The following is a 115,343-nucleotide window of genomic DNA, read 5'->3' on the forward strand; positions in this document are numbered from 1 at the left end:
TACGCCCAGAAACCGAGGTCGTCGCGGTACACGATCCGGTCGCCGGTGATCCGGAACGCGCCCCGGTAGGCGTGCCGCCGCCCGCCCCTGGTCTCGTCGTAACGGCCGTCGGCGGTCAGCTCCTGATGTATGTGGCCGGTCGCGTCGATCCACACGCCCAGCCGCGGCGGGGGCGACGACGGCGCCGCCGGCACGAACGACGCGCGCGCCACGCCGTCGACCAGGATCGTGCGGGCCTGCTCCGGCCACCAGATCACCCGCTCGAACGCGCGGCCGTCGGCCGGCACCACCGCGAACGTGGCCGGGTTCCCGGGCACCAGCGGGCTGACCGACGCGTCGAAGACCGGCACGATCGCCGACCCGGTGCAGTCCATGACGGCCGCGTGGTCGCGCGGAAGGGCCGGCCCGACGGCGGCGATCGTGGCGCCGGCGGTCAGCACGTCCGTGCCGTTCAGGGTGCCGAGCGCCGGATCCAGCGTGTGCACGGTGGCGTTGACGAAGAGCATGGGCACCAGCTTCGGCGGCCCGGGCCGGCGCAACCAGGCCGTGTCGCACCCTGGTTCGCCGGGTGTGCGGCGTGTGCAAGTCGCGGGCAAGTGCGTCCCGCGACACTGGCGGCGCACGATCCCACCGGTCCGCCTGGAGGCCCCGCAGTGCCCGTGAGCAGCCTGCTCTTCGATCCGCTCGGGCCGTTGGAGGTGTGGCGCGACGGGCGTTGCGTCGACCTCGGCCCGCCGCAGCGGCGGCTGCTCCTGCTGCGCCTGTTGCTGGCGGAGCGGCGGCCGGTGCCGTTCGACCGGCTGCACGAGGACCTGTGGGCCGGCCGGCCGCCGCCGGGTGCCGCCGCGTCGGTGCACGCGCACGTCAGCCGGCTGCGGGCCGCGCTGGAGCCGGCCGGATCCGCGTCCCGCGTCCTGGTGCGCGACCGTTGCGGATACGCGCTGCTCGCGGACGCCTCGGCGGTGACCTCCGCCCGGTTCGAGACCTCGGTCGAACGGACGCGTCGCCTGCTCGCCGCGGGCCGGGCCGGCGCGGCGCGGCGCGAGATCGAGCGGGCGATGCGCTGGTGGCGCGGGCCGGCGCTGGCCGACGCGGCGGATGCGCCGTTCGCGCGGGCGGCGGCGGTGCGGCTGGACGAGGCGCGGCTGGCCGGGCACGAGCTGCGCGTGGCCGTGCTGCTGGCCGACGGTGACGCCGCCGGCGCCGTGACCGCCGCGCGTGCCCTGATCGTGGCGCAGCCGTTGCGGGAATCGGCCTGGCTGCTGCTGATCCGCGCGCTGTACCTGAGCGGCCGGCCCGCCGAGGCGTTGCGCGAGTACGAGCGGATCCGGGCCGCGCTCGCCGAGGAGCTCGGCACCGAACCCGGCCCCGCGCTGCGCGAGCTGCATCTGGCGGTGCTGCGACACGACACGCCCGCCATCGGTGGCGTCACGGCGCCGCACCCGCGGGACGTCGCCGGGCCGGTGCTGGTCGGTCGGGACGACGCGCGCGCCGCGCTCGACCGGGTGCTGGTTTCCGCGGCCGGTGGGCGGTCGTCGTGGGCGATCGTCTCCGGGTCCGCCGGCGCCGGTAAGACAGCTCTGGTCGAACGTGTCGCAGCCGACGCGTCCCGCGACGGCTGGCGGGTCGCGTTCACCCGCCCGGTCGGCGCGGCAGGGGAAGGGTGGCGCGCCGGGCCGCTGCTCGACGGGCCCGGTTCCGGCGACGCGTGCGGACTCCTCGCGGAGCGGCTCGGCGGTCGGCCGACGCTCTGGATCGTCGAGGATCTCCAGTGGGCGGACGCCGCGGCGCGGGCACTTCTGGCGCACGTCGCCACCGGCCTGCGGGACGTGCCGCTGGCGGTGTTCTGCACCGTTCGGGACGCGGACCGGCCGCCCCTGGCGGAGCTGACGGTGCTGCTCGCGCGGCTCGGTGCCGCGCGGGTGACCCTCGGACCGCTCTCCGCCCGCCACGTCGAACGCCTCCTGCGCACCCGCGCCGACCGGCCGCCCCGGCACGGCACCCCGCCCGGCGTGTCCCTCGCGGCGACCGAACTGCACCGGCGCAGCGGCGGCAACCCGTTCTACCTCAACGAGTTGCTGACGCTGCCGGAGGCGCGGCGGTGGGGCCCGGGTGCGGCGGTGCCACCCGGCGCACTGAGCGTGCTGCGGGCCGAACTGCGCGCGCTGCCGGCCCCGGCGCGGGAGATCCTCTCCGTCGCCGCGGCGCAGAGCGGCCACAGCGGACGGTTCGACCCGGGGGCCGTCGCAAGCGCGGCGGGACTGCCGCTCGACGTGGTTCACGCGCGGCTCGGACCCGCGCTCGACGCCGGCCTGGTCCACGCCCCGAACGGCTACCGCTTCGCCGCCGGCCTGATCGCCGAGGTCCTGCTCGGCGACTGAACCCCGTGCTCGCGGCCCGCGGAGTGCGAGTCAGAGACGACGATCCCGGCCTTGGCGACCCAGTAAGCTGGCACTCCACGAACAGCGGCAATGGCTGCGCACGAGCGCGAATTCATGGAGGACTCGTCGGTGTACTTGCATCGCCTGCGCATCCGGGGAGTGCGAGGATTCCACGGGTCCCGTGTCGTCGATCTGCGTTTCGAGCGGAACGACCACGATGACGCCTTCGAACGCTATCCCGGGTTTTACGTAATAGCCGGGCGCAACGGGGCGGGAAAGACAACCCTCCTTCGCGCCGCGGCTACCGCACTCGCGGGTCCCGAGGTCGCCAACAGCCTGTCCGAAGGTGAACGCGACTGGATCAGTCATGGGCAGCCGGTCGCGACGGTCAACGCGGAAGTTGTGCGCGACTTTTCCGAAATCAACCTCGGTGCGGGTCGCCCCTCCGAGGTCTTTTCCGCCGCGCTCAGGTGGGAGCAGACCGAGGGGGCGAGGGCACGACCGCAGGCCGATACGCACCGCGACCTCGGCGGGAAAATGGCCGAACGATCGCTGTGGTCCCCGAAACCGACCGGCTGGTTCGCCGCGGGTTACGGCCCGTTCCGGCGCCTGGCCGGTACGAGTGGCGAGGTCGCGCGGTTGATGGCCGGAGACTGGACCGCGGCGCGTTTCGCGACGCTGTTCCGTGAAGAGGCTTCGCTCGCGGAGACTGTGCAGTGGCTTCAGCAGGTGAACTATCGCGCCCGGTCCGGCCGCGCGAGCTTTGCCGAGCTGGAGAACCTTGTCATCCGACTTCTCAACGACGGCCTGTTTCCGGACGGCTTTTCGGTCGATCGCGTGGATCCGGACGGGCTCTGGATCACCAGAGACTCGAGTCCACCCGTCCGGATCGATGAGATGAGCGACGGATACCGCACCGTCACGGCGTTGGTGACCGACATCGTCCGCCAGGTCAACGAATGCTTCGACGGGAAAATCGAGTGGTCCGATGACGGTCGGCCCATCATTCACACGTCCGGGACCGTGCTGATCGACGAGATCGATGTGCACCTGCACGTGTCCTGGCAGAAGCGCATCGCCCCCTGGTTGTTGGAACACTTTCCCTATATCCAGTTCATCGTCACGAGTCACAGCCCTTACATCTGCCAGAGCGCGACTCCGGGCGGTCTGATCCAGCTTCCCGGGCCTGAGGACGACTTCCCGCCACGTGTCGCCGACGAAGACCTTTTCCGGCGGGTCGTGAACGGGAGCGGCGACGACGCGGTTCTGACGGAACTTTTCGGGCTGGACTCGCCGTACTCCGAACGCGTCGACGAACTCCGGGCGGCTCTCACCCGACTGGAGCGGCTCGCCATCCGCGGTAACGCACGTCCGGAGGACCTCGCACAACTGGCGGAGCTGTCTGAGACTCTCTCGCCGTCGCCCGGCAGCCGGGTTCGCGACGTGTTGGGGGACGAGGTTTGATTCCGATCACGCGTGGGCCCCTTCCCGCGCAGATCTCCGCCAGATTGGTGGACAGGACCGCGAGGATCGCGGCCAGTACGACTCCTCGGAAGACGGCCCGGGCAAGCTGGAGCGGCGCCACCGGCACACGTCGACGCCTCAAGACACAACTCCTGGCAATGTGCGCTCGCCCAGCCTTCTGCATGTACTGCTATGAGAGTCGGGGCACGGACGTCGACCACTTCGTGCCGATAGCCCGCGATCCGATGACGACCTTCGAGTGGAATAACCACATCCTCGCGTGCGGCTACTGCAATCAACAGGCGAAGAAGGAGAAGTTCCCGCTCGATCCGGTGGGGAACCCGCTCCTGTTGGACCCGAGTGTGGACGACTCGGCCGATCACATGACGCTCGCCAGTACGGGGCACTTCATCGACCTCACGCCGCAGGGCCGCGAAACCATCGACCTGCTCCGGCTCAATGCCCGCAGCGCACTGGTCGAGGCGCGGTATCGGTCATGGCGCGGCGTGATCCGCGTTTTCGCGAACGCGGAGCGGGAGGGCCGTCCGATCGACGCCGAGGACCTGGAAGACCTGCGGTTTCTGCCGGTTGTCGATGCCTTCCACCATTTCGCGCACGACGTCTCCGCCGACCGCCTCGTGCACAAGGCCGTCGCACCGGCGCTGGCTCGTCATGCGCGACAGCACCTGTCCGTACTGAGGTCGGTTTTTCCGGACTGTGGTCTGTAATGCCGGTAGGGCACGAAGACGATGCGTTCGTACCCCGCGCGGTAGTTGGGACTACCAACCATGCCGTCTAGAGTGTCGGCATGACCTCGGACGCCGTCGTGGAGGCGCTGGTGCGCAGCTCGTGGCGGGTGATGGGCGTGCTGACCCGCATCGGTGCGGAGAACGACCTGTCGCTCACGCAGCTGCGCGTGTTCGGCATCCTCGTCGACCGGCGGCTGCGGATGACCGAGCTCGCCGACTACCTGGGACTGGACAAGTCGTCCATGTCCGGCCTCGTCGACCGCGCCGAACGCCGTGGCCTGCTGGCCCGCGGCAAGAACCCCGACGACCGGCGGGCCGTCGACGTGTACCTGACCCCGGCCGGCCTCGCGCTCATGGAACGCCTGCTGGAGGAGGGTCGCCGGGCGCTGGCCCCGGCGACCGACCGTCTCGACGCGAAGCAGTCCGCTCAGTTAGTGGATCTGCTGGAAATACTGCTCGGGGAGTGACGGGCGGAGACCGTCCACTGTGGACGGGCTCCGGTCAGGTGGCCACCTTCCGCCAGCGGCCGGGGCCACCCATCCAGGCGCCGGCGAGGATCTCCGCTGACTGGCGGCCGGGGCAGCGGTGCACCCTCGACCGGCCGTTGTTACCGCCGGCGACCGCCTCAACCTCCCACATCTGGCCGTCGCTGCGGATGAAGACGTCGCGTCGGCCGCGGGGCGTGCGGTCGCCGTTCCACCAGTGGGTCTCGAGTCTCACCCACCGAACGTATAGCACCGGTCCGGCGGCCGCGGATGGGGTTACCGGGCGAACTTGTGGAGAAGAGAGGAGAATGGCCCCGTACGCTACGGTAGGCGTTCCTCAGGGTCACTCGACGTGACTCTTGATCTCTTCCGCGTGTGGCCCGGTATCCAGGGCGGCGCGTCCGCCGCAACTCCGAACGAACGGAGCACGCCCTTGCCCGGGGTACCCGCAGCCGCCCTGACCCCCTACGTGGCACTCGGCACCGGTGAGGTGGACGCGTTACGGCTCGAACGCGTCGACTTCGTGCCGGAGGTCGGTTTGTACCTCGCCGAGGACTCCGTGGTGCTGCGCGCCCGATTGGAGTCGCGGTTCGGGTCGATGGCCGCGTCGTTCTGGTCCACGGCGTGGGCCGGCGGCCAGGTGCTGGCCCGGTACGTGCTCGACCACCCGGACGTGGTCGCCGGGCGGCGCGTGCTCGACGTGGCCTCGGGCTCGGGACTGGTGGCGATCGCGGCCGCACTGGCCGGTGCCGCACGGGTCACCGCCAACGACATCGACCCGCTGGCGCTGGCGGCCGTCGAGCTGAACGCCGCGGCCAACGGGGTGGTCGTCGGGGGATCCACCGACGACCTGCTCGGCGGTGACGGCGGCGACGCCGAGGTGGTGCTCGCCGGGGACGCGTTCTACAGCACCGGGCTCGCCGTGCGCATGTCGGAGTTTCTCCACCGGTGCGCCGCACGCGGGGCGCGCGTCCTGGTGGGCGAGCCGGGGCGCGGCCACGTTCCACCCGGTTCCATGGAGATCGTGAAGACCTACACCGCCCACGGCCTGGGCGCCCCCGAGGACGCCGGGATCACCGAGGTGACGGTCCTGCGACCGGCCGGGCGGCCGAGCTGACGGAGTCCGTCGGCCGCCCGGATCGGGATGTACTAGATCGTGCGGATGTTCGCGGCCTGGGGGCCCTTGGCGCCCGGCGTGATGTCGAACTCCACGCGCTGGTTGTCCTCAAGGGTGCGGTACCCGTTGGACTGGATGGCCGAGAAGTGCGCGAACACGTCCTCCCCACCACCGTCGGGCGTGATGAAGCCGAAGCCCTTTTCCGCGTTGAACCACTTCACCGTGCCAACAGCCATGTCTTCTCCTCAAAAGCGCGGAAAACAAAGAAGCGCCCGGCGGGTCAGATGCCCACCAGACGCTACTCAAGTCCGCGGAAACCAAACTGCAACAGGCGAAACGGTAGCACAGCACGTCGGATTTCACCGAGCCGCACCGACGTTCACCTTCGCGGATGGTGACCGCGTGATTTCGAGTCGCTACGGTGCGGCGGGACGGCACGCCGCGGCGTGTGATCGTTGTCGCTCGCCGCTGTCCGCAGCAGCGTGGAAGACTCAGTGGCAATACCCACCAAGCGCTGGCGGGATCGGTGAAATTCCGAACCGGCGGTGACCGGCCGAGCGATCGGCCGCAGCCCGCGACCCGGCCGAAGCCATCGGCCGGTGGACCTGGTGAGAATCCAGGGCCGACGGTGAGAGTCCGGATGGGAGCGACGGCGCGCGGGCATTGTTCGGGCTGCGGCGCTGCCGTGTCCCGTCCCGCGCCTTACGTAGGAGTGGGACATGCTGGACTCGATCGAACGGGCCATCCAGGACATCGCCGCCGGTAAGGCCGTTGTCGTCGTCGACGATGCCGACCGGGAGAACGAGGGCGATCTCGTCTTCGCCGCCGACCTCGTGCGACCCGACCTGGTGGCGTTCATGATGACGTGGTGCCGGGGACTCATCTGCGTGCCGATGGAGGGCCCGGCCCTCGACCGGTTGCACGTCGGGGACATGGTCGCCACCAACACCGAACGGCACACCACCGCGTTCACCGTCTCGGTCGACGCGCGCGAGGGCATCACCACCGGCATCTCGGCCGCTGACCGGGCGCACACCATCCGCCTGCTCGCCGACGCGCGCACGGCGCCGGCCGACCTGGTGCGCCCGGGGCACGTGTTCCCGTTGCGGGCGAAGCCCGGCGGAGTGCTCAGCCGGCCGGGACACACCGAGGCGGCCGTCGACCTGGCCCGCCTGGCGGGGCTCACCCCCGCCGGGGTCATCTGCGAGATCGCCGGCGACGACGGGGAGATGCTGCGGCTGCCGCAGCTGACGGAGTTCGCGCACCGGCACGATCTGGCGATCGTGTCCATCGAGGATCTCATCGCGTACCGGCTGCTGGCGTCGCAGGCCCGCGACCGTCCACTGTCGACGGTCGCGGCCTGAGTCGCGGTGCGTTGGACACCCGACGGGACGCTTCGGCGGGCCCTCTGGATCGGCGGCGGGCAGTGGGCGGGCAAGACCACGGTCGGCGCGATTCTCACCGGCCGGTACGGCCTCACCCACTACCACTGCGACTACCACGACTCCCGCTCGCGCGAGGACCGGCGGTTCGCCGCACGCGTGCGACGCGGCGAACCGCCGACGGACTGGTCGGAGTACTGGACCGGGCTGTCGGCCCGGGAGATGGCCGACCGCGCGCTCGACGACTGCGCCGAGGCGTTCCCGTGGGTGCTGGACGACCTGCGGGCGCTGGTGTCGCCGCACCCGATCCTGGCCGACGGCTGGAACCTGCGGCCCGACCTCGTCGCGACCGTCGCCGACGACCTGCGCCGCATGGTGGTGCTGGTGCCCACCGAGGAGTGGCGCCGGCATCAGGCGGCGACGCTTCCGCGCGCCGCCGCGTTCGGCGCCGACCTGCCCGATCCCGCCGCGGCGCGGCGCAAGCGCCTGGAGCGGGACCGCATCCTCGCCGCGGACGCCGCCGAGCGGGCCCGCGCCCTGGGCGTTCGGGTGATCGAGGTGGACGGGAGCCGGGACGCCGGAGCCGTCGCGGACGAGGTCGCCGACCGGTTCGGCGCCGTCATGTCCGCCTGATCCGCCGCAGTCCGTAGCCGGCCAGCAGCGCGCCGAGCCCGAGAAAGATCGACAGTTCTGTCCACTGGAACGTCCAATAGCGCGCGGCCGGCTGGTACGTGTAGCTGAAATGCAGGTCCTGTTCGGCGATGCACGCCATGCCGGCCTCCGGGCCGCCCCGGTCGCACGCGCGCGACTGCTGCTGGGTGTACGGCGTGCCGTCGGCGTTGAACACCCGGGCGGTCGTCGTCAGCGACCAGGCGCCCGGCATGGTGTAGCCGTCGATGCGCGCGCCGTCGGGCCCGAAGCCCATGAAGTCGGCCCGGGAGATCGCCTCGGCGTCGAGCCGCACGGTGCCGGTGACCGGCGTCATCAGGTGCGACCGCAGCACGGTCGGCATGAGCACCTGCACCACCACGAACGCCGCGAGCGTCACCGCCATCGCCGGCAGCGTGCGGCGCACCAGCAGCCCGACCACCACGCCGAGAACGAACGCGAAGACGGCGTACCCGACCGGCGCCACATTGCGCGAGGCGAACGTCAGCGCCTGGAAGCGTTCGCCGATGAGCTGGTCGTAGCGGCTGGCGCTCCAGGTCAGCAGCAGGCTGAAGAGCCCGCTGACGGCCACGCCGGCCAGCGCGAGGAACGTCAGTTTGACCGCCAGCCAGCGGGTGCGCGTGACGCTCTGGTTCCACACCATGCGGTCGGTCTTCTCCTCCAGTTCGCGGGTGATCAGCGGCGCGCCCCAGAACGCCCCGATCAGCGCCGGAACGCCCAGCAGCAGCGCGCCGACCAGCGCGACCTGCGTGCCGTACGCCTCGTCGAAGTCCCGGCGGGCACCGGTGCAGTCGGCGGGCAGGCAGTCGACGATGTCGGCGTCGTAGGTGGCGCGCATCCGCAGGCCGAGGACGACCAGGTAGATCGCGAGCACGGCCAGCCCGGCGACGGCGACCACCGCCTGCGTCCGGAACTGCCGCCAGGTCAACCAGATCATCGCTCTGCCTCCGGGAGATGCCGGCCCTCCGGGGAACGCCGGGCCTCGGGGGAAATCAGGGCTCGGGTCATGTAGGCGAGGCCGAGATCCTCCAGGTCGGCGTGCTCCGCGCCGGGCAGCGGTGCGGCGCTGCGCACGATCGCGACGGGTTCGCGGCCGCTGTCGTCGGCGTGGATGACGTCCGCGCCCGGGGGCAGGTCCCGCGGCGCGGCGAACCGGTAGTGCGTCGCCAGCAGGTCGGAGACGTCGCCGGCCAACTGCACCCGCGACGCGGCCAGCACGACCAGGTGGTCGCAGACCCGTTCCAGGTCGCCGAGCAGGTGCGAGGAGAGCACCACGCTGACGCCCAGTTCGGCGACGAACTCCCGCAGGTCGCGCAGGAAAGCGGTGCGCGCCAGGGGATCCAGCGACGCCACCGGTTCGTCGAGGACCAGCAGTTCGGCGCGTTTGGCGGCGGCCACGGTCAGGGCCAGCTGCGCCCGCTGACCGCCGGAGAGCCGGCCGGCCTTCTGCGCCGGGTCGAGGCCGAGCCGTTCGACGCGTCCCTGTGCCAGTCGCATGTCCCAGCGGGGGTTCAGCCGGGCGCCGAGGCGCAGGTGGTCGGCGACCGACAGGCCGGAGTAGACGGGCGCGTCCTGCGCCACGAAACCGACCCGGGCCAGTTGTGCGGCTCCCGCGCCCGGGCGGTTGCCCAGCACGGCGATGCTTCCGGCGCTCGGCGCGATCAGGCCGCAGGTCAGCCCGAGCAGCGTGGACTTGCCCGCGCCGTTCGGGCCCACCAGGCCGACGACCCGCCCGGCCGGTATGCGCAGGGTGCAGTCGGTCAGGGCCGTGGTGCGGCCGTAGCGTTTGCCGAGCCGTTCCGTCTCGATGATCGGAGTGGTCATGCGGAACAGTTGTAGGGAACGGGCGGTCACAACAGGGTCCGCGCCGTTGTGACCCGGGTGTGACGGGGTGGCCGCTAACCTCGTTCGATGAGAGTGCTGGTGGTCGAGGACCAGGCGGAACTGGCCGACTCGGTGGCGCGGGTCCTGCGCCGGGAGGGCATGGCCGTCGACGTCTCCTACGACGGCGCGGCGGCGCTGGAACGCACCGAGCTCGTCGACTACGACGTCATCGTCCTGGACCGCGACCTGCCCGGCGTGCACGGCGACGACGTGTGCCGCGCCCTGGTCGCCCGCGAGGCACCGAGCCGCGTGCTGATGCTGACGGCGTCCGGCACCGTGGCCGAACGGGTCGACGGGCTCGCTCTCGGCGCCGACGACTACCTGCCGAAACCGTTCGCGTATGCCGAACTGGTCGCCCGGATCCGCGCGGTCGGCCGGCGCACCACGACGGCGGCGCCGCCCGTCCTGGTGCACGGCGAACTGCGGCTCGACCCGGCGCGACGCATCGCCACCCGGGCCGGTGCCCGCCTGGCGCTCAGCCCGAAGGAGTTCGCCGTGCTGGAGCACCTGCTGACCGGCCGGGGTCGGGTGATCTCCGCCGAGGAGCTGCTCGAACGCGTCTGGGACGAGGCGGCCGACCCGTTCACCACGACGGTGAAGGCGACCATCAACCGGCTGCGGGCCAAACTCGGCGACCCGCCGCTGATCGAGACCGTGGCCCGCGCCGGCTACCGGATCTGACATGGCCCCGGCGTCCCATCGGCTGCGGCTTCGCCTCACCCTGCTCTACGGCGCGATGGCGGTCCTCTCCGGCGCGATCCTGCTCGCTGTCGTCGTCGTGCTGGCCCGCGATCTCCCGCCGTCCGACGTTCCCGCACCGCCGGACGCCGGCCCGCCGACCGGTGCGGCGGTCCGACCGCTGGCCCGGTATCTCGACTTCAGGACCGACGTGCTGCGGGTGTGCGGCACCGCGCTGGCGATCATGGCCCCGGTGTCGTTGGCTCTGGGGTGGATGTTCGCCGGGCGGATGCTACGGCCGGTGCGGGAGATGACCGTCGGCCTGCGCCGGATCTCCGGTTCCAACGTCCACGAACGCCTCGCCGTGACCGGTCCCCGCGACGAGTTCAAGGAGCTCGCCGACACGATCGACGGGTTGCTCGCCCGCCTGGAGTCCGCGCTCGACGGGCAGAAGCGCTTCGTCGCCAACGCCGCCCACGAACTGCGCACGCCGCTGACCGTCGAACACGCGCTGATCGAGGAACCGCTGATCGACCCGGACGCCACCGTCGAGGAGTACCGGGCCAACTTCGCGCGCCTGCTCGCGGCCAACCAGCAGCGCGGCCGCCTGCTGGAATCCCTGCTCACGTTGGCCGGCAGCGAACACCTCGCGCTCGGTGCCGACCGCTTCGCGCGGGGCGCCGACGGCGATCGCGTGGACCTCGCCGAACTCGCGCACCAGGCGATCCGCGACCGGAACGCGCACCTCGACGCCCGGGGGCTGCGGGTGCGGGACGCGGTCCGGCCCGCGTGGATCCGCGGCGATGCCACGCTCATCGCGCGCCTCGTCGCCAACCTCTGCGACAACGCGATCCACTACAACGTCCCGGACGGCACGATCGACGTCGCGACCCGCGCCGATCGCGGACGGGTGGTGCTGGCCGTCGCCAACACCGGGCCCGTCGTCCCGCCGGAGCAGGTAAAGCGTCTGTTCGAACCTTTCCAGCGGCTGCACCGGGTCGCCGACGACGACCGGCACGGGTTGGGCCTGTCGATCGTGCGCGCCATCGCGGAGGCGCACGCCGCCGAGGTGCACGCGCATGCACCCGCGGAGGGCGGCCTGGTCATCGAGATCGCCTTCCCGGCCGACGGGCCGTCCGGCTGAACTGCGCCGCGCCCGGCCGTCCGCCGGACCGGGATTACACACTTGAAGCAGATTGATTCATGTCGGTCGGGTCGGCTGTCGGCGGCAGTGTTCGATTGCTCGACGACATCGGGCGCGGTTCAGGGCATGGCCCGGCAAAGTCAGCAGGGTGATGACGAGTGAAACCAGCGGCGATGTTGGCGGCTCTGGCCAGTCGTAGGGCTCCGATGGCGGCGTTTACGCGCGTGGGATGACTACCCGCGACATCCGCGATCACCTGGCTGAGACCTACGGCACCGAGATCAGCCACGAGACGGTCGCCAACGTCACCGACGTCGTCGCCGAAATTAGAAACCGCTACGCCCTCACACACAGAAAACTTGACAGGCCCACGGCTGCGGCAGATCGTGGTCAACCTGCTGTCCAACGCCGTGAAGTTCACCGCGCGCGGCGAGGTCGTCGTCACCGCCGCGGCCGAGAAGCTCATCGCTGACACCATCCGGCTCAGCATCACCGTGCGCGACACCGGAATCGGTATCCCCGCTGACCGCTCGACCGGCTGTTCCGTTCCTTCTCCCAGGTCGACGCCTCCACCACCCGCGTCTACGGAGGCACCGGCCTCGGCCCGGCGATCAGCCGGCGCCTGGCCGAGCCATGGGCGGAGACATCACCGTTGCCGGCGTCGAGGGTGCCGGGTCCACGTTCACCCTGACCGCCGTCCTGCACACCTGCCCGCAACCCGACCCCACGCTCGCCCGAGCCGACCTGGCCGGCCGCGCCGCCCTGGGCGTGGACGACAACGCCACCAACCGCACCGTCCTGCGCCGGCGGCTCACCGGCTGGGGAATGCGCTGCGTCGACGTGGCCAGCGCCGCCGAAGCCCTCGACCCGCTCGCCCTCGGTGCCCGGTTCGACGTCGCCGTGCTCGACGTGCACATGCCCGACGTCGACGGCGCCGGACCTGCCGCCGCCCTGCGCGGGCTGCCGATGGCCGCGAACCTACCGATGGTGCTGCTCAGCAGCGTCGTGTGGCGACCCGAACCCGACCAGCAGAAGTTGTTCGACGCGATGCTGTCCAAGCCCGCACGCGCCACCACGCTGCAGCGCACACTCACCCGGCTGCTGGTCGACGCACCCACCGCCACACCGGACGTCGAGGAACCCGCCGCACCCGCACAGGCGCCGGCGTGGCACCCCTCCCTACGGGTCACGGAGAAGCGACACCGGTCGCGTCGCGCGCAAGTTGGTGCGTGCTGCGCGCTACCGGTCACGGCGGTGCCAGGCTCGAACCGGTAGCCCGTTCTGGATTCGTGTTGCGGGACGGCCGCCACGGATTTGCCCTAGTATGATCATAATTCGCGTTTTGCCCTAAAGCCGGGCGTGCCTGCCGGGCGGGACCGAGGTTTCTATGGTGCTGATCCTGGTCACGTCGCTGTTCATGGCGATCCTGCTGTGGGTCACCTGGCGGTATCTGCTCCGGCGGGATCCGCTGCTGCGTGACGTGATGTGGATGTTCGCCTCGGTGGCGATGCTGTTCGTCGTCGGTCTGGTCCGGTTGCTCATGGGCGTGCCGCCGCGCCTGCTGATGGCGGTGGCGATCGGATTGTTGCTGGCCAAGCCGTTGTTCACGTTGCAGCTGGTGAGCCGGCTGCGTCCGTTGCGCTCGTGGTGGTGGCCGGTGGCGTTGAGCGCGTGGGCGTTGAGCGCGTTTCCGGTGTTGGCCACGGCGGCGCGGCCGGTGCCGCAGCTGGTCGTTTGGCCGGCGGTGGTCGTGTTCTTCGGCTTGGAAGGCGTCGCGGCGTGGCTGCTGGGCGCTGAGGCGCGCCGGCACGGCGGCGCTGCCCGGCTGCGGTTGTGGTGTGCCGCAGCGGGGACCGGTGTGTTCGGCGCCGCCTTGCTGATCGCGGCCACCAACCAGACGTTGCAAGCGCGGCTGCTCGCCGTGGGCTCGGGGGTGTTGTATCTGCTGGCGTTCGTGCCGCCGCGTTGGCTGCGGCGCAGCTGGGCGCAGAAGGCGACGTCCGCGGTGCTGGGCCGGCTGGTCGACACCCCGGTGGACGAGCCCGCGCCCCGCACGTGGCAGCACTTCTGCGACAGCGCCGCTGCGGTGCTCGGCGCGGACGCTGTGGTGGTCGTGATGCGAGATCATGCCGGCACGCTCCGGGTGACGGCCCAGGCCGGCCTGCCGGCTGGCGAATTCGGGTGCGCCGGCTCGGACTGCGATGAATTGCTGGCCGCTGAGGGCACGATCGATGCCTTGGCCGGGTGGACCCATCCGCCGGCGGCGGTGGTGATGTTCGCTCAGGCCAGCTCCACCCGGTACGTGACCGTGGCGCCGGTGACCGTCCCCGAGGGTTCGGGAGCGCTGCTCATGCTCAACCGCTACCGCAGCCTGTTCGCCGAGGACGATCTCGCGGCGTTCACCGCGCTCGCCCGCCGCGCTGCGGCGCTGGCAGACCGGGCGCGCACTTTGGCCGAACGGCAGAGCCTGGCGGTGATCGTGGAGTCGTCCCACGACGCGATCATCGGCAAGACCCTCGACGGTGTGATCACCAGCTGGAACAGCGGCGCCGAGGCCCTCTACGGCTACCGGCGCGAGGAGGTGCTCGGCCGGCACGCGTCCTTACTGTTCCCCTCCGGGCTGGAACAGACCGAGCAGGAGTTGATGGCGCGCCTGGCCGCCGGCGAGCGGATCGACCAGAACCGGGTCAAGCGGCGCCGCAAGGACGGTGCCACGATTACGGTGTCGCTGACGGTGTCCCCGATCACCGACGCCGACGGCCGGATCACCGGCGTAGCGTCGATCTCCCGCGACATGACCGAACGCCAGCGGGCCGAGGCGATGTTCGAAGGTCTGTTGGAAGCCGCACCGGACGCGATCATCGGCGTCACCACGGACGGCACCATCACTTTGATCAACGCCCAGGCCGAACGGCTGTTCGGCTATCCGCGCGAGGAACTGGTCGGGCAGTCGGTCGACGTCCTCGTCCCCGAACGGCTGCGTTCCGGCCACGTGCACCACCGCGACGGCTACTTCGCCCACCCGCGGACCCGGCCCATGGGCGCCGGCGCGGCGCTGGCCGCGGTGCGTAAGGACGGCACCGAGTTCCCCGCCGAAATCAGTCTCTCCTCGGTCAACACCGACCGAGGAATGATCGTGACCACCGCGATCCGCGACGTCACCGACCGTCTCATCGCCCAGGCCGAACGCGAACGCCTCATCGCCCAGGCCGAACGCGACGCCGGTGAACGCCGTCTGCAACACACCCGCCGGCTGGAAAGCCTCGGTCAACTCGCCGGCGGCGTCGCGCACGACTTCAACAACATCCTCGCCGTGATCAGCAACTACGCCGAGATGATCGCCGAAACGCTCGAGTCGCCCAACCCGGATCCCCGCGATCTGGCCGATGCCCGCACGGATCTCGGCCAGATCAGCCGGGCCGCGGAACGCGCCGCCCGGCTGACCAAACAGCTGCTCGCCTTCGGCCGCCGCGACATCACCCAAGCCGAGGTCCTCAACCTCAACCACGTCATCGGCGACATCGAACCGATGCTGCGCCGCAGCATCGGCGAACACATCCACCTGATCACCAACCTGGACCGACAGCTGTGGCCGGTGCACGCCGACGCTGGGCAGATCGAGCAGATCCTGGTCAACCTCGCCGTCAACGCCCGCGACGCGATGCCCGGCGGCGGCACCCTGTCCATCGACACCACCAACGTCGAGGTCGGCGACGACGACATCACCGACTCACGTCTGCAAGCAGGCCGCCACGTACGGGTACGGGTCAGCGACACCGGCACCGGCATGCCCCCCGAGGTCATCGAACGCGCCTTCGAACCGTTCTACACCACCAAACCCAAAGGCTCCGGCACCGGCCTCGGACTGGCCACCGTCTACGGCATCGCCACCGCCGCCGGCGGCGACGTCCACCTGTACTCCGAAAACGGCATCGGCACCACCGTGACCGTCATCCTGCCCGCCATCGACGCACCCCAGCACGACACCACCACCGACATCGTCGTGAACGCCGAACCCGTCACCGGCGCGAGACCGCACGAAACCATTCTGATGGTCGAAGACGAAGACGACCTGCGCGTGATCACCGACCGGATCCTGACCCGCGCCGGCTACCACGTCCTCACCGCCAGCGGCGGAGAACAGGCCATCCGCCTCGCCCAGACCCACCCGGGTCCGATCCACCTGCTCCTCACCGACGTGATCATGCCGAAGATGACCGGCAACGAAGTCGCCGCCCGCATCCAAGCGATCCGCCCCGAGATCCCCGTGCTGTACATGTCCGGCTACGCCGAACCCGTCCTCACCGAGAACGGCACCCTGCCCGACGGCGTCACCATCGTCGAGAAGCCCTTCACCAGCCGAGAACTACTCACCCGCGTCCGCGCCTTCGTACAGCAACCAGCAGCGGCCATGCACACCACCGCCCCGTCGATGCCGAAACAGAACCACCTCACCGGGTGACTCCTCAGCACGTCCTCGTGGACACCGCCGACGAACCGAGCCGACCCCGGACGGGCTGCTGTCGTCGCTCCCAGGCTGCGACACACACGTGGAACCTGCGCCGCTCGCGACCGATCTTCTCCAGCCGAGCGGTGACGATGGACCGCTCTCGCCCTTCGCCCACCGGCCATCGCGAAGGACCAAGTTGCGAAGCATGGGCTTCGCCAATGATGTGGGGCCGCCGTCCTGCCAGGGCACGATGTGGTGTGCCCTGGCCACCTGGCGGGCCGGGTGCAGCCGGGGAAGGCGCATCCGCCGTCGCGCAGATCACGGCATGACCGAGGATGCCGGTGACGAGCCGCTCGGCGCGATCCGGTGCGGAGCCGGCACGCCGGCGCGCGGCCGGCGTTCGACTAGGGACCGGCCCAGTGCGGACGCTTCGCCGGCTCCGGGGTGGCCGTGATCTCCTAGATTGTCCGCATGGATCACGGATGGTTCGAGGACCCGGCTGTCGCACCGCACCGCGTCCTGCGCGGCCCGTACGAGGGCATGTGGGACGCCACGCTCGTGACCGTCGAGGGGCGGCCGGTGTTGGCGTTCCCGCGGGCGGGGGCCCATGCGCGCGCCCCGGTCGCGGCCGTCGACCTGGAGACCGGTGCGCCGCTGGCCGAGCGCTCGGGGCTGGATCACCGTTCGCTGGCGGCGATGGCGCTCGGTGGTGGTCGGCTGCTCGCCACGAGCACACCCTCGCACGTGCTCACCGTGCGCGACGCGCTGACCGGCGTGGTCGTCGGGCCACAGGTGCGGCTCCAGGGGTACACGCCGATCCTCGCACTGACCACTGTGGACGGTCGGGCGGCCGTCGCGTCGACCGGGGACGGGTTGGTGCTGCGCGACGTTCTCACCGGTGGGGAGATCGTCCGGCACCGGCACGTCAACGGCGGCCGGCACTTCGCCATGTTGCGGGGGCGGCTGGTCGTCCTGGCGAGCGCGCCGGAGCGGGGGCTGCGCTTCGTCGACGTGCTGAGCGGCGAGCCGATCGGTGCGGCGTTCCACGCGCATCCGCACGATCCGCGGCCGGTCCGGTCGGTCGAGTACGAGGGGCGGCTGCTCGTCGCCAGCCGGGACCACGCCTTCGGGGAGGAACCCGTCCACCTGTGGGACGCCGAGACGGGCGCCGCGGTGTTCACCGCACCGCCGCCGCAGAAGCTGGAGGACTTCGCGCTCGCACTGGTCGACGGGCGGCCGCTGGTGCTGATCGGCCACCGTTCCGGGGCGACGCTGTGGGATCCGGTCGCCGGGCGGGAGGTGTCGACGGGGCTCTTCGACGGGTTCGACGAGGATGCCGAGAAGGTGGCGCTCGGCGCGCTCGACGACGGGTTCTTCGCCGTGCTGGCCGCGGCGCGCGGGAGCGGGCGGCCGGTCAACCTGTTCGTGTCCACATCGGACGGTCAGCGGCGGATCCCGTTGACGGAACACCGGGTGAACGACGTCGTGACGGGACTGGTCGACGGGCGGCCGACCGTCGCGGTCAGCGGCGAGAAGTGCGTGCTGCGGCTGTTCGACGCCGCGACGGGTCGGGAGGTCGTCGCGCCCGTCTACGGGGGGCCGTTGCGGGACCAGCACATCGTGGGCGTCGGCGGCGAGGTCGTCCTTCCCGGGGAGCCGCCGCGGGTGTGGGACGTGGCTCTGGGCGTTCCCACGAGAAGGCTGGAGGGGGTCGGGGAGTGGGCCCGGATCGCGGCGGGTGCGGTCGACGGACGTCCGACCCTGGTCGTCGTCGTGCCCGGCAAGCTGTCCGTCGGCGATCTCGAGATCCCGGTCGAACGTCATGACCACGAGGCCGGCGCCACCTTCACCGAGGTGGCCGGCCGGCCCGCGGTCGTGGCCGTCAGCGACGCGGCGATCCGCGCGTGGGACGCCACCACCGGCGCGCCCGTCGGCGTGCGGTACCCGCTCCACACGTCGGCGCGGGTGCTGCGGGCCGGGCGGATCGGCGCCCGGCTGGTGGTGCTCGCGGGCGGCGGCGACGGCAGCGTCCACGTCGTCGACCCCGCGACCGGCACCGCTGTCGTGCCCCCGATGCGTGGCCACCACGAGCACGTGGAGGCCCTGGCGTTCGATGAGGTCGACGGCCGGCCGCTCGTCGTGTCGGGCGGCCGCGACCACACCGTGCGGGTGTGGGACGCCGCCACCGGGGAGCCAGTCGGCCGCCCCTGGAACGGCCACGGCCACCGCATCAGCTCCGTCCACATCGCCCGGTGGCAGGATCGCCCCGTCGTGGTCTCGACGGCCTGGGAGGGCGCACCCCGCCTGTGGCACCTGGACGCCACGACGCTCCACAGTGGACACACCGCCTCGGTGAACGCCGTCGCCGCCGGCCGTGGGGCCTTCGCCTCCGGCTCCGACGACCGCACCGTGCGCCTCTGGGACGCGCGCACCGGCGCACCGCTCGGCGACCCGCTCACCGGCCACGAGGAACCCGTCACGGCCGTGACGTTCGCCGGCGACATCCTCGTCAGCGGCGACGCCGGCGGCCTGGTGCTGCGCTGGGACGGCACGCGGCCAGAGCCCCTCGGCCGCCTCGGCGGCCGCATCGTCGGCCTCGCCGCGCAGGGAACGGCGATCGCCGCCGCGAGCGTCGACGGCACACTGCGCCTGTGGGACGCGGCGACCGGCGAACGCGTCGCCGACCTGCCGGTCCAGGGCGAGCTTCAGCGGTGCGACCTGGGCACCCTCGACGGGCGGCTGGTGGCGATGTCCGTCGAGGCCGACCGCGACGCCTGGCCGACCACGACCGTCACGCTGTGGGACGTCGCCGCCGGCAAGCCGCTGCACGCGCCGGTGCGGGTGCCGGAGGAGTCCGACGGGTTCGGGGCGCTGGGGGTGGTCGACGGCAAGCTGCTGCTGGCGCAGGGGATCGACGCCGAGGCCGACGAGGACGAGGGCTTCTTCCCCGAGGAGGCGGCCCGCGTGCAGGTGATCGACGTGGCCTCGCGATCCTTCCTCGGGCTGATGGACCACGGCGGCGCGTTCAACCACGCGGCGGCGTTCGCCGGGGAGGTGGTGCTGGTCGGGGCGGACCGGAGCGTCTTCGTCATGGACCCGCACACGGGTGACGAGGTCGGGGCGGCGTACGGAGCGCACGCGGCCGACGTGACCTGCGTCGCCGCGACCGACGTGGACGGCCGGACGGTCGTCGCGTCCGGGGATCTCGGCAACGGCGTCCACATCTGGGATCTCGCGACCCGCACGAGGGTGTGAGCGAGTGCAGGGCACGGCGCCTGGACCGCAGCGCAGCGGAGGGAAGCCGTCGTGGGGCGGAGCCGTGCACTGAGCGGGGGGCAGGGAGCGAGTGCATGGCACGGCGCCTGGACCGGAGCGCAGCGGAGGGAAGCCGTCGTGGGGCGGAGCCGTGCACTGAGCGGGAAGCACTGAGCGGGAAGCGCTGAGGTTGCCGTTCGTCACTCGATCGTGGCCGCTCGCGGGTGTCCACAACGTTTCAGCACGGTTACTCTGCCCCGTGAACGAAGGGGACGGAGATGGCGAACATCCAGATCACCCCCGACGGCTCGGACGCCGCGACGGTGACCGTGCGGCTCCACGGGGAGGTGGACGCCGCGGGCGGCAACGAGCTGCGGCTCGCTCTCATCGACGTGATCATGCGGCGGCGCCCGCCCCGGGTACTGATCGACGTGTGCGCGGTCACCGCGATCGACCCCTACGTGATCGGGATCCTGCGCGCCGCCCGGGACATCGCGCGCGACCTGAGCCTGCCGCTGGCGTTCGCGGGGGAGGGGTCGCCGGTCGCCGCGCAGTTGCACCGTGACCTGATGGTCGGCGCGGTTACCCGGCCTTCCTGAGACCGGCGGCTCAGCGCAGGTTCGCGCAGGTGATGCCGGGAGACAGGGTCGCGACCCGCTCGTTCAGGTCGTCGAGCGTCAGGCCCCGCGCGACCTCGGCCGTCACATGGACGGTCCAGACCAGGACGGCGTTGGCGCACCGCGCGATCACCACGATCGGCCGCTCGGACACGCGCACCAGCAGCGCCGTCCGGTCGGCCCCGAGCATCGGCGGCTCGCGCCGGATGGCGGGTCCGGGCTCACCGGCAAGGGCCTCGAAGTGGGCGTCGGCGCGCTCGTCCGGGCCGTTGCCGGTGGCGTCGGCACGCAGGAAGATCACGGCTTCGGCGGACTCGATCAGCACCTGCTGCGGCGACCGGTCCACGTGGGCGCACCACTCGCACCGGTTGACGGCCCGGTCCTCGTCGACGTCGCTCGACCGCCGAATCCTCGTCTCCTCGATCAGAGCCCAGCACGGTTCGTAGGCGGTCCAGCGCGGGGTCGGTGACGGGGACGGCAGCGGGCGGGTCACTCCGCGTGGCGCCGCGCAGGCGGCGAGCGCCACGGCCACGAGCGCGAGTATGGCAAGCCCGGACCGCACCTTCATGCGGTGAAAGGTAGTCCTCCGTCGGTAAAAGGTAGGCCTCGGTCGTGTTATCGCGCCGTGATCCATTTGATTGGGATCCGGGCGGTTGTGCGAGGTACCGTCCGCCCGGAACCAACACGGGGGATTCGGGTGATGGGGTCGACGATGATGCCGGCCGCGGGTGCCGGTTCGGTGCTGCGCGCCTTGCGGGCGGCCAAGGGGCTGACGATCGGCGAGCTGGCGACGCGTTCGGGCGTCAGTCCGCGCACCATCGGCGGCATCGAACGCGGTCACGTCCGGCGCCCGCACGGCGGCACGCTCACCGCCCTCGCCGACGGGCTGGGGCTCGACGGCGTCGCGCGGACCCGGCTCGCCGCTGCCGTGCGCACCGAACACGCACCGGTGGGCGTCCCCGACCTGCCGCCGCTCACCCCGCACTTCACCGGCCGCCAGGACGATCTCGCGCGGCTCGTCGCCGCCTCGCACACCCCGGGCGGGGTCGTGCTCGTGACGGGCCTGCCCGGCGTCGGCAAGACCACCCTCGCGGTGCGGGCCGCGACCGGACTGGACGCGCGCTTCCCGGACGGGGTGCGCTTCATCGGCCTCGCCGGCGACCCGACGCTGCGGCCCGCCGCGGTCGCGCAGCGGCTGTTGCGCTCGTTCGGGGTGGAGGCGTTCGGGGACGGGGCGGTGCGCGAGTACCGGGCGTTGATGCGGCAGCGGCGGGTGCTCGTGGTCGTCGACGACGCCGGTGCGGCCGCGCAGGTCGCCCCGCTGCTGCCGGCGGACGCGGCCGGGTTCACCGTGGTGACCGCCGGCCGGCCGCTGGACCTGCCGGCCGCGCGCGACCGGCTGATCCTGCAGCCACTGTCCGCTGTGGACGGTGAGCGGGCGCTGTGCCGGATGCTCGGCGAGGACGTCGACGCGGGCGCCGTCGCCGGTTACTGCGGCGGCCTTCCGCTGGCGTTGCGCGCCGCCGCGACCCGGCTGATCACCCGCCCCCATGCCTCGGTCGAACGCCTTGCCGCGCGGCTGGCCCGCCCCGAACGCGTCCTCGACGCGCTGAGCGTGCGGGACGCGTTCGCGCGCGGGTACCGGCTGCTGCCGGAGTGTGCGCGGCAGGCACTGCGCACCACGCCGCTGAGCCCGGGCGAGGGAGCGAACGCCCTGGTGGCGCACGGCTGGGCCACGCCCCAGGGGGAGGTGCACCCCCTCGCCCGGGCGTTCGCTCAGAGCTGCCGGTAGTAGGTCACCAGCGGCATCGGCGTGCAGCCGAGGCTCTCGTAGAGCGCACGCGCCGGCGCGTGGAACGCATCCCCGCCGGTGCCGATCTGCACGACCTCGGCCCCGAGCGCGCGCATCGCGTCGAACGCGTGCCCGCACAGCGCGGTGCCCAGGTGGAGCCGGCGGTGCGCGGCCGACACGGCGACGTGCGTGACGCAGCCGTTGCGCCGCTGCGGATCGACGTTCCACGCGATGTAACCGGCGATGACGGTGCCGAGCTCGGCGACGGCGACGAACCGGTGCTGCTCGGGATCGTGCAGCGCGGGGACCTCGCGGTGATAGTCGGCGCGCCAGTCGCCGGCCTGGTTGGCGTAGATCCTGTCGCCGACCAGCGGCCGGAACGACTCCTCGAAGAACGGCCCGAAGGTGTCGACGGTCAGGTCGAGCACCCGGGCGAGGTCGGGCGCGACGAAGGGACGGATGAGCATGGGAATGTGCCTTCCGGACTGAGGGACGGGACGGGTCGGTCCTCGGCTCAGCGGGTGCGCCCGGCGGCGAAACAGCACATGCCCCGCATGCTACGGCCCGGCCGGCCGGCCCGGCGAGGCGTTAACCGCGGCCCGCGGCGTCAGTCGCAGCCCATGCCGTCGCCGTCGCGGTCCAGGTCGTAGATGTCGGAGCCGATCACCTTCACCGGGCCGCGCACGTAGGCGGGGCCGTTCCCGCCGCCGCCGGCGCAGTCGACGTCCGACGCGATCGGGACGCAGGCGCCGCTGTAGTTCGGGTCGCAGGTGGGCTTGGGCGCGGCCTTCGTGGTGGCCGCCGGCGGCTGCGCGGCCGGTGGCGGGGGCGGCGGGGGTGCGGCGGCGGTCGTCGGGGAGGCGGCCGCCGGGGAGGGCGACGGCGTGGGGGAGGCCGGTGCCGACGAGGGCGGCTCGGGCGACCCGGCGATCTCCTGCCGGGCGGGCTCGGCCGCCGGTTCCGTGGGTGGTGCGCCGCAACCCGCGAGGGTTCCGACCAGGAGCGCCGCTGTAGCTGCGAGCCGACGGAGGGTCACGGGTCGACTCTGCCGTTGCGCCCGTCACGCGGCGACCCCCGGCCGGGGCGAAGCGGCCACCCGTACCGGTGCGTCCCACCGTCCGACCGGCGCGGCGTGCGGGGCGTTCAGGCGGACGCGGTGATACCCGTGGTGCGCAGCCGGTCGAGCTTGGCGGCGTTCGGGTCGCCGGTGGCGGCCGTGTAGGTGACGATGCGCAGGTCGGCACCGGGAACGGCGAGCACGTCGCAGTCGACCGTGATCTCGCCGAGCGTCGGGTGCGTGATCGTCTTCTCCTCGCCGGTCAGCGTGGCCGTCTCCACCGTTCCCCAGAGTCGGTCGAACGACGCGGACGTCCGGCGCAGCGCGGAGATCAGCGCGGCGAGCGCCGCGTCCCCGGGGTATCGGGCCACGGCCTCCTTGAGATCGCCCACGATCGCCACCTCGAACGCCTCCGGCCCCGCCGCCGAGCGCATCGGCCGCAGGTAGGGGTGGCCGCCGAAGAGCATCCGGGCGAGGTTGCGCTCCCGCTCGGGCACGGTCGACGGGTCGCCGTGCAGGGCGTTCCACATGTCGTTCCACCAGAGCAGGGTCCAGTCGGCGGCGAACACGCCGATCGGCACGTCGCCGAGGCGCGCGCAGAGCCGCTGGATGCCGGCCGGCACGTGGTTGTCGACGACGCCGTCCTGCGGCGGCAGCAGCCCGGCCGCCCGGTACAACCGGTCGCGTTCGGTGCGGCTGAGCTGCAGCGCGCGGGTGATCGCGGCGACGACCTGCGCCGACGGGTTCGTGGCGCGGCCCTGTTCGAGGCGCAGCACGTACTCGACGGAGAGGCCGGCGAGTTGGGCCAGTTCCTCCCGGCGCAGGCCCCGGGCGCGGCGCTTGGGCGAGCGGGGCAATCCGGCGTCGGCCGGGTCCAGCCGGTCCCGCCAGCCGCGCAGCAGGGCGCCGAAACTCACCGCGTTCATCCCTCCATGATCGCCGGTGCCTCGACCACGGCGACCATGCGGTCCAGCGCGCGTCGCATGTAGCGGCGCCACAGGAGCGCGAACGGCCCGGCGATGACCGCCCGCCGCCCGCGCAGCGGCTTGAACTCGTAGGTCCACCGGATGTTCGTGCCCGTCCCGTCCGGGAGGAAGGAGAACTCGCCCCGCACGCCGGCCGCGAGCCGGGCGAGGACGTTCGTGAAGCCGGTCAGCTCGTAGGCGAACCCGTGGCCCGCGACGTACTCGGTGAGCGCCTCGGTGACCCGCGAACCGTCGGTGAAGACCGGGCTGCGGGAGACGCCCGCCCGGTCCCACGCGGCGTTCTGCCCCTCCACCCGCGCCACTCCGGGCAGCGGCCCGAACGGCAGGAAGACCCGGGTCAGGTCGATCGGCGCGATGATCCGGAACGCCGTCGCCGGGGCCGCGGAGGTGCGCGCGAAGACGGTGATCGGAACGGTGCGGTCGGTCCTGGTGATGAGCGCTGTCGTCATATGGATCAGCATCTGCGGACGTATCTACGCAGGGCAGACACCCGCTCGTCCGTGGTACCGGCAGTACCCACCCTGAGATCTTTTGTTTTTTTGAAGAAAAGTTGACATCGAAGATTCGAAAGTTCTAGGTTCCTCGATAATTTCGTGCACCGTCCGAGGAGGAACGATGTCCCCTCGTCCCCGTCTGCGACAGAGGGCCGCCACCCTCGTCGTTGCCCTAGCCTCGCCGCTCGCGATCCTCGGTTTCCCTTTGTCGAACGCCCACGCCGCCGCCCTGCCACCCCAGGAGGCCGGCGTCACGTTGCGCACGTACGACACGCGGGTGCCGCTGGAAGCGATCTGCACACTCAAACCCGGCCAGACGCCGAACGTCGACAAGCTGATGCCCACCATCGACTGGTCGACCGCGGGCGACTTCGGCTTCGAGGACAACTTCGTCACCCACGCCCTGGCCAATATCAACATTCCCGCCGACGGCGCTTACACGTTCCGCCTGACCAGCGATGACGGCTCGCGCCTGTACATCGACGACGCGGTCGTGGTCGACCACGACGGGCTGCACGGCGCCACCTCCAAGGACGGCACCGTCACGCTGACCGCCGGGTACCACGCGCTGCGCGTCGAGTACTTCGAGGCGGGCGGCGGCCAGGAGCTCCGGCTGGCGTGGCAGCCGCCCGGCGCGACCGGCTTCGTCATCGTGCCGAACAGCGTGCTGAGCGTCGACGCCGGCGTGGTCCGGGTGACCGCCCCGGGCTACAAGGCCTGCCAGGGCGTCAACGACGCGCCCGGCGACGGCATGCCGCTGGACTCGCTCAACCCGGACTACACGCTCACCGACCTGCGCCCGCCGGGCTTCGAGCCGAAGGTTTCCGGGATGGACTGGACCGCCGACGGGCGGCTCGTCATCACCACCTGGGGCAAGAGCCAGGAACTGCTGGGCGAGGTGTACATCGTGTCGAACGTGACCGGTGCGACCGACCCGAGCCGCGTCACGTACAAGAAGGTCGCGGAGGGGCTGCGTGAACCGATGGGTGTGGCCGTCGTCGACGGCACCATCTACGTGTCGGAGAAGCACCAGCTGACCGAGCTGCGCGACACCAACGGCGACGAGGTCGCCGACGAGAAGCGCACCGTGGCCACCTGGCCGTACGGCGGCAACTTCCACGAGTTCGCGTTCGGCCTGCTCTACAAGGGCGGCTACTTCTACGCCAACCTCTCCGTCTCGATCGACCTCGGCGGCGCCACCACGATCCCGCAGCCGGCGCCGAACCGCGGCACCAGCATCAAAATCAACAAGCGCACCGGCGAGGTGAGCTACGTCGCCGGCGGCCTGCGCACGCCGAACGGCATCGGCTTCGGCCCGGACAACGACCTGTTCGTCCTCGACAACCAGGGCGGTTACCTGCCCTCGTCGAAGCTGCTGCACATCCAGCAGGACCGGTTCTTCAACCACTACATGACGCCGGCCGGCCCGTTCGACGACAACCCGGTGACCAAGCCGGTGCTGTGGCTGCCGCAGAACGAGATCGCCAACTCGCCGAGCACGCCGGTGCTGCTGAAGAAGGGCCAGTACAAGGGCCAGCTCCTCTTCGGCGACGTCACCTACGGCGGCCTGCAGCGCGCCTACCTGGAGAAGGTCCAGGGTGAGTACCAGGGCGCGGTGTTCCGGCACACGCAGGGCCTGGAGTCCGGCGTCAACCGGACCACCATCGGCCCCGACGGTTCGATCTACATCGGCGGGCTCGGTGCGCCGGGCAACTGGGGCCAGACCGGGAAGCTCTGGTACGGCCTGCAGAAGCTGACGCCCAACGGCAACAACACGTTCGACATGAAGTCGATGAGCGCCACCCAGAACGGCTTCAAGATCGAGTACACCCGGCCGCTGTCGACCGCCACCATCCAGAACATCAACAACGGCTACAAGGTCGAGCAGTGGCGCTACGTGGCCACCCCGCAGTACGGCGGCCCGAAGGTCGACGAGGAGACGCTGAAGGTCAGCGCCGTCAAGGTCTCCAACGACCGCAAGACCGTCACGATCACCGTGGACGGGCTCAAGCCCAACCGGGTGGTGCACCTGCGCTCGCCACGGCCGTTCAGCGCCGCGAACGGCCAGCAGCTGTGGAGCACCGAGGCGTGGTACACGCTCAACGCCAAGCCGGGCCCGCAGACCGACGAGGTGTTCTACGACGCCGAGGGCGGCCACCGGGAGAACGGCGCCACGGTCGCCACCGAGCACGCCGGCTACACGGGAGCCGGCTTCGTCGCCGGGTTCGGCAACGTCAACGCCTCCACGACGATGCACGTGGACGTGCGGGAGCCCGGCGACTACGACGTCGGGCTGCGCTACAGCAACGGCCCGAACCCGTTCTCCGGCACCAAGTCCGTGAGCATCTACGTCAACGGGCAGAAGGTGAAACAGACGCTCCTGCCCTCGACGGTCACGTGGAAGGAGTGGGCCACCAAGACCGAACGGCTGACGCTCAAGCGCGGGATCAACGCCGTGCAGTACCGCGTCGACGGCACCGACACCGGACACGTCAACCTGGACGAGATCTCCGTTCGCAAGCCGGCGCCGCGGATCGATCTGTGGAGCGGCACCGACATGTCGGAGTGGCAGCACACCGACGGCCGGACCGCCTCATGGAAGAAACTCGACGACGGCGTGATGGAGGTCGCCAACGGGGATCTGCGCACCCGGCAGGCGTTCGGCGACTACAAGCTGCACGTGGAGTTCAAGATTCCGCAGCTGCCGTCGGACGTGACCGGCCAGAACCGCGGCAACAGCGGCGTCTACATGCAGGAGCGCTACGAGATCCAGGTGCTCGACTCGTTCGGCGACCCGACGCTGGACAACAACGAGTGCGCCGCCATCTACCTGCAGAAGGCACCGGACGTCAACGTGGCCAAGGCGCCGCTGCAGTGGCAGACGTACGACATCGAGTACCGCGCGGCGCGCTACGACAGCGCCGGCGTCAAGACGGAGAACGCCCGCGTCACCGTCGTCTGGAACGGCGTCAAGGTGCACGACAACGTCGCCATCACCGGCCCGACCGGGGGCAGCATCCCCGAGGGACCGGCGACCGGGTCGATCCGCCTGCAGGACCACGGCAACACCGTGCAGTACCGCAACATCTGGATCGAGCCACTGAGCTGATCACCCGCCGTCGGGTCCGTCCTTCCTCCCGGGGAGGGGCGGACCCGACTGCTTTTCCTGTCGCGCGTCCGCCACTGCGCTGCCGGGTCCGCGTTCGGCGGGAACATCACCTGTCAGCGGTCGTCCGAGCCGCCGATCACCCGCGGAAAGCCCGCCCGCGGGGTGCCGTTGCGGCTGCAATGGAGCGGATGGAGAAGCGGGACAGGACGATCGCGGCCACCGTCATCACGGGGCTGTTCGGGATCGCGGCGGCGATCATCGGCGCCCATCTGGGAGCCGCCGACCGGCAGGCGGAGCAGGCCGCCGCGCCGGCCCCGCCGTCGGTGGTGCCCACCGCGCGCGACGCCGGCTTCCCGCCCGGCATGGTCGGCACCTGGTCCGGCGAACTCCTGCAGAGCGACGGCAAGCGCTGGCCGGTCGAGATCCGCATCGGCTCCGACACGGCGGCCACGGTCTCCTACGCGCGCCCCGGCTGCTCCGGTTCGCTGACCCCGGTCGGCACCGTCGGCCCGGTCGTCGACGTCCGCGAACGCATCACCAGCGGCACCGACCGCTGCACCGACACCGGCACCGGCACCCTGCGCCAGCCCGGCCCCAACGAACTGGAGTATGTGTACCGCCCCGACGGCGCCGCCTACACGGGCACCGCGGTGCTCTCCCGCACGGTGTCGTGAGGGGCGCTCAAGTACTGGCCCCAGAACCAGGCTATGAGCCCCGAATAACCTGTTTTTCGGGCCACCACTTGGACCGCGTCTCCGGCGCCCGCGCGGGTCAGGCGCGCAGCGCCGTCAGGACCGCCGTGATCTCCGGCCGGGGCACCGGCGGCCGGCGCACCGCCGCCGTGATCCGACGGCTCACCGGCGGGTCGAGCGGCCGCGTGACGACCCCGTACCGCGGATCGACGGCGAGCGCGGGCAGCAGCGCGATCGAGCGCCCCTTCGCCACGTGCCCCAACGAGATCATGTAGTTGTTGAACCGGCAGATCACCGCCGGTTCGAAGCCGGCCTCCCGGCACAGCCGCGTGGCCAGGTCGGACATGTAGGACCCCGCCACGTCGAACGTCCACCGCTGGTCCGCGCACGCCGACAGCGGGATCGCCTCGTGCGCCGTCAACGGGTGGCCGACCGGGAGGACGAGCACGATCGCGTCCGAGCCCAACGGCATCAGGTCGATCGAGGCGTCGAGCGTGGCGCCGACGAAGTCGTTCGTGGTGATGATGACGTCCACGTCGCCGCGGCGCAGGGCGGGCATGCTGTCGTGCGGCTCCAGTTCCAGGAGCACCACCGTCACGTCCGGGTGGCGCTCGGCCAGGCGGGCGACGGCCGGTTCGGCCATGGCGTGCACGGCGCTCTGGAAGCAGGCCAGCGTCACCGTGCCGGCCGGCTCGTCGGCCAGCCCGCGCAGTTCGGCCTCGGCGGCGTCCATGGCGGCCAGGATCTCCCGGGCGCGGCCGGCCAGCAGGACGCCGGCGGCGGTCAGCCGGACCCGCCGGCCGGTGCGTTCGAGCAGCGCGGTACGGGTCTCCCGTTCCAGCGTGGCCAGCTGTTGGGAGACGGCGGACGGGCTGAGGTTGCCGCGCTGGGCGACCGCGCGGACGGTGCCGTAGGTCGCCAGGTCGGCGAGGAGCCGCAGCCGCCACGGGTTGAGCGTCACGCCCCGACTGTACGGCTCCGCTTAACAGCAAAGACAAAAACGTGAGCTGGACGTGACGCTCGGTGGGTTTCTACCGTCGAGGTCATGACCGACTCCTTCTGGTCCGATGTCGAACGTCATCTCGTGCGCTACTCCGGCCCGGGCAGCTTCGTTCCGGAGATCGTCGAGCGGGCCGAGGGCAGCTTCGTGTACACCGCCGAGGGGCGCAGACTGCTCGACTTCACCTCGGGACAGATGAGCGCCATCCTCGGGCACTCGCATCCGGCCGTCGTCGCGACGGTGCAGCGGCAGGCGGCGACCCTGGACCACCTGTTCAGCGGGATGCTCAGCCGCCCCGTGGTGGACCTCGCGCGGCGGCTGGCGGAGTCGCTGCCGGAGCCGTTGAGCAAGGTGCTGCTGCTGACCACCGGCGCGGAGTCCAACGAGGCGGCCATCCGGATGGCGAAACTGGTCACCGGCGGGCACGAGATCGTGTCGTTCGCCCGGTCGTGGCACGGCATGACGCAGGCCGCCGCGAGCGCCACCTACAGTTCGGGGCGCAAGGGGTACGGGCCGGCGGCCCCGGGCAACTTCGCGATCCCCACGCCGAACGCCTACCGCCCCGACTTCGTCACCCCGGACGGGGAACTCGACTGGCGCCGGCAGCTCGACTTCTCGTTCGACCTCTTCGACGCCCAGTCGGTCGGCAGCCTGGCGGCGTGCATCGTGGAGCCGATCCTCAGTTCCGGCGGGGTCATCGACCTGCCGCCCGGCTACCTGGCCGCGCTGCGCGACAAGGTCCACGCGCGCGGCGGCCTGCTCATCCTCGACGAGGCCCAGACCGGCCTGTGCCGCACCGGCGACTGGTACGCGTTCCAGCGGGACGGCGTGGTGCCGGACATCCTCACCCTCTCCAAGACGCTGGGCGCCGGGCTGCCGCTCGCGGCGGTGGTGACCAGCCCGGAGATCGAGGAGAAGGCGCACGAGCGCGGCTACCTCTTCTTCACCACGCACGTCTCCGACCCGCTCGTGTGCGCCGTCGGGAACACCGTGCTCGACGTCCTGCACGAGGAGAAGCTCGACCGCCGGGCCGACGAGCTCGGTACGCATTTGCGCGACGGCCTGCGTTCCCTGGGCGAGCGGCACGCCGTCATCGGCGACGTGCGCGGTCGCGGCCTGCTGGTCGGCCTCGAACTGGTCCGCGACCGCGCCAGCAGGGAACCCGCCAACGAACTGGGCACCGCCGTCACGAAGCGCTGCCTTGAGCTGGGCCTGCACATGAACGTCGTGCAGCTGCCGGCGATGGGCGGCGTGTTCCGGATCGCGCCGGCGCTCACCTCCACCCGGGAGGAAATCGACCTGGGCCTTTCGATCCTGGATCAGGCCATCGCGGAGACCGCGCCGCTGTTCGGCTGAGCCCCGGAGCGGTGCCGGGTCAGGTGCAGTCGCCGGTACCGGCCCGCTCGGTGCGGGTGCGGCCCAGTTCGGCCACCGTCGCGGCCGCCACGGCGGTCACCGCGAACCCGGTCTGCGGATCGTCGGCGGCCGCCGCGAAGATCACTCCGAGCACGGTCCCGTCGGTGGCCAGCAGCGGGCCGCCGGAGTTGCCGTTGCGCACCAGGGCCTTGATCGTGTAGACCTCGCGGGTCACCTTGCCGGAGTCGTAGATGTCCGGTCCGGTGATCTTGCGAACCTCGCGGACCCGCGCGGACTGCGCGTCGTAGGGGCCGTTGAGCGGGTAGCCGAGCACGATCGCGTCCGCCCCCGACGGCGCCTCCTTCGACGCGAACTCCAGCGGCGGCACGTTCAGCCCCTTGACGTAGATGACGGCCAGGTCGCGCTGCGGGTCGAAGACCACGACCTGCCCGCTCTTGCTGCCGCCGGCCGTCTCCACGCGCACCCCGCTGGTCCCCGCGACCACGTGCGCGTTCGTCATCACGTGCTCCGGCGCGTAGACGAACCCCGTTCCCTCGATGGAACGTCGGCAGGTCTTGCCGGCGTCACCGAGGACCTTGAGCACGGCGGCGCGGCTCTTCTGGACCAACGGCGAACCGGCCAGCGCCGGGTCGGGGTCGGCGACCTCGCGCTCCCGGGTGGGCACCAGCCCGTCGAAGACCCGCGGGAACCCGTTGGTGTCCACGGTGTCGCGCAGCGCCTGGGAGAGCGCCCGCGCGCCGTCGGGCATGACCCTGTCGACCGCGCCGATGACGGCCGAGTTGCTCACCGAACGGGCCAGCCACGGCAGCGACGACTGGCTCAGCGGCGCCGCGACGAGCCAGACGACCAGCAGCACCGCCGCCATCGACACGAAGGCCCCGCCGACGTCGTCGGCCCGCTGGGCATGGCGGTTGCTGATCACGTTGCGCACCCGCGACCCGAGGAACCCGGACAGCGCCTGCCCCACGACGGCGAGCCCGAAGATGATCACCACCGACACCAGCACGCGCGTCGACGGATCCTCGAACTGCTCCCCGGCGAACGGCCCTAACTGCAGCCCGACCAGGGCCCCGCTGAAGAATCCGAGGAACGACAGCAGGCCCACGACAAAACCCTGCCGATAGCCGTTGAAGGCGAAAATCAGCAGGAGTGCGAGGAGAACGAGATCGAGCATGCTGCCGGTCACCGCACCAGGGTAGAGACCCCGCGCCCGCCCCAGGCTGTCAAGGTGACCGATCGATGAACCGCTCACTCACTTGCCGCACGGGTGAGCGGCGCGCGACGATGCTGGCATCGTGGTCATCGGGGTGCTGCTGCTGGTCGTCGGAGCGGCGACGACCTGGTGGAGCGTGGTCTGGATGCGGCTGTGGGCCGTGCTGCGCCGGGAGCCGTTGCGCAGCCCGGCGGATCTCGTCGGGGCGGCCGCCGCCGGGGCCCTCCCGCCCGGCCCGTACGTCGTCGGCGGGACGGCCGCGCCGGGCGCGGCGGTGCTCAGTTCGCCGATCAACGGGGACTCCTGCGTGTGGCACCGGCACGTCGGCACCCGCACGCAGGTGCGCACCCGGGTCGACGACAAGGGCAAGGTGCACCGCCGGACCAGCCGGCACCGGATCGCCGACCTGGCCAGCCTCGACAGGTTCGCCGTCGAGGGCGGCGGCGGGGCGGTGCGGGTCCATCCGGATCGGATGCGGGTGGACCGGCCGAGCCGGGGCGAGGTGCGCAAGGACCTGCCGACGCCGATCAGCGTGCTGCCGGCGCAGAAGCAGCCGGCCAAGCGGCCGCCGAAGCTGCGGCCCGACGTCGTCGAGCGCTACGCGTACCGGGAGTGGTTCATCCGGCCGGGCACGCCGCTGGTCGTGGTGGGCGAGGCCGTCGCCGACGCGGACGGCACGGTCGTCGTGCGCCGGCCGCCCGGAGCCGCGCCGCATCTGGTGTCCACGCGGTCGTTCGTTCGGGTGGGGCGCAGGGTCGCGGTGCTGGCGGTGGCGTGCACGGCGGGTGCCGTCGCGGCGGGTGTCGCCGGCCTCGGGCTCGTCGTCGCCGGCCTGGTGTGACAGGGATCCGTCCCGTTCGCTGCTCGGTTCTCCGCTCGGTTCTCCGCTCGGTTCTCCGCTCACCGTGCGACGTTCGTCGATCCGTGTGACGATTGCCGCGCGGCAATGGAAACGCGTCGATCGGGGGCACTGTGCGCATCGGAAGTGGTTGGCGACAAAGGGTTCTGGCGGCGGGTGTGCTCGTCGCGTCGTTGCTCGTGGCGGCGCCCGCGCGGGGCGCGCAGTGGACGCCGGTGCAGGACGTGTCGGCGCCGGGGTGGACCGGTTCGGACTCGCCGAGGGCGGCCGTCGACCGGGACGGTGACACGCTGCTGGTGTGGCCGGCGACCTGCCCGGAGTGCTTCTCCTCGCAGATCCAGGCGCGGATCTCCCCGGCCGACGGTGGCCCGCTCGGCCCGATCCTCACCCTGACGGAGCACGGCGCGTCGGCGAGCTGGCCCGAGGTCGGCGTGGACGACGACGGCGACGCGGCCGTGGTGTGGGAACACGAGGACGCCGTCGTCGGCCGCCGCATCTCCGCGACCGGCGAGGTCGGCCCGATGGTGACCCTCTCCGGGGCGCAGGCCGGCAGCCCGCAGGTCGCCGTCGACCCGAACGGCACCGCACTCGTCGCCTGGACGCAGTACGCCGACGGCGCCTACACCGCCTACGCCCGGCACTTCGGGATCGGCGGCACGGTCGGTCCACTGTGGACGCTCGGCGCGAGCAGCGTCGACAGCCCGGTCGTCGCCGTGGATCGCACCGGCACCGCCGTCGTCGTCTGGTCCACACCCGACTGGGGCCGCCTGCTCGCCCGCCGGATCACCGCGGCCGCGATGTCCGAGCCGGTCCTCGTCGACTCGCCGGTGGGGGAGATGTCCGGGGTCGCCGGGCCGTCGGTGGCCGTCGACGCCGACGGGGACGCCGTCATCGCCTACCGTCCGGTGTTCAACCGGTCGACGGCCGGGCTGCGGGCTCGGTGGTTCGCGGCGGACGGCACGCTCGGTCCGGTGCTGGCGGTGGCGCCGGCGGACCACAGCGTCACGTTCTACTCCACGGTCGACGTCGACCTCGAGGGCGACGCCGTCGTCGCGTGGAGCCGGCACACCCGTGGCGTGCTGACCGACGCGTACGCCCGCACGATCCCGCGCACCGGTGCGCCGGGTCCGGTGACGGCGTTCGGGCAGGGGGACCGGCCGCGGGTGGCGCTGGACGACGACGGCGACGGCATCGTCACGTTCACCGCACCCGGGCCGTCGTGGGCGTACAACGGGGTGTCGGCGAGCACGGTCGGCCGGGACGGCACGTTCGCCCCGGTGGAACAGCTGTCGGCCGAGGGGAAGACGGCGCGGGTGGACGTCGGCCCGACCGGCCGCTTCTCGGTGATCTGGCAGTGCGGCCCGTACCCGTACACGATCCAGGCCAGGTTCGGCGCTTGACCGTCCGTCGGTACCATCCGGGCGATGGCGACCGAGGTGGTTCTGGTGCGGCACGCGCGCTCCGTCGTTCCCACGGCCGGCGGCCCCGACGAGTTCCGGCGGCCGCTGGCTCCCGACGGGCTGCGCCGGGCCGCGGCGCTGGCCGACGCGCTGACGCCGGCGGACGCGGTGTGGTCCAGCCCGTACCTGCGGGCGATCCAGACGGTGGGCCCCGCCGCGCGGCGGCTCGGGCTGCCCGTGCTGACCGGACGGGACCTGCGCGAGTGGGACCACGGATTCGCGTTCACACTTGACTGGATGCCGCACTACGAACGCAGTTGGGCAGAGCCGGCGTTCGCCCGGCCCACCGGAGAGAGCCTCGACGCGCTGACCGCCCGGGCGGTGGCTGCCGTTCGGGGCCTCGCCGCGCGGCACGACGGCGGGCGGGTGCTCCTCGGCAGCCACGGCACGTTCGTGTCGCGGGCGTTGTGCGGGTTCGGGGCGTCGCGGGTCGACTGGGCGTTCTCGCGGGACATGCCGATGCCGGCGGTGTACCGGCTGCGGTTCGACGCGCCCGGCGACACGCCGGCGATCTCCGGACCGGGCGTCGCGCCGGGGTAACGTTCGTCGATGCATCGCAGTCGGGTGTCCACCTTTCTCATCGACGTGCCGCGCGAGGACGTGCCGGCCGCGGCGTCGTTCTGGTCGGCGGCGCTGGGCGTGCCGGCCCGGCCGGTGCCGGGGGAGGAGCAGTTCACCTCCCTGCCGGACGTCGTGCCCGGGCTCGTCACGGCCATCCAGTCCGTGGACGACGCGCCGCGCTACCACTTCGACATCGAGACCGACGACGTCGACGCCGAGACGGCCCGGCTGATCGGTCTCGGCGCGGTCGAGGTGGGCGGTTGGCTCGAGTGCCGCACCCTGCGCGCGCCCGGCGGTCACCTGCTCTGCGTGATCCCCGTGCACTCCGACCCGGAGACGTTCGCCCGCCGTTCGCGCATCTGGGATTGACTTTTTGGTCGAACTTCCGACTTCCGGTGAACCGGCGGTGTACGCGCTCCGTTGTCGTGGCCGTGCGGGAGGTCGACGCGGTGCGTCTGGATGCGTGCCACTGGCTGCTGCTGAGGTTGGCGGGCATCGCCCCGGACGAGCTCATCACCCAGTGTCGGACCTGGCTCGGCGAGGGGCGGATGCTCGACCTGGGTCAGGCGGTGGCGCACGCCGTCTGCGGCCACCGGTTGCGCGTCACCGAATCCGACGTCTCGCTCCTGGTCGAACTGCTGGCCGCCGACGGCACCGACGCGTCGGCGCTGACGATCGTCGGCGTGACCGACCTCGACCCGCTGCCCAACCACGCGTTCGCCCCGAACCGGGAACGGACCGCCGACCGCCTCCCGGCCGCCGCGGACGTCCGCTCGCCGGACCGCCCGGCGGTGACCGACGCGCGCGAACGCCTCGACCGCGTGGACCGCGCCGCGATCGACGCGGCCGCCGTCAACCCGTTCGTGCGAGCGGTGTGGCGCACGTGGCGCTGCGCCTCGGGCACCGCCACCTGGCCGCCGCCGCGCCGCGTGGTGATCTGCGAGGTCGACTCCGGCGGCAACCTGGCGCAGACGGCCGCGACGATCGGCGACGAGATGGCCGCCGCCGGCGAGCCCACGCCGCAGGTCGAGGTCTACCCGAGCGGCCTGTACGGCTCCGGCCTGCCGAGCTACCAGCGGCTCGCCCGCGCCCACGCGGCACTGCTGTGGCGGCGCGAACCGCCGCGCCGGCTGCGGCTCGCGCGCAGCCCGGACCCGGCCGATCCGCCGGCCGGGATGGACTCGGTGCGCTTCGAGGACCTGATGGTCGGCGAGATCACGCAGCTGATCGGCTACCTCAAGCGCGCCGCGCCGGTCCTGCAGACACCGGCCCGGGGCCCGGACCTGTACGACCCCGCCGCCCCCGAACAGGTCCCGCTCAATTACCGCACCGACGGCTTCTGGGTCTGGACCGACGCCATCGCGTACTACCTGGAGTACCACCGCCGCCTGCCCGAACGGGACCTGATCCAGCACGTTCGCCGGCAGGGGTTCGTGACGCCGGTGGTGGACGCGGTGACGATGGCGGACGCGGTGGCGACGGTGCCCGTTTCCGCCCTGACCGGGCCGGTCTGGCTGGCGGACTGAGCCCGCACCCCGGTCGATGACCTAACCTGCACGGGTGCTCGACGACGACCTGCGCCCGCCCGCGGTCCGGGTGCTGGGCGGATAGCGTGTACTTCCGGGACTTCACCCCGTACGGCTACCTCGGCACGGGCTACGGCGATCGCCGCGCGCTGAACATCGGCTGGCTCGCGATGGGCGAGCCGTTCGAGACCGGCTATGTGGCGCCGCCCGTGCTGGAGCACCTGAAGCGGCTGGCGAAGACGCCGTCCAACCTGACCCGGGGCTACCACTTCTGCGAGTGGTGCGTCCAGGCGCTGCATTCCGCCGACGGGAGTCCGGTCGACCCGCGCACCCTCGCGGAGGATCTCCGGGCGATCGGCGCGCTCGGCAACGGCGAGATCGCGGTGCGCGCACCGGACGGCGGGCTCTACGTGGCGCCGGTCATGATCTGCCACTACATCGAGATGCACGGCTACCGCCCGCCGGAGGAGTTCGTCGGGGCGATCGCCGGTGCGCTCGACCACGCGGTGAACCTCCTGCTCGGTCCGGCGACGCGCGGACTGGTCGAGGCGTGCCCGCCGTCCGGCCCCGGCGAGTGGAACATCGACTGGCCGGCCTTCGAGTCGCGCCTCGGCACGCGTGTGCCCGACGACTACCGCGAACTGGTCTCGGCCTACGGCCTCACCTGTTCTGGCGGACCGGCGCGCCGGAGCCGAACGCCTGGCGCATCGTGGTCTGCGATCCGAGGTTCGCCGACTGGTTCGAGTTCGACGGCGGCCTCGCCGAGTTCCTGTGCGCCGTCGTGACCGGCGGCCGCACGGTGCCGTTCTTTCCGGAGGGGCTGCTGCCGTCGGCCGGGCCGTGCTTCGCGCCGCGGCGGGGATAGGTTGTCCGGCGTGCTGAAGTTCGATCGTCGGGGACTGCTCGCCGAGCTGGACGCGTCGACGCCGTGGCGGCGGGTCGTCTTCGTCGCCTCCTGCGTGGAGGTGCTGATCCCCGGCTACGCGCGGTTCTCCGAACTCGAAGGCGTCGGCGACACCGCGTTGCTTCGCGACACCCTCGACGCGGTGTGGGCGGAGGCCGGCCGGCCCGGCTCCGAAAGCGTTGCCGCGTCGGTCCTGCCGCCGGACGACGCGATCGAGGCGCTGCTGCCGGCCGAGGAGGACTGGAACGACTGGGCGCCGCAGGCGGAGGACGCCGTGGCGGCACTGATGTACCTGACGAGACTGATCCGCGGCGGCGACATCGCGGCCGCCGCGTACGCCGCCGCACGCTCCTACAGCGCGTTCGACGAGTTCGTGGCGCGGCGGCTCGAACTGCGTGCGGTCGACCACGCCGCCCGGGTGATACTGCTGTCGGCGCCGGAGATCCAGGCGGAGTTGCGGCGGCAGCGCGACGTTCTGCGGCGTCTGGCGGAGTCGGCCGACGGCGACCCGGAGACGCTCGCCGCGGTGCGTGACGACGCGCGCGCGGACCGGTGGGGGTGAGAGCGCGTTGGAGTACTGGGACCGCGTGGTGGGGCCGCGCGGCGTCGGGTGGTTGCCCGGACCGTCCTCGGCGGTGACGATGGCAATCGTCGGCGAGCGGCATCAGGCCGGGGACATGTCGTTCACGCTCCTCCTCGGCAGGGGAGAGCCGATCCTGTTCCGGCCGCTGACCGGCCGTCGCGACGCGACGGAGGCTCAGTGATCAGGTACGTGGCGCGCTCCGCCGGCAGGGCGGAGCATCTCGGCGAGGGGTTCGACCACATCACGGCGGGGCTGTCCGAACACGGGGACGGCTCCGGACGCGGCCTGACGGTCCGGTGCGCCGTCGAGGCGCCGGACGAGGGTGATATCGCCACCGGTATGGACAGCTACCGCGTCTCGAACGAACGGGGGTTCACCGTCTACGGCGGTGTGCGGCACGTTCGGCTGCGCGGCCGCACGCTGCGCGTCAACTTCGAGCCCGACGCGGCCCGGGGACTCGGCCTCGACGACGCGCTGGTCGAAGTCACGCTGACGGTCGACGACGAGTCGATCGAACGACTGAAGTCCGGTCTGCAGCGGGTGCTCTGGTACGGAAGGCAACGCAGCCGACCGGTCGTCGATGTCGACCCGACCCGCGATGAGTTGACGGCGACCGTTCGACCGCCGGAGGGCGCGGCGGCTGCGTTCGCGCGGTGGGACGAGTTGCGCGCCCGGCTGGGTGTGGCCGTCCCGGAGGACTACCGCTGGCTCGTCGAGACCTACGGCGCGGGCGTGTACGACGACTTCCTGCACGTCCTGCAGCCGAGATCGCGGTTCCCGGCGATCCGCCTCGTCTCGTCCGCGGCCGCGTACCGGGAGCGGCTTCGCGCCCAGGTCGAAAGCGGGCGGGTCCTGCCGCACGATCCCGGGGACCTGCTGCCCGTCGCGACGACGGACGACGGCGACGTCATCTCCTGGCTGATGCTGCCGAGGGACACACCTTCGCGGTGGACGTTGGTGGCCGGCAATCCGGGGCGCGACGAGTGGTCGTCGTTCGACGGCGGCGTGGTCGAGTTTCTCGTCGCGGTGTTCACGCGGCGGGTGCGGATGCCGTTCTTTCCGGAGGACTTCCCGTCGCCGGCCCCTCGCCTGCGCCCGTATCCCGGCGTGGCGGAGGCCCGGGCCCTTCTGCGCGAACTGGGCGTCGCGGACTGACTACCAGTGCCGGGCGGCCTCGGCGGCGTGCGTGACGGCCTCGTCGGTCGGGAGCCATTCGCTCTCCGGTCCGTCGTAGAGGTGCACCCGGTACGTGCCGTCGCCGGACAGCGGATGGAACGCCAGCCCGCGCCGCGGTCCGCCGGTCCGGTAGGTCGGGTGCAACAGGTGCAGGGTGCCGTGGCTGACCCGCGGGCGCAGCGCGCGCAGCGTCTGCCGGGCGCCGGCGCTCGCCGCGAGCGGGTGCAGGTACGCGTCGCCGTGATCGAGCAGCGCCCGCCACTGCGCCTCGACGGACTCGCCCGGGTCGGCGCAGGCGCGCAGCCGGCCGCCGCCCGTTGCGTCGCCCTGCTGCCAGCTCCACATCGCCCGGACGAGCGCGTCGCCCTCGTCGACCCGGCCGCACGCGGCGACGTCCTCGCCCCGCCAGACCAACACGTCGAACGCGCCGTCGTCCCGCAGGAGCGCGTCGATCCGCCTCTCGCCGATCCACAGCCTCGCGTCGACGTCGCAGAAGCGGGTGCGCCCCGCCGTGATGGGTTCGAGCGGGAGGCCGGCCGCGGCGGCCAGAGCGTTCAGATCGTCGACCAGCGGCACCGGCCCACCGTAGCGGAGCCGGGGGACCGGTGACGCGTCCCCAGGTTCTCCGCCCGACCGAGACGGGTCGAGGCGGCACTTTGCGTCACGCGCACCAGTGCCCTTACCGTGCGCCCGTGAACAATCGGCGGTGGTGGGCCGTGTCGGCGGCGGTCGTGCTCGTGGTGGCGGCGCTCGTCGCCTGGATCCGGTGGCCGCACGATGAACCGGCACCGCCTCCGCGCGCCCGCGAGTACCTCGACTTCACCGCGTGCCTGCTGACCGACGCGGCCGGCGTTCTCGGTGCGGACGCCGCTCCGGTGTGGGCCGGGATGCAGGCCGCGTCGGCGCAGACCCGGGCGAGGGTGCAGTACCTGGCGGCTACCGGCGCGACGACGGCCGATGACGCGGTGCCGTTCCTGAACAGCCTCGCGCAGGGCGGCTGTGGAGTTGTCATCGGAACGGGAACCCTTGCGGTGCAAGCCATCGAGAAAGGGGCGGCGCGTTTTCCATCGGTTCGGTTCGTGGTGGTTGGTATGCCCCTCGTCGCGCCTAATGTCACTGTCGTCACTGCGAGTCCGGATTCGCCGGTGGACGAAGCGGTCAGAAAGGTCGTCGTGGCAGCGGTTCCGCCCGCTCGGTAGCGGATCGACACGCGTCTGTCCATGCGTTCGGCCGGTGACTCTTGTCGCCGTTGCGTAGGCGGGGCGTTACGCACAGAATTCCCGTGCCTCGATGGCCGAAACGGGGGTTCCTAAAGTCATGCGCGTGCACCGGCACCGGCTGGCACGGATCAATCCCTCCCTACCGGAACGGCGTCCCCGACGGTTCACGCGGTACGTCGCCGTGTTGGCGATCGTGGTCGTCACGGCCTCCGCCTCGGTGCCCGCGGGCTCCGTCCCGGGCGACGGCGGCTTCCCGATGTCGTGGCTGTGGGACTGGATGCGTCCCGAGAAGGGCTACTCGGACCAGGCGTTCAAGGGGCTGCCGGGGCAGCAGGGCGGGAAGCCGCCGACCGCACGCGGACAACTGTCCACTTCGGACACCCGGGCCGCCGGTGGTGCGGGCAGTCCGGCGGGCCACGGGATCGGCGCGCTGCCGGCCGAGGAGACGTCCCGTCCGGCGGTCCGGCCGCAGACGACCCCGAAACAGGCGACCGAGCAGAGCTTCGACCCGGCGACGAGTGTGCCGGTGCCGGAACGTTCGACCGAGAAGTCGACGATGTACCGCAACAGCGACGGCACGCTCACCGGCCACATCTACTCGACCCCGGTCAACTACAAGGCGCCCGACGGCCGGTGGCGGCCCATCGACTCGACCCTCGTGCCCGGCCCCGACAAGCGACTCAAGCCCGCGGCGGGCGACCTCGGGATGACGTTCGCACCGTCGGCCGGCGACCCGGAACTGGTGCGCTACCCGTTGAGCGGCGGCCGTTCGTTCTCCTACGGGCTCGACGGCGGCGTCGACGTGCCCGCGGTCGTCGACGCCAACCACGCCACCTACCCGAACGTGCTGCCGAACACCGACCTGGTGCTCACGGCCGGCGCCACCGGTGTCAAGGAGGCCGTCGTCCTGCGTTCGGCCGACGTCGCGACGTCGTGGACGTTCCGCCTGCGCATGCAGGGCCTGACGGCGACGGTCGAGTCCGACGGCGGGGTGTCGTTGCGCGACGCCACGGGTGCGATCGCACTGGAGATCCCCCCGGGCTTCATGACGGACTCGCTGGTCGATCCGCAGTCCGGCCTCCGCACCACGTCGTACGGCGTCCGCTACGAGCTCGTGAACGTCGACGGCGGGCAGGCCCTGCGGGTCACCGTGGACGAGGCGTGGGTGCGCGACCCGGCGCGGAAGTTCCCCATCACGGTCGACCCGACGACGACGAGCCTGAACGCCAACGCGGACACCTACTACCGCGACGAGGATCCGCCCTACAAGCCGCACCACGCGGAGAACGAGATCCTGGTCGGCCGCAGTCCCAGCCCGTACTTCCGGGCGCGCGGCTTCCTGCGCTTCGACGACTTCCAGGGCGCCTACGGCGGGTTGTGGATCGGCGGCGCGCGGCTGAAGCTCTTCCAGTCCTTCGCACAGTCGTGCACGCCCACGGGCATGAGCGTGCACCGGGTCAAGACGTGGTGGGACTTCCGGTCGGGATACGGCTGGTCCGGGCCGGGTCTCGTGGACGATCCCAGTGCGTACCTGCTCGCGCCGCCCGGAGTCGCGTGCGAGAACAGCTCGCATGACCCGGAGACGGGCGTCTGGCAATCCGTCTCCTACACCAAGATCACCGACCTGCGCGGCTGGGCGGACGGCTCGATCGAGAACTACGGCATCGCGTTGCTCACCGACGAGTCGACGTCGAACGCCTGGAAGGTCTTCACCTCGGAGAACCACTGGGCCAACCTGGGGCCGTACCTCGAGGTCGACTACAACGAGCCGATCGCGCCGCAGGTGGACGCGCAGTACCCGCAGTACGGCTACTCCTCGCCGACGCTCACGCCGGAGCTGATGGCCGAGGCGCACGACCCGGACGGGTTCCCGAGGCCGATCACGTACAAGTTCATGGTGTTCGACAAGGACTCCAACAAGATCGCGGAGTCCGAGGCGACCGGCACCCGCACCTGGACGGTGCCGGCGGGCGTCCTGAAGTGGGGCGAGAGTTACAAGTGGACGGTCATCGTCCACGACGGCTACCAGAGCGGCACCTCGCAGACGATCAACCCGTTCACGACCGGTGTGCCGCAGCCGCTGGTGATGTCGGGTCTGTCCCAGAACGGCGGCCACGGCTTCGACCCGGGCATCCGCAACTACACCACCGCCGCGGCCGACATCAGCGTCGCCACCGTCGGGCCGGCCCTTGCGGTGCAACGCTTCTACAACAGCCTCAGTCTGCGCAGCGACGGCGCGTTCGGCTCCGGCTGGGCGTCCACAGTGGACTCGCGGGCCACCGAGCTGCTGGACGCGGCGGGCGGCGTGCAGACCGTCGTGGTGACGTACCCGGACGGCAAGGAGGTCGCGTTCGGCAAGAACGCCGACGAGACGTTCAGCCCGCCGATGGGGCGCTTCGCGACGTTCGCTCCCGTCACCGGTGGCGGCTACAGGCTGACCGACAAGGACGGCACCACCTACACGTTCACCGTCGCGTCCGGCACGGGTCAGTACCGGGTCACGTCGATCGCCGATCCCAACGGGCGCAGCGTCGCCTTCGCCTACGACGCCGGTCGCCTGCGCACGATGACGTCGACGTCGGGGCGCACGCTGACGTTCACCTGGGAGCAGACCGTCTCCGGCAAGTGGCACGTGAGCGCCGTGGAGTCCGACCGTGCGGCCGCCGGCGACGCCGCGTCCACGGCCCGCGCCACCTACACCTACGGTGTCGACGACCAGTTGACGAAGGCGTGTGCGGTCGACACCACCGAATGCACCACCTACACGTACACCGCGGCCACGCAGTACCCGACGACCGTGCAGAACGCCGGCCCGCACTCGTACTGGCGGTTCAACGAGGCCTCGGGCACCGTCGCGGCCAGCCAGGCCCTGGAGAACCAGGGCGTGGACAACGGAACCTATGCGGACGTCACGCTGGGCACGCCGGGTCCGCTCGCCGGTTCCACCGCCACCGCGGCCCGTTTCGACGGAACGTCTTCACGGGTGCAATTGCCCTCGAAACTGGTGACGGCGTCCAGCTACCAGTCGGTCAGCATGTGGTTCAAGGCCGACGCCGGCAAGACGGGTGTGCTCTTCAGCTACTCGCAGGACCCGGTCAGCAACGGCACCACGACGGTCAACTACACGCCCGCCCTGTACATCGGCAGCAGCGGCAAGCTGCACGGCGAGTTCTGGGACGACACGGTCGCGACGATGACCAGCCCCGGCGCCGTCACCGACGGGAACTGGCACCACGTCGCGCTCGTGGCAGGCGGCGACCGCCAGTGGTTGTATCTCGACGGCGCGCAGGTCGGTGCGAAGACCGGCCGGATCACCCTCTTCGCGCCGGGCGGCACCAACAACGAGTCGATCGGCGCGGGCTTCCTGGGCCACGGCTGGCCGGACAACCCGAACACGAACAACGGCACCGCGAAGGCGTACCACTTCTCGGGTTCCATCGCCGAGGCCGCCACGTTCGACCGGCCGCTGACGGCCGCGGAGGTCGCCGCGCTGCGCCAGTCCGGGGTGGACCCGTCGCGCGCGCTGACCTCGATCACGCGGCCGTCGGGGAACCCGACCGCGACCGTCGCGTACGACCCGACCGCAGGCACCGTCACGCAGGTGACCGACGTGAACGGCGGCGTGTGGAAACTCAACGCCCCCACCGTCTCCGGTTCGAGCCAGATCTACCAGAGCAGCGTGCTCGCCTCGGGGCCGGCCGACTACTGGCGCTTCGCCGAGACGGGCACGTTCGAGGCCGTGAACCAGGTCCGCGGCGGCCAGGCGACGTACAGCAACGTCACGCTCGGCACGGCCGACGGGCCGCTCGGCGACACCGTCGCGTCGTTCAACGGCAGCGGCTCGCACGTGGTGCTCCCGTCCGACGCGCACCCGTCCGGCCCCGGCCCGGTGTCGGTGGGCCTGTGGTTCAAGATGAACGCCGGCTCGAACGCGGGCGGCGTGCTGTACAGCTTCGGCGACAAGCCGGCCGGCACGAAGTCGGCGCAGTACGTTCCCGCGTTGTACGTCGGCACCGACGGGAAGCTGCGCGGCAAGTGGTGCTGGTGCGACAACCAGCAGTCGCCGATCACCAGTTCCGCCGGGGTGAACGACGGCCAGTGGCACCACGCCCTGCTGACCGCCGGCACCAACAAGCAGACGCTGTATCTGGACGGCGTACAGGTCGGCACACTCGACCGGGCCATCGAGAGCAGCACCACGCCGTACGTGTACATCGGCGCGGGTACCACCGACGGCTGGCCCTCCGCCGCGCGGGACACCGTCAGCGGTTGGTTCCCCGGCCAGATCGCCGACGTCGCCTACTACCGCTCCGAACTGTCGAACATCAACGCCTCGGTCCAGTTCGCGGCGCGCGCCAAGTCGGCCGGCGCACCGGCGAAAACCATCGTGGTGACCGATCCCGGCGACAGGCCGCTGACGTACACGTACGACATGGCCGGCCGCAAGGTCGCCGAGAAGGACACCCTCGGCAACGTCACGAAGTACGGATACGACACCGGTGGCTTCCTGCGCACCACCACCGACCCGAACGGCAGCGTCACCGTCAACGAGCACGACGTGCGCGGCAACACCGTCTCCACGACCACGTGCCAGAACCAGGCCCAGAACAAGTGCTCGACGGCGTACTACACGTACTTCCCGGATGCCACGAGCAAGGTTCTGACGCCGGATCCCCGCAACGACGTGCTGCTGACGGTGCGCGGCCCCGGTTCGACGTCGGCGACCGACGACACGTACCTGACGACGATGTCGTACGACAGCAGGGGAAACCGCACCGAGGTCAGGGATCCGCTGGGTCGCGTCACGAGGACGACGTACACGGATGCCACGAGCGGCGTTCCGGCCGGCCTGCCCGCGACCGTCACGACGCCGGGCGGCGCGGTGCAGACGATCGCGTACCTGCCCAGCGGCGATCTGAAGTCGGTCACCGACCCCCTGGGCAAAATCACCACGCTGACGTATGACGGCCTCGGCCGCCCGGTGACCTCCACCGAGGTGACCGACACCTACCCGGCCGGCCTCACCACCACGCTCACCTACGACCGGCGCGGCCGCAGCACCACCCAGACCGAACCACCGGTCCTCAACCGGGTGACCGGCGCGAGACACACCGCCGTCACCACCTACACCTACAACGAGGACGGGCTCGTCACCGGCCAGCGCGTCGCCGACACGACCGGTGGCGACGCGGCGCGCGGCATCTCGTTCACCTACAACGCCAACGGCAAGCAGGAGACCGCCACCGACGCGGCCGGCAAGGTGACCCGCTTCACGTACGACAGGTACGGCAACGCGGTCACCGAGACCGACACCGACGGGACCACCACGCGCAGCGACTACGACCCTGAGGGCAGGCTGCTCACCACCACGCTGCTCGGCTGGACGGGCAATCCGAACAACCCGACCGCGCCGCGCGACCTGGTGCTCAACTCGAAGGCCTACGACCCCGCGGGCCGCCTCGGTGTCGAGACCGACGCGATGGGCTGGGAGACCCGCTACACCTACACGGACAACGGTTTCACGGCCACCGTGACCCGCGCCGACCCGTCGACCGGCGCACAGTTCGTGCGGGAGAACAACACCTACGACGCGGCCGGTTACCTGGTCCGGCAGACCACGAACGACGGCGCCACCACGGTCGAGTACACGGTGGACGCCGCCGGTCGGACCAGGGTGTCCACTGTGGACCCCGCAGGGCTGAAGCGGCGCAGCGAGTACACCTACACGCCGGACGACCACACCGAGTCCGTCACCACCACCGGACCCGACGGTGTCGTGGTGGCGAGGACCGAGACCGGCTACGACGCGATGGGCAACACGAAGTCGCGCACGAACCAGATCGGCACCGGCCTTCCGTCGGTCACCACGACCTACACGCTCGACCGGGACGGCAACCCGACCACCGTCACGGATCCGGCGGGCAAGGTGACGAACGTCGAGTACGACGAGGCGGGCCGCGTGGCCGTCACCGTCGCGCCGCGTGTCATGTCCGAGGTTTCCGGGGGAACGCCGGTAGAGGTGCGCCCGGTCACGATGACGGGCTACGACACGTTCGGGTCGGTGACGGAGTCCAAGGATCCCAACGGGAACGTCACGGTCACCGAGTACGACGCCGCGGGCCGGGCCGTGAAGACGATCCTGCCGGAGTACACCCCACCCGGCTCGTCGACCCCGATCCGGCCGACCGCGTCGAAGACGTACGACGCGCTCGGGCAGGTGACGTCGAGCACGGACCCGTTCGAGAAGGTGACGAGGTACACCTACGACCAGCTCGGGCGCGTGGTGAAGACGACCGCGCCGAACGGGGCCGAGTCGACGTTCACCTACGACATGCTGGGGGACCAGCTCTCCGCGACGGACCCGACCGGGGCGACCACGACGGCGACCTACGACTATCTCGGTCGAACGGTGACGACGAGCGCGGTGGTCCGCCAGGACGACAAGCACTACACCACCACGATGACCTACGGGTACGGCGGATGGCTCGCGTCGCAACGGTCCCCGGACGGCGTGACCGCCTCGACGACCTACAACGCCGCCGGCGAACCGGTCGCGTCGACCGACCCCGCCGGCAAGGTGACGCGCTACGAGTACGACGCGGTCGGCCGCAAGACGAAGGTGACGGTGCCGGACGGCTCGTTCTCGACGGTGCAGTACGACCTCGCGGGCCGTGTCGTCCGCGACGAGACGTACTCGCCGGCGGGTGCGTTCCTGACCCGCAAGTCGGCCGCGTACGACGCCAACGGCAACATGGTCACCAGCATCGACGCCCGGGGCACCAGCACCACACTCGAATACGACGCGATGGGCCGGCTCACCAAACAGACCGAGCCGCTGTCGGCGACCGACTCGATGGTCTCCACGTTCGGATACGACACCGCCGGCAACGTCACCCGCTTCACCGACGGCCGCGGCAAATCTTTCCTCACGACATACAACGTGTGGGGCCTGCCGGAGTCGCGCATCGAGCCGGCGACCGCCCGTTACCCGAACGCCGCCGACCGCACGTACACGATCGCCTACGACAAGGGCGGCCGGGTCGCCTCGCAGAAGGCGCCGGGCGGCGTGACGGTGACGATGGAGTACGACTCCGTCGGCAACCTGAAGAAGCAGAGCGGCACCGGCGCCGAGGCCGCCACGGTCGACCGCACGTTCGACTACGACCTCGCCGGCCGGATGACGTCGGCGTCGGCACCCGGCGGCAGCAACGCCTTCACCTACGACGACCGCAACGCGCTCCGAACGGTCACCGGCCCGACCGGCAACTCGTCCTTCACGTACACCGCCGACGGCCAGATGAAGAGCCGCACGGACGCGGCCGGCACGACGGCCTTCGGCTACGACACCGCCGGCCGATTGTCCACACTGGACAACAGCGGTCTCAAACTGACGCTCGGCTACAACGACCTGTCCCAGCTGGCGCAGGTGACCTACGGCGACAACGGCAACCGCAGGGTGTTCGGCTACGACTCCGGCCATCGCCTGGAGACCGACGACCTGCGCAACCCGTCCGGCACGACGATCGCGAAGATCACGTACGGCTACGACGCCAACGGCAACGAGACGTCGAAGAAGACCGTCGGCTTCGGCGGCTCGACGAACAACACCTACACGTACGACCTCGCCGACCAGTTGAAGACCTGGAACAACGGCGTCACGACGACCGAGTACGCCTACGACAAGTCGGGTAACCGCACGAAGGCCGGCGCGCGCACGTTCACCTACGACGAACGCAACCAGCTGATGTCGTCCAGCGACGGCACCCAGTACAGCTACACCCCGCGCGGCACCCTCGCGAGCACCGTCGCAAATGGACAGACGCGACTCACCCGCTCGGACGCCTTCGGCCAGACCGTCAGCGAACAGGCACCCGGCGGCACCGAGCAGACCTACCAGTACGACGCCTTCGGCCGAGTGTGGCGCGCGGGCTTCGCCTACTCGGGCGTCGGCAACCAGCTGGCTTCGGACGGCACGGCGTTGTACGTCCGCGACCCCGGCGGCGACCTGATCGGCGTTCTTTCCGGTACCGCGAAGACCTTTGCCTGGACCGACCTGCACACGGACGTCGTCGGCCAGTTCGGGGCGACGTCGACCGCGCTGCTGGGTTCGACGACGTACGACCCGTTCGGCAAGGTGCTCAACACCGGCGGCATGCTCGGCAGCCTCGGCTACCAGTCGGAGTGGACGGACACGTCCACCGGCAAGGTGAACATGCTGTCCCGCTGGTACAACCCGGACACGGGCCAGTTCGACAGCCGCGACAAGGCGAACGTCTCACCCGTCGGCAACTCCGTCGGCGGCAACCGGTACGCCTACGCCAACAACAACCCGCTCACGAACGTCGACCCGACCGGCCACTGGCCCAGCGTCGGCAAGATGCTCAAGGGCGCGGCGAGCGCGGTCGTGTCGGTGGCGAAGACGGTCGCGAGCGTGGCCGTGGCGGCGTACGACTACGCGGCGTCGGCGGTGACGACGGCGTACAACTGGGCCGTCTCGGCCGTGAAGGCCGTCGCCAGCACGGTGGTGTCGGCGGTGAAGGCGGTCGCGAACACCGTGAAGTCGGCGGTGAAGGCGACGGCGAAGGCCGCTGCGGCGGCCGCTGCGGCCGGACGGAAGTACGCGGCGGAGAAGGCCGCGGCGGCGCGTAAGGCCACTCAGAAGGCCTACAACAAGGCCGCTGCGGCTGCGAAGGCGATCCCGGCGAAGGTGGCGCGGACGGCGCAGAGTGCCGCGGCCCGGGTGGCTGACGCTTACAACGCGGCGGAGAAGTGGGTCAAGGAGAACAAGGATCTCCTGATCGACGTCGCCGCGATCGGCGGAGCGGTGCTGGCCGGCCTGGCCTGTACCGCGGTGACGGCCGGAGCCGCGGCGATCGCGTGTATGGCCGGTACGGCTGCTTTGATCAATGTGGCGAAGGACGCCGGCCAGGGGAAGATCAACAATTGGGGTGATGCCTTCGGCTCCCTGGGCTCCGGTGCGCTGACCGGTCTCGGGGGCGGCGTCGGCGGCATCGTCGGTGGGAAGATCGCCGGTGCCCTGGCGACGAAGCTGGGGACGTCGTTGGCTGCCCGGATGGCCGGCGGGGCTTTCGCCGGTGGGGTCGAGGACGCCGTCGGGCAGGCGATCGGCAACAAGGGGAACGTCAACTGGGGCGACGTTGCGGTGTCGGCCGCGATCGGTGGCATCACCGGTGGCTTCGCCAAGGGGGCGGGTCGGCCAGGTGGTGGACGCAGCCACGGCGGCGACGGCGCGAGTAGTGGCGGCCACACGCCCGCGGCCCGCGACGGGAACTCCTCCCCACCGGCTGCCGCGAGCAGCGGAAACGGGGGCGGAACGCGAGGCACGACCGACGGCACCGATGCGAGTGGCATCTCCCTCGATAGCCCCGGCAGTTCGCCAGGGTGCTCAGGCAAGCGAGTCCACAGCTTTGATCCCGACACGCCTGTCGTCATGGCAGACGGTTCGAGCAAGCGCATCGCTGACGTCGAGGTGAACGATCTGGTCGCTTCCACGGATCCGGAAAGCGGCCTGAGTGGTGCGCGCGCGGTCACAGCACTGCACCGCAACGAGGACACTGAACTCACTGACCTCACGGTGCTGGTAACCGACGAGGACGGCGGTGCTAAGTCCGTCACTGTTCTAAAGACGACGCAGCACCATCCTTTCTGGGACGCAACGGACGGTCGTTGGGTCGACGCAGGAGACTTCGAGCCAGGCCACACGCTCTATACGAGCGAGGGTGGCAGGGCCGTTGTCCTGGAGAGGCGAAGTTTCGTTGGCCAAGAAGAAATGCGCGACCTCACGGTCGACGACATCCACACGTACTATGTAATCGCCGGCAACGACCCCGTCCTCGTCCACAACTGCGGCGGCTCTCGCCCCCGGCATGATGCGACGTGCACTTGCGCAGAGAACGGAACCATTACCGGCTACCACCCGCAGGCGGGAGATACGGTTGTTCTCGGTAGAGCAGAAGTCGGTGTGCCGCTCGCCAAGAAGCTGAACGGGATTCACTTCAACGGCAAGGAATATGCCACCATCGGAGAAAATGGCAACCCGCAATGGGTGAATGAGGTCCAGAAAGCCTTGGGTAACGATGGAATAAATATCGCCGTCGACCTCGGCGGGCTCGCTGCCAAGGCGGGCTGGGGCCCGAGGGAGATTTTCGAGGCAGCGGCGAGGCGTGGGAGTGGCCCGGGGGGCTGGAGGGGGAATGCGGGAACAGACTGGGAGATGAGGCAGATCGTGCTCAAGTCTTTCCGAAATCCGAATCTTGCAGGCCGGATAACCTGGTATTTGAACGGCACGAATGTTACTTCGGCAATGCGTGGCGTACTGGAATAGGAGCGGAGGATGTCCATGTCTGAAGAAGACCTCGTCCGTGCGCTCGACAACGAGCTGGGCCACTCCCTGCCGCACCGTTTCTCGGTGGGGAGTGTTTCGGTGGCCACCGGTGTAGCCGTATTGTCTCATGGCGACCGGTTCGTAAACGTCTTTGAGAACGATGGCTCATTCCTGCTGTCGTTCCATTGGAGAGGGAGGCAGCAGGCGCACGGAATGACATCCGAAATTTCCGCCGCCGCCGACTCTGCACGGCGATGGGTCGAAGGGGCGAGCCTGGAAAACCTCGCCGTTGCGTACCCATTCGTTAAGTTCTCAGGGCTTCAGCTCGCCTACGAGCGAGGAACCGCCGTCGAGTTTCAGTGGGCTGCATTACTCGACCTGGTGAAAGAAGAGGAGCAAACCTTCCGGGACCTCGTGGTTTTGGCTTCAAATAACGACTTCCTAAAGCAGTTCTTTCCTCATCTTGGCCACCGCTTCGCGCTGTCTTTCGATGAATACAGCGACGGCATACTTGTTGCAGTGTTCGTCCGCCGTCCCGGATGGTTCGTCATCTTCGGTGACGGCGACGACGACGGCGTCAGGTTCGAGGGTGATGCGCCGCGGATAGTCGACTATTTGGTCGCGCGGCTCCGTGATCAGATATCCCGTTGAGGCATTCGCTTTCCTGGCAAAGAGAGGAACATTCTAGTGTCCTGCGCCTGAGATTCTTTTGATAAGTGTCTATGCTGTTTGGATGACGCGTCCGGGTCCTCGTGCCGCTGAGATCGACTTGTCCGATGACGAGCGTGTGGAGCTACGCCGGTGGGCGGCTGGTGACGGTGTCTCGCCTGCGGTGGCCGTGCGGGCCCGGATCGTGCTGGCCTGCTCGGAAGGCATGACGAACGCTGCGGCCGCGACGTGGTGTTCGGCCACCAAGGCGATGGTGGGGACGTGGCGGCCCGGTTCGCGCAGCGGCGGTTGGCGGGGCTGCTCGACCAGCCGAGGCCGGGGCGGCCGACAACAGGGGTGGTCCTGGACGACACCGAACGTGCGACCCTGACCAGATGGGCGCGACGGGCGAGTTCGTCGCAGGTGATGGCCCGATTGCCCGGCTCGCGTACGCGATCCTCGACGCCACCCTTGTCGTATCGACCAGCTCGGCGGGACCGCCAACCGCCCGCTACTACGCGGGAAACCCCGCCACCACGCCGTCAACGTCCAGGCCATCGCCGACTGCGCCGGCCGACTGAAGGGGGTGTCACCGGCGCTACCCGGCTCGACCCACGATCTGACCGCCGCCCCCAATCGCGTTGTTGAACTTCCCGGATGCGGCTGCGGGTGCTTCCGAAGTATTGAGCAAGTATGAATCAAGTGGGGAGGTGCTTCCTGCTGCAGTCGAACGGTTGCTGGCAATAGCAGTGACCGATAACGGTGACACGGTCTACTGGGTGCGAGAGCCGGACGAATTTCCGGATCGCTGGCGCGTTGCGGTCAATGGAGCCAGAGACTTCGATGAGTGGCACCTGTTCGACGGCGGCCTGGTACACTTCCTGGTCTCCGTGTTCAGCCGCGAATGGGTGGCTCCTGTGTTTCCCGAGGACTTCCCTTATCCGGACAAGCCGCCAGTGTTCAAGCCATATGAGCGCAGAATCGTTTCTTGACGCATGTCATCCTTTTCGAACGGCCGGCGTAGGTCCCTTTCCGGCTTCGACTATTGGCGCGATAGATGACGGCCGTATACTCACCGCTGATCTATTTGATCGGGTTCGCGACGGTCTTGGCAATTCCGGCGGACGATCTCTCTGCCGTGACCGGCATCTAGCTTTCCGAGGATGTCGGGGCAGTCGATCCTGCGGTGGCCGAAGTAGGAGAGCTGATCTGGGATGTCAGGCGCTTGTCCGCCGCCAGGTGTGCACTGCCGTCATCGCCTCGGTCGTTACCCAGGTGTGGACGAGGTGGGCCATGCTACGTGACCTTGGTGTCGGGCGTGGTGCGGCTGCGGGTCAGGGCCGCGCATCGTAGGGTGCGCAGGTGAACCTAGAGAAAGTGGTCTTCGGCTTCTTCGTGCTGCTGGCCGCCACCCTCAACTTCGGCTTCTTCATCGGCGACCTGTCGGACCCCACCGTCCACAACGTCTACGAGCTCTTCGCCGCCGTCGTCGTCAACCTCATCGCGACGGTGCTCAAGTTCGGCGACCGCACCCAGATCGGCGCCGTTCACCTGGCCACCAGCCTCGTCGCCGACCTGCAGCTCATCGCCGCCACCGTCATGTGGGCGTACGCGGCGCACGTCTCCGAGGAGGGGATGACCGAGGCGGCCACGGCCGGCATCGTCTCGCTGTCGGGCGGGGCGCTGTTCGCCAACGTCGTCTCGGTGATCCTGCTGCTGGTCGAGACCGTGTCGTTCCAGAGAAAGTAAGAATGATGCAGAGGCTGTTCTTCTCTGCGAAGAAGGGACGACGGCGGGCCCGGTGGCGGACGCCGGTGGCGGCGGGCGTTCAGGCGTCGGCGACCATTTTCCTGATTTTGCGGCGGATGCGCGCGCCGCTCATCACACTCATCGCCATTTTCGCCGTCAGTGTGCTCGGGTTGACGCTCGTCCCGGGGCGCGACGCCGACGGGGCGCCGGAGCGGATGAGCATCTTCGACGCCTTCTATTTCATGTCGTACACGGCGACGACGATCGGGTTCGGGGAGTTGCCGCAGCCGTTCACCGCCGCGCAGCGGCTGTGGGTCATGGTGACGATCTACCTGACCGTGATCGGCTGGGCGTACGCGCTCGGGTCGTTGCTGACCCTGCTGCAGGACCGCAAGTTCCGCCAGGCGCTCGCCGTCCAGCATTTCACCCGCAAGGTGCGACGGCTCAACGAGCCGTTCCTGCTCTTCGCCGGTTACGGACGGACCGGCCAGGCGCTGGGGCGCTCGATGGACGCGCTGGGCCGCCGGCTGGTCGTCGTCGATATTTCGGAGGAACGGATCGACGCGCTCGACGTCGACCAGTACGCGGCCGACGTTCCGGGTCTCGTCGGCAACGCCGGCAACCCGCACGTGCTGGAGATGGCCGGCCTGGGGCATCCGGACTGCGAGGCCGTGCTGGCGATGACGGACGACGACGAGACGAACCTCTCCGTCGTGATGGCCGCGACGCTGCTGCGCCCGGAGGTGCCGATCGTCGCCCGCACGACCTCGGCGACGATCGGCAACCGGATGCGGGCGTTCGGCACGCCCACGGTCATCAACCCGTTCGACCGCTTCGGTGACCGGCTGCGGCTGGCGTTGCGCGCGCCGGCGTCGTACCAGCTGCTGACCTGGCTGGAGACGGGCCCGGGCACGCACCTGCCCGGCCGCGCCGAACCGCCGGCGAACGGCCGCTGGGTCGTGTGCGGCTTCGGCAGGTTCGGCCGGGAACTCGCCGCCGACCTGCGCGCCAACGGCGCCGAGGTGACGGTCCTCGATCCGGAGGCCGACCCGGGGCGGGGCGGCCCGCAGCTCTCGGTGATCTGCGGGGACGCCACCGATCCGGAGGTGATGGACCAGGTCGGGCTGACCGACGCGGTCGGCTTCGTCGCCGGCACCGACAACGACACCACCAACCTGTGCCTGGTGGCCGCCGCCCAGCGGGTCAATCCGGAGCTGTTCGTGGTGGCCCGGCAGAACGACCCGGACAGCACGCCGATGTTCGCCCAGATGCGCATCGACTCGCTGCTGGTGGCCACCGAGGTGGTGACGCACGAGGCGTACGCGCGGCTGAGCAGCCCGCTGCTGTGGCAGTTCCTGTCCCGCCTGCCGGAACAGGGGGACGACTGGGCGGATCGGGTCGTCGGGCGGCTGGCCGACCATTGCGGGTTCCACCTGGAGAACGTCTGGGAGACGACCCTGACCGGGCGGGAGACGCCGGCGCTCGGCGAATGGCTGGCCGGGGGTGCGGCGCGCCTCGGCGACCTGCTGCGCGAACCGGCGGACCCGGACCGGCCGCTGCCGGTGGTGACCCTGCTCGTGCGGCGCGGCAACGGCGACGTGGTGATGACGCCCGACGACGACGAACTCCTGCACAAGGGTGACACGCTGCTGCTGGTCGGCCCGTCGGCGGCCCGCAGCGCCCTGAACGCCGTCATCGCCGTCGAGACGCTCTTCTCCTACGTGGTGCACCGCGAGTACGTGCCGGCGGGCACGCTGTGGCGCTGGCTGGTTCAGACGGTGCGCCGCAGGTAGGCCCCGGCGGCGTCGCGGACCTGCTGCTGCAGCCCGCGGTCGTGGGAGACCGGTGGCGTGCGCGCCTCGTCGAACCGGTTGAAGTACCGCCCGCTCACGCCCTCGAGCGCCGGGGCGGTGGCGACGTGCAGGATGGCCCGCGCGCCCTCCTTCGGCGGCAGCAGCCCGCGCGTCATCATCCCGCGGAACGCCTTCGCGTACGACGGGATCATGTCGTCGACGATGCCGGTGGCGGCGACGCCGGGGTGCACGGAGTTGACGGTCACCCCGGTGTCGGCGAGCCGGTCGGCGAGCGCGTAGCCGTTCATGACGGTGAGCAGCTTGGCGCGCGCGTACGCGGTGAACGGCTGGAAGCCCTGGTCGGGATTGACCTTCGTGAGATCGTCGAACGGCTCCAGCGACACCGGGCGGGGTGCGCGGCCCAGCTTCACCTGCCGGGTGTCGTTGATCGCGTCGGACACCACGTTGACGACGCGGGACGGCGCGCCGGCCTTCAGCGCACCCAGCAGTCGCTCCGTCAGGAGAAACCCGGCCAGGAAGTTGACCGCGACGTGCAGTTCGACGCCGAGGTCGTTGACGTCGCGGGTGCGAAAGTGCGCGCCGGCGTTGTTGACCAGCAGGTGCAGCTCGGGATGGCGGGCGGAGATGCGGCCGGCCAGGTGGTGCACGTCGTCGGGTGAGGTGAGGTCGGCGGCGAACACCTCGACGCGGTCGAAGCCGAGTTGCGCGGCGATCCGTCGACCGCGTTCGGCGTTGCGCACCACGAGGAGGACGGTGTCGCCGCGGGCGACCAGTTCGGCCGCGACGACGCGTCCCATGTCCCCGGTGGCGCCGGTGACGACACTGACGTTGTTCATGGGTGAGCCTCCATCGATCTTGCAGTTGTGGCGCGGACACAGGTGCTGGAAGAGGGACAGGCCGGGCGCCATGACTGCAAGATCGGCGCGGCCATCTGTGAGACAGGTTGTCTCAGAAATTCCGGTGCGTCAAGATGAGGGGCATGAGTGATCCGCGGGCCGCCCGGAGTCGGGAGGCCATCCTGGGCGCCGCCCGCGAGCTGCTGTTCCGGCACGGGTCCGGGGCCGTCACGCACCAGCGCGTCGCCGAACACGCCGGCGTCGGGCGGGCCACCGTCTACCGGCACTGGCCCCGCGCCGACCAGTTGCTGCTCGACGCGATGACCGGCAGCGACATGCCGTTCTTCAAGGACCCGGCGCCACCCGTGCGCGACTGGCTCACCCGCGAACTGCGGATCCTCGCCGACGACCTCGCCCAGCCGCCGGTGGTCGCCGTCTCGCTGACGCTCATGCACGACGCGCACTGGGACGAGGGCGTCGCCCGGCAGCGGGACGCGTCGCTGGGCACCGTGGCCGAACGGCTCGGCGCGGCGTTCGCGCTCGCGTACGAGACCGGGGAAATCCTTAGCGAACTCGCCGGGTACGACGCGGTCGCGCTGCTGACCGGGCCGATCTTCTATCGCGCGGCCTTGCAGGGCGGCGGCGTGCCGGACGGGTTCATCGCGCGGCTGGTGGACGGGCTGCCGTGGGCGTCCCGGGATGCCGAGCGTCGATGACCCGTTTAACCTGGCCCTCGATGAGACGCATGATTCCGGCAGCAGCGGTCGTACTCGCGATCGGCGCACTGGTGGCGGCGATCGCCCGGGCGGCGCTCGCCGACGACGACACCAGCCCGCCGAGCGCACCCACCGAGGCGCGCGCGTCCGACCTCACCTGCCGGACGGTGCGCCTGTCGTGGGCGGCGTCGAGCGACGACGTCGGGGTGGCGTTCTACGACATCTACCACGACGGCCAGCACATGACCGCCGTGGCGGGCGGCACGCTGTCGACCGTGCTCGACGTCGTGCCGGGCGCCCGGTGGGGGCTCTACGTCAACGCCCGCGACGACGCCGGAAACGTCTCCCAGGCCAGCGCCACGGTCCCGATAGAGGTGCCGCCGTGCCAGACCGACACCGAGCCGCCGACCTCACCCACCGCGGTCTCCGCCACCGCCGCGGGCACCTCCGTCACGATCCGGTGGAACGCCGCCAGCGACAACCTCGGCCTCGCCGGATACGAGATCACGCGTAACGGCGCGCCGGCCGGTTCGGTGGCCGGTGCCGACACGACGTCCTTCGTGGACAGTGGGCTCGCGCCCAACACGCGCTACGAGTACCGCGTTCTCGCGAAGGACAACCAGGACAACCGGTCCACGCCGAGCGAGCCCGCGGTCGTGACCACCGGCGCGGGCTGTGCCACGCCGCTCTGCGCGGTGACCCAGGTGGCCACCGACAACGACGTCCCGTGGGGACTCGTGCAACTGCCGGACGGCAGCGTCCTCTACAGCCGCCGCGACGCCGGTGACATCGTGCGCCTCGACCCGGTCACCGGCGCGAAGACGACCGTGGGCGAGATCCGCGACGCGGAGAGCACCGACGGCGAGGGCGGTCTCATGGGGCTGGCCGTCGCGCCGGACTTCGCCGCCGACCCGTGGCTGTACGTCATGCACACCGCCACGTCCGACAATCGCGTCGTGCGCGTGCGCTACACCGGCGGCGCGCTCAGCGGCGACCCGCAGGTGCTCCTGTCCGGCATGCCGCGCAACAAGTTCCACAACGGTGGGCGGTTGCGCTTCGGCCCCGACGGCAAGCTCTACATCGCCAGCGGCGACGGCCAGAACGGCTCCTGGGCCCAGGATCTGAAGAACCTCGCCGGCAAGGTGCTGCGCATCAACCCGGACGGCACGATCCCGTCGGACAACCCGTTCGGCAACGCGGTCTGGAGCTACGGCCACCGCAACCCGCAGGGGCTGGCGTTCGACTCGCGGGGACGCCTGTGGGAGCAGGAGTTCGGCAACTCCGTGACGGACGAGACGAACCTGATCACGCGCGGCGGCAACTACGGCTGGCCCGCGTGCGAGGGCACCACGGGCAACTGCGCGAACTCGGTCGCGCCGAAGTACACCTACCGCACCACCGACGCCTCGTGCAGCGGCATCGCGATCGTGCGCGACGCGCTCTACGTCGCCTGCCTGCGCGGCACCCGCCTGTACCGGGCGACCATCACGGCGCAGGGCACGCTGACCGGGATGGAGTCGTTCCTCAGCGGCACCTACGGGCGGCTGCGCACCGTCGAGCCGACGAACGACGGCCACCTGTGGCTGTCCACGAGCACGGTGGGGGACAAGGACAGCATTCCCGGCAACAGCAACGAGAAGCTGTTCAAGGTGACCCTGGGTCGTTGATTCTTTCAGCGGTCCTCCTGCCGGCGACCGCTGCGCGCACACGGCGCTGGACGGGTTCACGGCCCGCTCGTGAAGGGACACGCGCGGACGAGTCGAACGCCCGCGACCCCGGGCGCATGGTGCGACGGCGTCCTGGGCAAAGCACGTTCATGGATGACACACGCGTCGCCACGTCGTACACGTTCGGCACGCTGCCGGTGCGGGCGGCGGCGGTCCTCGCGGCGTTCGTCGCTCCCGTGGCGTTCGGGGTCGCCGGGGCGGCCGGGCTCTTCGGCACCGAATCGCTCTGGGCCCGGCTCGCCTTCGTCCCGTTGGGCATCGCCGTCGGCGCGGTCTACGGGTACCTGGCGCTGTTCCGGATCGCCTACCGGCTGCGCCTGTCCGACGCGCGGTTGCACTGGCGGGCCGTGCTGCGTGCCGGCAGCGCGCCGCTGGCCGACGTGCGCCGCGTGGTGCCCCACGCGAGGAACCACACGACGGTGGAACTGGCGGACGGGCGGCGGATCCGGGTCGCGGGCGTGCACGACGTGTGGCCGTTCCTCGAGGGGTTGCGGCGGGCGGCGCCGCACGTCGAGATCGAGCCGGAGTTCGCCACGTGGACCCCGGGGTGGTTCCGCGCCGGGGGGTGAGCCCGCGGGCGTTCACAGCGGCGGCAGCTCCTGCGGTTTCAGCGCGGCCCGCCACCGCCGCAGCAGCGTCCGCGCGGCGAGCGTGTCCGGATGCCCCGCGGTGAACAGCCGTTCCCGGTCGGCCAGCACCCGTTCGAGAACGCGGATCGCGTCGTACTCGCGGCCGGCCCAGCGGTACACCCGGGCGAGCCCGAGCCGCGCCGCGAGCGTGTCCGGGTGGTCCGGCCCCAGCATCGTGGTGATGTCGGCGATGTGCCGCTGCTCGGCCCGGATCACGGCGGTCGCGTCCGCCGGCGACGGCGCGCCGGCCGACGCCCGCCCGATGGGGATCGGCGACGACTGCGTCGTGGCGGCCGTGCCGCCGATCTCCGCGCTCCGCTCGCCACCCCCGGATCCGCCCTCGGCGGCCCCGCCCGCCACGACGGCGAGGTACTCCAGCTGCGCGCGCGGCAGCCCGACGAGCCTGGTCGCCAGCCGCGCGGCGGCCGCGTCCCGCCCCTCTCCGTCGATCGCGGCCTTGACGTCGACGAGCGCGTCCGCGCCGAGTTGTTGCGTGAGAACGTCTTCCAGCAGCCGCCGCTCCCCGTCCCCGACGGGTGCCGGGGCCGTGGCGGACAACGCGATACAGATCAGGTGCGCAACCGCGGCAGGGTCGACCACACGTCTACCTTCCCGCGAACGCCGCCCGTTTGTCGACAACGGATCGACCGCAATCGCGCTGCAACGGCCTTGCGCAGTCTGGTCCCGTCCGAACCACGAAGGGAGCGGGACATGAGCGTAGGGATGTGGCCGTGGCGGCGGCACGTCGCGAAGATCGCGGTTCTGGTGGCGGTGTTCGCCGTGACCACGGCCGCGGCGAACACGGTGCGGGAGGCGGCGGCCGAAGCCGCACCGACCCCCGGCCAGTTGTACTACCTGCAGAACGTGACCACCGGGCTGCGGGTACAGGTCGCCTCCGGGTCCACGGCGGCGGGCGCGGCGATCGTGCAGGGCACCGCCTCCGCCACCACCACGCAGGCGCACTGGCGGTTCGCCCCGGTCGAGGGCACGAGCTTCTACCAGATCGTCAACCGCCGCAGCGGCCTCTGCATGGACGCCGGAGCGGCCTCGGTGCGGGTGGTGATCCGCCAGAGCAGCTGCGTCAACCTGCCGACCTTCACGCACTGGACGGTGGGCACGGCCGGCACCAACCACACGATGACCGGCCGGCGGAGCGGCCAGGGCCTGTGCGTCATCGGGGACCTCAACCTCAGCAACGTGCCCCTGGTCTCCGACGTCACGCCGAGCTGCGACTACCGGTTCACCCTGATCCCGGTCTGACGAACGGCGGACCGGGACGGCCGCGGTCGTCCCGGTCCACCGGGTACACCCTCCATAGTGGACATACGCTGCGCCGGCGCCCCCGTCGTCCTAGGGTGTAGTCAACGGGAGAGGGGACCTGACATGCCGGTCAGCGACAGCGGGACGTACACGCTCGGCGGTAGGCCGGTGCACCGCCTCGGATTCGGGGCGATGCGCATCACCGGGCCGGGCATCTGGGGCCCGCCGCGGGACCACGACGAGGCGATCCGGGTGCTGCGCCGGGCGGTCGAGCTGGGCGTGACGTTCATCGACACCGCCGACTCCTACGGGCCGCAGGTCTCCGAGGACCTGATCCGCGAGGCGCTGCACGACGGCAGCGGCTACGGCGACGTGGTGATCGGCACCAAGGGCGGGTTCACGCGGCACGGGCCGGACCGGTGGGTGGTCCTGGGCGACCCGGCCTACCTGCGCCAGTGCGTGCTGCTGTCGCTGCGCCGCCTCGGCGTCGAACGCCTCGACCTGTGGCAGCTGCACCGCATCGACCCGCGCCGGCCGGCGGCCGAGCAGTTCGGGGCAATCAGGAAGTTCGTCGACGAGGGGCTGATCCGCGACGTCGGGCTGTCGGAGGTGAGCGTGGCCGACATCGAGGCGGCGCGCGCCGCGGGCCTGACCGTCGCCTCGGTGCAGAACAGGTACAACGTCGGCTACCGCGACCACGAGGACGTGCTGGAGCACTGCGAGCGCAACGGGATCGCGTTCATCCCGTGGGCGCCGGTCGACGCCGGCACACTTACCCGCCCGGACGGGCCGCTGGCGAAGATCGCGAAGGAGCACGGCGACGCGACCGTGACGCAGGTGGCGATCGCGTGGCTGCTGCGGCGTTCACCGGTGATGGTGCCCATCCCGGGAACGTCCCGGGTCGCGCACCTGGAGGAGAACCTGCGGGCCGCCGACGTGGTGTTGTCCGACGAGCAGTTCGCGGCGCTGGGATGACGCGTTACTGGGAAGACTTCACCGTGGGGGAGAGCTTCGACCTCGGTTCGCTGACCGTGGACGGCGACGAGATGCTGGCCTTCGCGCGGCGGTTCGACCCGCAGCCGTTCCACGTCGACGAGGAACTGGCGAAGGAGACGCCGTTCGGCGGGCTGATCGCGAGCGGGTGGTTCACGGCGTCGCTGTTCATGCGGCTGTACGTGGACGCCGTGCTGGCCGACTCGACGAGCCAGGGTTCGCCCGGGCTGTCGGAGCTGCGGTGGCTGTCGCCGGTGCGGGCCGGGGACGTGCTCGACGGGCGGCTGACCGTGCTGGAGTCGACGCCGTCGCGCACGAAGCCGACCCGCGGCACGGTGGTGCTGCGCGGCGAACTGACCCGGGCCGGCCAGCCGGTCCTGTCGACCACGTTCCGTGGCCTCTTCGGGAGGCGCCCCCGGTAGGCGCCTTGCCGTTTTGGCAAGATGCTTGGCCTCACGCGCAAACCTGCCGCACCATCGGAGCATGAACGAGAACTACGACGTGGTGGTCGTCGGCGGCGGCGCGGCCGGCCTGAACGGCGCTCTCATGCTGGTGCGTTCGCGGCGCAGCGTGCTGGTGCTCGACTCGGGGACGCCGCGCAACGCGCCGGCCGCGGGCGTGCACGGGCTGCTCGGCCACGACGGGATCCCGCCCGCCGAGCTGTACGCCAAGGGGCGGGCGGAGGTGCGTTCGTACGGCGGCGAGATCGAGGACGCCGAGGTCGTCGGGGCGGAACGCGCGGGCGACGGCTTCGTGGTGCGCCTGCGGGACGGCCGCACGGTCCGGGCGCGGCGGCTCCTCGTGACGACCGGCCTGGTCGACGACCTGCCCGACATCCCCGGCGTACGCGAGCAGTGGGGCAGCGGCGTGATCCACTGCCCGTACTGCCACGGGTGGGAGGTGCGCGACCGGCCCATCGGCGTGCTGGCGATCGGCCCGATGGCCACCCACCAGGCGCTGCTGTTCAGCCAGCTCAGCGACGACGTGATCCTGTTCGGGCACACCAATCCGCCCTCGCCCGAGCAGGCGGCGCAGCTCGCGAAGCGCCGCGTCCGCGTGGTGTCCGGCGAAGTGACCGAGGTGGTCGTCGAGGGCGGCGCGATCGTCGGGGTGCGCGCCGGTGGCACCGTCGTGCCGCGCGAGGTGGTCGCGATCGGCGCGCCGATGCGGGCCCGGGTCGGGTTCCTGGAGTCGCTCGGGCTCAAGACCGTCCCGCACGCCTCCGGCATGGGCGAGCACGTGCCGGTCGACCCGATGGGCCGCACCGAGGTCCCGGGCGTCTGGGCCGCGGGCAACGTCGCCGATCTCGCCGCCCAGGTCGGCAGCGCGGCGTCCGCCGGGGCCATGGCCGGGGCGCAGATCAACGCCGACCTCATCATGACGAGCCTTTGATCGAACGTCGAAGGCCCCGGCCGCCGCGCTGTGGAGCGGCCGGGGCCTCGGGACGGGTGCGCGTCAGACGCCCGAGCCGACCGGCTCGGCGGGCCGCGGCTCCAGGTGCTGGCGGAGCTTCTCGCCCTCGATGTCGACGTTCGGCAGGATCCGGTCGACCGGGCGCGGCAACCACCAGGCGGCCCGCCCGAGCAGCGACATGACGGCGGGCACGATCGTCATCCGCACGATGAACGCGTCGATCGCGACCCCGATCGCCAGCGCGAAGCCCATCGACTTGATGGTCGGGTCCTCGATGAGGACGAACCCGGCGAAGACCGACGTCATGATCAGCGCGGCCGCCGTGACGACCCGGACGCCGTGGCCCATGCCGTTGATGGTCGCCTGGGTGGCGGTGTCGCCGTGCACGAAGTCCTCCCGCATCCGCGACACCAGGAAGACCTCGTAATCCATCGCCAGGCCGAACAGGATGCCGATGAGCAGGATCGGCAGGAAGCTGATCAGCGGTCCCGGCGTGTCCAGCCCCACCAGCGAGGCCAGGTGCCCCTCCTGGAACACCAGCACCGTGACGCCGAACGTGGCGCCCACCGTCAGCAGGAACCCGAGCGCCGCCTTGACCGGCACCAGGAACGAGCGGAACACCAGCATCAACAGCAGCACCGACAGCCCGACGACGAGCAGCAGGTACCAGGGCATCGCATTGGACAGCTTCTCGGAGACGTCGATCCCGACGGCCGTGGCGCCGGTGAGCGCGACGTCGGCGCCGGCGACCGTCCTCGCCTTGTCCCGGATGGCGTGCACGAGCTTCTCGGTCGGCTCGTCGGTCGGCCCCGTCTTCGGGATGACCGGCAGCAGCGCCGTCGTCTTCGCCTGGTTGAACTGCGGCTGCGCGACGGCGAGCAGGTTCTCCGTGCCGTTCAGCTTGGTGTACAGCTCCTGCACCGCCGCACCGGTCCGCTCCGGCGAGTCACCGACGACGACCAGGATCAGCCGCCCGTTGAACCCCGGGCCGAAGCCCTCCTCGATCAGGTCCGCGGCCTTGCGCGCCGGGTCGTCCGCGGCCGCGTGGCTCGGATCCGGCAGCGAGATCCGCATGTCCTTCGCCGGAACGGCCAGCGCGCCGAGGCCGATGACGCCGACGAGGATGACCGGGATGCGCAGCTTCACCATGAGCCGCGCCCAGCGGAAGCCGAACCCCTCCTTCGCCTCGACGCGCTCGTCGACGGCCTTGCGCGCCTTGATCGGCAGGATCAGCCGGCCCGCGAAGCCGAGCAGCGCCGGCAGCAGCGTCACCGCGACGAGCACGCTCACCGCGACGGTCGCGGCGGCGGCCAGACCCATGACGGTCAGGAACGGGATGTTGACCACGGCCAGCCCGGCGAGGGCGATGACGACGGTGACACCGGCGAAGACGACGGCCGACCCGGCGGTGCCCACGGCCCGTCCGATGGACTCCTCGGGGTCGAGCCCCTCCATGAGGTTCTGGCGGTGGCGGCTGGAGATGAACAGCGAGTAGTCGATGCCGACGGCCAGGCCGAGCATGAGCGCCAGGACCGGCGCGGTGCTGGTCAGGTGCACCACGCCGCTGAGCGCGAAGAGGCCGGCCATCCCGGCACCGACGCCGATCAGCGCGTTGAACATCGTCATCCCGGCCGCCACCAGCGACCCGAACGTCACCACGAGCACCACGAGCGCGATCGCCACACCGATGGCCTCGGTGCCGCCGACCTCGGGTTCGCCGCCCATGACCTCGCCGCCGTGTTCGACCCGCAGCCCGGCGGCCTCCGCGGCGGCGCCGGTCTTCTCGTACGCCTCCTTCTGCTCCTTGGTGACGTCGTCCTGCCGCCCCTCGAACTGCACCGTGAACAGGCCGAAGCGCATGTCCGGCGTCACCGCCTGGGAGGTGAACGGGTCGACCGCGCCGACGACGCCCGGCAGCTGGTTGAGTTCCAGCGTCAGCGCGTCCAGCAACGGCTTGACCTCCGGCAGCGTCTTGCCCTCGGGTGCCTTGACGACGACCGTCCCGGTGGCGCCGCTCGCCTGCGGGAACTCCTTCTTGAGCGTGTCGATCGCGCGCTGGGACTCGGTGCCCGGCATGGTGAAGTCGCTCGACGTCGCGCCCTTGAACGCGAATGCCGCGCCGCCGAGCGCGGCCAGCGCCACGATCCAGAGCACCAGCACGAGCCGGCGCTTCCGGTACGAGGCCCGGCCCAGCCGGTACAGGAACGTTGCCATGTCAATCCTTCTCGCTGTCGGGGTCAGCAGACGGGGTTTGCAGAGCGCGCTTCGCCACGCGCACCAGTGCGGCACGCGTCGTGTCGGCGTCGCCGGTCTCCTCGATCGCCACGGCGCAGATGCCGCTGAGCACCACGCGCGCGGCGTAGAACTGCAGCGGGTCGTCGGTGCGCCCGGCGATGGCCGAAAGCAGGGCGTTGGTAGCCGCCTGCAGGTGTGCGAACGCGGGTCGTTGGAGGGCCTGCGGCATCTGGTCGTAGATGATCGCGATCTCCTGCCGGTAGGCCATCACCAGATCGACGAAGCCCTCGATCGCGGCCGTCTGCGCGGCGGCGTCGTCCAGCGTCAGCAGCCGTTCGCCGAGGTCGGCCAGCTGCTCGGCGGCGGGCTTCGCCAGCGCCAGGAAGATCGCGTCCTTGCTCTCGAAGTGATAGAGCAGGGTCGCCTTGGAACATCCGACGGCGACGGCGATGTCGTTGAGCGAGGTGCCCTTGTAGCCCGCGACCGCGAACAGTCGCGCGGCCTCGTTCAGGATCTCGTCGCGGGTGCGCGTGCGCGCCATCGTCGTCACCACCTCCGGGCAACAGCATGCCTGACCGATCGGCCAGTTGCTGACCGATCGGTCAGAAGTGTGGCTCACATTACGGAGCGCCCTACCCGGCGGTGGACCTGTCATTCTTTCGCGCCTGCCCGGAGCTGTACCGAGTTCGGGCCGATCGGGACTTAAAACCTCGACCTTGCCTGCGGACCGTATCGGCTTGATTACGGTTCGTTTTCGGCGGCCGGTCTCTCCGCTGACCGGTCCCGTATCGAGGAGGAAAAGGGAACCATGTCTACGGCCACCTACGCGCCTATCAGCAGTCCCATCGGTACCGCCTCACCGCAGTTCTCGCCCTACGGCGTGCAGCCGTTCGGCGCGCAGCCCGGCATCCACGCCGGTCCGCAGCAGCTCATCCAGCAGCAGATCGCGCAGCAGCAGCTTCAGCAGCAGATCCAGCAGGCGCAGATCCAGCAGGCGCTGGCTCAGCAGGCCGCCCAGCAGCAGCTCGCGCCCTACGGCGTCGGCGCCGACCTGATCCGCCAGCTCGCCCCGACCGGCGGCGGCATCATCGGGTCCCTGCTCGGCGACCAGCGCCTGGGCACGCAGATCGGCTCCCAGGTCGGCAACATCCTGGGCAGCATCCTGCCGTTCGGCGCCCAGCCGGGCGTGCACCCCACCCAGAACATGCAGACGATGGCCGCCCTGCAGCAGATCCTGCAGCAGCAGCCGCAGATCCACCCGGCCCAGATCCAGCAGATCCAGGCCGTTCAGCAGGCCCAGCAGGCTCAGCAGGCGATCCAGCAGGCGCAGCTGCAGCAGGCCATGCAGCAGCAGCAACCGATGGCTGCGCACCAGCAGTCGCAGGTGGCGCCGTACGGCATCTTCAGCGACATCGTGAACACCGTCGCGCCCATCGCGACCGGCGCGTTCCTCGACCCGCACACCGCCCAGACCGTGAACAGCGTGCTGAGCACCGTGTCGAGCCTCGTGCCGTTCTCGGCGCAGCCGCAGATCCCGCAGATCGCGCAGTCTTCGCAGCTGGCGCCGTACGGCATCTTCGGCGGCGGGATCGGCAACCTCGTCGGCGGGCTCGCCGGCAACGCCATCGGCGGCGTGCTCGGCAACAGCGGCCTGGGCAACCAGATCGGACGCACCGCGGGAAGCATCCTCGGCGCGATCCTGCCGTTCTCGGCCCAGCCGCAGATCCCGTATTCGCAGTACGGGCAGCAGTACTCGCCCTACGGCAGCTACTGACCGGGGCGGGCCGTGACCGTCTTCAGCGGTGAGACACCGCAACTGCTCGGCTACGCACCCTACGGTGCCCCGATGATGTCCCGGACCCCTGTGAACCAGGGAACGGCGGAGCCGACCACCGAGGCGATGCGCCAACAGGCGGCAGCGGTCATCCAGCGCTGCTACCGGTGGACGGAGGCGTCCGTGCCGGTGCTACCGCAGGTCGCGGCCCTGGTGCCGGCGCTGGTCGCCACCATCCAGCAGTACGAGGCGCAGCAGTACGCCGCGTGCCTGCAGCAGGCGCTCGCCGTTGTCGCGGTGATCGCCGAGCTGCGGGCCACCGTCCCGGCACTTCCTGCCCTGTGAACGCACGGATGGAGAACGACATGCCGGAACAGCAGTCCGCGGCCGGATCCCACCAGGGGTCCGGCCGCGGCCGGTACCTCGTGGGCGCCGACGACCCGAACGTCCTGCGCGCCCTCGCCGAGCGCATCGGCGCCGGCGAATTCGCCCCGCCCGGAGAGGCCATCGTGGTGCGCACCATCGGCGCGGCACCGGACGTGCTCGTGGTCGAGGCCGAACCGGCCGTCGCCCAGCGGCTGCGCGCCGAGTATCCCGACCGCCTGACCGTCGAGTCCGACGAACTCCTGCCCGAACCCGGCACCGTGCTGCCGCCGGGCCTGGGCTAAGTGCCCGCCGAAACTGCTGACGCCGAGAAAGCTGAACCCGCCGAGAAATCTGGAGAGCACAATGACCGACCAATCGGCTCCGCGGCCCGTCGCGCCCCGGCGGGAGCGGTACCTGGTGGCGCCCCTCGCCGGACCCGGTGTCGAACTGTCGGCGATGGGCGCGATGCCGTCCGCGCCGCAGTTCGCCGACAGCGTGCTGGCGCAGCTCGCCGCCGACCCGCTGACGAACGTCCACCGCGTGATCACCCCGACCGCCGGGAGCAACGGCACGCAGCTGTCGACGTTCGGCGCCGGGCCGGGTGCGCCCGGCTACCCGCGGGTGGCCGTCGTCGACATGGAACCCGACCGGGCCGCCGCGCTCAACGGCAACCCGCTCGTGCACGTCGAACCGGACCTGCCGCTGCAGTACACCGAACCCGACCCGGGCACCCGGATGAGCTTCGCCGACCCCGGGGTGATCCCGCCCGGCGACGAGACGTCGGTGATGTTCACGGTGCTCGGCAGCGACGGCAAGGCGCTCGAGGGCGCCGAGGTGTACCTGATGAACGAGGCGTTCCCGGTGCGCGGAACGACCGGCACCGACGGCACCGTCGTCATCACCGCACCCGCCGGCGTGCTGCCCGTGCTCGCCGGCGTCTACGTCAAGCCGCGCTACGACTACTGGGCCGTCTGGCTCGGCCGCCCCCAGCTCACGCTCGGTTCCCCGAACCTGGTCACCTGCCCGTCGCTGGCCGAGACCTTCCCGGGGTTCCCGCAGCGGCAGCTGGACGGGTGGGGCCGGCGCGCCATGCGCTTCGACGCGCTGCCGCCGACGTTCCGCGGGCACGGCGTGAAGATCGGGATCATCGACTCCGGCGCCGCGAACGAGCACCCCGACCTCAACGGCCGGATCAGCGGCGGGCGCGACATCCCGGAGAACAACGACAGCGGCTGGAAGGTCGACACCGTCGGCCACGGCACGCACACCACGGGGATCGTGGGCGGTTCGGACAACGGCTACGGCATCGTCGGCGTCGTGCCCGAGGCCGAGATCCACTCGTACAAGATCTTCCCGGGCGGCCGGTTCAGCGACCTCATCGAGGCACTCGACTACTGCATCGCCCAGGGCATGGACGTGGTGAACCTCAGCCTCGGCAGCCCGCAGCCGTCGCACCTGCTCGCCCGCAAGATCGAGCAGGCCCGGCAGGCCGGCATCGCCTGCATCGTGGCGGCCGGCAACTCCGGCGGCCCGGTGTGCTTCCCGGCGAACATGCCGACCGTGCTCGCCGTCGCCGCCATCGGCAAGCTGGGGGAGTACCCGCCGGAGAGCTACCACGCGACGCAGGTGTACGGGATGCCCACGCCCGACGGGTACTTCTCGACGACGTTCACCTGCTTCGGGCCGGGGATCGACGTGTGCGCGCCCGGCGTGGCGATCGTGTCGTCGGTGCCGCCCACCAACTACGCGGCGATGGACGGAACGTCGTTCGCGGCGCCGTACGTCACCGGCCTGGCCGCTCTTCTGCTGGCACACCACCCCGAACTGCGCACCGACGTCACCGGGCGCAACGCGGCCAGGGTCGACCGGCTGTTCGAGATCATCCGGGGCAGTTGCCGGCCGTTGGCGCTCGGCGACCCGGGGCGCAGCGGTGCCGGGCTGCCCGACGCGACCGTCGCGCTGGGGCTGGTCCCGCCGGTGTCGGCCACGCCGCCGGCCCATCCCGGGCTGGCGCAGCTCTGGACGGTGATGGCGCAGGCCGGACTGATCCCGGCCGCGATGCCGACCACGGTCCCGGTGCCCGCGGCGGTGTCGTCGAGCGGCCTGGTGTCATCGAGCGGCCTGGTGTCGTCGGGCGGCATGACGGTGCCGGTCAGCGGCGCCTGGACCGGCGGGTCCGGGGGGAGCACGCCGCCCGCGGGCATCTGGCCCGGCGCGGGCCCCGCGGGCTTCGCCGGCGCCTATGCGGCAGGCCCCGGCCAGGGCTTCCCGGCCGGGGCGTGGTCGGCGATCCAGCCGGGCGTGCTGTCGCCGGGCGGCTTCACCCCGGGTGCCCCGACGCTGGGCGGCTTCACGGGCGGCGGCTTCGCGGGCGGCGGCTTCGCGCCGGGCGGCTTCCAGCCGGCCGGCGGGACCGCGTACCCGGGCTTGACCCAGCCGGGCCTGGCCCCCGGGAGTGTGCCCGGTGCCGGTTTCCCCGGAAGCTCTTCGGACGGGAACGGAACCGGCACCGACCCGACGGCCGGGACCACCGACTCCGCCGCGAACACCGGCCCCGGCGTGACGCTCACCGCGGTCACCGCGGACGCCCTCGACCCGCTGCGGGCGGCGATGCGCGCGGCCGGCCTGCTCCCGCACGGCCCGGTCGAACCGCCGGCGGCCAGCAACTGAGGTGATCTCCGCCGGAGTGGGCAGGACCCGCTCCGGCGGAGCCGCGTTTCAGTAGGAAAGGCCGTGGCCGAACGGGTAGAGCGTCCCCGACCCGTCCGCCTTCGGGATCGTGACCGGCAGCGTGCCGACCGGCCGGATCTCCCCGAACAGCGTCCTGACCAGCGACTCGATCGACCCGGCCGTGTATCCGTAGGTGGCGAGGTAGGTCGGCGCGGCGCCCAGGTATGCGATGTCGTACGGGTTGCGCATGCCCGCGACGACGACCGGCTTCCCGGTGGCGAGCAGCGCCGCGACGAGGGCCCGCTGCTGCGGGTTGGCGGCGGCGTTCTGGGTGGAGACGACGACCAGGTCCCGCTCCGCGCTGCGCGCCACCACCTCGTCGATGCGGGCCTGCGTGGGCGCGGTGCCCGTCTCCTGAACGTCGACGGCGTGCCCGCGCCCGGTGAGCGCCGCCCCGATCGTGGCCGTGGTCGTCACACCCCAGCCGGCGACGAGGACGTTCCTCGGCGTGGTGCCGAGCGGAAGCAGCCCGGCGTCGTTGCGCACCAGCGTGGTGGTGCGGTCGGTGATCGCCTGCGCGTCGGCGAGATGTTCCGGCCTGCCGACGGTCGTCACCGCACGGGCCGGATCGACGAACGGGTCGCGGAACAGGCCGCGCCGCTCCTTCAGCCGCAGGATGCGCCGCACCGACTCGTCCAGCCGCCGCATCGGGATCGCGCCGCTGCGCACCGCGCCGAGCACCGCCTGGTAGGCCGTGTCGAGCTGCGGCGCCAGCACCAGCTGATCCGCCCCCGCCTTGAACGCCTCCACCGGCGCGACGTCCGGCGGATACGTGCCCGTGGCGCCGCCCATGTCCAGCGCGTCCGTGACGATGAGCCCGTCATAGCGCAGTTCGCCGCGCAGCAGGCCGGTCAGCACCGGCTTGGACATGGTGGCCGGCGCGCCGCTCGGGTCCACCGAACGCAGCACCACGTGCGCCGTCATGATCGTGTCCACGCCCGCGCGGATCGCCGACCGGAACGGCGGCAGGTCGATGGCGGCGAGCTGTTCGCGGCTGTGGGTCACCTCCGGCAGGCCGAAGTGGCTGTCCGTGGCGGTGTCGCCGTGCCCCGGGAAGTGCTTGGCCACCGTCGCCGTGCCCCCGGCGTGGTATCCGTCGACCTGCGCCGCCACCATGCGCGACACCAGCGCGGGGTCCTCGCCGAACGACCGCACCCCGATCACCGGGTTGGCCGGGTTGACGTTCACGTCCGCGACCGGCGCGTAGTTCTGGTTGATGCCCACGGACTTCAGCTCGGCGGCGATCACCTCGGCGCTGCGCCGGGCGTCCCGGGTGGACCGGCCCGCCCCGAGCGCCATGTTGCCCGGCATGGCCGTGGCCGGCGCGGTGAGCCGGTACACCACGGCGCCGCCCTCCTGATCGGTGGAGATCAGCAGCGGGATGTGCCGGCGCTGGCGCAGCGCGGCGGCCTGCAGCCCGTTGGAGAGGGTGGCGATCTGGCGCGGTTCGCGAACGTTGTCGGGGCCCCGCCGGGCATCGAAGTAGATCACCCCGCCCGGCTTGTACTTCTCGATCACCTGCGCCGGGGTGTCGACGCCGTACAGCCGCTGGTTGCCGGCGTTCGGCGTGTCGGCGTCCTGCCCGTAGACCTCGACGACGAACAGTTGACCGACCTTCTCCTCCAGGGTCATGCCGGCGAGCGGCGACGACGCGGCGGCCGGCGACGGCGCCAGGATGATCAGCGCTACCAGGGCCTTCCCCCATGCGAACGACATGGGTCGATCAAAGCAGAACCGGTCAGGTTTGGAGAAGCGCCCGCGCCCGCCGCTCACCTAGCGTGAAGATTCACAGGGACCTAGGAGGACATGATGATCAAGACAGTGCTGCACCCGGTGACCGACCTGGCGAAGGCGAAGGCCGTCTACTCTGCGCTGCTCGGCGCCGAACCGACCGCCGACGCGCCCTACTACGTGGGCTTCGACGTCGACGGCCAGCACGTCGGCCTGGTGCCGGGCGGCGGACCGCAGAAGCTGACCACGCCGGTCGCCTACTGGCACGTGCCCGACATCCAGGCCAAACTGTCCGAGGTCACCGCGGCGGGCGCCGTCGTGCGGGACGAGCCGAAGGACGTCGGCGGGGGCCGCCTGGTGGCCACCGTGACCGACGCCGACGGCAACGTCCTGGGCCTGATCCAGGACAGCTGAGTTTCTTCGAACGGGGGAGACGCCGACATGAGCAAGCACGCCGCGGACAGCCACGACCTGATCAGGGTGCACGGCGCGCGCGAGAACAACCTCAAGGACGTCAGCATCGAGCTGCCCAAGCGGCGGCTGACGGTCTTCACCGGGGTCTCCGGTTCGGGCAAGAGCTCACTGGTCTTCAGCACCATCGCGGCCGAGTCGCAGCGGCTGATCAACGAGACGTACAGCGCGTTCCTGCAGGGGTTCATGCCGTCGCTGAACCGGCCCGACGTCGACCTGCTGGACGGGCTCACCACGGCGATCATCGTGGACCAGGAACGGATGGGCGCCGACCCCCGTTCCACCGTCGGCACGGCCACCGACGCCAACGCGATGCTGCGCATCCTGTTCAGCCGGCTCGGGCAGCCGCACATCGGGTCGTCGCAGGCGTTCTCGTTCAACGTCGCGTCGATCAGCGGCGCCGGCGCCGTCACCGTGGAGAAGGCCGGCCGCACCGTCAAGGAACGGCGCGAGTTCAGCATCACCGGCGGCATGTGCCCGCGCTGCGAGGGCCGAGGCGCCGTCAACGACATCGACCTCACGCAGCTGTACGACGAGAACAAGTCGCTGAACGAGAGCGCCATCACGATCCCCGGCTACAGCATGGAGGGCTGGTTCGGGCGGATCTTCCGCGGCTGCGGCTACTTCGACCCGGACAAGCCGATCAAGCGCTACACCAAGCGCGAGCTGAACGACCTGCTGTACCGCGAGCCCACGAAGATCAAGATCGAGGGCATCAACCTCACCTACTCCGGCCTGGTGCCCTCGATCCAGAAGTCGTACCTCTCCAAGGACGTCGACGCGCTGCAGCCGCACATCCGCGCCTTCGTCGAACGCGCCGTCACGTTCACCACCTGTCCCGACTGCGACGGCACGCGGCTGTCCGAGGCGGCCCGTTCCTCGAAGATCAAGGGCATCAGCATCGCCGACGCCTGCCGCATGCAGATCAGCGACCTGGCGCAGTGGGTCGCCGACCTGGACGAGCCGTCCGTCGCGCCGCTGCTCAAGGGGCTGCGGCACACGCTCGACTCGTTCGTGGAGATCGGCCTCGGCTACCTCTCCCTGGAACGCCCCTCCGGCACCCTCTCCGGCGGCGAGGCGCAGCGCACCAAGATGATCCGCCACCTCGGTTCGGCGCTCACCGACGTCACCTACGTCTTCGACGAGCCCACGATCGGCCTGCACCCGCACGACATCCGGCGGATGAACGACCTCCTGCTCCAGCTGCGCGACAAGGGCAACACCGTGCTCGTCGTGGAGCACAAACCGGAAGCGATCGCCATCGCCGACCATGTCGTCGACCTGGGTCCGGGCGCCGGGTCCGCCGGTGGCGAGGTCGTTTTCGAGGGAACGGTGGCCGCACTCCGCAAGAGCGGCACGCTCACCGGTCGCCACCTGGACGACCGGGCCGCGCTCAAGGACTCGGTCCGCAAGCCGTCCGGGTTCCTGCCGGTGAAGGGCGCCGACCGGCACAACCTGCGCGACGTCGACGTCGACATCCCGTTGGGCGTGCTCGTGGTGGTGACCGGCGTGGCCGGTTCGGGGAAGAGTTCGCTCATCCACGGCTCGGTGTCCACCCGGGACGGTGTGGTGGCGGTGGACCAGTCCGCGATCCGCGGCTCCCGGCGCAGCAACCCGGCGACGTACACCGGCATGCTGGAGCCGATCCGCAAGGCGTTCGCCAAGGCCAACGGGGTCAAGCCCGCCCTGTTCAGCGCCAACTCCGAGGGCGCCTGCCCGACGTGCAACGGCGCCGGGGTCATCTACACCGACCTCGGCATGATGGCCGGCGTCGCCACCACCTGCGAACTGTGCGAGGGCAAGCGGTTCGACGCCTCGGTGCTGGAGTACACGTTCGGCGGGAAGGACATCAGCGAGGTGCTGGCGATGTCCGTGACCGAGGCCGAAAAGTTCTTCGGCGCGGGCGAGTCGAAGGTGCCGCAGGCGCACGCCGTGCTGGCCCGGCTGGTCGACGTGGGCCTCGGCTACCTGAGCCTGGGCCAGCCGCTGACCACCCTCTCCGGCGGCGAACGCCAGCGCATCAAGCTCGCCACCCGGATGGGCGAGAAGGGCGGCGTGTACGTGCTCGACGAGCCGACCACCGGCCTGCACCTCGCCGACGTCGAACAGCTCCTCGCGCTGCTCGACCGGCTCGTCGACGCCGGCAAGTCGGTGATCGTGATCGAGCACCACCAGGCGGTCATGGCGCACGCGGACTGGATCATCGACCTGGGGCCGGGCGCGGGCCACGACGGCGGCCGCATCGTCTTCGAGGGCACCCCGGCGGACCTGGTCAAGTCGAGGTCCACCCTGACGGGTGAACACCTGGCCGACTACGTCGCCTGAGGCCTCGCGATCTTGCCGGGGGTCCGGGCGTCGCCGCGCGCGAACCGGCCTGACAGGTGGCAGGATCACGGGGTGCCGGTCTCCCGTCGTAGCGTGCTGGGCCTCGCCCTGGCCTCCGCCGTGTCCGGCTGCGCATGCCCGGAGCCCGTCGGCGAGAGCGCCGCGTCGGCGCCCGAGGTCAAGGCCGCAGCCGCCGCGAGCACCCCGGCCGCCCCGGCGCCGTACGCCCCCGCCGTCACCGAGGCGCTGCGCCGCTTCCTGGTCCCGACACCCGAGAACCCGGGGCATCCGATCTACGCCGGCGCGGTGGCGCTCGCGGTCGTCGACGGCGTCACCACCGTGCACACGGCCGTCGGCGACGCCCTGCGCTACACGGCCGGCCCGGTCGAACTCCCGCCGGCCGGGCGGGTCGCCATGCGCCCCGACTCCGTCTTCGACATCGCGTCGATCACCAAGGTGTTCACCGCGATCCTCGGCCTCCAGCAGGTCGAACGCGGCAGGCTCGACCTCGCCGCACCGGTCGCCTCGTACCTGTCCGACTTCACCGGCACCGACAAGGGCGCCGTCACCGTGCGGATGCTGCTCACCCACACCAGCGGCCTGCCGGTCGGTGCCACCGTGCCGCGCGACGTCGGCCGGGTGCGCCAGCGGCTCGCCGTCCTGCGCACGCCGCTGGTCGGCCGGCCGGGGAGCACGTTCCGGTACTCGAGCGTGGGGCTGATGGTGCTGGCCCACCTCGTGGAGAAGGTCACCGGCGGGCGGCTGGACGAGCTCGTGCGCACCGAGATCTGCGCGCCGCTGGGGCTGCGCGACACCGGGTTCCTGCCGGCGACCTGGATGTCCGAACCGGACCGGGCCGCACGGCTGGTCGCCACAGACGCGCGCACCTCGCGCGGCCTGCTGCGCGGCGAGGTGCACGACGACGTCGCCGCGATCCTCGGCGGCGTGGCCGGGCACGCCGGCATCTTCGCCTCCGCCGCCGACGTCGCCGCGGTGGGCCAGGCACTGCTCGGCGGCGGGGCGCGCAACGGGCAGCGGATCCTGGCCGAGGAGACCGTTCGCCGGATGCTCACCGACGCCACCGCCGGCCTGCCCGTGGTCGACGTCGACCATCCGCAGCGGCCGCCGGATCACGGGCTCGGGGTGACGCTCGGCCAGCCGTGGTTCATGGGGCGGCTGAGCGCGCCGACGACGTTCGGGCACACCGGGTTCACCGGCACGTCGCTGCTGGTCGACCCGCGCCGCAAGCTGGTGCTGGTGCTGCTGACCAACCGGGCGCACCCCAACTGGAGCTGGTCCGTGCCGGACCCCGCCCGGGTCGCCGTGGCCGACATCCTGGCCGATGCGGTGGGCTGAGGTTCACCGGCTGTTGCAGCCGTTGGTGCGTTCCCGCACGGTTCTCGACCCGGTGGACGAGGCGCCCGTCGCGCGCGGCCTCGTGCGGACCCGTTTCGGTGGTCTTCCCGTCGTCGATTCGGGGGAACGTTGGCCGCGCTGCCCCGTCTGTGGGTCCGACCTGAGCTTCGTCGCCCAGGTGGACAACGCCCGCGATGCCTTGCACAGCCGCCTGCCGGTCTCCTTCTTCACGTTCTGGTACTGCTGGCAGTGGCACCCGTGGGACCGGGCCGAACGGCACCAGTGGCTGGTCCGCGCCTACACCCGCCTGTCGGAGCCGCGCCTCCTGGCCTCCTCGACGGCGGAACCCTTCGCCGAGCGCTTCGCCGCGCCACGCCTGGAGAGGTCGCTGCCCGACACCGTCGGCTTCGCCCTGCACCGCCCGGAACTGTGGGACGCGGAGCCCGACTGGGATCTCGTCGACCGGGTCGCGCTCTCCCTGACCGGCGAACGCGCCCCACGACCGCACCTGCGCAACTGGGGCGTGGCGCTCGGCGGCTACCCGCTCTGGGCGAACGGCCCCGACGAGACGCCGCCCTGCCCCGACTGCACCCGCCCGACGGAACTCCTCCTGCAGATCCGTCCGACCGAACTGACCGACGCGACCTGGGGCGACCTCGGCACGCTCTACCTGTTCATGTGCCGCACGCACCCGGGACGGACGGCGCTGCGCATGCAGTGCACCTGACGGGCCGCTACCGCCAGCTCGACTCGTAGGCGACCGGACCCTGGACCGCCGCGGTGCCGCCGAAGTTGCGCTGCACCTGCGCGGTCTCGGTGGCGTTCGGGTTGGGGTTCTGGCAGGAGACCGGTGCGCTGCTGCCGGACATCAGGTCGGCGCAGAGGCCGGTGCGGCGGTCGGGCAGGCCGAGGATGTGCCCGAACTCGTGGGCGGAGATGCGCGGCACGTAGTAGCCCTGGTTGACCGCCTGGCGGCCCATGTACCAGTAGCCGTTGCCGAGCGAACTGCTGTACGTGCGCGGCCAGCCGTTGTCGGCGTAGACCCGGATGTTGGGCGTGCGCCCGGACGGGACGGTCACCAGTTGGACGCTGGTGACGCGGCTGTTCCAGATGCGGGCGCCCTCGTGCACGGCGGAGACGAACTCCTGGGCCTGGCTGGCGTCGTAGTAGAGGATGCGCGCGGCGGCGTGCGCGGCCCCGGGGCTGAACAGCTGCACCCCGGCGAGGATCGCGAACACGATCGCACTGGACGCCAGTCTTCGTAGGAACATCGACAACCTCCTGGTGGGATGGTGTCGAGGAGTGTACATCTATCAATGTCTATGGCCGGCATCGGACCGTCACCCGTTCGGCACCGCGTAACCTGCCGTACGCCGCACCATCGCCGTCAGGCCGTCCGGTGCCCGTACGGTCGGCGCCCGTGAGCGTGCCCGAGGTGAGCGTCGTCATCCCGACCCGGGCCCGGCCCCCGCTGGTCACGCGGGCGGTGCGGTCGGCGTTGGCGCAGACGTTGCCGGACATCGAGGTGATCGTCGTCGTCGACGGGCCGGACCCGGACACCGACACCGCGCTCGCGGCCGTCGACGATCCGCGGCTGCGCGTGGTGCGCCTGCCCGAGTCCGGCGGCGCCCCGCACGCCCGCAACGTCGGCGTGGAACACGCCCGGGCGCCGTTCGTCGCGCTGCTCGACGACGACGACGAGTGGCATCCCGAGAAGCTCGCCGTCCAGTGCGCGCTCGCCGCCGGCTCCGGGGTGCCCGAACCCGTCGTGATCAGCCAACTGGTGATCAACACGCCGCGGGCGGCGTTCGTGCTGCCCCGCGGGCTGCCCCGGCCGGGCCAGCCGCTGAGCGAGTGGTTCGCCGTGCGGCGCGGGCTCTTCCACGGCGACGGCTTCATCCAGACCTCCACGATCATGGCGCCGACGGCGCTGCTGCGGCGGGTGCCGTTCACCGTCGGGCTGCGGCGGCTCCAGGAGCTCGACTGGGCGCTGCGGGCCCTCGCCCAGGACGGCGTCGATCTCGTGATCGCGGCGCGGCCGCTGGTCACCTGGCACGCCGACGAGAACCGCCCGCGGGTGAGCTTCGACGCGCCGTGGATCGAGTCCCTGGAGTGGCTGCGCCGCAGCCGCCCGCTGGTGACGCCGCGGGCCTACGCCGCCCTGGCGATGAGCGTGGTGAGCGCGATGGCTGCCCCGACGCGCAGCCCGAAGGCGTTCCTCACGCTGCTGCGGGAGGCGCGGCGCAACGGGCGGCCGGCGCTGACGGACTACGTGACGTTCCTCCAGGTCTGGCTCGTCCCGGCGGGGTTGCGCCGCAGGGTCCGCGACCTGGCCAGCCGCCCCGCGCGAACGGCGTCACCGGTCTGAGCGTCCGCGCCGCCACGACCGCGCAGCCACACCAGCCCGCAGGCCAGCGCGAGCGGCGCGGCGGTCAGCAGGATCACCGCCTCCTCGCCCACGCCGCCGCGCTCCACGAGCAGCAGCCCGACGACGAGCCCGATCACCATGTTGTTGCCGGCGTGCGCCAGGCTCGGCACCCACACGCTCCCGGAGCGGCGGTACAGCCACGACAGCGCCACCTGCTGCAGCACGAACGACACAGTCCACAGTGGAATCGTCCACAGTGGATGGTCGAAGTGCGTGTACCCGACGAACGGCAACGGCCAGTGCCACACCGCCCAGACGAGTCCGGTGCACCACGCCGCCGCGCCCGGCCGCCCGGGCAGGATGCGCGAGCGCAGGTACGACGTCCAGCCGAACTCCTCACCCCAGTACGCGGGCGCGAGCACCACCGACAGCAGCATGAGCCCGGGCAGCAGCCACGGCGACGTCCGTTCGTAGCTCCAGAACCCGAGCAGCGCCGCCAGGCCGAGCGTCGCGAAGGTCAGCGCGGCGGGAGCGATGAGCGCCAGGACGTACCAGCGCCACAGCGCGCGCACCCGCGGCCGCAGCCCCGCGTCGGCGAACCCCTCCCGGGTCACCCACTTCCTGACCACGATCGCGGCGAGCGCCGGCGTGAACGCCGTCGGCACCTGCACCAGCGGATCCGCCATCGACAACCCGAACCCGAAATACGCCACGAACCACACCGGCCAGGCCCCGCCGAAGGCGAGCACCAGGAACCACACCACACCCCGTCTGCGAACGTCCATGATGGACACTCAACCGGTCCACGGCCGCGGAATCCTCAGTGCGCGCTACCCGTGCGAAGGTATGCCTAGGCATACCCGGCCGCGAAGGCGGTCGCGCTCCGCCAGGAGATGAGGCCCCACTGGTCCACGTGGGGGCGGTACTTGCCGTCGAAAAGGCCGCCCGTCTCCAGCGCGGCCGCCGTCCCCTCCAGCATTTCCACGAGCGTGAAGCCGTAGCGGGTGTAGCCGGACTCCGGGTCGTAGTGGCCCACCCGGCCGCGCCGCTGCGGGGTCATGTCGACCACGAGGGCCCCGCCGGTGTGGTCCGCCGCGATCGGCACGAAGCGCCGCTGCCAATCCGGGCCGGCGACCTCGCAGTACATCTGCCAGTCGGCGTAGACGGTGCGGACGCTGTCCGGGTTCTGGCCGGGCGGGAGGGGGTAGCCGGCGGCCGGGTCCATGCCGTTGTGCCGGCGCAGCGACGCGACCAGGTCGGCGGGGAACTCCACGGACATGTTCCGCTGCAGGTCGGCGATCTGCTGCGCGGTGGCCGGGGCGCCGAGGCCGGCCAGGCTGCGCGGGGCCAGGGCGTCGAGGCGGCGTTCGATGCGCTGCCAGGCCGCGTCGACGCGGGCGGTCGTCGCGGCGTCCGGCACGGTGGGGCGCACCGTCGCCGCCGCCGTCGGGTGGCACGACTGCTCCGCCTCGTACTCGGGTTCGGCGTCGATGGCGGCGGCCGTGCCGGGTGGGGAGACCGGGGCGGCCGTGCTGAGGTCGTTCCCCCGGATGATCCAGAGGGCGAGGAGCGCGACCGTGACGAGCGCGATCACGGTGACGAGCGCCGGACGCCAGGATCTGTCCCGGTAGGCCGACCAGCCCGCAGCCGCCGTCGGGGCCGGTGGCGTCGGGCGGTCGGGGAGCCGGACGGTGCCGCCGGCGGTGATCACGTCGGAGGGGACCTCCAGGAGGTCCGCGGCGGACAGCAGCGGCCGGGCGACCTCGGCGCCGCGCGCGCCGTCGGGGACGACGACGAGCAGCGGGGCCTCGAGCGCCCCGGCGACCGCGACCGCCTCCGTGCCCGCCGCGGCCACGAGCACGAGGTCGTGACCGGAGCGGGCCGCGCGGGCCAGCGCGGCCACCCGACTCGGTTTCGCTTCTTCCGGGGGAACGTCATGACGCGTCGTCGCCCCGGTGACGAGCGCGGCCCGCTCGGCGTGTGCGCCCGGCACGACGACGAGTGCGGTGCGCCCGTGCCGGGTGACGAGCCGCGCCGCCACCTCGTGCCAGCGCACGTCCGGCTCGGCGACGGCGAGCACCACGCATCGATCGGTCATTGCTCTCCCCGTGAGTCCGGCGCACAGCGTACGGGCGCGCGGCGGGGCGGTTCGACGGGTGAACGGCCACGTTCGGCGGATGCGCGTCCGACCCTAGGGGGCCGTGAGCAGGGTGAAGCCGAGGCGGGTCAGCTGCGGGCCGATCGGCAGGTAGTAGCTGACCCCGCCGGCCGTGCAGTTGCCCGAGGTCGCCAGCAGCAGCCCCTGCGCCTGGTCCCCGGCGAGGAACGGCCCGATCCGGTCGCCCGCCTCGTTGCAGACCGAGGCGCGGGTGACCCCGGTGATCCGGAACCCGTCGGCGAAGTTCAGCGTCAGGTTGCGGCCGGTGACGAAGCCGCAGCGGGTGCCGGTGCTCGTGCCGTAGCGGCACACCCGCGCGCCGATCGCGGCCTCGGTCGCGCCGCGCACGGGCAGCAGCGCGGTGCCGGAGCGCACGTACGGCCGCGGCACGAACCCGCTCGTCGTGCGGATGTACGCGATGTTGCCCTCGTAGCGGCTCGCCACCGAGACGATGGTGCCGGTCTGCACGCCGTCGACGGTGTACGTGGCGGCGCCGACCTGGCCGCAGGGCGCCGCGACGAAGCCGCCGGCGACCGCGAGCCCGAACGCGCACCGCACGCCCTGGGTGCTGACGTGGTACGGGTCCCCGCCGTACAGCTCGACGGGTGCGGCGGCGCGTGCCGTGCCCGGAATCGCGAGCAGGAGGAGAATCGCGAGCGGGACGGCCAGACGTCTCATCTACGGAAGTCTATATGGGGGAGTGCGCGGTGGACACACGCAGGCTGGGTGGGCTCGAGGTCTCGACGCTCGGGTTCGGCTGCATGGGAATCAGTCACGGGCTCGGCCCCGCCGCCGACCGGCAGGACGGCATCGCGGTCATCCGGGCGGCGGTCGAACGGGGCGTCACCCTCTTCGACACCGCCGAGGTGTACGGCCCCTACGTCAACGAGGAACTGGTCGGCGAGGCCCTGGCGCCGTTCCGCGGCGAGGTGGTGATCGCCACGAAGTTCGGCTTCGCGATCGACGGCGAGGGCCGGCAGGTCGGCGTCGACAGCCGCCCCGAGCACATCCGGCAGGTCGCCGACGCGTCGCTGAAGCGGCTCGGCGTCGAGGCGATCGACCTGTTCTACCAGCACCGGGTGGACCCGACAGTGCCGATCGAGGACGTCGCGGGGACGGTGGGGGAGCTGATCCGGCAGGGGAAGGTGCGCCACTTCGGGCTCTCCGAGGCGGGTGTGTCGACGATCCGGCGCGCCCACGCCGTGCAGCCGGTCTCGGCGCTGCAGAGCGAGTACTCGCTGTGGTGGCGTGAGCCGGAGGAGTCGATCCTGCCCGTGCTGCAGGAACTGGGCATCGGCTTCGTGCCGTTCAGCCCGCTCGGGCGCGGCTTCCTGACCGGCGCGATCGACGCGAGCACGACCTTCACCGAGCGGGACATCCGGGCCGGGCTGCCCCGGTTCAGCCCCGAGGCGCGCGCGGCCAACCAGGCGCTCGTGGACCTGCTCGGGACCGTCGCCGCGCGCAAGGGCGCGACCAGGGCGCAGGTGGCCCTGGCGTGGATCCTCGCGCAGCGGCCGTGGATCGTGCCGATCCCGGGCACCCGCAGCGTGACCCGGCTGGCGGAGAACCTGGGCGCGGCCACCCTGGAGCTGACCCCGGCCGACCTCGCGGAGATCGAGGCCGCCGCGGCGAACATCGAGGTGCGCGGCGACCGCTATTCCGCGCAGCTGCAGCGCTACATCGACCGCTGAGCCCGGTCAGGCGGCGGCGGTGCTCTCCCGCACGGTGAGCTGCGGCGGCAGGAGCGTCGACTCCGGCACCGCCTCCCCGTCGAGCTTGCGCATCAACAGGTCCACCGCCTGCCGGCCCACCTCGTCGGCCGGCACCAGCACGCTGGTGAGCGCGGGATGCGAACGTTCGGCGACCTCGTCCGGGCAGATCGCCACGACCGAGATGTCCTCCGGCACCCGCTTCCCGAGCCGGGCCAGGGCCGCCAGCACGTGCCCGACCGCCGCCTCGTTGTGCACGACGAGGCCGGTCAGCTCGGGCCGGGCCGCCAGGAGCGCCTCCAGCGTGGCGTTGATGCCGGCCGCGTGCTCGCCGCACGGTTCGGCGACGGCGTTGACCTTGAGATCCTCGGCGGCCTCCAGGAAGCCTTCCCGGGTGCGGTGCGCGTAGCCGGTGTCGCGTAGGTACACCACCTCGGGCGCCCCGAGCAGCGCGACGTCGCGGTGGCCGAGCCCGGCGAGGTGTTCCACGCAGGCCCGGCCGGCGAGGTGGAAGTCGAGGTCGATGCAGGTGAGCCCGTGTGCGTCGGCGGGGAAGCCGATGAGCACGCTGGGGCGTTCGAGGGTGCGCAGCACGGGCACCCGCGCGTCGCGCATCTCCACGTCCATCGCCACGATGCCGTCGACCAGGGCGCTCGCCGCGATCCGGCGCAGGCCCGAGGGCCCCTCGTCGGCCGTCATCAGCAGCACGTCGTGCTCGAACTGCCGCGCCGAGGTCACCACCGACGTCGCGAACTGCATGAGGACCGGCACGTGCATGCCGGCGCGCAGGGGCAGGACGAGCGCGATGACGTTGGCCCGGCGGCTGGCCAGCGCGCGGGCGCCGGCGTGCGGGTGGTAGCCGAGCGCGTCGATGCTGGCGAGCACCCGCCGCCGGGTGTCGGCGGAGATGGCCCGCTTGCCGCTCAGGACGTAGGAGACCGTCGACAGGGCCACCCCGGCGTGCGTGGCGACGTCGGCGATGGTCACCATGTCGGGGCGTTTGCGCTCGAGCGTCACCCGATCGTCACCACGGCCGTCGCGGCGAGATCCGCGCAGGACCGTCCAATGTGGACAACGTGTCGGCCGGTCGTGTCGCCGTTCCACCGAGAAAGATCTTTGGCGGGAACGCGGAACCGGACGGTGGCGGACGTACCGGGCGCCAGCGAGACGCGGGAGAACCCCCGCAGCTGTCGCAACGGCTGCCCACCGGGCGCACCGCGCTGCCGGGTGTACATCTGCACCACCTCCTCACCGGGACGGGTGCCAGTGTTGCGCACCCGCACGCCGATCTCCACTTCTCCGTCCGGCGCCACGGTGTCCGCGGAGAGCGTGAGCTCACCGTAGTCGAACGTGGTGTAGGAGAGCCCGTGGCCGAACGGGTAGAGCGGCGCGTCGCGAAGGTACCGGTATGTGGCGTCGTTGGCCACGATGTCGTAGTCGAACAGGTCGGGCAACTGCGCCGCGGAGCGGTACCACGTCTGCGTGAGCCGGCCGCCCGGATCGGCCGCGCCGAAGAGCACGTCGGCGAGGGCGTTGCCGTACTCCTGGCCGCCGTGCGCGGACCAGAGCAGGGCGGGCAGGTGCGCGTCGGCCCACCCGACGGCGTACGGGTAGCTGCTGCTGAGCACCAGTACCGTGCGCGGGTTGGCGGCGTGCACCGCGCGCAGCAGTTCCTCCTGGCCGTCGGGCAGGTCCAGGTCGGTGCGGTCCTCGGTCTCCCGACCGTTCACCATGGGATGGTTGCCGAGAACGACCACCGCGACGTCGGCGTCGCGGGCGAGCGCGGCGCAGCGGGCGAGCCCGTCGTCGACGAGATCGACCCGGAAGCGCGCCGCGTCCCGCGACGAACGGTCGGCGCGCAGCACCCCGTCGGCCCCGACGCCCAGGTACCGGCCGGTGGCGAGGTGCCGGATCAGCACGGTGCCCGCGGACCCGGCCGGCTCCGACCGGAACGTCTCCCGCACCACCCAGCCGCCCGGACCGCCGCGGTCGTTGACGATGACGCCGTCGTCGTCGGCCCCGAGATGCAGCCCGTTGGCGACGGCCCGCAGCGCGAGGACGCCGTTCCCCCAGTAGAACGCGTCGAAGTGGCTCTCCCTCGCCGATACGGACAACGGCCCCGCTTCGGCACCGGCGTGGACATACTGCCCGGCCGCCACGCACCACAGCGCGATCCGGTCGGCGCCGTCGTCCCGGGTGACCGCTTCGGCCCCGAGCACACCGGCGATCCCGTCGAACGCCGTCACCCGGTACGGCATCGTCCCGCTGTACCAGTCCTCGTACACGGTGTCGGCCAGCGGCCCGAGGACGGCGACCCGCCCTTCCGTTCCGAGCGGAAGAACCCCGTCGTTCTTCAGCAGCACGACGGACTGCCGCGCCGCCTCCCGCGCGAGCGCCCGATGGCCGGGGCAGTTGATGACCTCGGTGGTGATCCCCGCGTAGGGATCGGGCCCGAACTCGCCCAGCCGCAGCCGCACGGTGAGCGCCCGCCGCACGGCGGTGTCCACGTCCGCCTCGGTGATCAGCCCTCTGGCGATCGCTTCGCGGATTCTCGACGCGGTCGGCCCGTGGTCGGCGTCGTCCTCGGTGAAGCTGTCGATCCCGGCGCGCAGCGCGGCGGCGAAGCCGGCCGGGTGGTCCTCGGCGGCCCGCTGGGCGCCGGCGATGTTCGAGACGGCCGTCGCGTCGCCGACGACGAACAGCCCGTCCGGCGCGTACCCGCGCAGCGTGTCGGCGATCAGCGGGCTGAGGTGCGCGGGCACGCCGTTGACGAGGTTGTACGACGCCATGACGGCCACCGCCGCACCGGCCCGCAGCGGCGCCGCGAACGGCGGCAGGTCGTACTCCGCCAGCACCCTGGGGGAGAGCGTGCTGGAGGTGGTGCAGCGGTCGGTCTCGTTGTTGTAGCCGATGAAATGTTTCAGCGTCGGGGCGGTCTTGAGGACGGCCGGGTCGTCGCCGCGCAGCCCGCGCGCGTAGGCGGTGGCGAGTTCGCCGGTGAGCCACGGGTCCTCGGACCAGCCCTCCTCGTTGCGTCCCCAGCGCGGGTCGCGCAACGGGTTGACCACCGGCGCCCACACGTTGAGCCCGACGTGCGCGGGGTCCTTGTGGTGCATGGCCCGCACCTCGTCGCCGACGGCGGCGCCGACGGCTCTGATCAGCTCCGGGTTCCACGTGCTGGCGAGGCCGACCGCCTGGGGGAAGACGGTCGCGGGGCCGAGCCAGGCGAGGCCGTGCAGCGCCTCGGTGCCGGTCTTGAAGATTTCCAGGCCGAGGCGGGGGACGGGCTGCTGGTACTGGTGCAGCAGGCCGATCTTCTCGTCCAGGGTGAGGCGGCCGAGCAGGTCGTCCACGCGCGCGTGCGACGGCCGGTCGGGGTCTCGGAAGGCGGGGGTGGCGTCCATCGTCGGCCCTTCGAAGCGCTTCGACGTCCGGGGGGATGGTTGAGGCTCGCACCGTCCCCCGCTCCCGGTCAAGAGCGGCGTCGATATCTCAGCGAGCCGCGACGGGGAGGTAACCGCTTTCCAGCGTGGCGAGGGTGCCGACGGCCGCGCCGGTCGCGGTGGCGCGCGGGCCGAGCGCGGAGGCCACCACGCGGCAGCCGCCGGCGTCCGGGGCGAGCGTGCGGGCGGCGAGTTCGGCCTCGGCCGCCGGAGCGGTCCACGGTGCGAGGGCCGCCAGGGCGCCGCCGAGCAGGACCAGTTCCGGGTTGACGATGTTCGTCAGGAAGGACAGGCCGTGGCCCAGGTGGCGGCCGGCCTCGGCGAGGGCGCGCAGCGTCGGTGCGTCGCCGCGCCGGGCCTGCGCCACGACGAGTTCGACCTCGGGGGAGAGGTCGCCGTCCGGGTCGACGTCCGGCAGGGCGCGGGCCACGATCGCCGGGACGCCGGCCAGCGCCTGCAGGCAGCCGCGCCGGCCGCACCGGCACTGCGGGCCGGCCGGGTCGAGCTGGAGGTGGGCCAGCTCCCCGGCGAAGCCGCGCGCCCCGCGCAGGAGCCGCCCGTCCGCGACCACTCCGGCCGCGATCGCGCCGTCGGCCGTGACGTGGACGAAGTTCGCCACGCCGGCGTGCGGACCGTGTCGCTGTTCCGCCAGCGCCGCCAGGTTCGCCGCGTTGTCGATTCCGATGTCGAACGTGGGTGAGCGCAGCGCCTTGCGCAGTTCGCCGCGCAGGTCGAGGTCCCGCCAGCCGAGCTCGGTCGACAGGCGCACGACCCCCTGCGGATCCACGAGCCCCGGGACGCCCACCGTGAGGCCCAGCACCTGGCGGCCCTGTTCGACCACGCGGGCCACCGCCTTGGCCGCGATGGTGGCCAGCGCGCGCAGCTGGGTCTTCTCCTGCCCGGAGCCCCGGGGGAACGCGCGTCGCCAGGAGACCAGCTCCACGCCGGCGAGGTCCAGGGCGACGGCCGCGACCGAATCGGTGCCGATCTCGATGCCGATCGCCGCGTAACCGCCGCCGTCGAGCACGAGCATGGTGGCCGGCCGCCCGATGCGGTGCTCGGTGCGGCCGGTCTCGCGCACGAGCCGCCGGTCGATGAGGTCGGCCACGAGGCTGGAGACCGTCGCCTTGTTGAGGCCGGTGGCCGTCGCGACGTCGGCCCGGGAGCAGGGTGCCCGGTCGCGGATGCACCGCAGCACCACGGCCAGGTTGGTGGCCCGAACGTCGGCGAAGTCCGCCGCCTTCGGGCCGCTCTGCGTCGTCGTCACGGGTGCCGCACTCCTCCTCGACCCGGCCCCGCTGCTGGTCGAGCATTGCGGGGCCGGTGACCGTCGTCTAATTTGTTTATCGTCAAGCCGAACTAACTGTACAGGTCAAACCCCCACCCACACACCGACTCCACGAAGGGAGCGCGCCGTGGAGCCACCCCTCGCGGAAGCGTCCGCCGACCGACGGCGTTTTCTGGGCATGCTCGGCCTGGGCGCGGCCGCCGTCCTGGGCGGTCCGGCGCTCGCCGCGTGCAGCAGGAGACCGGGCGGCACGGGCAGCGCCACCGGTGCCGACGCGATCAAGGCGGTCCTGCCCGCGCAGAAGCCCATGAACCCCCTCGCCAAGCCCGATATCGACGGTGTCGGCATCATCCCAGACGGGTACCTGCGCTACCCGAGCACCCTGGTCGACCAGATCACCGAGAAGCCCGGCCGGGGCGGCACCTACAAGGCGATCGCACCCTGGTGGGGCCCGACCCCGCCGGCCCTGGGCGACAACGAGTACGTCAAGGCGGTCAACGCCGACCTCGGTGCCACCGTCGACACCAGCCAGCAGGACGGCAGCACCTACTCGGACAAGCTGAGCGCGCTGATGGGCGGCCGCGACGTGCCGGACATCCTCGTCGCGCCCAACTGGGAGGTCGGCAAGATCTCCCGCTTCGCCGACGGGGTGAAGGCGCTCTTCGAGGACCTCACGGATCACCTCAAGGGCGACGCCGCCGCCAGGTACCCGAACCTGGCGTCGTTCCCCACCTCAGCGTGGGAGTACTCGGTGTGGGGCGGGCGCCTGGCGGCCGTGCCGTTCCCGGTCGACGGCCCCTTCGCGTGGCTGCTGTACTACCGCAAGGATCTCGTCGACGCGGCCGGCAGGAAGGCGCCGACGAACATCGACGAGTTCTACCGGTTCGGCAAGGAGATGACGAACGCGAGCGCGGGCGTGTGGGCGTTCGGCTCGGTCTTCTCCATCGTGCAGTCGATGTACCGCTGCGCCGGCAGCAGCGAATCCGGCTGGCGCAAGAAGTCCGGCGGCGGGCTGGAGTTCAAGTACGAGACGCCGGAGTACCGGGCGGCGGTGGAGTTCACCGCGAAGCTGTTCAAGGACGGCCTGGTGCACCCCGACGTGGTCGCCAGCAAGGGCGCCGACGAGAAGCAGCTCTTCAAGGGCGGCAAAATCATCGTGTACCAGGACGGCGGCGGCGCGTGGCGCGGCATGCAGAGCGAACAGCTCAAGGTGCTGCCGACGTTCAACATGCAGCCCATGCCGCTGTTCGGCGTCGGCGGTGACCCCGTGCTGCACGGCACGGAGCGGCCAATCTTCTGGACGTTCATCAAGAAGGGCACCCCCAAGGACAAGGTCGAGGAGATCCTGCGCATCCTGAACTGGTGCGCCGCCCCGCTCGGCACCAAGGAGTGGGAGCTTCGCGAGTACGGCGTGGAGGGCAAGCACTTCACCCGTGGCCCCGACGGCAGCCCCGCGCCGACCGAGCTGGGCCGCAAGGAGATCGGCTCGCAGTTCCGCTTCCTCACCGGCCCGATCCCGTCGGTGGTGCAGACCGCCGACGTCCCGAACTACGTCCAGGACCTGCTCGGCTACTCCAACTCGCACATCAAGTTCCTGGAGAAGGACATCTTCGCCGGCCTCAAGCTCGAACTCCCGGCGAACTACGCCAAGCTGAACACGCCCACCGAGGACAAGATCCTCGACATCCTGCGCGGCCGCCGGCCGATCAGCGACCTCGACGTGGTCGTCAAGGAGTGGCGCGCCGGCGGTGGCGACGAGGGGCGCGCGTTCCTCGAGAAGGCCCTGAGCGACAACGGCCGATGACCCGCTCCTCGCTCACCGACCCGCCCGGGGGCACACTGCCCCGGGCGGATCGCCCCGCACCATCCACTGTGGACAGCACTGTTCGGATGGGTTTTACGCAGCGGCTGCGCCGGGACTGGCCGTTCCTCGTGATGACCGCGCCGGCCGCGGTGTTGGTCGTCGTGTTCCACTACGTGCCGACGCTCGGCAACGTCATCGCGTTCCAGGACTACAACCCGTTCCTCGGTGACAGCGCCGTCGGCTCGTTCCTCGCCAGCCCGTGGATCGGGTTCGGCAACTTCATGGTGCTGTTCGAGGACCCGGCGTTCTGGGACGCGGTCGTCAACACGCTCAGCATCACGCTCTTCCAGCTGGTGTTCTTCTTCCCGCTGCCCGTCTTCCTGGCGATCCTGCTCAACAGCGTGGTCTCCGGCAAGGTGCGCGGGTTCGTGCAGAGCGTCGTGTACCTGCCGCACTTCTTCAGCTGGGTCCTCGTCATCACGTTCTTCGTGCAGATGCTCGGTGGCGCCGGCCTGCTCGCCCAGGTGCTGCGACAGCACGGCTTCGAACCGGTCGCCATCATGAGCAACCCCGACGCGTTCATCGTCGTCGTGACGGCCGAAGGGGTCTGGAAGGACCTCGGCTGGGGCGCCATCGTCTTCCTCGCCGCGCTCGCCGCCATCGACCAGCAGCTGTACGAGTCGGCCGCCGTCGACGGCGCGGGCCGCTGGCGCCGGCTGTGGCACGTCACCCTGCCCGGGCTGCGGCCGGTCATCGTGCTGCTGCTGATCCTGCGCCTCGGCGACGCGCTCAGCGTCGGCTTCGAGCAGTACATCCTGCAGCGCGACGCGGTCGGCCGGCAGGCCGCCGAGGTGCTCGACACCTACGTGTACTACCAGGCGATCGTGCCGCAACAATGGGGCGTCGGCGCCGCCGCGGGCCTCTTCAAGGGCGTCGTCGGCCTGATCCTCATCCTGGTGGCCAACCGCCTCGCGCACCGGCTCGGCGAGCAGGGGGTGTATTCCGGCAAATGAGCACACATAATGCCTGGGAGGAACGGCCGACGCTGGTCGGGCGCCTCGGCAAGGGCGGCACACTGGTCCTGCTCGTGCTCGTCGTGCTGTTCCCGATGTGGTCGGTCGTCGTCACCAGCCTCGCCTCACGCAAGACGATCGACGCGGCCGGCGGCATGGTGGTCATTCCCCGGGAGTTCGACCCGTCGGCGTATCTGAGCATCTTCTCCGGCGGAACGGTCACCCAGGCCCTCTGGGTCAGCACCGTTGTGACGATCGGCGGCACGGCGGTGAGCCTGGTGCTGACGACGTTCGCGGCCTACGGCCTGTCCCGCCCCGGAACGCTCTGGCACCGGCCGCTGCTGTTCGTGTTCCTCTTGACGTTCCTGATCGCGCCGGGGCTGGTGCCCACTTACCTTGTGGTGACGGGGCTCGGCCTGAAGGACAGCCTGTGGTCGCTGATCCTGCCGAGCGCGGTATCGGCGTTCAATCTGGTCGTGATGCGGGCGTTCTTCATGGGCGTTCCCACGGAACTGGTCGACGCGGCGCGGATCGACGGCGCGAGCGAATGGGGAATCCTCTTCAGAATCGTCCTACCGTTGTCCAAGGCCGTGGTGGCGGTCGTCGGCCTCTTCTACGCGGTCGGCTACTGGAACGCCTACTTCAACTCGGTGCTGTACCTCGACTCCAGCGACAAGTGGCCCATCCAGCGGATCCTGCAGGGGTACATCCTCGGCGGACAGTCCCCGGCCGTCACCGGGAACGTCCCCATCAACCTGCCCGGCGTCACCGCATATCCGCCCAGCCTCGCCGTGAAGATGGCGGTCGTGGTGGTCACGGTGGTGCCGGCCCTGGTCATCTATCCGTTTGTACAGCGGCACTTCACGAAGGGCGTCATGCTCGGTGCCGTTAAGGGGTGAGTGGGTAAGAAGGGGTCCGGGCGATGGGTGCGCCCGGACCCCACCCGTCACTCGGTCAGTCCCGTGACCTCGGCGCTCCAGAAGTCGATGATGCGTCGGGTCGTCAGGACGTCAGGGTGACCGGGTCCGAAGACTCTCACCTGATCGTCGACAAGTTCTTCGAACGCCGCGACAGCGCCGGCCGGATCGCCGGCCTCGCCCTGCAATTGGGCGGCGACGGCCCGAGCTGCGAGGACGGCCGGGTGGTCCGGCCCATGGACTCTCGCCTGGTCACTGAGTAGGTCCCGCATTCCAGTCGCGGCGGCGATCGGGTCGTCGGTGCGGCCCTGCCAATAGGCGATGGTGCGAGCGGCGAGTGTGTTCGGGTGGTCCGGCCCGTGCACCCGCAACTGCTCGCTGACCAAGGTTTGGATGGCGGCGCCATCGGACGGATCGCCGACCGAGCCCTGCCAGAAGGCGAGGTTGAGGCGGATGACCAGAGTGTTCGGGTGATCGGGTCCGAGCACTCGCAAGTGGTCGTTCAACACTTGCTGCAGCGCCGTCACGGCACCGGACGGATCGCCGGCGTGGCCCTGCCAGTACGCAATCAGCCCGCGAGTCGTCAACGTGTACAGATGATCGGGCCCGAGAAGTCTCAATTGGTCCTTGAGCAGCTCGCGGAAAGCAGCGGCAGAACCGGCGTGGTCGCCGGACCCGCCCTGCCAGTAGGCGAGGTAATAGCGCGCCGCCAGCGAGTCGGTGTGGTCAGGTCCGAGCCGATCGGCGGCCATGGCGTGCAGGCGGCGGAAGTAGCCGGCGGCGGCGGTGACGAGTCCACACTCCCCGAGGCTGTGCCCAGCGCGGAAGAGGACCCCATGAGCGCCGTCGGTCTGCGACCACAGGTGACGGCCGCCCGTCGCGTGGAGCGCTTCGGTGCTGGTGCGCAGACTCTGGGCGTCGGCGTCTGCGCGTTCCACGGCGGGCCACCGTTCGAGGAGTGCGTCGGCGGCTGCTCGGGCGAGCCCGGGCGGCGCCGTCGGAGCGGTGGCCTCGCGGACGGCTCGTTGGAGCAGGGCATGGATGCGGATGGCGTCCGTCGACTCGTCGACCGTCAGCAGGCCGAAGCGGTGCAGCAGGTGCAGCGCGTCGAGGGTGTCCTCCGCGTCGACCGGGCGGTCGAGTCGGGCGGCGCAGTAGTCGGTCACCGCCGCCGTGGTGAAGAGGTCGAGCGGGATCGCGTTCGGGTCGAGGAGGGCGGCGATCTCGAGGATCGGTCGGGCCAGGCCGGTCGGCGGGTGTTTGTCGGCGCGGGTGATGGACAGCTCCCAGGTGGCCGCGACCGTGTACAGGTGCTGGTCGGGCAGCGCGTCGGGGGCCAGTTCGTGGAGGCGGCGGCGCTGGTCGGCGAGCCGCTCGCGGTACGCCGCGCAGGTCATGCGCAGGCCGTGGTCGGCGATGTACGCCGCGGCCTGCGCCAGAGCGAGCGGCAGATAACCCAGGTCGGCGGCCAACTCGTCCGCCTCGACGAGTCGTTGCGGGCGGTCGGCGAGCTTGGTGCGGAGGTAGGCCGTCGCCTCTTCCGGGGTGAAGACGTCGACGTCGATGACCTGGCGCCCGGACAGCAATGCGTTGTCGCGGCGGCGGCTCGTGACCACCGTCCGGCCGGCGGCGACGGTGGGGGCCACAGGCCGGTCAGGTCGTTGGGATCGGCGACGTCGTCCAGCACGACCAGCCAGCGCTTGCCGTGCGGCTCGGCGAGCCAGGCGAGGAGGCGCGCCGCGCCGTGCTCCGGGTCGGGATCGTCGAGGCCGGTGACCTTCGCGGCCGCATGGGCGTAGCCGGTGAGGATCCCGGCGCGGGAACCGGCGGTGATCCAGAGCAGGAGGTCGACGCGGTGCTCGTTCCACCAGCGGTGGGCCAGCCCGGCGGCGAGCTGGGTCTTGCCGACGCCGCCGAGCCCGGACAGGACCTGTCCGAGCACCACCGCCCCAGCTGTGTCCACCGCGGCGGCGAGGGCGTGCTCGGCGGGCCTGTCCTGCCGGTAGGGCAGGGGCGGTGGGACCACGCCGACGCGGCAGGGCCAGGTGATCGGCGCACGCTTCCCCCCCCGGAGTGCAGATGGAGGGTGCCGTGGTCACCGAAGATCAGGCCCTTGCCGTGCCGGGCGTCGATCGGGATCGGCGCGCGCATCGGCTGATTCTGGCAGCACATCGGGGGCGCCGTGTCCATCGATGCGGGAAACGGAGGAGGGACTCCGCTTTCATTTGGTGAACATGTGAGGGCTGTGGATAACGTTGAACGGCTCGCACGGGCGTTCGAGGATGGGTGCATGCGAGAGGCGTTGGCGGATGCGGCAGTCGATATGTCGCAGTGCCTTGACGCCAACGAGTGGACACTGTCCACAAAGGACTTGATCGCCAGTGTGCACTACGCGGCGCAGTTGCGGTCCTGGATCGAGGTGGTTCAGGCGCGGCTGGTGCGCGAGTGCGAGGGGCGCGGCATCCCGCGCGCCGAGGGTGCCACGAGCGCGGCGGTGTGGCTGCGTCAGACGACCCGGATCAGTGACCGCGCCGCCGGCCGGGTCGTGCGTCTCGGCAAGGCTCTCCACACCCATCAGGAGCTGGGTCGGGCGGTCACCGGTGGGCTCGTCAACACCGAGCAGGCCGCGGTCATCGCCGACACCCTGGACGCGCTGCACAAGGTCGAGCTGGATCCGACCGACGGGGAGCTGCTGTCGACGAAGGTGCCGCAGGACACGATCGACGAGGCCGGGGCGACCCTGATCGATTTCGCGGACTTCTTCGAGCCGCACCACCTCGCCACCATCGGCGAGCGGATCCTCTCCCTCGTGGCACCGGAGATCGGTGAGCGGGCCGACGCGGCGGCGCTCAAGCGGCAGCAGGCGGCGGCCCGTGCCGCGCGGCGGCTGCACCTGACCCCGTCGCACGGCGGCCGGGTGCGGATCTCCGGTTGGCTCGACACGGAGGACGCCAACCACGTGGCGGCCGCGCTGGATCCGCTGTCGAAGCCGCTGCCGGGCGCCGACGGGCCGGACCCGCGCACCGCCGGTCAGCGGCGTGCCGACGCCCTCGTCGAGGTGTGCCGGCACGTGGCGACCGGGTGCGCCGAGGACGGCGGCGGGCGGCCGCAGGTGATCGTGACGGTCGCTTACGACGCGTTGAAGCGGCGGCTCGGGACGGGGTCGTTCGACCTCGGGGGCAACCTGCATCCCGAGGCGGTGCGGCGGCTGGCGTGCGACGCGCACGTCATCCCGGCCGTGCTCGACGGCAGCGGGCTGCCGCTCGATGTGGGACGCGCGAAGCGGCTGGTCACCGGCGCCATGCGGCAGGCCGTGGAGCTGCGCGACGGGGGCTGCGCCTTCCCGGGCTGCGATCGTCCCAGGCGGTGGGCGCAGGCTCATCACATCGTCCACTGGGCGGACGGCGGGCCCACGTCCCTGGCGAATTCGGTGCTGCTGTGCGGCTATCACCACCGGCTGATCCACAGAGGACAGTGGGAGGTGCGGATGGCGCGGGACGGACTGCCCGAATTCCTGCCGCCGACCTACCTGGATCCGGCGCGGAGGCCACGCCGCAACGTGTGCCACCGACGGCCATGACTGCTCCGACCGCCGCCCCGGGCGCTCTAGGCGACACTCTTCCGGACGATCACCGTCGCCGGGGGAGCGCCCGCGCCCTCGACCTTGGCGAAGGTCACGCCGGTCACCCGCAGCGGGCCGGCGACCTCGACCACGAACCGGTCGTCCGAGCGGCGGGCGGTGATCCGGGTGTCGCCGTCGACGTCACGCACCACCGTCTCCGTCGCGACGCCGCCGTACGACACGAGGGTGACGTCCGAAAACGGGGCGTCGCCGACGAAGTCGTCCGGCTCGACGGTCGGGATCAGCGCGCCCCGACGGACGAAGAGCGGCGCGCAGTCCTGGGGCGTGCGGATGCGGGAGTGCCGTTGTCCACTGTGGACGGCCCCGGTCCAGTGGTCGACCCATTCGCCGGCCGGGAAGTAGACGCCGCGCTCGCCCGAGGGGTCCGTCATCGGGGCGACGAGGAGGTCCGGGCCGAGCAGGTATTCGAGGTCGGCGCTCCAGGCGGCCGGGTCGTCCGGGAAGTCCACGAGCAGCGCGCGCATCAGCGGGACGCCGGTGCGCGAGGACTCCACCGCGGCCGAGTAGAGGTAGGGCATCAGCCGGTGCCGCAGGCGCAGCGCCGACACCGCGTCGCGGCCGGCGGCCGGCGGAAACTCCCACGGCAGCCGGCTCGTCGTCCCGTGCAGCCGGACCAGCGGCGACAGCGCGCCGAACTGCGCCCAGCGCACGTACAGGTCGGGTGTGGGCGTGCCGAAGAAGCCGCCCGCGTCGTGGCTCCAGAACGGGATCCCGGACAGCCCGTGCGACAGCCCGCCGCGCAGCGTGCTGGCCATCGCCGGGTAGCTCGCCTTGACGTCCCCGCTCCACTGGGCCGGGTGCCGCTGGCCGCCGAGATACGACGAGCGCGCCCACACCATGCCGTGCCCGGCGACCTCGCGGGTGACGGCGGCGACCGCGTCGTTGAAGAGCAGCGTGTAGACGTTGTGCAGTTCGGTGCCGGTGAGGCCGTTGGCCGCCCGCGCGTCCGCCGGCACGCCCTCGGCGAAGTCCGTCTTGAACACGGCCACGCCCTGTTCGAGCAGGGGGCGCAGCAGTCCGGTGAACCACGCCGTCGCCTCGGGATCGGTGAAGTCGACGATGCCGCACGCGGGATAGCTGCCGTGCCACACGTCCGCGACGTAGGTCTCGCCCTCGGGCGTGCGCAGGAAGTGGCCCGCGTCCGACGCGTCCGCGAAGAGCGGGCTGTTGCGGCTCACGTACGGGTTGATCCACAGGCACACCCGGAACCCGTCGTCCGCGAGGGAGCGCAGCATCGCCGACGGGTCGGGGAAGTTGCGGGTGTCCCAGCGCAGGTCCGACCAGTTGCCGTCGACCTGCCAGTAGCAGTCGAGGTGCAGAACGTCGCACGGAATGCCGCCCTCCCGGATCCGGCGGGCGCGTTCCAGCACGTGCTCCTGCGTGTCGACGAAGAAGCCCGACGAGATCCAGGTCCCGAACGCCCACTTCGGCGGCAGCACCGGCCGCCCGGTCAGCGCGGTGTACCGGTCCAGGATCCCGGTCGGCGTGGGCCCGGCGATCACGTAGTACTCGATCAGGTCGTCCGGCACGAGGATCTGCACGCAGCTGTGCGTGCTCTGGCACATGTCGAACTCGATCGGCAGCCCGCTGTCGACCAGGATCCCGTATCCCCTGCTGCTCAGGTAGAACGGCACGCACTTGTGCGAGCGGTCGGACTCGGCGCCGAACGCGTCGAAGTTCCACATGAGGGCACGCTGGCCGCGCTTGTCGAGCGGGGTGAACTTCTCGCCGAGGCCCACGAAGCGTTCGTCGGCGGGGGTGGTGAAGCTCTCGTGATAGGCGGCCACCGCACCGTCCACAGTGGAGCGCCCGAACGGCAGCGTGCGCAGCCGGCCGCTGATGTCCTCCTCGCCCCGGTTCTGCGCGAGGAGTTCGCGGCCGCGGGAGTCCACGAAGCGCAGGTGCCACGGGTCCAGCGTGATCTCCGCCGTGACGGCCCCCGCGCCGACCCGCACGGTCCCGCCCGTGGTACGCACCTCGGCCGGCCGGGTGTGCGCCGGGACCAGCGGCAGCGCCGCCGCCGAACGGCTGCGCGCGTCGGACTCGGCCGACAGCCGCACCCGCAGCACGCCCTCCGCGGCGGCCTCGACGCGCACCACCAGCGACCCGCCGTCGCCGGTGCCGGCCTTGAGGGTGACGCCGGACGCGTCCGCCTGCACGAGTTCGGCGCGGTGCACGGCGGAGAGCCCGGAGTCGCCGGGGGCGCGCACCGGCAGCTCCGGCGGGTCGGCGACGAAGACCTCGTGCGGGACCAGGGGAGGACGGAACGGCATGACTTAGTTTCTTTGCTCTCCCAACTAACTGTCAACGGGGTGGTTGCCCACCCGGGTACTCTCGCCCGGTGGAATACGGCGGTGACTACAACCCCGAGCAGTGGCCCGAGAAGGTCTGGGCCGAGGACGTCGCGCTGATGCGGGAGGCCGGCGTCACGCTGGTCACGCTCGGGGTGTTCGCCTGGTCCCGCCTCGAACCGCGGCCGGGCGAGTACGACCTGGGCTGGCTCGACCGCGTCTTCGACCTGCTGCACGAGGGCGGCGTGCGGATCAGCCTCGCCACGCCGACCGCCTCGCCGCCGCCGTGGTTCTCCGACGCGCACCCCGAGGCACTGCCCGTGGGCGCGGACGGCACCCGCCTGCTGCACGGCAGCCGCGACACCTACTGCGCCGCGTCACCGGCGTACCGGGCCGCCGCGCGCCGGATCGCGCAGGTGCTGGCCCACCGCTACGGCGGCCATCCCGCGCTGGCGCTCTGGCACGTGCACAACGAGTACGGCACCGAATGCCACTGCGACCTGGCCGCGGCGGCGTTCCGGGAGTGGCTGCGGGCCCGGTACTCCACAGTGGACGCCCTGAACGACGCCTGGAGCACGGACTTCTGGAGCCAGCGCTACACGGACTGGGCCCAGATCCGCCCGCCGCGCGCGACCCGCTACCTGCCCAATCCGGCGCAGCTGCTGGACTTCCGCCGGTTCTGGTCGGACGAACTGCTCGCGGCCTACGTGGAGCAGCGCGACGTGCTGCGCCCGACGCGCGTTCCGGTCACCACCAACTTCGTCTTCGGCGGCTGGGTGCCGGTCGACCACGCCCGGTGGGCGAAGGAGGTCGACGTGGTGGCGATCGACCACTACCCGTCGGCGCCGGGGCTGGCGGGTGCGGCGCAGACGGCGTTCGCCTCCGACCTGGCGCGCGGGTGGGCCGGCGGCCGGCCGTGGCTGCTCTGCGAGACCGCGCCGTACCACGTCGGCACGCCCGGGCGCATGCACACGAAGGCGCCCGGGCAACTGGCCCGCGACGTCGTCCCGAGCATCGCCCGGGGATCGCACGGTGCGATGTTCTTCCAGTGGCGCGCCTCCCGGGGCGGGGCCGAGCGCTACCACTCCGCGCTCGTGCCGCACGCGGGGCCGCAGAGCCGGCAGTTCCGGGAGACCGTCGCCGTGGGCGCGCTCCTGAGACGGATCGGCGGGAGCGAGGGCCGGATCCGGGCCGCCACCGCCATGCTGTTCGACGCGCCGTCGTGGTGGGCGCTGCAGGCACCGGGCCTCCCGTCGGACGACATCGACTACCTGCACGAGGTGCGCGCGGCGCACCGGGCGCTCTCCCGGCTCGGCATGGGCGTGGACGTGCTGCCGGCCGACGCGCCGTTGGACGGGTACCGGGTCGTCGTGGTGCCGGCGCTGTATCTGCTCGAGAACGGCGACCGGCTGCGGGAGTACGTCGCCGGCGGCGGGCGGCTGGTGGTGACGTTCCTCAGCGGGATCGCCGATCCGTGCGGGCGGGTGTACACCGGCGGGTACCCGGGCGCGCTGCGGGATCTGCTGGGGATCCGGGTGACGGAGTTCCATCCGATGCCGGCCGACCTGACGGTCGAACTGTCCACCGGCGACGTCGGGCGGCACTGGGCCGAGACGGTGGAGACGCACGGGGCCGAGGCCGTCGCGACCTATCCGGACGGCGGCGCCGCGATCACCCGCCACCGGCACGGCGACGGCGCCGCCTGGTACGTCTCCACCCGGCTCGACGACGACGCGTACGCGCGCCTGCTGGCGTGGGTGATCGGGGACGACGAGAGCCGCGGGCACGACGCTCCGCTGGTTCCCTACGGGGTGGATCTCGTGCGGCGGACGGCGAACGGGCAGGGCTGGCTCTTCGCGGTCAACCACACCGACCGTCCCCAGCCGCTGCCGGCCGACGGAACGGACCTCGTCACGGGAAACCCCGCCGGTGGAACGATCCCACCCGGCGGGGTCGCGGTCGTCAAATTTCTCTAACCGACGCCCGTCCAGCCCTGCGGCACCTTGCCGATGCGCACCCGCTGCGGGTGGTCACCGACCGGCACGGAGAGCACCTTGCGACCCGTGGCGAAGCTGATGACGGTGACCACGTCGGCCCCGGCCTCCGAGATCACGCAGCTCTGCCCGTCACCGGAAACCGTTGCCCAGTAAGGCTTCGAAGCCGTCACCAGCGGCCCCTCGGCCAGCGTCGCGCGGTTGACGACGGTGGCGTAGTCGTCCATGGTGCCCGCGACGCACAGCTTGTCACCGGACGGCGCCATCGACAGCCCGTGGTGGCGCGAGTCGTTGACGAACGTCTTCCGGTCGTCGCTGGTGTTCGGATTCTTCGGCAGCATCTTGACCCGCGTGACGGTGTCCGAGGCGACGTCGTACTCCACGAACCCGTTGAAGAACGACACCTGGAAGTACAGCTTCGACTCGTCCGGCGTGAACACGGCGGGGCGCACCGCGTCGGACAGGTCCGAACGCCCGGCCGCGTCCAGCCGCTGCCGCATGTCGACGACCCGCGTGGCGTAGGAGGCGGCCGTGTCGGCGATGGTGATCCGGCGGTCGCCCTTGGTCCAGTCCCAGAACGGGTCGTCGAGGTCGGTGTTCACCTCGCCGATCGACATGTTCCACAGGTAGCGGCCGCCCCGCGTGTAGACGTTCTCGTGCGGCTTGTCCCCGGTGGCGAACGACGCGACCTGCTGGCCGGTGTAGATGTTCAGCACGTGCACGGTGTTTCCGGTCGAGGCCGACACCGCCACCCGCAGCCCGTCCGGCGAGACGGTCATGTGGTCCGAGCGGTACCCCGACACCGGGAACCGCCAGTTGATCGCGCCGGTCGCCAGGTTCAGCGACACCACGTCGGCGAAGCTCGGCCGCGACACGACCAGCGCGGTGCCGTCCGGCGTGGTGTACATGTCGTCGACGAGCTGGTCGTGGCCCTCCCCGGGGCCGTTGCGGATGCCGAGGAAGTAGGCGAGCTTGATGGGGTTCAGATAGATCTCGGTGAGTCGGGCCTGCTTGTCCGGGACGACGTTGATCCGCGCGATGCGGGAGAAGGTGCCGCGGGACTCGATGACGTCCGCGGTGCCGTCCCAGTTGTTGCCCACGAACATCACCTCCCGCAGCGCGACGTCGGCGTGTGCCGGAGCCGGGACGGTGAGGGCCGCCGCGACCAGTGCGGCGGCGGCCAGGAGAGCCGATCTCAATGCGACCTCCATCGACGGTTGTCTGTTACCGTGCGGTGACGGACAGGGAACCACGCCGTCACGCGCACGGGGTAGGGGCCGGCACCCAACCCGCACCGGTCCCGCTTGTGGCGCGTCCACAAGGGAGGACCATGCGGCTGCGGGACGTGCTCACCGACATGGCCGCCGACGACACCGTGGTCGACGAGATCGTGCGCGCGCTGGGCACGGCGTCGCTGCCCGCCGCCGAACACCGCCGCCACGTGCGGATCCTGCTCGCCGCCGGCCTCAACGGGTTCGCCCGCACCGCGCATCCGGACGTGGCGTTCGCGGAGGCGTCGGCCCTCGGCGCCGAACGTGCCGCGCAGGGCGTGCCCATGGCCGACCTCCTGCGCGGGGTGCAGGCCGCCCGCAGCCACGCCCTGCGCCTGGCCATCGCCCGCGCCCGCGACGCCGGCGTGCCCGACGACGAGCTGCTCTCCGCGTGGCTCGAGGTCGACCGCTACACCTCGGCGCTGGAGCGGCACCTCATCGGCGGCTACAACGCGGTCGGCCACCAGCCGTTCGAGGGGGCGCTCGCGCTGCTGCGGCGGCTGCTCCTCGGCGGCGATCCACCGCCCGACGAGGAGCTGCGCGCGTCGGGACTGCGCCCTGGGGCGCGTTACCGCCTGGTGGTCAGCGATCGTTCGTTGGCCGGGATCGGTGGCATCGTCGCGCCGCTGGACGGGCGGTTCGTGGGCGTGGTGGCCGCCCCGCCCGCGGTCGACTTCCTGGTGGTGGCGTCGCCGGCCGTTCCGGTGGCGGCGCTGGCCGCGGTCCACCCGCCGTGCGTGGCGGCCCTCGCGGTCGCGTCCGCGCGTGGCCTGCGCGGCGTTCGCCCGCTGCTCGACCTCGCCGCCGAGACGGCGCTCGCGAGCCAGCCGACGCTCGCGGGACTGCTCTGCGCGCGACTGTGCGGCGCCCTCGATCCCCGCGACGAGTTTCATCTGGAACTGGCAACCACGGCGCTCGCCTTCCTCGACCACCGGCGCCTGGGGCCCACGGCCACGGCCCTGCACCTGCACGCCAACACGGTGCGCTACCGCCTGGACCGGCTGGCCGAGCTGACCGGCACGGCCTGGGACTCGCCCTGCGCCATGCCCGAACTGGTGCACCGCTGGTGGGCGCTGCGCACCTGGATAGGCGAATCCGTCGCGGGCGGGTTTCTGTCGTAGGGGCCCGCTACGGTGTCGCGCATCGGTCGGACGCCTGGGGAGGGCTTTACGGTGCGCACGTTGGATGTGGCTGCCGAGGACGCAGTGGCTGCCGAGGACCCTGTGGCTGCCGAGGACCCTGTGGCTGCCGAGGACCCTGTGGCTGCCGAGGACGCACTCTTGTGGCCGGCGGCCTGGGCACGGGCCCGCTATCCCCGGCGGGGGCACCACGCGGTTGCTCCGTTCGTGCTCGCGGAGGGGGCGGCGGACGCGCTGGCCGCGCTGTACGACAAGGACAAGAACGGCATCGGCCTGTCGCTGCGGCACGAACGGACCCCGGTGGACGTCCGGGAGGCGGCCGCCGCGTGGATCGGCGGGGCGGGGCACCCGCCGCTGGGCGCGGCCGCCGTCGCCGCCGGGATCGCCGGCCGGACCGAACGGGACTCGTGGCAGCGGCTGAGCGTCATCGCCGACGCGTGGATCGGGACGCGCGGGCTGCCGTTCGCCGCGGCGGCGGCCGCCGAACTGCTCACGCTGGACGGCGGGTGGCGCGGGCACAATCCGGTCTCCCGGGTGCCGGCCGACCTCTACTACCAGGTGGGGGAGCGGCCGGAGGCGGCCCTGGTGGTCGCCGCCCGGGTGCGCGCCGCGCTGGCCGCCGCACCCGGGGACGCCTACGCGCAGGCCCGCGCCGCCCTGGCCGCACTGCGGGACTCTGTATTGCGGGACTCGGTAACAGCCCAGGACGCTCTTCCGCTGCTGGCCGCGACGTCGTTCCTGGCGCCGACCGAGTCGGAGTGGGTCGACGCGGACTGTCTCGCGCTGCAGAAGGCGCTGCGGCAGGGATCCTGGTTCGCGCTGTACCTCGCGATGGCGGTGCACACGCCGGAGCAGTTCCGACGGATCAGCGACGACCTCCTGCCCTACCTGCTGCTGGACGACGGGGCCCGGCTCGTCACGTTCGCCGAGGGGCTCGGTGCGCCGGTGGCCGACGTGCTGGCCGAGTGGATCGACGCGGAGTACACCTCGGCCGAGCACCAGCGGCGGATCCTGCGCACGCTCGCGGTGCTGCCGTACGACCGGGCGTTCGAGCTGCTGCTGGCGCGGGTCGACCGCCGGTGGGTCGAGGGCATGCTCACCGAGTCGATGCGGCGCTTCCCGCGCCGGGCGATGCGGCTGCTCGCGGCCGACCGCCGCCGTCCCGTCGAGCAGCTGCTGCGGGTGCACGTCGCCGCGCACCCCGACCTGGTGGCGGAGGCCGCCGCCGCGCTGCCACCGGCCGACGCGGGACGCCTGCGCGCCCTGGCCGACGCCGTCGCCTCCCTGGTGACGGCGACGCCGGACCGCCTCCCGCCGCTGCTCGTCAGTCCACCGTGGACGGTCGCCGCCGGGCCGGCCGGATCGGCGGGGCGCACCCGTGCGGGCGCGCCGGTGGTGGCCGGCCTCGCGTGCACCGACCCGCCCGCGGTCGCCTTCACCGCGGCCGAACGCGACACGTGGGGCCACCGCACCTCGGACACCCGGGGCGACACGCTCACCTGGGAGCGCACCGCCGAGGCCCTGCGCGGCGGGCGCAAGGTCGACGACCATCGGGCGCGGTCGCTGTTCGAACGCGGGCCGCGGGAGCTGGGCCGGCCGGTGCTCGGCGCGTGGCAGCCCGAGGACCTGTGGGACGCCGGCGGCTGGCTGCGGCACGTGGCCGACCGGTTCGGTGTCGACGCGCTGCCGCTGCTCGTCGGGTGTGCCCGCCGACGCCCCGTCGCCCTGGCGGGCGTGCTGCTGCCGTTCGCGAGCGGGGACGTGGCGGCCCTGATGGCGGGTTGGCTCGGCGGCAACAGGGTGGTGCGCGGGGTGGCGACCGCCTGGCTCGACCGGCACCCGTCGGCCGCCGCGCGGCACCTGATCCCGGTGGCGTTGGGCAAGGCCGGCACAGCCCGCCGCGCCGCCGAACGCGCGCTGCGCACCCTCGCCGCCCGCCACCCCGCGGCGGTCGAGGCGGCCGCCGCCTCCTACGACGCCGCCGCGCTCGCGGGTGTCCGGGCGCTGCTCGCCGTCGATCCGCTCGAGGTGCTGCCGGCGCGGATGCCCGTCGCGCCGGAGTGGGCCGACCCGGCCCTGCACCTGCCGTTGCTGCTGCGCGACGGGTCGGCGCTGCCGACGGAGTCGGTCCGGCACGTGGTCACGATGCTGGCGCTGTCCCGCGCGGACGACCCCTACGCCGGCCTGGCCACGGTGCGGGAGTGGTGCGATCCGGAGAGCCTCGCCGAGTTCGCGTGGTCGCTGTTCCGCCGCTGGCGCGGTTCGGACTCCGCGTCGAAGGAGCAGTGGGCACTGGAGGCCCTGGCGCTGGTCGGCAACGACGAGACGGTGCGCCGGCTCGCGCCGGTGATCCGCGCGTGGCCGGGCGAGTCGCAGCACGCCCGCGCGGTCGCCGGCCTCGACGTGCTCGCGGCGATCGGCAGCGACGTGGCGCTGATGCACCTGCACGGCATCGCCGAGCGGGTCAGGTTCCGCGCGTTGCGGGAGAAGGCGACGGAGAAGATCGACGAGGTGGCGGCCGGGCTGGGCCTGTCCCGCGAGCAGCTCGGCGACCGGCTGGTGCCGACCTTCGGACTCGATCCGGACGGCGGCCTCACGCTGGACTACGGCCCCCGCCGGTTCCGGGTCGGCTTCGACGAACAGCTGAAGCCGTACGTCGAGGACGAGCGCGGCAAGCGGCGCACCGCGCTGCCGAAGCCCGGCGCGCGGGACGACGCCACGGCGGCGGAGGAGGCGTTCGCGCGCTTCGCGGCGCTGCGGAAGGACGTGCGCACCGTCGCGGGCGACCAGCTGCGCCGCCTCGAACGCGCCATGGTCGAGGGCCGCCGCTGGAGCGGTGCCGAGTTCCGCCGGCACCTGGTGGAGCACCCGCTCGTGCGGCATCTCGCGCGGCGGCTCGTGTGGGGCCGCTGGGCCGGCGACGGCTCCCTGCGCGACGCGCTGCGCATCGCGGAGGACCGCACGTTCGCCGGTGTCGACGACGCGCCGTTGACCCTGGCCGACGACGACGTCGTGGGCGTCGCGCATCCGCTGCTCCTCGGGGACACGGTGCCGGCGTGGTCGGTGGTCTTCGCCGACTACGAGATCCTGCAGCCGTTCGCCCAACTGGACCGGGAGGTGTACGCGATCACTCCGGAGGAGCACGCGAAGGGGCGGCTGCTGCGGTTCGCGCGCAAGGTCGTTCCCACCGGAAAGCTCCTGGGGCTCGAACATCGCGGCTGGCGGCGCGGCGACCCGATGGACGCGGGCGTGCAGTCCTGGATGCAGCGTGAGGTGCCCGGCGGCCTCCTGGTCGTCGAACTCGACCCGGGGATCGCCGTCGGCGCGGTCGACGCGCTCGGCGGGGAGCAGACGCTCGGGGACGTCTACCTCGCCGGGGAGGACGGTCCGTACCACCACACCGAACGCGCGCTCAGCCTCTCTCGACTCGATCCGATCAGCGCCTCGGAGATCATCCGCGACCTGTCCGGGGTGACGGCGTGACGCGCGAGGAGACGCTGGTCTTCCCGCCCACGTGGTATCCGCTGCGCTTTCCGCGGCGGGGCAGCCGGGGGCTGTCCGCGTGGGGCCCGAAGGCGGGGCGGCTCCCCCCGGACAGCTATTGGCGGCGGGTCGAGGCGGCGGTCGAGCATCCGCTGACACCCGAGGACCTGCGCCGCGCCGCGCGGGACTTCCTGTCCGGGGCGGCCGGCGCGACGCCGGTGGGTGCGGCGGTGGCGGCCGTGACGGCCACCGCCCACGACGGCCGCCAGGAGCGCGAGGAGTCCTGCTACGTGGTCCACGACTGGATCGCGCGGTACGGGACGGAGTTCGCGTTGCGGGCGGCGGTCGAGGCGCTGACCCTCACCTACGACTATCCGGGCGGCCGGCCGGGGATGAGTCCGCCGTTCGTCCGGCGCCTGGAGCTGACGGCCGACGACCTGAGCCTCTCGTACTACAGCAATCGCGCAATGACGCTCGCCGGGGTGGTCCGGGCGGTCCTCGCCGGTGCGTCCGACGCGGAGTACGCGGCGATGGTGGCGGTACTGGCGGCCGAACGCGCCATGGCCCCACCGCCGTCCGAGGGCACCGTGCCGCCGGGTCACGGTAGGGCGTCGGATCTGCGGCGGCGGGTGGCGACGTCGTTCCTCGCGCCGTCCGAGACGGACTGGGTCGACGCGGACTGCGCCGAGGTGGCCGCCCGCGGGTGGGGCGGGACGCGCCTCGGCCAGCTGCTGATGCTGTCGATCGGCACGCCGGCGCAGGCCGAGACGCTGCGGGCCGTTCAGCACGCCCACCTCGTCAGCGGGTACCTGCTGTACACGGTCTTCGAGGGGCTCGGCGCCGACGTCGTGGACATCGCGGTGCGGGCCGACGGCGGTACCCCGGACCGGAAGTTCCCGTACCTGGCCGTGCTGGGGGCGATCCCGACCGATCGGGCGTTCGGGCTGCTGGTCGAGCGGCTCGCCGTGCGGCGCAACAGGTCCGAGGTGCTGAAGGCCGCGAAGCGCTACCCGCGCCGGGCCGTGCGCATGCTCGCCGAGGCGGCCGGGGGTGCGCATCCGGCCGCCGCGCCCGCCGCCGGCCTGCTGCGGGAGCTGGTGGCCGGCAATCCGGACGTGGCCGCCGAGGTGCTGCCCACCCTGGGCGAGGAGGCGGCCGGCCGGCTGCGGGCGCTGCTGCCGTCCACTGTGGACAGCACCGCCGGCGCCGCTTCCGCTTCCGTCGGGCTGCCGGCGATTCTCGTCCGTCCACCGTGGACGGAGCGCCGAAAGACGGCACCACCCGCGGTAGTTCCGGGACTCGTGTGCACCGACGCTGCGGCGATGGCGTGGCTGCCCGGGGAACGCGAGGCGTGGGGCACGTTCGGTTCCGGGGGCGTCGGCCGGCACCGGTGGCCGCGGATCGTCGAGGACATGGCGCGCGGCCAGGCGGACACCATGACGGCGGTGCACGTCATCGCCGCCGCCCCCGAGGAACTCGTCCGGCCGGTGCTCGCGACGTGGCGACCGGCGCGCATGTGGGGTGCGGGCCGGTGGACCCGGATGGTGGCGGCCCGGTTCGAGCTGGACGCGCTGCCGCTGGTGCTCGCGTGCGCCGAACGCGACCCGGTCAACGCGGCCGGTTCGCTGGCACCGTACGCCGCGCCGGAGGTCGCCGTGCTCATGGCGGCGTGGACCGGCAAGGGGCGCACGCTCGGCGAGACGGCCCGCGCCTGGCTCGTCCGCCACGCGGCCCTCGCGGCGCGGGCGCTGATACCGCGTGCGCTGGGCGCGCCCGGGCCGGCCCGCCGCGACGCCGAACGCGCCCTGACCCTCCTCGCCACCGACCGCTCGCCCGAGCTGCTCGCCGCGGCGGAGGGATACGGCTCCGCGGCCGTCGCGGGGATCGGGGCGCTGCTGGCGGCCGATCCGTTGGCGGCGCTGCCGGCGCGGATGCCGACGCTGCCCGGCTGGTGCGACCCGGGCCTGCATCCACCGATCCGCCTGCGCGCCGCCGCCGCCGCCCCCGACAGTGCCGGGGACGATGATGGGGTTCTGCCGGCGGACGCGGTGCGGCACGTGTGCACGATGTTGGCGATCTCGCCGGCGGGCGAGCCGTACGCGGGGCTCGCCGCCGTGCGCGACGCCTGCGAGCCGGCCGATCTGGCGGCGTTCGCGTGGTCGCTGCACCGGCGCTGGCTCGCCGCCGGCGCCCCCACCAGGGAGGCCTGGGCGTTCCGGGCGGTGGGCGTCTTCGGCGACGACGACACGGCCCGGCGGCTCGCCGCGCTGATCCGCGCGTGGCCGGGCGAGGCGCAGCACGCGCGTGCCGTCGCCGGGCTCGATGTGCTCGCGGCGATCGGTTCGGACGTGGCGCTGACGCACCTGTCCGCGCTGGCGCACAAGGCGCCCTACCCCGGCCTGCGCAAGCGCGCCGGGGAGAAGATCGACGAGGTGGCCGCCGGCCGTGGGCTTTCCACGGAGGAGCTGGCCGACCGGTTGGTGCCGGACTTCGGGCTCGGCGCGGACGGCGGCCTCATCCTGGTCGACGGGACGCGCCGGTTCCGGGTGGGCTTCGACGCTTCGCTGCGGCCGTTCGTCGTGGACGAGGACGGGAAGCGGCGTGCGCAGCTGCCGCGCACGGGTGCGCCCGAGGCGTACCGGCGCTTCGCGGAGCTGAAGAAGGACGTGCGCACCGTCGCCGACCTGCAGGTGACGCGCCTCGAACAGGCCATGCTCACCGGCCGGCGGTGGAGCGGCGCGGACTTCCGGCGGTTCCTCGTCGGGCATCCGCTGATGGGGCACCTGGCGCGGCGGCTCGTGTGGGGGCGGTTCGACGCGTCGGGGGCGTTCCTCGACGGGTTGCGGGTCGCGGAGGACCGCACCTTCGCCGATGTGCACGACGATCCGCTGGTGCTGGGTGACGAGGAGCTGATCGGGGTGGCGCATCCCGTTCAGCTCGGCGCGACGGTGCCCGCGTGGGGGCGGTTGTTCGCCGACTATGCGCTCCTGCAGCCGTTCCCCCAGATAGAGCGGAAGGTGTACGGGCTCGGCGCGGACGGGTGGGACCGGTACGTCGGTCTGACCGTGCCCACCGGGCGGCTCGTCGCCCTCGAACGGCGCGGCTGGCGGCGCGGGGCGCCGCAGGACGCCGGCGTCCAGGAGTGGCTCGAACGCCCGGTCCCGGGCGGCGAGTTGATCGTTCGGCTGTCGCCGGGGATCATCGTCGGCGCGTTCGCACCGGACGAGCCGCAGACCCTGGAGAAGGTGGAACTGACCGTGGAGACGCTGGACGCGGTGACGGCCTCCGAGATCATCATGGCGTTGAACGAGGTGACCGGTGAGCGTTGACGGGCTGCAACGGCCGCCGGCCGAGGTCCGGTTCGCCGGCGAACTGGCGGCGCTGCGCGACGGCGACACCGGCGACCGGCCACCGGGCTGGGCCCTGAGCCTGCGGGCGGCGCGCACGTTCATCCTCGGTGACCAGAAGGCCGGCATCACGCGAAAGTTCGTCGGCGACCCGTCGCTGATCGACCGCGCACTGATCAGCCTCGCCACGAGTCGCGGGCTCATGCTGGTCGGCGAGCCCGGCACGGCCAAGTCGCTGCTGTCCGAACTGCTCGCGGCGGCCGTCAGCGGCGACTCCACGCTGACCATCCAGGGCGGTGCGGCCACCACCGAGGACCAGATCAAGTACGGGTGGAACTACGCGCTGCTGGTCGCGGACGGCCCGTCGACGCGGTCGTTGGTGCCGGCGCCGCTGCTGCGCGGGATGGCCGAGGGGCGGGTGGTCCGCTTCGAGGAGATCACCCGCTGTCCGCTGGAGGTGCAGGACTGCCTGCTCTCGCCGCTGTCCGACCGCGTGCTGGCGGTGCCCGAACTGGCGGGCACCGACACCGGCGGCACCGACTCCATGGTGTTCGCGCGGGACGGGTTCAACGTCATCGCCACGGCCAACACCCGCGACCGGGGCGTCAACGAGATGAGCGCCGCGCTGAAGCGCCGGTTCAACTTCGAGACGGTCTTCCCGATCGCCGACTTCGACACGGAGGTCTCCCTCGTGGCGCAGGAGGCCGGTGCGCTGCTGCACCGCTCGGGGGTCACCGCGGAGCAGCGGCGCGACGTGCTGGAGGTGCTCGTGACGACGTTCCGCGAACTGCGCACCGGGCGCACCGGCAAGGGCGACGCCATGGAACGCATGACCGCCGTCATGAGCACCGCCGAGGCGGTGTCCGTGGCGCACGCCGTCGGCCTGCGCGGCTGGTTCCTGCGCCGCGAACCGGGCACCCCGGCCGACATCGTCTCCTGCCTCGCCGGGACGGCCGCCAAGGACAACCCCGACGACCTGGCCAAACTGCGCCGCTACCTGGAGCAGGAGGCGCCGCGCCGGGCGGGTGAACAGTGGAAGGCGTTGCACGCGGCACGGCATCTGCTGCCCGGCTGATGGGTCCCACGTTCCTCGGCGTGCGGCACCACAGTCCGGCGTGTGCCGCCCTCGTCGCCCGGGTGATCGACACCCTGCGACCGGCCCACGTGCTGGTCGAGGGGGGTGCCGACCTCAACGGGCGGATCGACGAGCTGCTCCTCGGCCACGAACTGCCGGTCGCCGTGTTCAGCAGCTACCGCGACGGGCTGCGGGACGGCTCGCGCGAGCCGATGCGGCACGCGTCGTGGGCGCCGTTCTGCGAGTACTCGCCGGAGTGGGTGGCGCTGCGGGCCGGGCGGGCCGTCGGGGCGGCGGTGCGCTTCATCGACCTGCCGGCGTGGGATCCGGCGTTCGCGTCGCGGCGCAACCGCTACGCCGACGCCGAGGTGCGCTACGCCGACGTGGTGGCGCGGCTGTGCGCCGAGTTCGCCGTCGACAACGTGGACACGCTGTGGGACCACCTCTTCGAGGCCGCGCCCGCGGAGGGGCTGCAGGAGCGGCTCGCGGCCTACTTCGACCTCGTGCGGGGGGAGTCGGACGCCACGGAGGAGGACGCCGCGCGGGAGGAGTACATGGCCCGCTGGGTCCGGGCGGCCGTCGCCGACGCGGGGGAGCGGCCGGTCGTCGTGGTCACGGGCGGCTTCCACCGAGCCGCCCTGATCCGCCTGTGCGACCCGGCGGCATCGGATCCCGCCCCGGCTGTCTGGCCCGAGATCCCCACCCTGCCGGACGGCGCCGTCGGCGGCAGCTACGTCGTCCCGTTCTCGTTCCGGCGCCTCGACGCGTTCGACGGCTACCAGAGCGGCATGCCGTCCCCCGCCTACTACCAGCACCTGTGGGACCACGGCCCCGAGGGCGCCGCCCGCGAGCTGACCAGGGCCGTGGTCGAACGCCTGCGCGCGCTGCGCCAGCCCGTCTCGACGGCCGACCTCATCGCCGCCCGCACCGCGGCCGACGGGCTGGCGCTCGTGCGCGGTCACGCCGTCCCGTCCCGGGTGGACATCCTCGACGGCCTGGCCTCCGCCCTGGTCAACGAGGCGCTCGACGTTCCCCTGCCGTGGACCGCGCGGGGCACCCTCGCGCCCGGCACGCATCCGGCCGTGGTGGAGATGGTCGCCGCGCTCAGCGGGGAGCGGGTCGGCCGCCTGCACCCGGACACGCCCGCGCCGCCGCTGGTGCACGACGTGACCGCCCTCCTCGAACGCCTCGGCCTCGACCGCGCCGGCCCCGTCGACCTGGACCTGACCCGCCCGGACGGCCTCGAACGCAGCCGCGTGCTGCACCGCCTGCGGGTCCTCGCGGTCCCCGGCTTCGCGCGCGACTCGGGTCCGCGCACCGGCGTCGACCCCGTGCTGACCGAACGCTGGCGGCTGAGCGTCCACGATGGACGGACGGGTGCGCTGATCGAGGCCGGCGCGTACGGCGCGGTGCTGGAGGAGGCGGCCGCGGCCGCGCTCGCCGACCGGATCGGCGCGGCCGGGTCCGATGTGGACGTCATCGCGGCGGTGCTCTTCGACGCGGCGCTCGCCGGCTGCGCGGAACTCTCCGCGCGGCTGCTCGAGGACGTCGTGCGCCGGGTCGGTTCGGCGCCGGAGCCGGCCGCGCTCGGGCGGGTGCTCGCCGTCGTGCTGTCGCTGTGGCGGCACGACCGGCTGCTCGGCACCGCGCACAGCGACACCCTCGGCGCGGTGCTGGCCGCCGGGGTGACGCGGGCGCTGTGGCTGGTCGAGGGGGTGCGCGGCCCCGGCCTCCCGGCCGATCCCGGCCGGATCGGCGCGCTGGTGGCGGTCCGGGACATCCTCGTCCACTGTGGACTTGACGATGCTGTCCACAGTGGATCGCTCGCCGTGGCCGATCGGGTCGCCGCCGACGCCGGTGCCCCGCCGGACCTGCGCGGGGCCGCGTTCGGGTTCGGCTGGTCGTTGCGTGGCGAGGCTTCCTCGGTCGAACGGGCGGTGCGCGGCGCCTTCGCCCCGGCCTCCGCGGGCGACTGGCTGGCCGGCGTGTTCGCGCTCGCCCGCGAGCGGGTGCTGGCGGCCGGCGGTGTGCTCGACGTGCTCGACGACCTGCTCGCCGGGCTGGGGGAGGAGGACTTCCTGATCGCCCTCCCCGCGCTGCGGCAGGCCTTCACCTGGTTCCCGCCGCGGGAACGGGAGACCATCGCCGCGCACGTCGTCGCCCGGCACGGCGGCGCGCCGATGTCCCTGCGGCTGCCCGAGCCGGCCGACCTGGTGGCCGCCGGCAGGGCCCTGGACGCCCGCGTCGACGCGGTCCTGACGAGGGAGGGTCTCCTGTGACGGATCCGCGGGCGCCGGAGGTGCTCACCCGCTGGCGGCTCGTCCTCGGCGACGCGGCCGGCGCCTGCTGCGGACCGGACGGCCTGGGCGCCGAGGCGGGTGCCCGCGACGCGGCACTCGAGTGGCTCTACGGCCGCGACGAGGAGCGGCAGCGCCGCGACGAACGCACCGGCGGCGGCGGTGCCTCCGTCCTGTCCACGGTGGACTGGGTCAACGAGGTGTCCCGCCTCTTCCCCAGGGAGACCGTCGAACGCCTGCACCGCGACGCCGTCGAACGGTACCGGATCGACGACCTGGTGACCGATCCGCAGGTGCTCGAACGCATCGAGCCCAACCCGGCGCTGCTGCGCGCCGTGCTGCAGACCATGCACCTGATGAACCCGGACGTGCTGGCGATGGCGCGGCGCATCGTGGAGAAGGTGGTGCGGCAACTGGTCGAGAAGCTGGCGACCGAGGTGCGCACGGCGTTCTCCGGGGCGCGGGCGCGCCGGCCGAGCCGGTTCAAGCAGGCGCGCAACTTCGACCTCAAGCGCACCGTCAAGGACAATCTCGGCCACTACCGCCCCAGCGAACGCCGCCTCTACATCGAGACGCCGCACTTCTTCTCGCGCACCCGCCGCCACCTGGACCGCTGGCAGGTGATCCTGCTGGTCGACCAGTCCGGTTCGATGCTCCCCTCGGTGATCCACTCGGCGGTGACGGCGGCCTGCCTGTGGGGGCTGCCCGGCGTGCGCACCCATCTGGTGGCGTTCGACACCGCGGTCGTGGACCTGAGCGAGGAGGTCGACGACCCGGTGGAGGTGCTGATGAAGGTGCAGCTCGGCGGCGGTACCGACATCGCGCGGGCGGTCAGCTACGGGGCCGGCCTGATCGACGCCCCGCGCCGGGCGATCGTCGCCGTGATCAGCGACTTCTACGAGGGCGGTTCGGTGGGGCCGCTGGTCTCCGCCGTCGCCGGTCTCGTCGAGCAGGGCTCGAAGGTGCTGTGCCTGGCGGCGTTGGACGAGTCCGCGGCACCCGACTTCGATCGGGACACCGCGCAGCGGCTGGCCGACGTGGGGGCGTTCGTCGGTGCGATGACGCCGGGCGAACTGGCCGGGTTCGTGGCGGAGGCGGTCGCCGGGTGAGGCCGGATCTTCTCGCGCTCACGCCGGAGACGCTTGCCGCGCTGACCAACCGGGGCCTGGTCAAGCGCGCCACGAAGGAGGTCGCGGCGGCCCCGCCGGAGCTGTCCGAGGAATCGGCCGGGGAATCGCTCGGGACCGTTGTCGCCGCTTTTCCGGACGGGCCGGTGGCGACGCTGCCGGCCGGCGGGCTGGAGGCGGGCGGCTGCACCTGCGGCGCCGGCGGCGTGTGCCGCCACATCATCGGCCTGGTGCTGGCGTATCAGGCCGCGTCGGAGATTCCCGCCCCGCCGGCCGAGGAGTTCGTCGACTGGTCGCCCGGCGGGTTCACCGACGAGGCGTTGCGCGAACGCGTCGGCCCGCGCCTGTTCACCCGGGCCCGGCGCACCTTCGCCGCGGGCTATCCCGCGCGGGTGCGCCGCCCGACCGCGGCCGATCCCGTGCCCACGGTCGAGCTGGGCTCGGCGACGGTCCGCTTCCTCGTGCCGCACGACCTCGGGTTCGTGCACACCGACGCCGTCGCGGGCGTGCGCGACGACGTGGTCGCGTTGGCGGTGTGGGCGTTCCGGGCCGCGGACGGGTGTGCTCCCGGGCAGCGGGATCTGCGGCTGGACGTCGGTGGTCCCGCTGTCGCCGCCGGGGGTGGGGACCCGCTCGATTCCCTGGAACGGGCCGTGGAGCTGGCCACCGACGTTCTGCGCCACGGTGCCGTGCACACCGGTCCGGGCATCGCCGCACAGGTGGCCGACGTGCGCCGGCGGCTGGAGGCGGACGGGCTGCGCTGGCCCCAGTTCACCGTGCTGGACCTGGAGACGCAGCTGGCGGCCTACCGCGAGCGCAACGCCCGATACCGCCCGGAGCTGTTGGCCGGGTACATCGCGGAGCTGCACGCCCGGCGGCGCGCCACGCGCGGCCCCGGCGCCGCGTCGCGCACCCGCGTGCTCGGCACCGACGAGGCGGCCGAGACGCCGCTGCGGCGGGTGCGCCTGGACAGCCTCGGCTGCCGGGTCACGGCCACCGGCGACGAACGCCGCGCCGAGGTGTTCCTCGCCCACGCCGACACGGCCACGGTGCTGGTGCTGCGCCGGGAGTGGACGGCCGAAGAGGACGGGCCGGCGCTGGCCGCCCGGCGGGTCGGCGGCACGACGCTGCGTTCGCTGGCGGAGGGCAGCGTGGTGACCGAGTCGGCGGTGCGCAGCGCCAGCCGTGCGGTCCGGCTCGGCACGTCCCGGGTGGCCCGCACGTCGGTGACCGTGTCGGGCGGCTGGGCGCACCTCCCACCGGCCCTGCTGGCGAACGACTTCGCGGCCCTCGCGGCGGAACTCGACGGGTTGCCGCCGCGCGTGGTCCGCCCCCGCATCGCCGCCGAACTCGTCCGCGTGCTCGCCGTCGCCGAGGTGCGCCACGTCGCCTATCGGCCCGGCGAACAGCGCCTCGACGCCGTGATCGCCGACGCCCACGGCGCCACGGCCACGGTGCGCGCCACGTACAGCCGCGTCGCGCCCGGTGCGCTGGACGCCCTGGCGGCCGCCCTTGACGGCGCGGCCGGCCCGCTCACCCACGTCAGCGGCACCGTGCGCCGGTCGGCCGGCGGCCTCCTCCTCGACCCCCTCGGGGTGGCCGTGGGCGGCGGGATCGTCGCGCCGGACCTGGCCGTTCGCGCGGCCCGCGAGCTCGTCACCGAACGGGACGCCGCCGGCCCGGACCGGCTCACGGCGGCGCTGCTGAGTGCCGGGTCGCTGCTGGCCGACGTGGCCCACCACGGCCTCACCCACCTGCCGCCGAGCGTCGCCGAGCGGGCCGGCCGCGCCGCCGAGGACCTGGCCGCCGTGGGGCTGCGCCGGGTCGCGGCGGCACTGACGGCGTTCCGCCAACGGCTCGGCGACGACGAGCCGCCGGTGCGCGAGTGGGTCGACGCCCACCTGCGCGTGGAGACCGCGCTCGACCTGTGCTGAACGCCCTCAGGCCAGCGCGGCCACGATCGCGCGCTCGGACATCTCCTTGGTGACGCCGAGCCCGGCGAGCACACCCGTGCCGTCCTCGTGCTCCAGCAGGGCGAGCAGGATGTGTTCGGTCCCGACGTGCGTGTGCCGCAGCCGCAGCGCCTCCCGGAACGTCAGCTCGATGACCTTCTTCGCCTCGCCGTCGAACGGGATGTGCCCGGGGATCGTCTCGACCCGTTCGGGCAGGGTGGCCGAGGCGACCCGGCGAACGTCGTCGAGGCGCACGCCCTGCGCCACGATCGCGCGGGCGGCCGGCGCGTCGGGCTGCGTGGTCAGGCCGAGCACCAGGTGCGGGACCTTGATTTGGTCGTTGCCGGCGGTGCGGGCCTCCTCCTGCGAGGCGACGATCACGTGGCGGGCCTCGTCGGTGTAGCGGCGGAAGCCCTCGTTGGGATCGATCTCGTCGGAACCCTTCGGCACGAACCGCTTCTGCGCGGCCTGCTTGGTGACCCCCATGCTGCGGCCGATGTCGGTCCACGAGGCGCCGGCGCGCCGGGCCTGGTCGACGAAGTGGCCGATGAGATGGTCGGCGACCTCGCCGAGGTGTTCGGCGACGACGACGGCTCCGGAGAGCTGGCTGAGCGCGTCGGGGTGATTGAACTTGATCGTCGAGATGAGTTCGTCCAGCCGGACGGTGCCTTCTGTCATGGCGTCAACCATAGGTTGACGGTCGCGTGTCGTCAACTTCGGGTTGACGCCTACGGGTCGGGTGAGAGGCCGGCGTCGGCGAGGACCCGTCGCACGAGCGCCGAACCGAGGAACGCGCAGAACGCGTCCGCGCCCACGGTGTTGGCGCCGGTGGTCACCTTGACGGCGGTGTACTCGTCGGAGACCCGCGCCGCCTCGGGGAACTCGACGGCGCGCAGTTCCGCGCCGGCGGCCACCACGTCGCTCCGGCGAACGACCGCCGCGTCGGCCGCACCGTCGCGCACCCGGTTGAGCGCGGCCGCCGCGTCCGGTTCGACCGCCACGGGCACCGGGTCGACGGCCGCGGCGGCCAGTGCCGCGCGACCCGCCCGGCCGCACGGCGTCGTCTCGGCGCACAGCGCCACCCGGCTGCGGGACAGGTCGGCGACGCCGGCGATGCCGGTGGCGGCGCGGGGCACCGCGATGACGATCGGGTCGCGCGCGACGACGGCCGGCGCGCCGCGCAGGTACCTGCCGGTGAGCCGCGCGGCGACGGCCGGGTCGGCGGAGACGAACACGTCGACGGGCGCGCCGGCGAGGATGTGCTCCAGGTGCCGCGCACCGGCGCCGTAGTCGACGGCGACCCGCACCCCCGGGAACGCGTCCTCGAAGATGGGCGCCAGCCGGGTGAGCGTGGCGCGCAGTTCGTCGGCGGCGTGCACGACGACGGTCCCGTTCGGGTCGCCCGGCCGTGCGGGCGCGGCGGGGTGATGGTGGTGGTCGTGGCCGGCGGTCGCGGGCGCCACTGCCGGGAGCGGTCCGGCCGACGCCGACAGGCCGAGCAGGGTGATCACGCCGAGAAGGGCGGCGATCAGGGGATTGGTGCGCATCGGGGCGCCTCCACTCGGTGCCGCCCGGTACGGGGAGAGGCCGGTACCGGACGGCGTGAACGGGTTCAGCAGGGA

General features: G+C 72.0%; 91 protein-coding genes, 5 pseudogenes and 1 riboswitch (2 of these 97 only partly in view). Of the genes and pseudogenes, 64 read left to right on the forward strand and 32 right to left on the reverse strand.

Going from position 1 to position 115,343, the window contains the following annotated elements; all coding sequences use genetic code 11:
- On the reverse strand, window positions 1–506 hold the 5' portion of the coding sequence (locus Val02_RS04790; protein WP_203897655.1) for an Atu4866 domain-containing protein. Its footprint begins 64 nt before the window's first position; 506 of the gene's 570 nt are visible here — the first part of the coding sequence; the start codon lies at window positions 504–506; its stop codon lies beyond the left edge, outside the window.
- A gap of 153 nt (window positions 507–659) precedes the next feature.
- Between Val02_RS04790 and Val02_RS04795 the strand changes: the two genes are divergently transcribed.
- The 4 genes from Val02_RS04795 (at window position 660) to Val02_RS04810 (ending at window position 5,061) form a co-directional block, all read left to right on the forward strand.
- On the forward strand, window positions 660–2,381 hold the full coding sequence (locus Val02_RS04795; RefSeq protein WP_203897656.1) for an ATP-binding protein: 1,722 nt from the start codon (window positions 660–662) through the stop codon (window positions 2,379–2,381).
- A gap of 90 nt (window positions 2,382–2,471) precedes the next feature.
- Window positions 2,472–3,845: an AAA family ATPase gene (locus Val02_RS04800; RefSeq protein ID WP_203897657.1), complete on the forward strand. Its 1,374-nt coding sequence runs from the start codon at window positions 2,472–2,474 to the stop codon at window positions 3,843–3,845.
- 182 nt (window positions 3,846–4,027) lie between these two features.
- Window positions 4,028–4,573, forward strand: coding sequence for an HNH endonuclease (locus Val02_RS04805; RefSeq protein ID WP_203897658.1), 546 nt, complete (start codon window positions 4,028–4,030; stop codon window positions 4,571–4,573).
- Window positions 4,574–4,653: 80 nt separating this feature from the next.
- The gene (locus Val02_RS04810; protein ID WP_203897659.1) at window positions 4,654–5,061 is read left to right on the forward strand and encodes a MarR family winged helix-turn-helix transcriptional regulator; all 408 of its coding nucleotides are present in this window, start codon (window positions 4,654–4,656) and stop codon (window positions 5,059–5,061) included.
- 34 nt (window positions 5,062–5,095) lie between these two features.
- Here the strand turns inward: Val02_RS04810 and Val02_RS04815 are convergent, their stop codons facing one another.
- On the reverse strand, window positions 5,096–5,314 hold the full coding sequence (locus tag Val02_RS04815; RefSeq protein ID WP_203897660.1) for a hypothetical protein: 219 nt from the start codon (window positions 5,312–5,314) through the stop codon (window positions 5,096–5,098).
- 198 nt (window positions 5,315–5,512) lie between these two features.
- Here Val02_RS04815 and Val02_RS04820 point away from each other — a divergent pair, with 198 nt between their 5' ends.
- Window positions 5,513–6,196, forward strand: coding sequence for a class I SAM-dependent methyltransferase (locus Val02_RS04820; protein WP_239152401.1), 684 nt, complete (start codon window positions 5,513–5,515; stop codon window positions 6,194–6,196).
- A 32-nt stretch (window positions 6,197–6,228) separates the two neighbouring features.
- Here Val02_RS04820 and Val02_RS04825 read toward each other — a convergent pair whose 3' ends face one another.
- A complete protein-coding gene (locus Val02_RS04825) occupies window positions 6,229–6,432 on the reverse strand; it encodes a cold-shock protein (RefSeq protein ID WP_203897661.1) in 204 nt (67 codons plus the stop codon).
- A 283-nt stretch (window positions 6,433–6,715) separates the two neighbouring features.
- Window positions 6,716–6,842: riboswitch (FMN riboswitch) on the forward strand.
- A gap of 73 nt (window positions 6,843–6,915) precedes the next feature.
- Between Val02_RS04825 and ribB the strand changes: the two are divergent.
- Window positions 6,916–7,509 (forward strand): annotated as a pseudogene (ribB, locus tag Val02_RS04830) (3,4-dihydroxy-2-butanone-4-phosphate synthase); the annotation flags it as partial.
- Between the two features lie 57 nt (window positions 7,510–7,566).
- Entirely contained in the window at window positions 7,567–8,211 is a 645-nt protein-coding gene (locus tag Val02_RS47135; RefSeq protein ID WP_239152402.1) for a hypothetical protein, read from the forward strand.
- Here the strand turns inward: Val02_RS47135 and Val02_RS04840 are convergent.
- Entirely contained in the window at window positions 8,198–9,184 is a 987-nt protein-coding gene (locus tag Val02_RS04840) for an ABC-2 membrane transporter-related protein (RefSeq protein ID WP_203897663.1), read from the reverse strand. The genes Val02_RS47135 and Val02_RS04840 overlap by 14 nt on opposite strands.
- Entirely contained in the window at window positions 9,181–10,071 is an 891-nt protein-coding gene (locus Val02_RS04845; protein ID WP_203897664.1) for an ABC transporter ATP-binding protein, read from the reverse strand. The genes Val02_RS04840 and Val02_RS04845 overlap by 4 nt, the downstream gene beginning before the upstream one ends.
- An 87-nt stretch (window positions 10,072–10,158) precedes the next feature.
- Here Val02_RS04845 and Val02_RS04850 point away from each other — a divergent pair, with 87 nt between their 5' ends.
- From Val02_RS04850 to Val02_RS04880, 8 genes and pseudogenes are all read left to right on the forward strand, one after another.
- Complete coding sequence (locus Val02_RS04850) at window positions 10,159–10,812, forward strand: response regulator transcription factor (protein WP_203897665.1); 654 nt, start codon at window positions 10,159–10,161, stop codon at window positions 10,810–10,812.
- Window position 10,813: 1 nt separating this feature from the next.
- Entirely contained in the window at window positions 10,814–11,953 is a 1,140-nt protein-coding gene (locus Val02_RS04855) for a HAMP domain-containing sensor histidine kinase (protein WP_203897666.1), read from the forward strand.
- A 214-nt stretch (window positions 11,954–12,167) separates the two neighbouring features.
- A pseudogene (locus Val02_RS47140) lies at window positions 12,168–12,278 on the forward strand (transposase); the annotation flags it as partial.
- 85 nt (window positions 12,279–12,363) lie between these two features.
- Window positions 12,364–12,423: pseudogene (locus tag Val02_RS48615) on the forward strand (hypothetical protein); the annotation flags it as partial.
- Between the two features lie 163 nt (window positions 12,424–12,586).
- Entirely contained in the window at window positions 12,587–13,228 is a 642-nt protein-coding gene (locus Val02_RS04865) for an ATP-binding response regulator (protein WP_203897667.1), read from the forward strand.
- Between the two features lie 112 nt (window positions 13,229–13,340).
- The gene (locus Val02_RS04870) at window positions 13,341–16,415 is read left to right on the forward strand and encodes a PAS domain S-box protein (RefSeq protein WP_239152404.1); all 3,075 of its coding nucleotides are present in this window, start codon (window positions 13,341–13,343) and stop codon (window positions 16,413–16,415) included.
- A 459-nt stretch (window positions 16,416–16,874) separates the two neighbouring features.
- A complete protein-coding gene (locus tag Val02_RS04875; RefSeq protein ID WP_203897668.1) occupies window positions 16,875–19,658 on the forward strand; it encodes a WD40 repeat domain-containing protein in 2,784 nt (927 codons plus the stop codon).
- Window positions 19,659–19,936: 278 nt separating this feature from the next.
- On the forward strand, window positions 19,937–20,257 hold the full coding sequence (locus tag Val02_RS04880; protein WP_203897669.1) for an STAS domain-containing protein: 321 nt from the start codon (window positions 19,937–19,939) through the stop codon (window positions 20,255–20,257).
- Between the two features lie 10 nt (window positions 20,258–20,267).
- Here the strand turns inward: Val02_RS04880 and Val02_RS04885 are convergent, their stop codons facing one another.
- Window positions 20,268–20,843 carry a hypothetical protein gene (locus Val02_RS04885; RefSeq protein WP_203897670.1) on the reverse strand — a complete coding sequence of 192 codons (576 nt, stop codon included), beginning with the start codon at window positions 20,841–20,843 and terminating at the stop codon, window positions 20,268–20,270.
- A 132-nt stretch (window positions 20,844–20,975) separates the two neighbouring features.
- On the opposite strand from Val02_RS04885, the gene Val02_RS04890 reads away from it, so the two are divergent.
- On the forward strand, window positions 20,976–22,067 hold the full coding sequence (locus Val02_RS04890) for a helix-turn-helix domain-containing protein (protein ID WP_203897671.1): 1,092 nt from the start codon (window positions 20,976–20,978) through the stop codon (window positions 22,065–22,067).
- Here Val02_RS04890 and Val02_RS04895 read toward each other — a convergent pair.
- The 4 genes from Val02_RS04895 to Val02_RS04910 all read right to left on the reverse strand — a co-directional run bounded on the left by Val02_RS04895 (window position 22,052) and on the right by Val02_RS04910 (window position 24,559).
- Window positions 22,052–22,534 (reverse strand): GNAT family N-acetyltransferase, encoded by a 483-nt coding sequence (locus tag Val02_RS04895; protein ID WP_203897672.1) that lies wholly within the window; start codon window positions 22,532–22,534, stop codon window positions 22,052–22,054. The genes Val02_RS04890 and Val02_RS04895 overlap by 16 nt on opposite strands.
- Before the next feature lie 140 nt (window positions 22,535–22,674).
- Window positions 22,675–23,103, reverse strand: coding sequence for a hypothetical protein (locus tag Val02_RS04900; protein WP_203898005.1), 429 nt, complete (start codon window positions 23,101–23,103; stop codon window positions 22,675–22,677).
- A gap of 107 nt (window positions 23,104–23,210) precedes the next feature.
- Window positions 23,211–24,050: a helix-turn-helix transcriptional regulator gene (locus Val02_RS04905; protein WP_203897673.1), complete on the reverse strand. Its 840-nt coding sequence runs from the start codon at window positions 24,048–24,050 to the stop codon at window positions 23,211–23,213.
- On the reverse strand, window positions 24,047–24,559 hold the full coding sequence (locus tag Val02_RS04910; protein ID WP_203897674.1) for an SRPBCC family protein: 513 nt from the start codon (window positions 24,557–24,559) through the stop codon (window positions 24,047–24,049). Before Val02_RS04910 ends, Val02_RS04905 begins: the two co-directional genes overlap by 4 nt.
- A 250-nt stretch (window positions 24,560–24,809) precedes the next feature.
- Here Val02_RS04910 and Val02_RS04915 point away from each other — a divergent pair, with 250 nt between their 5' ends.
- Both Val02_RS04915 and Val02_RS04920 read left to right on the forward strand, forming a co-directional pair.
- Complete coding sequence (locus Val02_RS04915; protein WP_239152406.1) at window positions 24,810–27,713, forward strand: 3-keto-alpha-glucoside-1,2-lyase-like domain-containing protein; 2,904 nt, start codon at window positions 24,810–24,812, stop codon at window positions 27,711–27,713.
- Window positions 27,714–27,901: 188 nt separating this feature from the next.
- A complete protein-coding gene (locus tag Val02_RS04920) occupies window positions 27,902–28,387 on the forward strand; it encodes a hypothetical protein (RefSeq protein WP_203897676.1) in 486 nt (161 codons plus the stop codon).
- Between the two features lie 97 nt (window positions 28,388–28,484).
- Here Val02_RS04920 and Val02_RS04925 read toward each other — a convergent pair whose 3' ends face one another.
- Complete coding sequence (locus Val02_RS04925; RefSeq protein WP_203897677.1) at window positions 28,485–29,366, reverse strand: LysR family transcriptional regulator; 882 nt, start codon at window positions 29,364–29,366, stop codon at window positions 28,485–28,487.
- A gap of 84 nt (window positions 29,367–29,450) precedes the next feature.
- On the opposite strand from Val02_RS04925, the gene Val02_RS04930 reads away from it, so the two are divergent.
- Window positions 29,451–30,761, forward strand: a complete 1,311-nt coding sequence (locus Val02_RS04930) for an aspartate aminotransferase family protein (protein ID WP_203897678.1) — start codon at window positions 29,451–29,453, stop codon at window positions 30,759–30,761.
- 19 nt (window positions 30,762–30,780) lie between these two features.
- Here Val02_RS04930 and Val02_RS04935 read toward each other — a convergent pair whose 3' ends face one another.
- Entirely contained in the window at window positions 30,781–31,956 is a 1,176-nt protein-coding gene (locus Val02_RS04935; RefSeq protein ID WP_203897976.1) for a MarP family serine protease, read from the reverse strand.
- Window positions 31,957–32,077: 121 nt separating this feature from the next.
- Between Val02_RS04935 and Val02_RS04940 the strand changes: the two genes are divergently transcribed.
- From Val02_RS04940 to Val02_RS04980, 9 genes are all read left to right on the forward strand, one after another.
- Window positions 32,078–32,836 carry a GIDE domain-containing protein gene (locus Val02_RS04940; protein WP_203897679.1) on the forward strand — a complete coding sequence of 253 codons (759 nt, stop codon included), beginning with the start codon at window positions 32,078–32,080 and terminating at the stop codon, window positions 32,834–32,836.
- A 131-nt stretch (window positions 32,837–32,967) separates the two neighbouring features.
- Window positions 32,968–34,254 (forward strand): hypothetical protein, encoded by a 1,287-nt coding sequence (locus tag Val02_RS04945; RefSeq protein ID WP_203897680.1) that lies wholly within the window; start codon window positions 32,968–32,970, stop codon window positions 34,252–34,254.
- A gap of 24 nt (window positions 34,255–34,278) precedes the next feature.
- Window positions 34,279–34,854 carry a histidine phosphatase family protein gene (locus Val02_RS04950; protein WP_203897681.1) on the forward strand — a complete coding sequence of 192 codons (576 nt, stop codon included), beginning with the start codon at window positions 34,279–34,281 and terminating at the stop codon, window positions 34,852–34,854.
- A 9-nt stretch (window positions 34,855–34,863) separates the two neighbouring features.
- Window positions 34,864–35,244 (forward strand): VOC family protein, encoded by a 381-nt coding sequence (locus tag Val02_RS04955; protein ID WP_203897682.1) that lies wholly within the window; start codon window positions 34,864–34,866, stop codon window positions 35,242–35,244.
- Between the two features lie 80 nt (window positions 35,245–35,324).
- Window positions 35,325–36,401, forward strand: coding sequence for a hypothetical protein (locus Val02_RS04960; RefSeq protein ID WP_203897683.1), 1,077 nt, complete (start codon window positions 35,325–35,327; stop codon window positions 36,399–36,401).
- A gap of 86 nt (window positions 36,402–36,487) precedes the next feature.
- The gene (locus tag Val02_RS04965) at window positions 36,488–37,186 is read left to right on the forward strand and encodes a DUF7919 family protein (RefSeq protein ID WP_203897684.1); all 699 of its coding nucleotides are present in this window, start codon (window positions 36,488–36,490) and stop codon (window positions 37,184–37,186) included.
- Between the two features lie 90 nt (window positions 37,187–37,276).
- Window positions 37,277–37,867: a DUF416 family protein gene (locus tag Val02_RS04970; RefSeq protein WP_203897685.1), complete on the forward strand. Its 591-nt coding sequence runs from the start codon at window positions 37,277–37,279 to the stop codon at window positions 37,865–37,867.
- A gap of 7 nt (window positions 37,868–37,874) precedes the next feature.
- Window positions 37,875–38,069 carry a hypothetical protein gene (locus Val02_RS04975; protein ID WP_203897686.1) on the forward strand — a complete coding sequence of 65 codons (195 nt, stop codon included), beginning with the start codon at window positions 37,875–37,877 and terminating at the stop codon, window positions 38,067–38,069.
- A complete protein-coding gene (locus tag Val02_RS04980; RefSeq protein ID WP_203897687.1) occupies window positions 38,066–39,043 on the forward strand; it encodes an Imm10 family immunity protein in 978 nt (325 codons plus the stop codon). Before Val02_RS04975 ends, Val02_RS04980 begins: the two co-directional genes overlap by 4 nt.
- On the opposite strand, the gene Val02_RS04985 is transcribed toward Val02_RS04980, so the two are convergent.
- Window positions 39,044–39,640: a DUF6193 family natural product biosynthesis protein gene (locus tag Val02_RS04985; RefSeq protein WP_203897688.1), complete on the reverse strand. Its 597-nt coding sequence runs from the start codon at window positions 39,638–39,640 to the stop codon at window positions 39,044–39,046.
- Between the two features lie 116 nt (window positions 39,641–39,756).
- On the opposite strand from Val02_RS04985, the gene Val02_RS04990 reads away from it, so the two are divergent.
- The 7 genes and pseudogenes from Val02_RS04990 to Val02_RS05015 all read left to right on the forward strand — a co-directional run bounded on the left by Val02_RS04990 (window position 39,757) and on the right by Val02_RS05015 (window position 54,819).
- Window positions 39,757–40,263: a type 1 periplasmic-binding domain-containing protein gene (locus tag Val02_RS04990; RefSeq protein WP_203897689.1), complete on the forward strand. Its 507-nt coding sequence runs from the start codon at window positions 39,757–39,759 to the stop codon at window positions 40,261–40,263.
- Window positions 40,264–40,354: 91 nt separating this feature from the next.
- On the forward strand, window positions 40,355–50,629 hold the full coding sequence (locus Val02_RS04995) for a LamG-like jellyroll fold domain-containing protein (RefSeq protein WP_203897690.1): 10,275 nt from the start codon (window positions 40,355–40,357) through the stop codon (window positions 50,627–50,629).
- A gap of 15 nt (window positions 50,630–50,644) precedes the next feature.
- Window positions 50,645–51,280 (forward strand): hypothetical protein, encoded by a 636-nt coding sequence (locus Val02_RS05000; protein ID WP_203897691.1) that lies wholly within the window; start codon window positions 50,645–50,647, stop codon window positions 51,278–51,280.
- A 431-nt stretch (window positions 51,281–51,711) separates the two neighbouring features.
- Window positions 51,712–51,908 (forward strand): annotated as a pseudogene (locus tag Val02_RS47145) (IS5/IS1182 family transposase); the annotation flags it as partial.
- Window positions 51,909–51,921: 13 nt separating this feature from the next.
- Complete coding sequence (locus Val02_RS05005) at window positions 51,922–52,269, forward strand: hypothetical protein (protein ID WP_203897692.1); 348 nt, start codon at window positions 51,922–51,924, stop codon at window positions 52,267–52,269.
- A gap of 370 nt (window positions 52,270–52,639) precedes the next feature.
- Window positions 52,640–53,026: a DUF6394 family protein gene (locus Val02_RS05010; protein WP_203897693.1), complete on the forward strand. Its 387-nt coding sequence runs from the start codon at window positions 52,640–52,642 to the stop codon at window positions 53,024–53,026.
- A 2-nt stretch (window positions 53,027–53,028) separates the two neighbouring features.
- The gene (locus Val02_RS05015; RefSeq protein ID WP_203897694.1) at window positions 53,029–54,819 is read left to right on the forward strand and encodes a potassium channel family protein; all 1,791 of its coding nucleotides are present in this window, start codon (window positions 53,029–53,031) and stop codon (window positions 54,817–54,819) included.
- Here Val02_RS05015 and Val02_RS05020 read toward each other — a convergent pair.
- Complete coding sequence (locus tag Val02_RS05020; protein WP_203897695.1) at window positions 54,798–55,676, reverse strand: SDR family NAD(P)-dependent oxidoreductase; 879 nt, start codon at window positions 55,674–55,676, stop codon at window positions 54,798–54,800. The genes Val02_RS05015 and Val02_RS05020 overlap by 22 nt on opposite strands.
- Window positions 55,677–55,819: 143 nt before the next feature.
- Here Val02_RS05020 and Val02_RS05025 point away from each other — a divergent pair, with 143 nt between their 5' ends.
- The 3 genes from Val02_RS05025 to Val02_RS05035 all read left to right on the forward strand — a co-directional run bounded on the left by Val02_RS05025 (window position 55,820) and on the right by Val02_RS05035 (window position 58,688).
- Entirely contained in the window at window positions 55,820–56,392 is a 573-nt protein-coding gene (locus Val02_RS05025; RefSeq protein WP_203897696.1) for a TetR/AcrR family transcriptional regulator, read from the forward strand.
- Window positions 56,393–56,412: 20 nt separating this feature from the next.
- Window positions 56,413–58,059, forward strand: a complete 1,647-nt coding sequence (locus Val02_RS05030) for a PQQ-dependent sugar dehydrogenase (protein WP_239152408.1) — start codon at window positions 56,413–56,415, stop codon at window positions 58,057–58,059.
- A 149-nt stretch (window positions 58,060–58,208) separates the two neighbouring features.
- The gene (locus Val02_RS05035; RefSeq protein WP_203897697.1) at window positions 58,209–58,688 is read left to right on the forward strand and encodes a hypothetical protein; all 480 of its coding nucleotides are present in this window, start codon (window positions 58,209–58,211) and stop codon (window positions 58,686–58,688) included.
- 12 nt (window positions 58,689–58,700) lie between these two features.
- Here Val02_RS05035 and Val02_RS05040 read toward each other — a convergent pair whose 3' ends face one another.
- Entirely contained in the window at window positions 58,701–59,348 is a 648-nt protein-coding gene (locus Val02_RS05040; protein WP_203897698.1) for a tetratricopeptide repeat protein, read from the reverse strand.
- 111 nt (window positions 59,349–59,459) lie between these two features.
- Here Val02_RS05040 and Val02_RS05045 point away from each other — a divergent pair, with 111 nt between their 5' ends.
- The 4 genes from Val02_RS05045 to Val02_RS05060 all read left to right on the forward strand — a co-directional run bounded on the left by Val02_RS05045 (window position 59,460) and on the right by Val02_RS05060 (window position 62,393).
- Window positions 59,460–60,008, forward strand: a complete 549-nt coding sequence (locus Val02_RS05045) for an RICIN domain-containing protein (RefSeq protein ID WP_203897699.1) — start codon at window positions 59,460–59,462, stop codon at window positions 60,006–60,008.
- 123 nt (window positions 60,009–60,131) lie between these two features.
- Window positions 60,132–60,983, forward strand: coding sequence for an aldo/keto reductase (locus Val02_RS05050; RefSeq protein WP_203897700.1), 852 nt, complete (start codon window positions 60,132–60,134; stop codon window positions 60,981–60,983).
- Window positions 60,980–61,423 (forward strand): MaoC family dehydratase, encoded by a 444-nt coding sequence (locus tag Val02_RS05055; RefSeq protein ID WP_203897701.1) that lies wholly within the window; start codon window positions 60,980–60,982, stop codon window positions 61,421–61,423. The genes Val02_RS05050 and Val02_RS05055 overlap by 4 nt, the downstream gene beginning before the upstream one ends.
- Window positions 61,424–61,484: 61 nt before the next feature.
- A complete protein-coding gene (locus Val02_RS05060; RefSeq protein ID WP_203897702.1) occupies window positions 61,485–62,393 on the forward strand; it encodes an NAD(P)/FAD-dependent oxidoreductase in 909 nt (302 codons plus the stop codon).
- A 63-nt stretch (window positions 62,394–62,456) separates the two neighbouring features.
- On the opposite strand, the gene Val02_RS05065 is transcribed toward Val02_RS05060, so the two are convergent.
- Both Val02_RS05065 and Val02_RS05070 read right to left on the reverse strand, forming a co-directional pair.
- Window positions 62,457–64,628: an MMPL family transporter gene (locus tag Val02_RS05065; RefSeq protein WP_203897703.1), complete on the reverse strand. Its 2,172-nt coding sequence runs from the start codon at window positions 64,626–64,628 to the stop codon at window positions 62,457–62,459.
- Window position 64,629: 1 nt separating this feature from the next.
- Window positions 64,630–65,190 (reverse strand): TetR/AcrR family transcriptional regulator, encoded by a 561-nt coding sequence (locus Val02_RS05070; protein ID WP_203897704.1) that lies wholly within the window; start codon window positions 65,188–65,190, stop codon window positions 64,630–64,632.
- Window positions 65,191–65,457: 267 nt separating this feature from the next.
- Between Val02_RS05070 and Val02_RS05075 the strand changes: the two genes are divergently transcribed.
- The 4 genes from Val02_RS05075 to Val02_RS05090 all read left to right on the forward strand — a co-directional run bounded on the left by Val02_RS05075 (window position 65,458) and on the right by Val02_RS05090 (window position 69,459).
- On the forward strand, window positions 65,458–66,423 hold the full coding sequence (locus tag Val02_RS05075) for a hypothetical protein (protein WP_203897705.1): 966 nt from the start codon (window positions 65,458–65,460) through the stop codon (window positions 66,421–66,423).
- 72 nt (window positions 66,424–66,495) lie between these two features.
- Window positions 66,496–66,768 (forward strand): hypothetical protein, encoded by a 273-nt coding sequence (locus tag Val02_RS05080; RefSeq protein WP_203897706.1) that lies wholly within the window; start codon window positions 66,496–66,498, stop codon window positions 66,766–66,768.
- Window positions 66,769–66,788: 20 nt separating this feature from the next.
- Window positions 66,789–67,091: a hypothetical protein gene (locus Val02_RS05085; RefSeq protein ID WP_203897707.1), complete on the forward strand. Its 303-nt coding sequence runs from the start codon at window positions 66,789–66,791 to the stop codon at window positions 67,089–67,091.
- A 61-nt stretch (window positions 67,092–67,152) separates the two neighbouring features.
- Window positions 67,153–69,459: a S8 family peptidase gene (locus Val02_RS05090; protein WP_203897708.1), complete on the forward strand. Its 2,307-nt coding sequence runs from the start codon at window positions 67,153–67,155 to the stop codon at window positions 69,457–69,459.
- Window positions 69,460–69,507: 48 nt separating this feature from the next.
- On the opposite strand, the gene Val02_RS05095 is transcribed toward Val02_RS05090, so the two are convergent.
- Window positions 69,508–71,235: a glycoside hydrolase family 3 protein gene (locus Val02_RS05095; RefSeq protein ID WP_203897709.1), complete on the reverse strand. Its 1,728-nt coding sequence runs from the start codon at window positions 71,233–71,235 to the stop codon at window positions 69,508–69,510.
- A 90-nt stretch (window positions 71,236–71,325) separates the two neighbouring features.
- Here Val02_RS05095 and Val02_RS05100 point away from each other — a divergent pair, with 90 nt between their 5' ends.
- From Val02_RS05100 to Val02_RS05115, 4 genes are all read left to right on the forward strand, one after another.
- Window positions 71,326–71,664: a VOC family protein gene (locus tag Val02_RS05100; protein WP_239152410.1), complete on the forward strand. Its 339-nt coding sequence runs from the start codon at window positions 71,326–71,328 to the stop codon at window positions 71,662–71,664.
- A 27-nt stretch (window positions 71,665–71,691) separates the two neighbouring features.
- Window positions 71,692–74,046, forward strand: coding sequence for an ATP-binding cassette domain-containing protein (locus Val02_RS05105; protein ID WP_203897710.1), 2,355 nt, complete (start codon window positions 71,692–71,694; stop codon window positions 74,044–74,046).
- 93 nt (window positions 74,047–74,139) lie between these two features.
- Window positions 74,140–75,402, forward strand: coding sequence for a serine hydrolase domain-containing protein (locus tag Val02_RS05110; RefSeq protein WP_239152411.1), 1,263 nt, complete (start codon window positions 74,140–74,142; stop codon window positions 75,400–75,402).
- Window positions 75,389–76,129: a DUF1963 domain-containing protein gene (locus tag Val02_RS05115; protein ID WP_203897712.1), complete on the forward strand. Its 741-nt coding sequence runs from the start codon at window positions 75,389–75,391 to the stop codon at window positions 76,127–76,129. Before Val02_RS05110 ends, Val02_RS05115 begins: the two co-directional genes overlap by 14 nt.
- A 7-nt stretch (window positions 76,130–76,136) precedes the next feature.
- Here the strand turns inward: Val02_RS05115 and Val02_RS05120 are convergent, their stop codons facing one another.
- Window positions 76,137–76,673, reverse strand: a complete 537-nt coding sequence (locus Val02_RS05120; protein ID WP_203897713.1) for a snapalysin family zinc-dependent metalloprotease — start codon at window positions 76,671–76,673, stop codon at window positions 76,137–76,139.
- Window positions 76,674–76,822: 149 nt separating this feature from the next.
- Between Val02_RS05120 and Val02_RS05125 the strand changes: the two genes are divergently transcribed.
- Window positions 76,823–77,770 (forward strand): glycosyltransferase family 2 protein, encoded by a 948-nt coding sequence (locus Val02_RS05125; protein WP_239152413.1) that lies wholly within the window; start codon window positions 76,823–76,825, stop codon window positions 77,768–77,770.
- Here Val02_RS05125 and Val02_RS05130 read toward each other — a convergent pair.
- From Val02_RS05130 to Val02_RS05140, 3 genes are all read right to left on the reverse strand, one after another.
- Window positions 77,671–78,555: a CPBP family intramembrane glutamic endopeptidase gene (locus Val02_RS05130; RefSeq protein ID WP_203897714.1), complete on the reverse strand. Its 885-nt coding sequence runs from the start codon at window positions 78,553–78,555 to the stop codon at window positions 77,671–77,673. The two genes, Val02_RS05125 and Val02_RS05130, sit on opposite strands and share 100 nt — an antisense overlap.
- Before the next feature lie 65 nt (window positions 78,556–78,620).
- Window positions 78,621–79,868, reverse strand: coding sequence for an SMI1/KNR4 family protein (locus tag Val02_RS05135; RefSeq protein WP_203897715.1), 1,248 nt, complete (start codon window positions 79,866–79,868; stop codon window positions 78,621–78,623).
- Window positions 79,869–79,961: 93 nt separating this feature from the next.
- Complete coding sequence (locus Val02_RS05140; RefSeq protein ID WP_203897716.1) at window positions 79,962–80,606, reverse strand: S1 family peptidase; 645 nt, start codon at window positions 80,604–80,606, stop codon at window positions 79,962–79,964.
- A 29-nt stretch (window positions 80,607–80,635) separates the two neighbouring features.
- Here Val02_RS05140 and Val02_RS05145 point away from each other — a divergent pair, with 29 nt between their 5' ends.
- A complete protein-coding gene (locus Val02_RS05145; protein WP_203897717.1) occupies window positions 80,636–81,619 on the forward strand; it encodes an aldo/keto reductase in 984 nt (327 codons plus the stop codon).
- A 6-nt stretch (window positions 81,620–81,625) separates the two neighbouring features.
- Here the strand turns inward: Val02_RS05145 and Val02_RS05150 are convergent, their stop codons facing one another.
- From Val02_RS05150 to Val02_RS05160, 3 genes are all read right to left on the reverse strand, one after another.
- Window positions 81,626–82,654 carry a LacI family DNA-binding transcriptional regulator gene (locus Val02_RS05150; protein ID WP_239152415.1) on the reverse strand — a complete coding sequence of 343 codons (1,029 nt, stop codon included), beginning with the start codon at window positions 82,652–82,654 and terminating at the stop codon, window positions 81,626–81,628.
- Window positions 82,651–85,041 carry a glycoside hydrolase family 3 C-terminal domain-containing protein gene (locus Val02_RS05155; RefSeq protein ID WP_203897718.1) on the reverse strand — a complete coding sequence of 797 codons (2,391 nt, stop codon included), beginning with the start codon at window positions 85,039–85,041 and terminating at the stop codon, window positions 82,651–82,653. The genes Val02_RS05150 and Val02_RS05155 overlap by 4 nt, the downstream gene beginning before the upstream one ends.
- Window positions 85,042–85,129: 88 nt before the next feature.
- The gene (locus tag Val02_RS05160; RefSeq protein WP_203897719.1) at window positions 85,130–86,347 is read right to left on the reverse strand and encodes an ROK family transcriptional regulator; all 1,218 of its coding nucleotides are present in this window, start codon (window positions 86,345–86,347) and stop codon (window positions 85,130–85,132) included.
- Between the two features lie 148 nt (window positions 86,348–86,495).
- Here Val02_RS05160 and Val02_RS05165 point away from each other — a divergent pair, with 148 nt between their 5' ends.
- The 3 genes from Val02_RS05165 to Val02_RS05175 all read left to right on the forward strand — a co-directional run bounded on the left by Val02_RS05165 (window position 86,496) and on the right by Val02_RS05175 (window position 90,084).
- A complete protein-coding gene (locus Val02_RS05165) occupies window positions 86,496–88,172 on the forward strand; it encodes an extracellular solute-binding protein (protein WP_239152417.1) in 1,677 nt (558 codons plus the stop codon).
- Between the two features lie 86 nt (window positions 88,173–88,258).
- Window positions 88,259–89,185, forward strand: a complete 927-nt coding sequence (locus tag Val02_RS05170) for an ABC transporter permease (RefSeq protein WP_239152419.1) — start codon at window positions 88,259–88,261, stop codon at window positions 89,183–89,185.
- The gene (locus tag Val02_RS05175) at window positions 89,182–90,084 is read left to right on the forward strand and encodes a carbohydrate ABC transporter permease (protein ID WP_203897721.1); all 903 of its coding nucleotides are present in this window, start codon (window positions 89,182–89,184) and stop codon (window positions 90,082–90,084) included. Before Val02_RS05170 ends, Val02_RS05175 begins: the two co-directional genes overlap by 4 nt.
- Window positions 90,085–90,131: 47 nt before the next feature.
- On the opposite strand, the gene Val02_RS05180 is transcribed toward Val02_RS05175, so the two are convergent.
- Entirely contained in the window at window positions 90,132–91,748 is a 1,617-nt protein-coding gene (locus Val02_RS05180; protein ID WP_203897722.1) for a tetratricopeptide repeat protein, read from the reverse strand.
- Window positions 91,749–91,816: 68 nt separating this feature from the next.
- A pseudogene (locus tag Val02_RS48925) lies at window positions 91,817–92,128 on the reverse strand (tetratricopeptide repeat protein); the annotation flags it as partial.
- A gap of 264 nt (window positions 92,129–92,392) precedes the next feature.
- Between Val02_RS48925 and Val02_RS05190 the strand changes: the two are divergent.
- Window positions 92,393–93,682 (forward strand): HNH endonuclease signature motif containing protein, encoded by a 1,290-nt coding sequence (locus Val02_RS05190; protein ID WP_203897724.1) that lies wholly within the window; start codon window positions 92,393–92,395, stop codon window positions 93,680–93,682.
- A 26-nt stretch (window positions 93,683–93,708) separates the two neighbouring features.
- Here the strand turns inward: Val02_RS05190 and Val02_RS05195 are convergent, their stop codons facing one another.
- The gene (locus tag Val02_RS05195; protein WP_203897725.1) at window positions 93,709–96,018 is read right to left on the reverse strand and encodes a TIM-barrel domain-containing protein; all 2,310 of its coding nucleotides are present in this window, start codon (window positions 96,016–96,018) and stop codon (window positions 93,709–93,711) included.
- Window positions 96,019–96,086: 68 nt separating this feature from the next.
- Between Val02_RS05195 and Val02_RS05200 the strand changes: the two genes are divergently transcribed.
- Window positions 96,087–98,012 (forward strand): beta-galactosidase, encoded by a 1,926-nt coding sequence (locus Val02_RS05200; protein WP_203897726.1) that lies wholly within the window; start codon window positions 96,087–96,089, stop codon window positions 98,010–98,012.
- Here Val02_RS05200 and Val02_RS05205 read toward each other — a convergent pair.
- Complete coding sequence (locus Val02_RS05205) at window positions 98,009–99,229, reverse strand: YncE family protein (protein ID WP_239152421.1); 1,221 nt, start codon at window positions 99,227–99,229, stop codon at window positions 98,009–98,011. The genes Val02_RS05200 and Val02_RS05205 overlap by 4 nt on opposite strands.
- A gap of 131 nt (window positions 99,230–99,360) precedes the next feature.
- On the opposite strand from Val02_RS05205, the gene Val02_RS05210 reads away from it, so the two are divergent.
- The 7 genes from Val02_RS05210 (at window position 99,361) to Val02_RS05240 (ending at window position 113,703) form a co-directional block, all read left to right on the forward strand.
- Window positions 99,361–100,422, forward strand: coding sequence for an RsbRD N-terminal domain-containing protein (locus Val02_RS05210; RefSeq protein WP_203897728.1), 1,062 nt, complete (start codon window positions 99,361–99,363; stop codon window positions 100,420–100,422).
- Window positions 100,423–100,560: 138 nt separating this feature from the next.
- Window positions 100,561–103,923 (forward strand): DUF4132 domain-containing protein, encoded by a 3,363-nt coding sequence (locus Val02_RS05215; protein WP_203897729.1) that lies wholly within the window; start codon window positions 100,561–100,563, stop codon window positions 103,921–103,923.
- Window positions 103,920–107,252: a DUF4132 domain-containing protein gene (locus tag Val02_RS05220; RefSeq protein ID WP_203897730.1), complete on the forward strand. Its 3,333-nt coding sequence runs from the start codon at window positions 103,920–103,922 to the stop codon at window positions 107,250–107,252. Before Val02_RS05215 ends, Val02_RS05220 begins: the two co-directional genes overlap by 4 nt.
- On the forward strand, window positions 107,242–108,345 hold the full coding sequence (locus Val02_RS05225; RefSeq protein WP_239152423.1) for an ATP-binding protein: 1,104 nt from the start codon (window positions 107,242–107,244) through the stop codon (window positions 108,343–108,345). The genes Val02_RS05220 and Val02_RS05225 overlap by 11 nt, the downstream gene beginning before the upstream one ends.
- Window positions 108,345–110,624 (forward strand): DUF5682 family protein, encoded by a 2,280-nt coding sequence (locus Val02_RS05230; protein ID WP_203897731.1) that lies wholly within the window; start codon window positions 108,345–108,347, stop codon window positions 110,622–110,624. Before Val02_RS05225 ends, Val02_RS05230 begins: the two co-directional genes overlap by 1 nt.
- Window positions 110,621–111,751, forward strand: coding sequence for a VWA domain-containing protein (locus Val02_RS05235; protein WP_239152425.1), 1,131 nt, complete (start codon window positions 110,621–110,623; stop codon window positions 111,749–111,751). Before Val02_RS05230 ends, Val02_RS05235 begins: the two co-directional genes overlap by 4 nt.
- Window positions 111,748–113,703 (forward strand): YehQ family protein, encoded by a 1,956-nt coding sequence (locus Val02_RS05240; RefSeq protein ID WP_203897732.1) that lies wholly within the window; start codon window positions 111,748–111,750, stop codon window positions 113,701–113,703. The genes Val02_RS05235 and Val02_RS05240 overlap by 4 nt, the downstream gene beginning before the upstream one ends.
- A gap of 6 nt (window positions 113,704–113,709) precedes the next feature.
- On the opposite strand, the gene Val02_RS05245 is transcribed toward Val02_RS05240, so the two are convergent.
- From Val02_RS05245 to Val02_RS05255, 3 genes are all read right to left on the reverse strand, one after another.
- On the reverse strand, window positions 113,710–114,399 hold the full coding sequence (locus Val02_RS05245; protein ID WP_203897733.1) for a Clp protease N-terminal domain-containing protein: 690 nt from the start codon (window positions 114,397–114,399) through the stop codon (window positions 113,710–113,712).
- A gap of 50 nt (window positions 114,400–114,449) precedes the next feature.
- Complete coding sequence (gene modA / locus Val02_RS05250; protein ID WP_203897734.1) at window positions 114,450–115,268, reverse strand: molybdate ABC transporter substrate-binding protein; 819 nt, start codon at window positions 115,266–115,268, stop codon at window positions 114,450–114,452.
- A 65-nt stretch (window positions 115,269–115,333) separates the two neighbouring features.
- Window positions 115,334–115,343 carry the end of a lytic polysaccharide monooxygenase gene (locus Val02_RS05255; protein ID WP_203897735.1) on the reverse strand. Its footprint extends 695 nt past the window's final position, so the window shows 10 of its 705 coding nt (coding positions 696–705); its start codon lies off the right edge, out of view; the stop codon is at window positions 115,334–115,336.

This window comes from Virgisporangium aliadipatigenens (assembly GCF_016863615.1).
Taxonomy (GTDB): domain Bacteria; phylum Actinomycetota; class Actinomycetes; order Mycobacteriales; family Micromonosporaceae; genus Virgisporangium; species Virgisporangium aliadipatigenens.

What these genes read in the sequence shown, in the direction of transcription:
- Val02_RS05035 (WP_203897697.1), top strand. Translation starts at nt 58,209, where the DNA reads ATGGATGACACACGCGTCGCCACGTCGTACACGTTCGGCACGCTGCCG.
- Val02_RS04810 (WP_203897659.1), top strand. Translation starts at nt 4,654, where the DNA reads ATGACCTCGGACGCCGTCGTGGAGGCGCTGGTGCGCAGCTCGTGGCGG.
- Val02_RS05075 (WP_203897705.1), top strand. Translation starts at nt 65,458, where the DNA reads ATGTCTACGGCCACCTACGCGCCTATCAGCAGTCCCATCGGTACCGCC.
- Val02_RS04825 (WP_203897661.1), bottom strand. Translation starts at nt 6,432, where the DNA reads ATGGCTGTTGGCACGGTGAAGTGGTTCAACGCGGAAAAGGGCTTCGGC.
- Val02_RS04930 (WP_203897678.1), top strand. Translation starts at nt 29,451, where the DNA reads ATGACCGACTCCTTCTGGTCCGATGTCGAACGTCATCTCGTGCGCTAC.
- Val02_RS04955 (WP_203897682.1), top strand. Translation starts at nt 34,864, where the DNA reads ATGCATCGCAGTCGGGTGTCCACCTTTCTCATCGACGTGCCGCGCGAG.
- Val02_RS05230 (WP_203897731.1), top strand. Translation starts at nt 108,345, where the DNA reads ATGGGTCCCACGTTCCTCGGCGTGCGGCACCACAGTCCGGCGTGTGCC.
- Val02_RS05105 (WP_203897710.1), top strand. Translation starts at nt 71,692, where the DNA reads ATGAGCAAGCACGCCGCGGACAGCCACGACCTGATCAGGGTGCACGGC.
- Val02_RS05050 (WP_203897700.1), top strand. Translation starts at nt 60,132, where the DNA reads ATGCCGGTCAGCGACAGCGGGACGTACACGCTCGGCGGTAGGCCGGTG.
- Val02_RS04895 (WP_203897672.1), bottom strand. Translation starts at nt 22,534, where the DNA reads ATGCTCATCCGTCCCTTCGTCGCGCCCGACCTCGCCCGGGTGCTCGAC.
- Val02_RS05120 (WP_203897713.1), bottom strand. Translation starts at nt 76,673, where the DNA reads ATGTTCCTACGAAGACTGGCGTCCAGTGCGATCGTGTTCGCGATCCTC.
- Val02_RS04910 (WP_203897674.1), bottom strand. Translation starts at nt 24,559, where the DNA reads ATGACGACAGCGCTCATCACCAGGACCGACCGCACCGTTCCGATCACC.
- Val02_RS05000 (WP_203897691.1), top strand. Translation starts at nt 50,645, where the DNA reads ATGTCTGAAGAAGACCTCGTCCGTGCGCTCGACAACGAGCTGGGCCAC.
- Val02_RS04865 (WP_203897667.1), top strand. Translation starts at nt 12,587, where the DNA reads ATGGGCGGAGACATCACCGTTGCCGGCGTCGAGGGTGCCGGGTCCACG.
- modA (WP_203897734.1), bottom strand. Translation starts at nt 115,268, where the DNA reads ATGCGCACCAATCCCCTGATCGCCGCCCTTCTCGGCGTGATCACCCTG.
- Val02_RS05100 (WP_239152410.1), top strand. Translation starts at nt 71,326, where the DNA reads ATGATGATCAAGACAGTGCTGCACCCGGTGACCGACCTGGCGAAGGCG.
- Val02_RS04800 (WP_203897657.1), top strand. Translation starts at nt 2,472, where the DNA reads ATGGCTGCGCACGAGCGCGAATTCATGGAGGACTCGTCGGTGTACTTG.
- Val02_RS05095 (WP_203897709.1), bottom strand. Translation starts at nt 71,235, where the DNA reads ATGTCGTTCGCATGGGGGAAGGCCCTGGTAGCGCTGATCATCCTGGCG.
- Val02_RS04885 (WP_203897670.1), bottom strand. Translation starts at nt 20,843, where the DNA reads ATGAAGGTGCGGTCCGGGCTTGCCATACTCGCGCTCGTGGCCGTGGCG.
- Val02_RS04890 (WP_203897671.1), top strand. Translation starts at nt 20,976, where the DNA reads ATGGGGTCGACGATGATGCCGGCCGCGGGTGCCGGTTCGGTGCTGCGC.
- Val02_RS05080 (WP_203897706.1), top strand. Translation starts at nt 66,496, where the DNA reads ATGATGTCCCGGACCCCTGTGAACCAGGGAACGGCGGAGCCGACCACC.
- Val02_RS04855 (WP_203897666.1), top strand. Translation starts at nt 10,814, where the DNA reads ATGGCCCCGGCGTCCCATCGGCTGCGGCTTCGCCTCACCCTGCTCTAC.
- Val02_RS05090 (WP_203897708.1), top strand. Translation starts at nt 67,153, where the DNA reads ATGACCGACCAATCGGCTCCGCGGCCCGTCGCGCCCCGGCGGGAGCGG.
- Val02_RS05170 (WP_239152419.1), top strand. Translation starts at nt 88,259, where the DNA reads ATGGGTTTTACGCAGCGGCTGCGCCGGGACTGGCCGTTCCTCGTGATG.
- Val02_RS05045 (WP_203897699.1), top strand. Translation starts at nt 59,460, where the DNA reads ATGAGCGTAGGGATGTGGCCGTGGCGGCGGCACGTCGCGAAGATCGCG.
- Val02_RS04805 (WP_203897658.1), top strand. Translation starts at nt 4,028, where the DNA reads ATGTACTGCTATGAGAGTCGGGGCACGGACGTCGACCACTTCGTGCCG.
- Val02_RS05030 (WP_239152408.1), top strand. Translation starts at nt 56,413, where the DNA reads ATGAGACGCATGATTCCGGCAGCAGCGGTCGTACTCGCGATCGGCGCA.
- Val02_RS05015 (WP_203897694.1), top strand. Translation starts at nt 53,029, where the DNA reads ATGATGCAGAGGCTGTTCTTCTCTGCGAAGAAGGGACGACGGCGGGCC.
- Val02_RS05025 (WP_203897696.1), top strand. Translation starts at nt 55,820, where the DNA reads ATGAGTGATCCGCGGGCCGCCCGGAGTCGGGAGGCCATCCTGGGCGCC.
- Val02_RS04845 (WP_203897664.1), bottom strand. Translation starts at nt 10,071, where the DNA reads ATGACCACTCCGATCATCGAGACGGAACGGCTCGGCAAACGCTACGGC.
- Val02_RS05020 (WP_203897695.1), bottom strand. Translation starts at nt 55,676, where the DNA reads ATGAACAACGTCAGTGTCGTCACCGGCGCCACCGGGGACATGGGACGC.
- Val02_RS04950 (WP_203897681.1), top strand. Translation starts at nt 34,279, where the DNA reads ATGGCGACCGAGGTGGTTCTGGTGCGGCACGCGCGCTCCGTCGTTCCC.
- Val02_RS05115 (WP_203897712.1), top strand. Translation starts at nt 75,389, where the DNA reads ATGCGGTGGGCTGAGGTTCACCGGCTGTTGCAGCCGTTGGTGCGTTCC.
- Val02_RS04880 (WP_203897669.1), top strand. Translation starts at nt 19,937, where the DNA reads ATGGCGAACATCCAGATCACCCCCGACGGCTCGGACGCCGCGACGGTG.
- Val02_RS05190 (WP_203897724.1), top strand. Translation starts at nt 92,393, where the DNA reads ATGCGAGAGGCGTTGGCGGATGCGGCAGTCGATATGTCGCAGTGCCTT.
- Val02_RS05210 (WP_203897728.1), top strand. Translation starts at nt 99,361, where the DNA reads ATGCGGCTGCGGGACGTGCTCACCGACATGGCCGCCGACGACACCGTG.
- Val02_RS05070 (WP_203897704.1), bottom strand. Translation starts at nt 65,190, where the DNA reads ATGGCGCGCACGCGCACCCGCGACGAGATCCTGAACGAGGCCGCGCGA.
- Val02_RS05245 (WP_203897733.1), bottom strand. Translation starts at nt 114,399, where the DNA reads ATGACAGAAGGCACCGTCCGGCTGGACGAACTCATCTCGACGATCAAG.
- Val02_RS04995 (WP_203897690.1), top strand. Translation starts at nt 40,355, where the DNA reads ATGGCCGAAACGGGGGTTCCTAAAGTCATGCGCGTGCACCGGCACCGG.
- Val02_RS05135 (WP_203897715.1), bottom strand. Translation starts at nt 79,868, where the DNA reads ATGACCGATCGATGCGTGGTGCTCGCCGTCGCCGAGCCGGACGTGCGC.
- Val02_RS05155 (WP_203897718.1), bottom strand. Translation starts at nt 85,041, where the DNA reads ATGGACGCCACCCCCGCCTTCCGAGACCCCGACCGGCCGTCGCACGCG.
- Val02_RS05175 (WP_203897721.1), top strand. Translation starts at nt 89,182, where the DNA reads ATGAGCACACATAATGCCTGGGAGGAACGGCCGACGCTGGTCGGGCGC.
- Val02_RS04905 (WP_203897673.1), bottom strand. Translation starts at nt 24,050, where the DNA reads ATGAACGCGGTGAGTTTCGGCGCCCTGCTGCGCGGCTGGCGGGACCGG.
- Val02_RS05060 (WP_203897702.1), top strand. Translation starts at nt 61,485, where the DNA reads ATGAACGAGAACTACGACGTGGTGGTCGTCGGCGGCGGCGCGGCCGGC.
- Val02_RS05130 (WP_203897714.1), bottom strand. Translation starts at nt 78,555, where the DNA reads ATGGACGTTCGCAGACGGGGTGTGGTGTGGTTCCTGGTGCTCGCCTTC.
- Val02_RS05085 (WP_203897707.1), top strand. Translation starts at nt 66,789, where the DNA reads ATGCCGGAACAGCAGTCCGCGGCCGGATCCCACCAGGGGTCCGGCCGC.
- Val02_RS05140 (WP_203897716.1), bottom strand. Translation starts at nt 80,606, where the DNA reads ATGAGACGTCTGGCCGTCCCGCTCGCGATTCTCCTCCTGCTCGCGATT.
- Val02_RS05065 (WP_203897703.1), bottom strand. Translation starts at nt 64,628, where the DNA reads ATGGCAACGTTCCTGTACCGGCTGGGCCGGGCCTCGTACCGGAAGCGC.
- Val02_RS04875 (WP_203897668.1), top strand. Translation starts at nt 16,875, where the DNA reads ATGGATCACGGATGGTTCGAGGACCCGGCTGTCGCACCGCACCGCGTC.
- Val02_RS04920 (WP_203897676.1), top strand. Translation starts at nt 27,902, where the DNA reads ATGGAGAAGCGGGACAGGACGATCGCGGCCACCGTCATCACGGGGCTG.
- Val02_RS04870 (WP_239152404.1), top strand. Translation starts at nt 13,341, where the DNA reads ATGGTGCTGATCCTGGTCACGTCGCTGTTCATGGCGATCCTGCTGTGG.
- Val02_RS04840 (WP_203897663.1), bottom strand. Translation starts at nt 9,184, where the DNA reads ATGATCTGGTTGACCTGGCGGCAGTTCCGGACGCAGGCGGTGGTCGCC.
- Val02_RS05195 (WP_203897725.1), bottom strand. Translation starts at nt 96,018, where the DNA reads ATGCCGTTCCGTCCTCCCCTGGTCCCGCACGAGGTCTTCGTCGCCGAC.
- Val02_RS04850 (WP_203897665.1), top strand. Translation starts at nt 10,159, where the DNA reads ATGAGAGTGCTGGTGGTCGAGGACCAGGCGGAACTGGCCGACTCGGTG.
- Val02_RS05055 (WP_203897701.1), top strand. Translation starts at nt 60,980, where the DNA reads ATGACGCGTTACTGGGAAGACTTCACCGTGGGGGAGAGCTTCGACCTC.
- Val02_RS04935 (WP_203897976.1), bottom strand. Translation starts at nt 31,956, where the DNA reads ATGCTCGATCTCGTTCTCCTCGCACTCCTGCTGATTTTCGCCTTCAAC.